The organism is Bacillus sp. MD-5 (genome assembly GCF_002201875.1).
GTDB lineage: Bacteria > Bacillota > Bacilli > Bacillales > Bacillaceae > Bacillus > Bacillus stercoris.
On the sequence record NZ_CP021911.1, the window covers coordinates 2,972,672 to 3,088,014 of the forward strand.

At 44.9% G+C, this 115,343-nt stretch carries 115 protein-coding genes and 2 pseudogenes (2 of these 117 running past the window's edge); 43 read left to right on the forward strand and 74 right to left on the reverse strand.

Annotation, left to right across the window (positions count from 1 at the left end):
• Both CDO84_RS15100 and CDO84_RS15105 read left to right on the forward strand, forming a co-directional pair.
• On the forward strand, window positions 1–1,580 hold the 3' portion of the coding sequence (locus CDO84_RS15100) for a transglycosylase domain-containing protein (protein WP_080478269.1). It extends 295 nt beyond the left edge of the window; the window shows 1,580 of its 1,875 coding nt (coding positions 296–1,875); its start codon lies off the left edge, out of view; the stop codon is at window positions 1,578–1,580.
• 19 nt (window positions 1,581–1,599) lie between these two features.
• Window positions 1,600–2,013, forward strand: coding sequence for a thiol-disulfide oxidoreductase DCC family protein (locus CDO84_RS15105; protein WP_014665175.1), 414 nt, complete (start codon window positions 1,600–1,602; stop codon window positions 2,011–2,013).
• 216 nt (window positions 2,014–2,229) lie between these two features.
• On the opposite strand, the gene CDO84_RS15110 is transcribed toward CDO84_RS15105, so the two are convergent.
• Window positions 2,230–2,787: a YufK family protein gene (locus CDO84_RS15110; protein ID WP_014665176.1), complete on the reverse strand. Its 558-nt coding sequence runs from the start codon at window positions 2,785–2,787 to the stop codon at window positions 2,230–2,232.
• Between the two features lie 177 nt (window positions 2,788–2,964).
• Between CDO84_RS15110 and maeL the strand changes: the two genes are divergently transcribed.
• The 7 genes from maeL (at window position 2,965) to maeN (ending at window position 11,922) form a co-directional block, all read left to right on the forward strand.
• Window positions 2,965–4,566, forward strand: a complete 1,602-nt coding sequence (maeL, locus tag CDO84_RS15115) for a two-component system sensor histidine kinase MaeL (protein ID WP_040081976.1) — start codon at window positions 2,965–2,967, stop codon at window positions 4,564–4,566.
• Window positions 4,559–5,266 (forward strand): two-component system response regulator MaeM, encoded by a 708-nt coding sequence (gene maeM / locus CDO84_RS15120; RefSeq protein ID WP_014477821.1) that lies wholly within the window; start codon window positions 4,559–4,561, stop codon window positions 5,264–5,266. The genes maeL and maeM overlap by 8 nt, the downstream gene beginning before the upstream one ends.
• A gap of 471 nt (window positions 5,267–5,737) precedes the next feature.
• Window positions 5,738–6,817 (forward strand): guanosine ABC transporter substrate-binding protein NupN, encoded by a 1,080-nt coding sequence (gene nupN, locus CDO84_RS15125; protein ID WP_040081975.1) that lies wholly within the window; start codon window positions 5,738–5,740, stop codon window positions 6,815–6,817.
• Window positions 6,818–6,891: 74 nt separating this feature from the next.
• A complete protein-coding gene (gene nupO / locus CDO84_RS15130) occupies window positions 6,892–8,424 on the forward strand; it encodes a guanosine ABC transporter ATP-binding protein NupO (RefSeq protein WP_014665179.1) in 1,533 nt (510 codons plus the stop codon).
• Window positions 8,417–9,463 carry a guanosine ABC transporter permease NupP gene (gene nupP, locus CDO84_RS15135; protein WP_014665180.1) on the forward strand — a complete coding sequence of 349 codons (1,047 nt, stop codon included), beginning with the start codon at window positions 8,417–8,419 and terminating at the stop codon, window positions 9,461–9,463. Before nupO ends, nupP begins: the two co-directional genes overlap by 8 nt.
• Window positions 9,464–10,423, forward strand: coding sequence for a guanosine ABC transporter permease NupQ (nupQ, locus tag CDO84_RS15140; RefSeq protein WP_014665181.1), 960 nt, complete (start codon window positions 9,464–9,466; stop codon window positions 10,421–10,423). It begins immediately after the preceding gene.
• A 152-nt stretch (window positions 10,424–10,575) separates the two neighbouring features.
• Window positions 10,576–11,922: a sodium/malate symporter MaeN gene (gene maeN / locus CDO84_RS15145; RefSeq protein ID WP_040081974.1), complete on the forward strand. Its 1,347-nt coding sequence runs from the start codon at window positions 10,576–10,578 to the stop codon at window positions 11,920–11,922.
• Between the two features lie 34 nt (window positions 11,923–11,956).
• On the opposite strand, the gene CDO84_RS15150 is transcribed toward maeN, so the two are convergent.
• The gene (locus tag CDO84_RS15150) at window positions 11,957–12,172 is read right to left on the reverse strand and encodes a hypothetical protein (protein WP_040081973.1); all 216 of its coding nucleotides are present in this window, start codon (window positions 12,170–12,172) and stop codon (window positions 11,957–11,959) included.
• Window positions 12,173–12,402: 230 nt separating this feature from the next.
• Between CDO84_RS15150 and CDO84_RS15155 the strand changes: the two genes are divergently transcribed.
• The 7 genes from CDO84_RS15155 to mnhG are packed head-to-tail and all read left to right on the forward strand — an operon-like array spanning window position 12,403 to window position 18,171.
• Window positions 12,403–14,808, forward strand: a complete 2,406-nt coding sequence (locus tag CDO84_RS15155; RefSeq protein WP_040081972.1) for a Na+/H+ antiporter subunit A — start codon at window positions 12,403–12,405, stop codon at window positions 14,806–14,808.
• Window positions 14,801–15,232, forward strand: coding sequence for a Na(+)/H(+) antiporter subunit B (locus CDO84_RS15160; protein ID WP_014665185.1), 432 nt, complete (start codon window positions 14,801–14,803; stop codon window positions 15,230–15,232). The genes CDO84_RS15155 and CDO84_RS15160 overlap by 8 nt, the downstream gene beginning before the upstream one ends.
• Window positions 15,232–15,573 carry a Na(+)/H(+) antiporter subunit C gene (locus tag CDO84_RS15165; RefSeq protein WP_003220730.1) on the forward strand — a complete coding sequence of 114 codons (342 nt, stop codon included), beginning with the start codon at window positions 15,232–15,234 and terminating at the stop codon, window positions 15,571–15,573. The genes CDO84_RS15160 and CDO84_RS15165 overlap by 1 nt, the downstream gene beginning before the upstream one ends.
• The gene (locus CDO84_RS15170) at window positions 15,566–17,047 is read left to right on the forward strand and encodes a Na+/H+ antiporter subunit D (protein ID WP_040081971.1); all 1,482 of its coding nucleotides are present in this window, start codon (window positions 15,566–15,568) and stop codon (window positions 17,045–17,047) included. The genes CDO84_RS15165 and CDO84_RS15170 overlap by 8 nt, the downstream gene beginning before the upstream one ends.
• Window positions 17,048–17,052: 5 nt before the next feature.
• On the forward strand, window positions 17,053–17,529 hold the full coding sequence (locus CDO84_RS15175; RefSeq protein WP_014665187.1) for a Na+/H+ antiporter subunit E: 477 nt from the start codon (window positions 17,053–17,055) through the stop codon (window positions 17,527–17,529).
• Window positions 17,529–17,813 carry a Na(+)/H(+) antiporter subunit F1 gene (locus CDO84_RS15180; RefSeq protein WP_003228814.1) on the forward strand — a complete coding sequence of 95 codons (285 nt, stop codon included), beginning with the start codon at window positions 17,529–17,531 and terminating at the stop codon, window positions 17,811–17,813. The genes CDO84_RS15175 and CDO84_RS15180 overlap by 1 nt, the downstream gene beginning before the upstream one ends.
• Window positions 17,797–18,171, forward strand: coding sequence for a monovalent cation/H(+) antiporter subunit G (mnhG, locus tag CDO84_RS15185; RefSeq protein WP_014665188.1), 375 nt, complete (start codon window positions 17,797–17,799; stop codon window positions 18,169–18,171). The genes CDO84_RS15180 and mnhG overlap by 17 nt, the downstream gene beginning before the upstream one ends.
• A gap of 38 nt (window positions 18,172–18,209) precedes the next feature.
• Here mnhG and CDO84_RS15190 read toward each other — a convergent pair whose 3' ends face one another.
• The 6 genes from CDO84_RS15190 to degQ form a co-directional block, all read right to left on the reverse strand.
• Window positions 18,210–18,590, reverse strand: a complete 381-nt coding sequence (locus CDO84_RS15190) for a hotdog fold thioesterase (protein ID WP_040081970.1) — start codon at window positions 18,588–18,590, stop codon at window positions 18,210–18,212.
• Window positions 18,591–18,608: 18 nt separating this feature from the next.
• On the reverse strand, window positions 18,609–19,253 hold the full coding sequence (gene comA, locus CDO84_RS15195) for a two-component system response regulator ComA (RefSeq protein WP_088299198.1): 645 nt from the start codon (window positions 19,251–19,253) through the stop codon (window positions 18,609–18,611).
• 80 nt (window positions 19,254–19,333) lie between these two features.
• Complete coding sequence (locus tag CDO84_RS15200) at window positions 19,334–21,631, reverse strand: histidine kinase (protein WP_040081968.1); 2,298 nt, start codon at window positions 21,629–21,631, stop codon at window positions 19,334–19,336.
• 7 nt (window positions 21,632–21,638) lie between these two features.
• Window positions 21,639–21,800, reverse strand: coding sequence for a competence pheromone ComX (gene comX / locus CDO84_RS15205; RefSeq protein ID WP_003241045.1), 162 nt, complete (start codon window positions 21,798–21,800; stop codon window positions 21,639–21,641).
• 14 nt (window positions 21,801–21,814) lie between these two features.
• Window positions 21,815–22,675, reverse strand: a complete 861-nt coding sequence (locus CDO84_RS15210; RefSeq protein WP_040081966.1) for a polyprenyl synthetase family protein — start codon at window positions 22,673–22,675, stop codon at window positions 21,815–21,817.
• Between the two features lie 184 nt (window positions 22,676–22,859).
• A complete protein-coding gene (degQ, locus tag CDO84_RS15215; RefSeq protein ID WP_003220708.1) occupies window positions 22,860–23,000 on the reverse strand; it encodes a degradation enzyme regulation protein DegQ in 141 nt (46 codons plus the stop codon).
• 221 nt (window positions 23,001–23,221) lie between these two features.
• Here degQ and CDO84_RS21470 point away from each other — a divergent pair, with 221 nt between their 5' ends.
• Entirely contained in the window at window positions 23,222–23,347 is a 126-nt protein-coding gene (locus tag CDO84_RS21470; protein WP_128422565.1) for a hypothetical protein, read from the forward strand.
• A gap of 114 nt (window positions 23,348–23,461) precedes the next feature.
• Window positions 23,462–23,830 carry a YuzC family spore coat inner layer protein gene (locus CDO84_RS15220; RefSeq protein ID WP_014665193.1) on the forward strand — a complete coding sequence of 123 codons (369 nt, stop codon included), beginning with the start codon at window positions 23,462–23,464 and terminating at the stop codon, window positions 23,828–23,830.
• Here the strand turns inward: CDO84_RS15220 and pdeH are convergent.
• The 7 genes from pdeH to CDO84_RS15255 all read right to left on the reverse strand — a co-directional run bounded on the left by pdeH (window position 23,806) and on the right by CDO84_RS15255 (window position 29,488).
• Window positions 23,806–25,035 (reverse strand): cyclic di-GMP phosphodiesterase, encoded by a 1,230-nt coding sequence (pdeH, locus tag CDO84_RS15225; protein ID WP_014665194.1) that lies wholly within the window; start codon window positions 25,033–25,035, stop codon window positions 23,806–23,808. The two genes, CDO84_RS15220 and pdeH, sit on opposite strands and share 25 nt — an antisense overlap.
• A 135-nt stretch (window positions 25,036–25,170) precedes the next feature.
• Complete coding sequence (locus CDO84_RS15230) at window positions 25,171–26,643, reverse strand: nicotinate phosphoribosyltransferase (protein ID WP_014665195.1); 1,473 nt, start codon at window positions 26,641–26,643, stop codon at window positions 25,171–25,173.
• A 15-nt stretch (window positions 26,644–26,658) separates the two neighbouring features.
• Window positions 26,659–27,210, reverse strand: a complete 552-nt coding sequence (locus tag CDO84_RS15235) for a cysteine hydrolase family protein (protein ID WP_014665196.1) — start codon at window positions 27,208–27,210, stop codon at window positions 26,659–26,661.
• Window positions 27,211–27,306: 96 nt separating this feature from the next.
• A complete protein-coding gene (locus CDO84_RS15240) occupies window positions 27,307–27,705 on the reverse strand; it encodes a YueI family protein (RefSeq protein ID WP_040081965.1) in 399 nt (132 codons plus the stop codon).
• Window positions 27,706–27,776: 71 nt separating this feature from the next.
• Window positions 27,777–28,025, reverse strand: coding sequence for a YueH family protein (locus tag CDO84_RS15245; protein ID WP_014665198.1), 249 nt, complete (start codon window positions 28,023–28,025; stop codon window positions 27,777–27,779).
• Between the two features lie 72 nt (window positions 28,026–28,097).
• A complete protein-coding gene (locus CDO84_RS15250) occupies window positions 28,098–28,319 on the reverse strand; it encodes a spore germination protein (RefSeq protein ID WP_040082522.1) in 222 nt (73 codons plus the stop codon).
• Window positions 28,320–28,378: 59 nt separating this feature from the next.
• Window positions 28,379–29,488 (reverse strand): AI-2E family transporter, encoded by a 1,110-nt coding sequence (locus CDO84_RS15255; RefSeq protein WP_014665200.1) that lies wholly within the window; start codon window positions 29,486–29,488, stop codon window positions 28,379–28,381.
• 114 nt (window positions 29,489–29,602) lie between these two features.
• On the opposite strand from CDO84_RS15255, the pseudogene CDO84_RS15260 reads away from it, so the two are divergent.
• A pseudogene (locus CDO84_RS15260) lies at window positions 29,603–29,991 on the forward strand (DUF2283 domain-containing protein).
• A gap of 40 nt (window positions 29,992–30,031) precedes the next feature.
• Here CDO84_RS15260 and CDO84_RS15265 read toward each other — a convergent pair.
• From CDO84_RS15265 to CDO84_RS15305, 9 genes are all read right to left on the reverse strand, one after another.
• On the reverse strand, window positions 30,032–30,268 hold the full coding sequence (locus CDO84_RS15265; protein ID WP_003220677.1) for a YuzF family protein: 237 nt from the start codon (window positions 30,266–30,268) through the stop codon (window positions 30,032–30,034).
• A 177-nt stretch (window positions 30,269–30,445) separates the two neighbouring features.
• Window positions 30,446–30,976: an HD domain-containing protein gene (locus tag CDO84_RS15270; RefSeq protein WP_003244444.1), complete on the reverse strand. Its 531-nt coding sequence runs from the start codon at window positions 30,974–30,976 to the stop codon at window positions 30,446–30,448.
• A 197-nt stretch (window positions 30,977–31,173) separates the two neighbouring features.
• Window positions 31,174–31,905 (reverse strand): (S)-benzoin forming benzil reductase, encoded by a 732-nt coding sequence (locus tag CDO84_RS15275; protein ID WP_040081964.1) that lies wholly within the window; start codon window positions 31,903–31,905, stop codon window positions 31,174–31,176.
• A 62-nt stretch (window positions 31,906–31,967) separates the two neighbouring features.
• Window positions 31,968–32,423 carry a type VII secretion protein EssA gene (gene essA / locus CDO84_RS15280; RefSeq protein WP_082032975.1) on the reverse strand — a complete coding sequence of 152 codons (456 nt, stop codon included), beginning with the start codon at window positions 32,421–32,423 and terminating at the stop codon, window positions 31,968–31,970.
• A 31-nt stretch (window positions 32,424–32,454) separates the two neighbouring features.
• A complete protein-coding gene (esaA, locus tag CDO84_RS15285) occupies window positions 32,455–35,679 on the reverse strand; it encodes a type VII secretion protein EsaA (protein ID WP_040081963.1) in 3,225 nt (1,074 codons plus the stop codon).
• Entirely contained in the window at window positions 35,676–40,163 is a 4,488-nt protein-coding gene (gene essC, locus CDO84_RS15290; protein WP_040081962.1) for a type VII secretion protein EssC, read from the reverse strand. The genes esaA and essC overlap by 4 nt, the downstream gene beginning before the upstream one ends.
• Window positions 40,164–40,223: 60 nt before the next feature.
• On the reverse strand, window positions 40,224–41,570 hold the full coding sequence (essB, locus tag CDO84_RS15295; RefSeq protein WP_040081961.1) for a type VII secretion protein EssB: 1,347 nt from the start codon (window positions 41,568–41,570) through the stop codon (window positions 40,224–40,226).
• A 14-nt stretch (window positions 41,571–41,584) separates the two neighbouring features.
• The gene (gene yukD, locus CDO84_RS15300) at window positions 41,585–41,824 is read right to left on the reverse strand and encodes an ESX secretion system protein YukD (RefSeq protein ID WP_003228763.1); all 240 of its coding nucleotides are present in this window, start codon (window positions 41,822–41,824) and stop codon (window positions 41,585–41,587) included.
• Between the two features lie 69 nt (window positions 41,825–41,893).
• The gene (locus tag CDO84_RS15305; RefSeq protein ID WP_003220661.1) at window positions 41,894–42,187 is read right to left on the reverse strand and encodes a WXG100 family type VII secretion target; all 294 of its coding nucleotides are present in this window, start codon (window positions 42,185–42,187) and stop codon (window positions 41,894–41,896) included.
• A gap of 509 nt (window positions 42,188–42,696) precedes the next feature.
• Between CDO84_RS15305 and adeR the strand changes: the two are divergent.
• The 3 genes and pseudogenes from adeR to CDO84_RS15320 all read left to right on the forward strand — a co-directional run bounded on the left by adeR (window position 42,697) and on the right by CDO84_RS15320 (window position 45,999).
• A pseudogene (gene adeR / locus CDO84_RS15310) lies at window positions 42,697–43,966 on the forward strand (sporulation transcriptional activator AdeR).
• A 101-nt stretch (window positions 43,967–44,067) separates the two neighbouring features.
• The gene (ald, locus tag CDO84_RS15315; RefSeq protein WP_014477847.1) at window positions 44,068–45,204 is read left to right on the forward strand and encodes an alanine dehydrogenase; all 1,137 of its coding nucleotides are present in this window, start codon (window positions 44,068–44,070) and stop codon (window positions 45,202–45,204) included.
• Window positions 45,205–45,315: 111 nt separating this feature from the next.
• Window positions 45,316–45,999 carry a YukJ family protein gene (locus CDO84_RS15320; protein WP_014665213.1) on the forward strand — a complete coding sequence of 228 codons (684 nt, stop codon included), beginning with the start codon at window positions 45,316–45,318 and terminating at the stop codon, window positions 45,997–45,999.
• A 37-nt stretch (window positions 46,000–46,036) separates the two neighbouring features.
• Here CDO84_RS15320 and CDO84_RS15325 read toward each other — a convergent pair whose 3' ends face one another.
• The 8 genes from CDO84_RS15325 to CDO84_RS15360 form a co-directional block, all read right to left on the reverse strand.
• Window positions 46,037–46,246 carry an MbtH family protein gene (locus tag CDO84_RS15325; RefSeq protein WP_014665214.1) on the reverse strand — a complete coding sequence of 70 codons (210 nt, stop codon included), beginning with the start codon at window positions 46,244–46,246 and terminating at the stop codon, window positions 46,037–46,039.
• A gap of 14 nt (window positions 46,247–46,260) precedes the next feature.
• Window positions 46,261–53,397 (reverse strand): non-ribosomal peptide synthetase DhbF, encoded by a 7,137-nt coding sequence (gene dhbF / locus CDO84_RS15330; protein WP_040081960.1) that lies wholly within the window; start codon window positions 53,395–53,397, stop codon window positions 46,261–46,263.
• Between the two features lie 19 nt (window positions 53,398–53,416).
• Complete coding sequence (locus CDO84_RS15335; protein ID WP_040081959.1) at window positions 53,417–54,355, reverse strand: isochorismatase; 939 nt, start codon at window positions 54,353–54,355, stop codon at window positions 53,417–53,419.
• 27 nt (window positions 54,356–54,382) lie between these two features.
• The gene (locus CDO84_RS15340; RefSeq protein ID WP_040081958.1) at window positions 54,383–56,002 is read right to left on the reverse strand and encodes a (2,3-dihydroxybenzoyl)adenylate synthase; all 1,620 of its coding nucleotides are present in this window, start codon (window positions 56,000–56,002) and stop codon (window positions 54,383–54,385) included.
• Between the two features lie 28 nt (window positions 56,003–56,030).
• Entirely contained in the window at window positions 56,031–57,227 is a 1,197-nt protein-coding gene (gene dhbC / locus CDO84_RS15345) for an isochorismate synthase DhbC (protein ID WP_040081957.1), read from the reverse strand.
• 24 nt (window positions 57,228–57,251) lie between these two features.
• Entirely contained in the window at window positions 57,252–58,037 is a 786-nt protein-coding gene (locus tag CDO84_RS15350) for a 2,3-dihydro-2,3-dihydroxybenzoate dehydrogenase (protein ID WP_040081956.1), read from the reverse strand.
• 192 nt (window positions 58,038–58,229) lie between these two features.
• Window positions 58,230–59,099 (reverse strand): ferri-bacillibactin esterase BesA, encoded by an 870-nt coding sequence (besA, locus tag CDO84_RS15355; RefSeq protein WP_040081955.1) that lies wholly within the window; start codon window positions 59,097–59,099, stop codon window positions 58,230–58,232.
• Between the two features lie 212 nt (window positions 59,100–59,311).
• Window positions 59,312–59,908 carry a sulfite oxidase-like oxidoreductase gene (locus CDO84_RS15360; RefSeq protein WP_040081954.1) on the reverse strand — a complete coding sequence of 199 codons (597 nt, stop codon included), beginning with the start codon at window positions 59,906–59,908 and terminating at the stop codon, window positions 59,312–59,314.
• Window positions 59,909–60,009: 101 nt separating this feature from the next.
• Here CDO84_RS15360 and CDO84_RS15365 point away from each other — a divergent pair, with 101 nt between their 5' ends.
• Window positions 60,010–60,612 (forward strand): biotin transporter BioY, encoded by a 603-nt coding sequence (locus CDO84_RS15365; RefSeq protein WP_040081953.1) that lies wholly within the window; start codon window positions 60,010–60,012, stop codon window positions 60,610–60,612.
• 71 nt (window positions 60,613–60,683) lie between these two features.
• Here the strand turns inward: CDO84_RS15365 and CDO84_RS15370 are convergent, their stop codons facing one another.
• Both CDO84_RS15370 and CDO84_RS15375 read right to left on the reverse strand, forming a co-directional pair.
• Window positions 60,684–62,012: a Na+/H+ antiporter family protein gene (locus CDO84_RS15370; protein WP_014665222.1), complete on the reverse strand. Its 1,329-nt coding sequence runs from the start codon at window positions 62,010–62,012 to the stop codon at window positions 60,684–60,686.
• Window positions 62,013–62,155: 143 nt separating this feature from the next.
• Window positions 62,156–63,658, reverse strand: coding sequence for a leucyl aminopeptidase (locus tag CDO84_RS15375; RefSeq protein ID WP_040081952.1), 1,503 nt, complete (start codon window positions 63,656–63,658; stop codon window positions 62,156–62,158).
• A gap of 157 nt (window positions 63,659–63,815) precedes the next feature.
• On the opposite strand from CDO84_RS15375, the gene CDO84_RS15380 reads away from it, so the two are divergent.
• A complete protein-coding gene (locus CDO84_RS15380; protein ID WP_014665224.1) occupies window positions 63,816–64,292 on the forward strand; it encodes a divergent PAP2 family protein in 477 nt (158 codons plus the stop codon).
• A gap of 29 nt (window positions 64,293–64,321) precedes the next feature.
• Here CDO84_RS15380 and spsC read toward each other — a convergent pair whose 3' ends face one another.
• The 4 genes from spsC to CDO84_RS15400 all read right to left on the reverse strand — a co-directional run bounded on the left by spsC (window position 64,322) and on the right by CDO84_RS15400 (window position 66,991).
• Window positions 64,322–64,978, reverse strand: a complete 657-nt coding sequence (gene spsC / locus CDO84_RS15385; RefSeq protein ID WP_014665225.1) for a stationary phase survival protein SpsC — start codon at window positions 64,976–64,978, stop codon at window positions 64,322–64,324.
• A gap of 102 nt (window positions 64,979–65,080) precedes the next feature.
• Window positions 65,081–65,401 carry a YuiB family protein gene (locus CDO84_RS15390; protein ID WP_014665226.1) on the reverse strand — a complete coding sequence of 107 codons (321 nt, stop codon included), beginning with the start codon at window positions 65,399–65,401 and terminating at the stop codon, window positions 65,081–65,083.
• Between the two features lie 53 nt (window positions 65,402–65,454).
• Complete coding sequence (locus tag CDO84_RS15395) at window positions 65,455–65,598, reverse strand: YuiA family protein (protein ID WP_015714640.1); 144 nt, start codon at window positions 65,596–65,598, stop codon at window positions 65,455–65,457.
• A gap of 172 nt (window positions 65,599–65,770) precedes the next feature.
• Window positions 65,771–66,991, reverse strand: coding sequence for an NAD(P)/FAD-dependent oxidoreductase (locus CDO84_RS15400; RefSeq protein ID WP_040082517.1), 1,221 nt, complete (start codon window positions 66,989–66,991; stop codon window positions 65,771–65,773).
• Between the two features lie 331 nt (window positions 66,992–67,322).
• Between CDO84_RS15400 and yumC the strand changes: the two genes are divergently transcribed.
• A complete protein-coding gene (yumC, locus tag CDO84_RS15405; protein ID WP_040081949.1) occupies window positions 67,323–68,321 on the forward strand; it encodes a ferredoxin--NADP reductase 2 in 999 nt (332 codons plus the stop codon).
• 39 nt (window positions 68,322–68,360) lie between these two features.
• Here the strand turns inward: yumC and CDO84_RS15410 are convergent, their stop codons facing one another.
• On the reverse strand, window positions 68,361–68,501 hold the full coding sequence (locus tag CDO84_RS15410; RefSeq protein ID WP_003228723.1) for a hypothetical protein: 141 nt from the start codon (window positions 68,499–68,501) through the stop codon (window positions 68,361–68,363).
• 277 nt (window positions 68,502–68,778) lie between these two features.
• Between CDO84_RS15410 and guaC the strand changes: the two genes are divergently transcribed.
• Entirely contained in the window at window positions 68,779–69,759 is a 981-nt protein-coding gene (guaC, locus tag CDO84_RS15415) for a GMP reductase (RefSeq protein WP_040081946.1), read from the forward strand.
• Window positions 69,760–69,830: 71 nt separating this feature from the next.
• Here the strand turns inward: guaC and CDO84_RS15420 are convergent, their stop codons facing one another.
• The 6 genes from CDO84_RS15420 to CDO84_RS15445 form a co-directional block, all read right to left on the reverse strand.
• Window positions 69,831–70,454: an FMN-binding negative transcriptional regulator gene (locus tag CDO84_RS15420; RefSeq protein WP_014665233.1), complete on the reverse strand. Its 624-nt coding sequence runs from the start codon at window positions 70,452–70,454 to the stop codon at window positions 69,831–69,833.
• Window positions 70,454–70,996 (reverse strand): spermidine/spermine N(1)-acetyltransferase, encoded by a 543-nt coding sequence (locus tag CDO84_RS15425; RefSeq protein WP_040081945.1) that lies wholly within the window; start codon window positions 70,994–70,996, stop codon window positions 70,454–70,456. Before CDO84_RS15425 ends, CDO84_RS15420 begins: the two co-directional genes overlap by 1 nt.
• Before the next feature lie 320 nt (window positions 70,997–71,316).
• A complete protein-coding gene (locus CDO84_RS15430) occupies window positions 71,317–71,679 on the reverse strand; it encodes a HesB/IscA family protein (RefSeq protein ID WP_003244166.1) in 363 nt (120 codons plus the stop codon).
• 78 nt (window positions 71,680–71,757) lie between these two features.
• Window positions 71,758–72,612 carry a diaminopimelate epimerase gene (gene dapF, locus CDO84_RS15435; protein ID WP_040081943.1) on the reverse strand — a complete coding sequence of 285 codons (855 nt, stop codon included), beginning with the start codon at window positions 72,610–72,612 and terminating at the stop codon, window positions 71,758–71,760.
• Window positions 72,613–72,733: 121 nt separating this feature from the next.
• Window positions 72,734–73,948, reverse strand: a complete 1,215-nt coding sequence (locus tag CDO84_RS15440; protein ID WP_014665236.1) for a NupC/NupG family nucleoside CNT transporter — start codon at window positions 73,946–73,948, stop codon at window positions 72,734–72,736.
• A gap of 136 nt (window positions 73,949–74,084) precedes the next feature.
• A complete protein-coding gene (locus CDO84_RS15445) occupies window positions 74,085–74,321 on the reverse strand; it encodes a YuzB family protein (RefSeq protein ID WP_003222913.1) in 237 nt (78 codons plus the stop codon).
• Window positions 74,322–74,583: 262 nt separating this feature from the next.
• Between CDO84_RS15445 and CDO84_RS15450 the strand changes: the two genes are divergently transcribed.
• A complete protein-coding gene (locus CDO84_RS15450; RefSeq protein WP_014665237.1) occupies window positions 74,584–75,651 on the forward strand; it encodes an NAD(P)/FAD-dependent oxidoreductase in 1,068 nt (355 codons plus the stop codon).
• A 223-nt stretch (window positions 75,652–75,874) separates the two neighbouring features.
• On the opposite strand, the gene CDO84_RS15455 is transcribed toward CDO84_RS15450, so the two are convergent.
• Window positions 75,875–76,201 (reverse strand): YuzD family protein, encoded by a 327-nt coding sequence (locus tag CDO84_RS15455; RefSeq protein WP_040081940.1) that lies wholly within the window; start codon window positions 76,199–76,201, stop codon window positions 75,875–75,877.
• A gap of 97 nt (window positions 76,202–76,298) precedes the next feature.
• Here CDO84_RS15455 and CDO84_RS15460 point away from each other — a divergent pair, with 97 nt between their 5' ends.
• Window positions 76,299–76,634 carry a NifU family protein gene (locus CDO84_RS15460; RefSeq protein WP_172640843.1) on the forward strand — a complete coding sequence of 112 codons (336 nt, stop codon included), beginning with the start codon at window positions 76,299–76,301 and terminating at the stop codon, window positions 76,632–76,634.
• 42 nt (window positions 76,635–76,676) lie between these two features.
• On the opposite strand, the gene CDO84_RS15465 is transcribed toward CDO84_RS15460, so the two are convergent.
• From CDO84_RS15465 to cotNH, 5 genes are all read right to left on the reverse strand, one after another.
• Complete coding sequence (locus tag CDO84_RS15465) at window positions 76,677–78,650, reverse strand: S9 family peptidase (RefSeq protein ID WP_040081937.1); 1,974 nt, start codon at window positions 78,648–78,650, stop codon at window positions 76,677–76,679.
• Between the two features lie 108 nt (window positions 78,651–78,758).
• Window positions 78,759–79,688, reverse strand: coding sequence for a homoserine kinase (gene thrB, locus CDO84_RS15470; protein WP_040081935.1), 930 nt, complete (start codon window positions 79,686–79,688; stop codon window positions 78,759–78,761).
• Entirely contained in the window at window positions 79,685–80,743 is a 1,059-nt protein-coding gene (gene thrC / locus CDO84_RS15475) for a threonine synthase (RefSeq protein WP_040082516.1), read from the reverse strand. Before thrC ends, thrB begins: the two co-directional genes overlap by 4 nt.
• Window positions 80,743–82,044 carry a homoserine dehydrogenase gene (locus CDO84_RS15480; RefSeq protein WP_014665242.1) on the reverse strand — a complete coding sequence of 434 codons (1,302 nt, stop codon included), beginning with the start codon at window positions 82,042–82,044 and terminating at the stop codon, window positions 80,743–80,745. The genes thrC and CDO84_RS15480 overlap by 1 nt, the downstream gene beginning before the upstream one ends.
• 200 nt (window positions 82,045–82,244) lie before the next feature.
• Window positions 82,245–83,264: a spore coat-associated protein CotNH gene (gene cotNH / locus CDO84_RS15485; RefSeq protein ID WP_014665243.1), complete on the reverse strand. Its 1,020-nt coding sequence runs from the start codon at window positions 83,262–83,264 to the stop codon at window positions 82,245–82,247.
• A gap of 152 nt (window positions 83,265–83,416) precedes the next feature.
• Between cotNH and CDO84_RS15490 the strand changes: the two genes are divergently transcribed.
• Complete coding sequence (locus CDO84_RS15490; RefSeq protein ID WP_003243814.1) at window positions 83,417–83,917, forward strand: phosphatidylglycerophosphatase A family protein; 501 nt, start codon at window positions 83,417–83,419, stop codon at window positions 83,915–83,917.
• 26 nt (window positions 83,918–83,943) lie between these two features.
• Here CDO84_RS15490 and nucF read toward each other — a convergent pair whose 3' ends face one another.
• From nucF to CDO84_RS15505, 3 genes are read right to left on the reverse strand one after another with little or no spacing between them, the layout of a single operon-like run.
• Window positions 83,944–84,714, reverse strand: coding sequence for a 5' nucleotidase NucF (gene nucF, locus CDO84_RS15495; protein ID WP_014477880.1), 771 nt, complete (start codon window positions 84,712–84,714; stop codon window positions 83,944–83,946).
• Window positions 84,715–84,742: 28 nt separating this feature from the next.
• Complete coding sequence (locus tag CDO84_RS15500) at window positions 84,743–85,177, reverse strand: DUF86 domain-containing protein (protein ID WP_040081932.1); 435 nt, start codon at window positions 85,175–85,177, stop codon at window positions 84,743–84,745.
• Window positions 85,178–85,200: 23 nt separating this feature from the next.
• Complete coding sequence (locus CDO84_RS15505) at window positions 85,201–85,476, reverse strand: YutD family protein (RefSeq protein ID WP_003228682.1); 276 nt, start codon at window positions 85,474–85,476, stop codon at window positions 85,201–85,203.
• 113 nt (window positions 85,477–85,589) lie between these two features.
• Between CDO84_RS15505 and CDO84_RS15510 the strand changes: the two genes are divergently transcribed.
• Window positions 85,590–86,222 (forward strand): YhcN/YlaJ family sporulation lipoprotein, encoded by a 633-nt coding sequence (locus CDO84_RS15510; protein WP_040081931.1) that lies wholly within the window; start codon window positions 85,590–85,592, stop codon window positions 86,220–86,222.
• Window positions 86,223–86,237: 15 nt separating this feature from the next.
• On the opposite strand, the gene lipA is transcribed toward CDO84_RS15510, so the two are convergent.
• Window positions 86,238–87,134: a lipoyl synthase gene (lipA, locus tag CDO84_RS15515; protein ID WP_003222888.1), complete on the reverse strand. Its 897-nt coding sequence runs from the start codon at window positions 87,132–87,134 to the stop codon at window positions 86,238–86,240.
• Window positions 87,135–87,368: 234 nt separating this feature from the next.
• On the opposite strand from lipA, the gene lytH reads away from it, so the two are divergent.
• Window positions 87,369–88,349, forward strand: coding sequence for an L-Ala--D-Glu endopeptidase (lytH, locus tag CDO84_RS15520; RefSeq protein WP_014665248.1), 981 nt, complete (start codon window positions 87,369–87,371; stop codon window positions 88,347–88,349).
• A 27-nt stretch (window positions 88,350–88,376) separates the two neighbouring features.
• On the opposite strand, the gene yunB is transcribed toward lytH, so the two are convergent.
• From yunB to CDO84_RS15555, 7 genes are all read right to left on the reverse strand, one after another.
• Window positions 88,377–89,144, reverse strand: a complete 768-nt coding sequence (yunB, locus tag CDO84_RS15525) for a sporulation protein YunB (RefSeq protein ID WP_040081930.1) — start codon at window positions 89,142–89,144, stop codon at window positions 88,377–88,379.
• A 72-nt stretch (window positions 89,145–89,216) separates the two neighbouring features.
• Window positions 89,217–89,522: a YunC family protein gene (locus tag CDO84_RS15530; RefSeq protein ID WP_014665249.1), complete on the reverse strand. Its 306-nt coding sequence runs from the start codon at window positions 89,520–89,522 to the stop codon at window positions 89,217–89,219.
• A 64-nt stretch (window positions 89,523–89,586) separates the two neighbouring features.
• Window positions 89,587–90,975, reverse strand: a complete 1,389-nt coding sequence (locus tag CDO84_RS15535) for a bifunctional metallophosphatase/5'-nucleotidase (RefSeq protein WP_040081929.1) — start codon at window positions 90,973–90,975, stop codon at window positions 89,587–89,589.
• Window positions 90,976–90,994: 19 nt separating this feature from the next.
• Entirely contained in the window at window positions 90,995–91,816 is an 822-nt protein-coding gene (locus CDO84_RS15540; RefSeq protein WP_014665251.1) for a sulfite exporter TauE/SafE family protein, read from the reverse strand.
• 17 nt (window positions 91,817–91,833) lie between these two features.
• Window positions 91,834–92,682 carry a DUF72 domain-containing protein gene (locus CDO84_RS15545; protein WP_040082515.1) on the reverse strand — a complete coding sequence of 283 codons (849 nt, stop codon included), beginning with the start codon at window positions 92,680–92,682 and terminating at the stop codon, window positions 91,834–91,836.
• A gap of 37 nt (window positions 92,683–92,719) precedes the next feature.
• Window positions 92,720–93,067 carry a YunG family protein gene (locus CDO84_RS15550; protein WP_040081928.1) on the reverse strand — a complete coding sequence of 116 codons (348 nt, stop codon included), beginning with the start codon at window positions 93,065–93,067 and terminating at the stop codon, window positions 92,720–92,722.
• Window positions 93,068–93,163: 96 nt separating this feature from the next.
• Window positions 93,164–94,504, reverse strand: coding sequence for an allantoinase (locus tag CDO84_RS15555; protein WP_040081927.1), 1,341 nt, complete (start codon window positions 94,502–94,504; stop codon window positions 93,164–93,166).
• Between the two features lie 174 nt (window positions 94,505–94,678).
• Between CDO84_RS15555 and pucR the strand changes: the two genes are divergently transcribed.
• The 8 genes from pucR to CDO84_RS15595 all read left to right on the forward strand — a co-directional run bounded on the left by pucR (window position 94,679) and on the right by CDO84_RS15595 (window position 102,558).
• Window positions 94,679–96,274 (forward strand): purine catabolism transcriptional regulator PucR, encoded by a 1,596-nt coding sequence (gene pucR / locus CDO84_RS15560; protein WP_040081925.1) that lies wholly within the window; start codon window positions 94,679–94,681, stop codon window positions 96,272–96,274.
• Window positions 96,275–96,418: 144 nt separating this feature from the next.
• Window positions 96,419–97,768 (forward strand): uric acid permease PucJ, encoded by a 1,350-nt coding sequence (gene pucJ, locus CDO84_RS15565; RefSeq protein WP_040081924.1) that lies wholly within the window; start codon window positions 96,419–96,421, stop codon window positions 97,766–97,768.
• A 5-nt stretch (window positions 97,769–97,773) separates the two neighbouring features.
• Window positions 97,774–99,066 carry a uric acid permease PucK gene (gene pucK, locus CDO84_RS15570; protein WP_014665257.1) on the forward strand — a complete coding sequence of 431 codons (1,293 nt, stop codon included), beginning with the start codon at window positions 97,774–97,776 and terminating at the stop codon, window positions 99,064–99,066.
• 12 nt (window positions 99,067–99,078) lie between these two features.
• Window positions 99,079–100,563: a factor-independent urate hydroxylase gene (pucL, locus tag CDO84_RS15575; RefSeq protein ID WP_040081922.1), complete on the forward strand. Its 1,485-nt coding sequence runs from the start codon at window positions 99,079–99,081 to the stop codon at window positions 100,561–100,563.
• Entirely contained in the window at window positions 100,563–100,907 is a 345-nt protein-coding gene (gene uraH / locus CDO84_RS15580) for a hydroxyisourate hydrolase (RefSeq protein WP_014665259.1), read from the forward strand. The genes pucL and uraH overlap by 1 nt, the downstream gene beginning before the upstream one ends.
• 175 nt (window positions 100,908–101,082) lie before the next feature.
• On the forward strand, window positions 101,083–101,631 hold the full coding sequence (locus CDO84_RS15585) for an RNA polymerase sigma factor (protein ID WP_040081921.1): 549 nt from the start codon (window positions 101,083–101,085) through the stop codon (window positions 101,629–101,631).
• Complete coding sequence (locus CDO84_RS15590) at window positions 101,628–101,918, forward strand: hypothetical protein (protein ID WP_040081920.1); 291 nt, start codon at window positions 101,628–101,630, stop codon at window positions 101,916–101,918. The genes CDO84_RS15585 and CDO84_RS15590 overlap by 4 nt, the downstream gene beginning before the upstream one ends.
• A gap of 4 nt (window positions 101,919–101,922) precedes the next feature.
• The gene (locus tag CDO84_RS15595; RefSeq protein WP_014665263.1) at window positions 101,923–102,558 is read left to right on the forward strand and encodes a hypothetical protein; all 636 of its coding nucleotides are present in this window, start codon (window positions 101,923–101,925) and stop codon (window positions 102,556–102,558) included.
• Between the two features lie 34 nt (window positions 102,559–102,592).
• Here CDO84_RS15595 and CDO84_RS15600 read toward each other — a convergent pair whose 3' ends face one another.
• The 12 genes from CDO84_RS15600 to CDO84_RS15630 form a co-directional block, all read right to left on the reverse strand.
• The gene (locus CDO84_RS15600; RefSeq protein WP_040081919.1) at window positions 102,593–103,477 is read right to left on the reverse strand and encodes a thiopeptide-type bacteriocin biosynthesis protein; all 885 of its coding nucleotides are present in this window, start codon (window positions 103,475–103,477) and stop codon (window positions 102,593–102,595) included.
• Window positions 103,474–106,014 (reverse strand): lantibiotic dehydratase, encoded by a 2,541-nt coding sequence (locus CDO84_RS15605; protein WP_040081918.1) that lies wholly within the window; start codon window positions 106,012–106,014, stop codon window positions 103,474–103,476. Before CDO84_RS15605 ends, CDO84_RS15600 begins: the two co-directional genes overlap by 4 nt.
• A gap of 6 nt (window positions 106,015–106,020) precedes the next feature.
• Window positions 106,021–107,145 (reverse strand): PqqD family peptide modification chaperone, encoded by a 1,125-nt coding sequence (locus tag CDO84_RS15610; RefSeq protein WP_040081917.1) that lies wholly within the window; start codon window positions 107,143–107,145, stop codon window positions 106,021–106,023.
• 114 nt (window positions 107,146–107,259) lie between these two features.
• A complete protein-coding gene (locus tag CDO84_RS21475; protein WP_014665267.1) occupies window positions 107,260–107,433 on the reverse strand; it encodes a thiocillin family RiPP in 174 nt (57 codons plus the stop codon).
• 37 nt (window positions 107,434–107,470) lie between these two features.
• A complete protein-coding gene (locus tag CDO84_RS21480) occupies window positions 107,471–107,638 on the reverse strand; it encodes a thiocillin family RiPP (protein WP_014665268.1) in 168 nt (55 codons plus the stop codon).
• An 18-nt stretch (window positions 107,639–107,656) separates the two neighbouring features.
• Complete coding sequence (locus tag CDO84_RS21485) at window positions 107,657–107,824, reverse strand: thiocillin family RiPP (protein ID WP_014665269.1); 168 nt, start codon at window positions 107,822–107,824, stop codon at window positions 107,657–107,659.
• Window positions 107,825–107,840: 16 nt separating this feature from the next.
• A complete protein-coding gene (locus CDO84_RS21490) occupies window positions 107,841–107,999 on the reverse strand; it encodes a thiocillin family RiPP (RefSeq protein ID WP_014665270.1) in 159 nt (52 codons plus the stop codon).
• Window positions 108,000–108,041: 42 nt separating this feature from the next.
• The gene (locus tag CDO84_RS21495; protein WP_014665271.1) at window positions 108,042–108,212 is read right to left on the reverse strand and encodes a thiocillin family RiPP; all 171 of its coding nucleotides are present in this window, start codon (window positions 108,210–108,212) and stop codon (window positions 108,042–108,044) included.
• 40 nt (window positions 108,213–108,252) lie between these two features.
• Window positions 108,253–108,978, reverse strand: coding sequence for a nitroreductase family protein (locus CDO84_RS15615; RefSeq protein ID WP_231560758.1), 726 nt, complete (start codon window positions 108,976–108,978; stop codon window positions 108,253–108,255).
• A gap of 5 nt (window positions 108,979–108,983) precedes the next feature.
• On the reverse strand, window positions 108,984–110,708 hold the full coding sequence (locus CDO84_RS15620; protein ID WP_040081915.1) for a nitroreductase family protein: 1,725 nt from the start codon (window positions 110,706–110,708) through the stop codon (window positions 108,984–108,986).
• Complete coding sequence (locus CDO84_RS15625) at window positions 110,705–111,370, reverse strand: TOMM precursor leader peptide-binding protein (protein ID WP_014665274.1); 666 nt, start codon at window positions 111,368–111,370, stop codon at window positions 110,705–110,707. The genes CDO84_RS15620 and CDO84_RS15625 overlap by 4 nt, the downstream gene beginning before the upstream one ends.
• Window positions 111,371–111,390: 20 nt before the next feature.
• Window positions 111,391–112,701, reverse strand: a complete 1,311-nt coding sequence (locus CDO84_RS15630) for a YcaO-like family protein (RefSeq protein WP_014665275.1) — start codon at window positions 112,699–112,701, stop codon at window positions 111,391–111,393.
• A gap of 294 nt (window positions 112,702–112,995) precedes the next feature.
• Between CDO84_RS15630 and CDO84_RS15635 the strand changes: the two genes are divergently transcribed.
• The 4 genes from CDO84_RS15635 to CDO84_RS15650 all read left to right on the forward strand — a co-directional run.
• Entirely contained in the window at window positions 112,996–113,256 is a 261-nt protein-coding gene (locus CDO84_RS15635) for a winged helix-turn-helix domain-containing protein (protein ID WP_231560771.1), read from the forward strand.
• A 17-nt stretch (window positions 113,257–113,273) separates the two neighbouring features.
• The gene (locus tag CDO84_RS15640) at window positions 113,274–114,215 is read left to right on the forward strand and encodes an ABC transporter ATP-binding protein (RefSeq protein WP_040081913.1); all 942 of its coding nucleotides are present in this window, start codon (window positions 113,274–113,276) and stop codon (window positions 114,213–114,215) included.
• The gene (locus tag CDO84_RS15645) at window positions 114,212–114,964 is read left to right on the forward strand and encodes an ABC transporter permease (RefSeq protein ID WP_014665278.1); all 753 of its coding nucleotides are present in this window, start codon (window positions 114,212–114,214) and stop codon (window positions 114,962–114,964) included. Before CDO84_RS15640 ends, CDO84_RS15645 begins: the two co-directional genes overlap by 4 nt.
• Before the next feature lie 302 nt (window positions 114,965–115,266).
• A protein-coding gene (locus CDO84_RS15650) for a YjcZ family sporulation protein (RefSeq protein ID WP_014665279.1) crosses the window boundary here: on the forward strand, window positions 115,267–115,343 show its 5' portion. The gene runs 49 nt beyond the window's last position; the window shows 77 of its 126 coding nt (coding positions 1–77); its start codon is at window positions 115,267–115,269; its stop codon lies beyond the right edge, outside the window.

Sequence of the window (115,343 nt, forward strand, 5' to 3'; positions counted from 1 at the left end):
ATTTTTACGAGCATAAAGGCTTTGACTTTATGGGAATGGTGCGGGCAACTGCTTCTAACGTAAAAGACAAGAAAATTGACCAGGGTGCCAGCACCATTACACAGCAGCTTTCAAGAAACTTGTATTTGAGTCACGAACGCTCCTTCAGCCGCAAGCTGACAGAGCTCGCGTATTCCTATCAGCTTGAGAAAAAGTACACGAAAAATGAAATTCTTGAAGCTTACTTAAATACTATTTATTTCAACAATGGTGTTTACGGCGTCGGTTCAGCGGCTCAATTCTATTTCAGCAAACCGTTGAAATCTCTCACAGTGGGAGAAATGGCTTTTATCTGTGCTATACCTAATAACCCTACATTATATGATCCTCTCAAGCATTTTGACTACACGAAAAGCCGTCAAGAACGTTTGCTTAAAGGGCTAAAAGATGCCGGGGTCATTACAGACAAAGAGCTGAAAAAAGCCGTCAAACAAAAAATCAAACTGGATGTTGAAAAAAGAGAAGACAAATATCCTGACTACGTTTCCTACGTTAACGATGAATTCACTCAGCTGGTGTCTGAATCAGAAGGCTTTGATAAACGCCTTCAGAAAGCGTCAGGAAAACAAAAAGAAAAAATCGAGAATGAGCTGTCCGCAAGAGTCAGCACTCTGATGAAAGACGGCGTGAAAATTTATACTGCACTTAATCCGTACATGCAAAATCAAGTTGTGGCACAAATGAATTCTAAGCTCCCTTATGCGGGCGTGCAGGGCGGAGCGGCTGTGATTAATCACCAGACGCATCAAATCATTGCTCTGTCCGGCGGGAAAAACTATCAAAAATATGATTTTAACCGTGCCTACCAGGCATACAGACAGCCGGGTTCATCCATTAAGCCGCTTCTTGATTACGGCCCTTATATTGAACAGACCGGAGCGACAGCAAGCAGCACCATTGATGCCAGCAAGTTTTGCAGCAAAGATTACTGTCCGCAAAACTACAATAATCGCACGTACGGCACAGTGACGCTTGATACGGCGTTTAAAAATTCTTATAATACACCGGCCATTAGAATGCTCGACCGCGTCGGCATCCAAAAGGCATTCAGTTATATTGAGCCGTATCATTTTGCCAAACTTGTCAACAGCGATTATCTTCTTCCGGCGGCGCTTGGCGGATTTACAAACGGCATGACTCCTCTTGAGATGACAAAGGCTTATACGACATTTGGCAACAGCGGAAGCTATACGCCGAGCCATGCGATTACAAAGGTGACAGACCTTAAAGGAAAAACGCTTTATAAATGGAATGATAAAGCGACTCAAATATTCAGCGTACGCACGAACATGCAGCTGAAAAAACTGATGTCTTCCGTTGTGAAAAGCGGAACAGGGAAAAAAGCATATTTCAATGCGCCTTACATCGGCGGTAAAACCGGTACATCAAATGATTATCACGATATGTGGTTTGTCGGCCTGACAGATACGTATACAATGGGGGTTTGGGTCGGAAAGGATACACCGACCAGCGTTGAATATCTTCACAGCATCAGCCCTCAGCTTTCCATCTGGAAAGGAACGCTGCAAGCGGCATATTAAAGGATCGGAGGGGATCTGGGTGACTTCAGAACAAATTCCCAATCGCGTTTTGCTGTTTGACGGCGTCTGCAATTTATGCAATGGCGCCGTGCAATTTATCATTAAACGTGATCCGGACGGATTGATTTCTTTCACATCGCTGCAGTCGGAAACAGGACAAAACCTGCTGAAAAAAAGCGGGCTTCCGACTGATCGGTTTGACAGCTTTGTCTTTATTGAAGATGGCCAAGTGTACACAAAGTCAACTGCAGCCATTAAGGTTTTCAGGCATCTGCGGGGCCCATGGCGTCTCTTCGTCCTGTTTTTCGCCGTGCCGAAGCCTGTCAGAGATATGGTCTATTCTTTCATTGCCAAAAACCGCTATAAGTGGTTTGGCAAAAAAAATGAATGTATGCTCCCCTCCCCTTCTATTAAAAAAAGATTTTTACCGTAAATAAAAAATGGCTAGGAAGCTAGCCATCACAGATTGTCGACAAAAACCTAAAACGGCTTCGTTTTAGGTTTTTGTCATCTTATCAGCGTGAGCGGAGCAGATTTTCACAGGATGTGATGATTGAGGATTCCAGACGCCGTCTCATTGCGTATAGAGTACCGAAGCGTAAGTCTGACCGCGAATGCAAGGGTTTGCCGATACGCAAAAATGGCTAGCTTACACAGGTAAGCTAGCCATTATGCTATTATAAAGCTTGATAAATATGAACAGAATACCGATAACAAAGGTAAACCAAAACAGCAGTTCCAATAGAATAAATCCGATTAATGACATGAGAGAAAGCGTCGAATAAATCCGGTATACAGTAAACACAAAGTAAGCCAGTGTGACGACCGCAAACCAGATCACAATCCATATGACGTTTTGCAAGAGCACAAAGGATAAAATCCCGCCGCCCAAATAAATCATGGAACCCATTCTGAGCTTTTTCAGGTTGTTCCCTTCCGGATCATTAGCAAAAAACAGCAATGACAGCTCAGTCACGGTATTTGCTATCAATTTCAGAGCGGACAGAACCATAAAATATAAAAGTGCAAAGGCAGCAAATAACGCAAGCCTGATCCCTTTCTCTGAAAAATAATCGAGCATTCCATCGTACATTCCAAATGAAGACAGCATCTTCAACGCATAAAGTGAAGTTGAGATGGATAAGGACGAACTAAAAAGCAGGATCGCAATCAGCGGAAAATATCCTGTCAAATAAGTATTTTTCATATAAAAAAGTCCCTTTCTATAATCTACCTCATTTATTATGGAGGACTTAAAACACATTGACAAGATAAATTATTCCATTTTTTCTCCTTTTTACGAATTACGGTCCCAAATCTTCACAAAGCAGCATTTTGAGAGTAAAGTAGTACGCAGGAATCATAAAACGTAAGGAAGTTTTATATGAAAAAAACATTAAAACTGCAAACCAGACTCACCATATTTGTTTGTATCGTTGTATTAATCGCATTGCTCATTACATTTTTCACAGTCGGTGCCCAAACGACCAAACGGATTAGAGACCAGGAAAAGGCCACTGCGCTGCAGACTGCTGAAATGGTAGCAGAAGCGCCGATGACAGCCGCTGCTTTAGAAAGCGGAAAAAAACAAAAGGAACTGCAGAGCTACACAAAGCGGGTTCAGAAAATCACCGGCACGGAATTTGTTGTCGTCATTGATATGAACGGTATTCGCAAAACCCATCCTGACCCAAGCAAAATCGGAAAAAAATTCAGGGGCGGCGATGAATCCGAGGTATTAAAAGGGCATGTCCATATCAGCACAGCCTCTGGCACGCTCGGGAAATCGCAGAGAGCGTTCGTCCCTGTCTACGCGGAGAATGGAAAACAGGTCGGTGCAGTCGCGGTCGGCATCACCGTAAATGAAATTGATGAAGTGATCAGCCATAGCTTACGGCCGCTTTACTTTATTATCTGCGTCAGCATCTTCGTCGGTGTAATCGGAGCTGTTATCGTCGCCCGTACGGTAAAAAATATCATGTACGGACTTGAACCTTATGAAATTGCGACTCTGCTTGAAGAACGGAGCGCGATGCTGGAATCGACGAAGGAAGGAATACTCGCTGTCGATGAACATGGCAAAATTAAACTTGCCAACGCGGAAGCAAAACGCCTATTCGTCAAAATGGGCATCAACACAAATCCCATTGATCAGGATGTAGATGACATATTGCCGAAAAGCCGCTTGAAAAAGGTTATTGAGACAAAAAAACCTCTTCAAGACAGAGACGTCCGCATTAACGGGCTGGAGCTTGTGTTTAATGAAGTTCCTATCCAGCTGAAAGGACAAACTGTCGGAGCGATTGCGACATTCCGAGACAAGACCGAGGTAAAACATTTAGCTGAACAGCTATCAGGTGTTAAAATGTATGCAAACGCACTGAGAGCGCAGTCTCATGAATTTATGAACAAACTGCATGTGATATTAGGTCTCGTCCAGCTGAAAGAGTATGATGATCTTGGAGATTATATTAAAGATATAGCCATACAGCAAAAATCAGAAACAAGTGAAATTATAAATGATGTCAAAAGCTCCGTACTGGCCGGTTTTCTGCTCGGAAAGCAAAGCTTCATACGTGAGCAGGGCGCAAATCTTGATATTGAATGCAACGGTGTCATCCCAAACGCGGCAGACCCATCTGTCATCCATGAACTCATTACAATTATCGGAAATCTCATCAACAATGGCCTTGACGCCGTTGCCGATATGCCGAAAAAACAAATCACCATGTCCATGCGCTTTCATAACAGCATACTGGACATTGAAATTACCGATACTGGAGCAGGCATGTCAGAAGAAGACCAAGCCAAAGTATTTGAACAAGGCTATTCAACAAAGGGCAAAAACCGGGGATTCGGCCTTTATTTCACACAGCAAAGCATCGAAAATTTAAAGGGCCAAATGATCCTCACAAGCGAAAAGAATGAAGGAACGACATTCAGTATTCGCATCCCGTACGAACCGAAGGAGGAAAATCATGATTAATGTACTAATAGTTGAAGATGACCCCATGGTGGGTGAATTAAATAAACGATACTTAAGCCAAATAGATGGCTTTCAGCTGAAAGGCATCGCTTCTTCCTTTCAAAGCGCTCTGCATATTTTAGGCGAGCATCACATCGACCTCATTTTGCTTGATATTTATATGCCGGGGAAAAACGGGCTGGAACTGCTGACGGAATTGAGAGCCCAAAATGAAGCGGTTGATGTGATTGTCATCTCAGCGGCCAGCGAGCTTGACGTGATCAAAAAAACACTTCGTTACGGAGCTGTCGATTATTTAATCAAACCGTTTGAATTTGAACGTTTCCAAACGGCTCTGTCTGATTACAGACGAAAACAAAAGGTGTATTCAACCCATCGCAACATGAGTCAAAAAGAACTGGACGCCGAGCTTTTTCAAAAGAAAGAAGCAACAGAAAAAGTACAGCTTCCTAAAGGCCTGACAAAAAGCACGCTGAAGCTGATCTGGTCCAGTATCCAGTCATTCGAAAATGAATCTTTTACGACAGAAGACTTAGCAAAGCACACAGAAATCTCTCAAGTATCCATACGAAAATACTTAAAATTTCTTGAAGATATACAGGTTCTGAATGTAGAAATGGCGTACGGAACGATTGGAAGACCGGTGTTTCAGTATAACGTAAACAACAGTAACCTTAACGGAATAAAACAATATCTATAAAAAAACGCACTGCTTGCTCCGAGCAGTGCGTTTTTTTGTCATATCTCTTGCCAAGACGCTTGATTGTATTGTTGGTAAGTTATACAAGAATAATAAAGGTTTTTTCTATTTTTGAGCAAATAATTCTAAAAATAGATACTTTTAAAAAAATTGTGCAAATTTCTATTTATTTCTTATAAGTTAAATGATAAATTATGATTGGTTAGTTGATCCCGAAAAACTAAGTCATAAGTCTTACTTCAGAAAAAGATGTCACGGTTTTCCGCCCGGAACGCCTTCCGCATCCTTCTCTTCCCCGCCTTTCGAAGGAAATACTCACACCACGCCTATTCAGGGAAGAATAGAACTGTCTCAGCGCATTCCATTTGTTATTATCAGAAAATTTTATCGATTCTAAGAAATTGTTCAGGACAGCCCATCACATGACTGGCCGGATCAGCTTTGAACCAAATTTTTCTGGGGGGTTATATCTTGAATAAACGAAAAATCGGATTGGCGATGTCCCTTGTGGTCGCAGCAGGCACCATATTAGGAGCATGCGGAAACAGCGAAAAAAGCAGCGGCTCCGGCGAAGGCAAAAACAAATTCAGTGTAGCGATGGTTACTGACGTAGGCGGAGTGGATGACAAATCCTTCAACCAATCGGCCTGGGAAGGCATCCAAGCCTTCGGGAAAGAAAACGGTCTGAAAAAAGGGAAAAACGGTTATGACTATCTTCAATCCAAATCAGATGCAGACTATACAACGAACTTAAATAAATTGGCACGTGAGAATTTTGACTTGATTTACGGCGTCGGCTACTTAATGGAGGATTCAATCAGTGAAATTGCTGATCAGCGCAAAAATACAAACTTTGCGATTATAGATGCTGTTGTCGATAAAGACAACGTCGCAAGTATTATGTTTAAAGAACAGGAAGGCTCCTTTCTCGTCGGAGTGGCCGCAGCCCTATCAAGCAAATCAGGAAAAATCGGCTTTGTAGGAGGCATGGAATCAGAGTTAATCAAAAAATTCGAGGTCGGCTTCCGTGCCGGTGTGAAGGCAATTAACCCAAAAGCCGTTGTGGAAGTGAAATATGCAGGGGGTTTCGATAAAGCCGATGTCGGCAAAGCAACCGCCGAAAGCATGTATAAATCAGGTGTAGATGTTATTTATCACTCAGCAGGAGCCACCGGCACAGGTGTCTTTACTGAAGCGAAAAACCTGAAAAAAGAAGATCCAAAACGCAATGTCTGGGTCATCGGTGTCGATAAAGACCAATACGCAGAAGGCCAGGTAGAAGGAACTGATAATAATGTCACCCTCACTTCCATGGTTAAAAAAGTAGATACAGCGGTTGAAGATTTAACGAAAAAAGCGAGCGACGGAAAGTTCCCTGGCGGCGAAACACTTACCTACGGGCTTGATCAAGACGGAGTCGGCATTTCTCCATCTAAGCAAAATCTATCGGATGATGTGATCAAACAGGTCGATAAATGGAAGAAAAAAATCATCGACGGGTTGGAAGTCCCGGCAACTGAGAAAGAACTGAAAACCTTCAAAGCTAAATAAGAATCGCAGGGATAAGGAGGTCGAGCCCTTATCCCTTGTTTTTCTTTTATTTTGAATAAAGGAGCGGTCAATCAATGGAATATGTCATTGAAATGCTCAATATCCGCAAAGAGTTTCCTGGTATCGTCGCCAATGACAATATCAATCTTCAAGTCAAAAAAGGTGAAATACATGCGCTGCTCGGTGAAAACGGAGCGGGGAAATCAACGTTGATGAATGTCCTTTTCGGGCTATATCAGCCGGAGCGGGGTGACATTCGGGTGCGCGGCGAGAAGGTGCACATCAACAGTCCGAACAAAGCGAATGACCTCGGTATTGGAATGGTGCACCAGCACTTTATGCTTGTTGACACCTTTACAGTTGCTGAAAATATTATTCTCGGGAAAGAGCCAAAGAAGTTTGGCAGAATTGACCGGAAGCGTGCAGTCCAAGAGGTACAGGATATTTCCGATCGATACGGCCTGCAGATCCATCCAGAAGCAAAAGTAGCTGACATATCAGTAGGTATGCAGCAGCGCGCAGAAATATTAAAAACCCTCTACCGCGGTGCTGACATTCTCATTTTTGATGAACCGACGGCTGTTTTGACGCCTCATGAAATCAAGGAACTGATGCAAATTATGAAGAACCTGGTCAATGAAGGGAAGTCTATCATCTTAATCACCCATAAGCTGAAAGAGATTATGGAGATTTGTGACCGAGTTACGATTATCCGCAAAGGAAAAGGCATCAAAACGCTTGATGTCCGTGATACAAACCAAGACGAACTCGCCAGTCTAATGGTTGGCCGCGAGATATCGTTCAAAACCGAAAAGAAAGCTGCTCAGCCGGGAGTGGAAGTGCTTGCGATTGACGGCATCACTGTAAAGGATACCCGCGGATTTGAGACGGTCAGGAATTTGTCGCTTTCAGTCAAAGCTGGAGAAATACTCGGCATAGCCGGCGTCGACGGAAACGGGCAATCGGAGCTGATTGAAGCGATAACAGGACTCCGCAAAACAGATTCAGGAACCATCACCTTAAACGAGAAACAGATCCAAAACCTGACGCCAAGAAAAATCACTGAATCCGGAATCGGACATATTCCTCAGGATCGCCATAAGCACGGTCTCGTCCTTGATTTTCCAATCGGAGAGAATATCGTGCTGCAAAGCTATTACAAAAAGCCGTATTCAGCATTGGGCGTTTTACATAAAGGCGAAATGTACAAAAAAGCGCGCAGCCTGATCAGCGAGTACGATGTCAGAACGCCGGATGAATACACACACGCGCGGGCATTGTCAGGCGGAAACCAGCAGAAAGCGATTATCGGGCGGGAAGTAGACCGAAATCCTGATTTATTAATCGCCGCCCAGCCGACTCGAGGCCTTGATGTCGGAGCTATTGAATTTGTCCATAAAAAGCTCATTGAACAGCGTGATGCCGGGAAAGCCGTTCTTCTCCTCTCGTTTGAGCTTGAAGAAATTATGAATCTCAGTGACAGAATCGCCGTTATTTTTGAAGGACGCATTATCGCCAGTGTCAATCCGCAGGACACCACCGAACAGGAGCTTGGTCTCTTGATGGCAGGAAGCACGCAAAAGGAAGCGGGGAAAGCAAATGGTTAAACGACTCTCTCATTTACTCGTGCCGCTCATCGCAATCATTCTCGGTCTTGCAGCCGGAGCGCTGATTATGCTTGCGAGCGGCTACAGTGTGATCAGCGGATATTCAGCTTTGTGGAATGGGATATTCGGAGAAATCTATTATGTCGGAGAAACCATCCGGCAAATTACGCCTTATATCTTATCCGGATTGGCTGTGGCTTTTGCATTCAGAACCGGACTCTTTAATATCGGTGTGGAGGGCCAGCTGCTCGTCGGCTGGACAGCAGCTGTTTGGGTCGGTACGGCGTTTGACGGACCAGCATATATCCACTTGCCGCTCGCACTGCTTACAGCGGCAGCTGCAGGAGGATTATGGGGTTTTATTCCCGGCGTTTTGAAAGCGCGCTTCTATGTTCATGAAGTCATTGTCACCATTATGATGAATTATATCGCACTGCATATGACCAATTACATCATTTCAAACGTCTTGACAGATCATCAAGATAAGACGGGAAAAATTCAAGAATCCGCCTCCCTCCGCTCTCCGATTCTTGAACAGATCACCGATTACTCACGGCTGCATTTTGGAATCATCGTTGCCCTTCTCGCAGCAGTTATCATGTGGTTTATCATCAACAAAACAACAAAGGGATTTGAGCTCCGGGCCGTCGGGTTTAACCAGCACGCTTCCCAGTATGCCGGCATGAGCGTGCGAAAGAATATCATGACCTCCATGCTTATCTCCGGTGCTTTTGCAGGACTTGCCGGAGCTATGGAAGGCCTGGGAACATTCGAATACGCAGCAGTGAAAGGCGCATTTACCGGCGTAGGCTTTGATGGTATCGCGGTCGCTCTTCTCGGGGGAAACACAGCCATCGGCGTTGTACTGGCGGCATGCCTGCTTGGCGGGCTGAAAATCGGCGCGTTAAATATGCCGATTGAATCAGGCGTCCCATCAGAGGTTGTCGACATTGTGATTGCCATTATTATTCTGTTTGTGGCTTCAAGCTATGCGATTCGTTTTGTCATGGGCAAATTGAAGAAAAAGGGGGCGAATTAAGTGGACTTTGTGCAGATTTTATCTATCATTGTCCCAGCCACACTCGTTTATGCGGCCCCGCTTATTTTAACTGCTCTCGGCGGCGTGTTTTCCGAGAGATCAGGTGTTGTGAATATCGGTCTAGAAGGCCTCATGATTATCGGGGCGTTCACCAGCGTGTTATTTAATTTATTTTTAGGTCAGGAATTAGGTGCCTCCGCACCATGGCTTTCACTCCTCGCCGCCATGGCAGCAGGCGTACTGTTCTCACTGATTCACGCGGCAGCGGCGATTTCATTTCGCGCCGACCAGACAGTCAGCGGTGTCGCCATTAACATGCTGGCGCTTGGGGCAACTTTATTTATCGTCAAGCTGATCTACGGCAAAGCGCAGACAGACAAAATCCCAGAGCCTTTATATAAGACAAAAATTCCTGGCTTGGGCGATATCCCTGTTGTGGGAAAGATCTTCTTTTCGGATGTTTATTATACGTCTATTCTTGCAATAGCACTTGCCTTTCTTTCTTGGTTTATCTTGTTTAAAACACCGTTCGGCCTCCGTATCCGTTCTGTCGGAGAGCATCCGATGGCAGCCGATACGATGGGAATCAACGTATATAAAATGCGCTATATCGGTGTGATGATCAGCGGATTGTTTGGCGGTCTCGGCGGCGGCGTATATGCTTCCACGATTGCGCTTGATTTTACGCACTCTACCATCTCCGGACAAGGCTTTATCGCACTGGCAGCGCTTGTATTTGGAAAATGGCATCCGATTGGGGCGCTGGGAGCCGCCCTGTTTTTCGGATTCGCCCAAAGCTTAAGCATCATTGGATCGCTGCTCCCTCTTTTTAAAGACATACCAAATGTGTATATGCTGATGGCCCCTTATGTCTTAACAATCCTCGCTTTAACCGGCTTTATCGGGCGGGCAGATGCGCCAAAAGCCAATGGTGTGCCTTATATTAAAGGAAAAAGATAAAACATTCTCCCCTGGGAAGATGCTTCTCAGGGTTTTTTCTAATTCAAAAGACCCCCTTAATTTAATTGTTTATTGGTTTTTTAACTTAAAAAAATATGAAGTGTTAACGCTTTCTTGTAGACTGTAACAAACAATACATGGGGGTGTATGACATGGGAGCAATTCCAAAAACGGGGACAATTTCACCTGAGCAAAAAGACCCACAGGGGAAAAACCTGTTTCAAAAAATCTGGGCTTGGGAAATCGGTGTGATTCCTCTGCCATTATACACAGTTTTAGCTGTTATTATTATTCTTGCAGCCTATTACAATGAGCTGCCGGTAAATATGCTTGGCGGGTTTGCCATCATCATGATTCTTGGTGTATTTCTTGGAGACATAGGCCAACGTATACCGATATTGAAGGATATTGGCGGCCCTGCTATTTTATCTTTATTTGTTCCTTCATTTTTAGTCTTTTACAATGTACTGAATTCAACATCTTTAGACGCTGTAACCAACTTGATGAAAACGTCTAATTTCCTTTATTTCTATATCGCTTGCCTTGTAGTGGGAAGTATCCTCGGTATGAATCGAATTGTTTTAATACAGGGGTTTATCAGAATGTTCGTTCCACTGGTTGCAGGAACGATCGCGGCCGTTGCAGCAGGCATTCTTGTCGGATTTATTTTTGGCTACAGTGCTTATGATTCCTTTTTCTTTGTGGTTGTCCCGATTATTGCCGGGGGAATAGGTGAAGGAATTTTGCCGCTTTCAATCGCCTATTCACAAATACTAGGCTCATCCGCTGATGTGTTTGTGTCTCAGCTGGTCCCAGCCGCTATTATAGGAAACGTTTTTGCTATCATATGTGCAGCCTTAATGAAAAAGCTTGGCGATAAGCGTCCAGATCTTAATGGGAACGGACGTCTCGTAAAATCTAAAAAAGCAAATGAGATTTTTAATCAAAAAGAAACCGAAGCAAAAATTGATTTCAAACTCATGGGAGCTGGAGTTCTGCTCGCGTGTACATTCTTTATTTTCGGCGGGTTATTGGAGAAGTTCATCTTCATTCCAGGCGCGATCTTAATGATTATTTCAGCTGCGGCTGTCAAGTATGCGAATATTCTTCCGAAAAAAATGGAAGAAGGCGCTTACCAGCTTTATAAGTTTATTTCTTCAAGCTTTACATGGCCGCTCATGGTCGGTCTCGGCATCCTCTTTATTCCGTTGGATGACGTGGCGTCTGTGATTTCTATTCCGTTTGTCATCATTTGTATATCAGTTGTAATCGCGATGATTAGTTCTGGATATTTTGTGGGCAAGCTGATGAACATGTACCCGGTTGAATCCGCAATCGTTACCTGCTGCCACAGCGGTCTTGGCGGAACGGGTGATGTTGCCATTTTATCAGCATCAGGAAGAATGGGCCTTATGCCGTTTGCCCAAATTTCAACACGTCTCGGCGGTGCAGGCACAGTGATTTGCGCGACAGTTCTGCTTCGTTTTTTCACTTCATAAACAGAAAGAGTTCCGTTTTACACGGAACTCTTTTTTATCTATTTACAATCCGAATATACTCTCGCGGACCAAACGGCAGATCCTTTGATTCCGTCTCACTCATTCTGGCTGACAGGTGATGCTCCAGTAAATACAGCTCCCACTCATCACGAGCAGCCACACCGCTGCGCCCGTCATATTGATTCAACATGAATGCCCCTGTAAATACTGAGCAGAATAAACCTGAGCACATCACTATTTTTCTTTTCACATGACCAGCTCCTTACATTCAGCTTGATCAGGAATGATTTTAAATATACAAATAACCTCTTTTTTGTTAGACTTATTTTGAGGTCAAAAGAACTCATAAAAAACAATTTCAGCAGTTCGAAGCGTGGCAGCTTGCAGAAAAGTGCGATATAATTTGGACTAGGTCGTTTGACCGTATATTTCATACATAGCGCATTTTTCAATTGAGAACGAGAAAAAGGAGGTCTTACTTTGCAGCTCTTACATTTTGCTATTTTATCGCCTTTTTTATTTGCTTTTATCATTCCATTCTTGGCAAAATACGCAAAAAGAGTGCATACGGGCTGGTTTGTGTTAGTCCTGCCCGTCTTGCTGTTTATATACTTTCTCCCCATGATCAGGATGACACAATCTGGAGAAACACTTCGGTCGGTATTAGAGTGGATTCCTTCACTCGGCATTAATTTTACCGTTTATATAGACGGCCTCGGGTTATTATTCGCCTTGCTGATCACAGGAATCGGCTCTTTGGTCACTCTTTACAGTATTTTTTATTTATCGAAAGAAAAAGAACAGCTTGGGCCCTTTTATGTCTACTTATTGATGTTTATGGGCGCCATGCTCGGCGTTGTTCTTGTAGACAATGTCATGGTTCTCTACATGTTCTGGGAGCTTACAAGCCTTTCATCCTTTTTGCTGATCGGCTATTGGTATAAGCGAGAAAAGTCGCGCTACGGCGCCGCCAAATCACTTTTGATTACGGTCAGCGGCGGGCTGTGCATGCTTGGCGGATTTATTCTCCTTTATTTGATAACGGATTCCTTCAGTATTAGAGAGATGATTCATCAGGTTCAATTAATTGCCGGCCACGATTTGTTTATCCCGGCTATGATTCTCATTTTATTAGGTGCATTTACGAAATCCGCGCAATTTCCTTTTTACATCTGGCTCCCTGATGCGATGGAAGCTCCGACGCCTGTCAGCGCTTATCTCCATTCAGCCACTATGGTAAAAGCCGGCATTTATGTAATTGCGAGATTCAGTCCAATTTTCGCCTTTTCAGCCCAATGGTTTTGGATCGTATCCCTCGTCGGGCTCTTTACGATGGTTTGGGGCTCATTCCATGCCGTGAAACAAACTGATTTAAAATCGATTTTGGCATTTTCAACCGTCAGCCAGCTCGGTATGATCATCTCTATGCTCGGAGCCAGCGCTGCAGCCCTTCATTACGGCCATACAGAATATTATACAGTTGCCGCCATGGCTGCCATTTTCCATTTAATCAACCATGCTACCTTTAAAGGAAGCTTGTTTATGGCAGTCGGGATTATCGATCACGAAACAGGCACACGGGATATCCGAAAGCTAGGCGGCCTGATGGCGATTATGCCGATTACGTTTACCATTTCTTTAATCGGAACATTTTCAATGGCCGGACTTCCGCCGTTTAACGGATTCTTGAGTAAAGAAATGTTTTTCACAAGCATGCTTCGCGTAGCACATTTTGATCTGTTCAACGTGCAGACATGGGGCATTCTGTTCCCTGTTCTCGCCTGGATTGGAAGTGTATTTACGTTTATCTACAGCATGAAATTGCTGTTTAAAACATTCAGAGGAAATTACCAGCCTGAGCAGCTTGAAAAACCGGCTCACGAAGCGCCTGTCGGCATGCTCGTATCGCCGGTCATTCTTGTCGCTTTAGCTGTCAGTCTCTTCTTTTTCCCAAATATCTTGTCGTACAGCCTGATAGAGCCTGCGATGAACTCAATCTATCCGACACTGCTGGACGACCATGAGAAATTCCACGTTCACATTTCACAGTGGCATGGGGTTACAACGGAATTGCTCATGACTGCGGGTATTGTTGTGATCGGAACAATCGGTTATTTATCCCTGAATAAGTGGAAGGGAATCTATAAACTGTTTCCTTCAAAACTCACACTCAACCGGTTATACGATAAGCTTTTGACTCTGATGGAGAAAGGCTCTTACCGGGTCACAAAACAATATATGACCGGGTTTTTAAGAGATTATTTGCTGTATATCTTCGCTGGTTTCATCATTCTGATGGGCGGAGCTTTTGTCATCAAAGGCGGATTTTCCTTTACAACAGAAGGCATGGCTAAAATCGGCGTATACGAAATCATTTTGACGCTTGTCATGATCAGCGCCACAGTGGCGACTGTTTTTGCCAGGTCAAGACTGACGGCGATCATTTCACTTGGTGTTGTCGGTTATGCGCTTGCATTGTTTTTTGTCATTTTCAGAGCGCCGGACTTGGCATTGACTCAGCTTGTCATTGAAACGATTTCTGTGGCACTGTTTCTGCTTTGCTTCTATCATTTGCCGAAACTGAGATTGAAAACAAAAACGAGAACGTTCCGGATGACGAATTTTATCATTTCTTTAGGAGTCGGGACGATCGTTACTCTGCTCGGCATCGCATCCTCAAGCCAGCGGACAAAAGACAGTATTGCATCCTTCTTTGTAAAATACAGCCACGATCTCGGCGGAGGGGACAATGTCGTCAATGTCATCCTCGTTGATTTCAGGGGATTTGATACAATGTTTGAAATTACGGTATTAACAATAGCCGCCCTCGGCATTTACAGCATGATTAAAACAAAAGTAAAAGAGGAGGGGAAAAGCGGTGAATGAACAAAAAACAAATGACTTAATTCTTCAAACTGCGACAAAACTTGTATCCTTTATCATTTTGCTTTTCTCTTTCTATTTATTTTTATCAGGGCATAACGCGCCCGGAGGAGGCTTTGTCGGCGGACTGATCACGTCCTCTTCCATCGTTCTGTTGCTCCTGGCATATGATTTAAAAACCGTGCGTTCCCTTTTGCCGGTTAATTTCATTTATGTCGCGGGAGCCGGCCTTCTGCTCGCTGTATTAACAGGCGTTGGCTCCTTTGTCTTCGGGGCTCCTTTTTTAACCCACACATTCGGATACTTTCAGCTGCCGATCTTTGGGAAAACGGAGCTCGCCACGGCGACGATATTTGATTTAGGCGTTTATCTTGTTGTCGTAGGCATTACGATGACCATTATTCAAACGATTGGAGAGGAAGAATAATGGAAATCTTAATGGCTGTATTAGCCGGTATTATTTTCATGGCTGCTACGTATTTGCTGCTGTCTAAAAGCCTGCTTCGCGTCATTATCGGAACAGCACTGTTAAGCCATGGCGTTCATTTAATGCTTTTGACTATGGGAGGATTAAAGAAAGGCGCCGCTCCGATATTAAGCGAGCATGCCAAATCATTTGTCGATCCGCTTCCGCAAGCCCTGATTTTGACGGCAATTGTCATTTCATTTGGCGTTACATCATTCATCCTGGTCATGGCCTTTCGCGCTTATCAGGAATTGAAATCGGACGATATGGATCAAATGAGGGGAAATGATCAACATGAATAATTTTGTTATTTTGCCAATCCTGATCCCGCTTCTGTCGGCCATTCTGCTGATTTTCATGACGAAAAATCTTATGCTCATGCGGATCTTCAGCACTGCGGCATCGGCTATCGGGATTGTGATCAGCGGCATACTTGTACAGACTGTCTTCACAAAAGGTATCCAAACACTTAGCTTAGGCGGCTGGAAAGCACCGTACGGCATTGTGCTCGTCGCAGACCAATTCGCCAGCCTGCTCGTTCTCACAACAGCGGTCATCGGTTTATTGGTTGGGCTTTATTCCTTCCGTTCCGTCGGTGAAAAACGTGAGCGTTCCTTTTATTACTCCGGCGTGCAGTTCTTGCTTGCCGGCGTCAGCGGGGCGTTTTTAACAGGCGATTTATTTAATATGTACGTATTTTTTGAGCTTCTGCTTATTGCTTCCTATATGCTGATTGTATTAGGCGGCACAAAAATTCAGCTGCGGGAATCCCTTAAATATATTGTGTTTAATATCGTATCGTCTGCCCTGTTCGTCATAGGTGTCGGGTTTTTATACGCGGTAACAGGCACGTTAAACATGGCGGATCTTAGCGTAAAAATCACTGAATCAGGACAAACCGGGCTGATCACTGTGATTGGTGTCCTGCTGCTTTTGGTATTTGGCATGAAGGGCGGAATTTTCCCCCTCTACTTTTGGCTTCCAGGCTCTTATTACGCGCCTCCGGCGGCAATCTCCGCATTGTTCGGCGCTTTGCTGACAAAAGTCGGATTATATGCGATTACGAGGGTTTTCACATTAATTTTTATTCACGATACAGCCTTTACCCATCAGCTGATGATTTGGCTGGCGGCGCTGACTGTGATTTTCGGTGTAATCGGTTCACTCGCTTATTCAGATGTCATGAAAATTGTGATCTATAACATTATTACCGCTGTCGGCGTGATTTTGTTTGGTGTGGCAGTACACACCCCCGCATCCATTCAAGGCGCCATTTACTATCTGATTCACGATATGCTGATTAAGGGCGCTTTGTTTATGCTGGCGGGCACGCTGATCGCATTGACTGGAACTGCGAGCCTGCATAAAATGGGCGGACTGATCAAACGCTATCCTGTTCTTGGATGGATGTTTTTCATTTCCGCTATTTCTCTTGCTGGCATTCCGCCACTGAGCGGATTTGTCGGCAAATTTAAAATTGCGGAGGGCGGCTTCGCAGAAGGTGAATTTACGATATCCATGCTGATTCTGCTTTCGAGTCTGCTTGTCCTGTACTCTGTGCTGCGGATCTTTATACATGCGTTTTGGGGCGAAGAAAAAGAAACGCCAAAACCAAATCATCGAACAGCTAAAGGGCTTCTTTATCCGGCAGCTATTTTTCTCTTGCTGTCTCTTCTCTTCGGATTGGGTACAGAATGGGTGTCGCCTTACGTTGATCAAGCGGCCGAGACGCTGCTGAATCCGGAAAAATATATTGAAGCTGTTCTGAAGGAGTAGATCGCATGGCATTTCAAATTTTATTAAATGTGTTTCTCGCTTTTTGCTGGATGTTCTTAAGCAACAGTCCAAGCGCCGCAGGATTCATTACAGGCTATATTCTGGGAATGCTCTCTCTCTTTTTCTTCCGGCGCTTTTTCACTCGCCAGTTTTATCTATGGAAAATGTTTTCTATCATCAAGCTCTGTTTCATTTTTATAAAGGAACTGTACCTTGCCAATGTCAGCGTGATGAAGTCCGTTTTATCACCAAAAATGAATATCAGACCGGGCATTTTTGCTTTTAAAACTGAACTGACGAAAGATTGGGAAATCACCCTGCTTTCCCTGCTCATTACATTAACGCCGGGAACCTTGGTGATGGATATTTCTGATGACAGAACAATACTTTATATTCATGCAATGGATATCGAGGATGCGGAAAAAGCGATTTTTGATATTCGGGAGTCTTTTGAAAAAGCCATACAGGAGGTGAGCCGCTGATGTTTACGCTGATCCTGCAAATCGCGCTCGGCATTATGGCAGTGTCTACCTTTTTGTATGTCATTCGTGTCATTAAAGGGCCGACTGTGCCCGACCGGGTCGTGGCTCTGGATGCTATCGGCATCAATCTGATCGCGATCACGGCGCTTGTCTCCATTTTGCTGAAAACAAGTGCGTTTTTGGATATTATTTTGCTGCTGGGGATTTTATCATTTATCGGAACAATTGCATTTTCCAAGTTCCTGGAGAAAGGAGAGATTATCGAAAATGATCGAAACCGCTAAGGTCGTTGTAGCTGTATTCATATTGCTTGGCGCTCTTGTATGCCTCATTGCATCATTCGGAGTGCTTCGCCTTCCAGATGTGTTTACACGCTCTCATGCTGCTTCTAAAGGCTCAACATTGGGGGTCAATATGATTCTGCTCGGTGTCTTCTTTTATTTGTGGTTTGTGTCAGGGGAACTCTCCGCAAAAATCCTGCTTGGAATTCTCTTTATCTTTATTACGTCGCCTATCGGCGGACACTTGATCTGCCGTGCTGCGTATAACTCCGGCGTCAAGCTTGATGAGAGAAGTGTGCAGGATGACTATAACGGAATCAGAAACTTTGTGATAAAACGAAAAAAGGATTCTTATTTATAAAAATAAGCAGCCGGACAGGCAGAGTTCCGGCTGTTTTTTTATTTCTTGATGACAGCCAGCGTGCATCTGGATATACAGATTAGCCTCTCTTGCTCGTCATATATGTGAATATGATAGACAATCGTCGTTCTGCCTACATGAACGGGCTCGGCTACCGCCTTTACCGTTCCTTCCTTAACAGATTTTAAATGGTTGGCGTTAATCTCCAAACCGACACAAGCTTGCGTTGTATGATCAATCAGGTTCTGTGCACCTGCGCTCGCCGCGGTTTCCGCCAGGGCCACTGAAGCGCCTCCATGCAAATATCCGAACGGCTGTACCGTCCGATGATCCACCGGCATGACCGCAACGCATCGTTCCGCAGTGTTTTCAACAATCTCAATACCAAGCGCTTCAAGCAATGTATGCTTCATATCCATCATCTACACCCCCAACATTTAAAGTACACCGTCTGATTTCGCAATCAAAACCGCTTCCGTCCGGGAACCGACATTCAGCTTATTAAAAATCGATGTCAGGCTGTATTCAATGGACCACTTGCTCAAGTGAAGGGCATCTGCGATTTCTTGGTTTGTAAATCCTTTTTCAACTTCTTGCAGAATCAGGCATTCTCTAGGTGTGAGCACATCTTGTTCTTTTTGAGAGGAAGGAGCCGGCTTTGTTTTTTGCTGAGTCATCAGCTGTTTAAAGTAAGCAAAATCGACTAAAATTTCTCCGTTGAGTACGTGGTATATGTATTGGGTGATCTTTTCTTTAGATTCCGTTTTGCTGATGGCACCGTGCAGACCCGCACGAATCGCTTCCTCAAAATAATCCTCGACCTCATAACCGGTATACACGATAATTTTACAATGAGGATTCTCTTGTAAAATCTGTTTAGAAAGCTCCATCCCATTGACCTCGCCGCCTAAATTCAGATCCATTAAAATGAGATCATATGACGAGAAATCATGCTGCTTGATAAACTGTTCGCTCGGTTCAGGACTGAGACAATCAACAGACAAATTCGAATCCGTTTCCAAAATTGTCTTGGTGCCTTCCATGACAGCCGGATGGTCATCAATCACTAGTATCTTTTTCATGTTTTCCTCCCTTTTACTCACTCTTTTCCATTTTATAAAAAAGACTTGGCCTGTGCCAAGTCGTTTCCGTTATAAATCCATTACAATTCGATTTCAATATCAGCCTTAAAGCCCTTTCCTTCACTCGTTTCAATCCGAAGGCGCCCATCTAAAGCCCTGACTCTCTCCTTAATGCCAGAAAGCCCCATGCTCATGGAATGTTCAGTATTTTTTTCTAGGTCAAACCCTACGCCATCGTCCTCATAATGAAGAACAATTTTGTTTTGTATACTGATGAGCATAATCAGCACATCCGTCGCCTGAGAGTGCTTGACCGCATTAGACAGAAACTCTTGAATGATCCGGTATAAATTCAGCTGCGAATCCAGATCAAGGGAAGCCGTAAATCTGCCGGTATTTAAACGGATATGAAATGGAACCCGCTCCTGCTGCTGCGCCACCAGCTTCGACAGCGCCTTCACCAATCCAAGATCATACAGAAGCTGCGGTCTCAGCTCATGACACGTCTCCCTCGTCATCGAAATCACATCTGACATCTGCTCATTCATCTGTACAAGCTTGTCCTGCACTTCTTCACGGCACGGATTGTCATCCTTTTTAAAATCACCCAAAAACAGCTCACACTGGCGTTTTAAGGAAATCAAGTCCTGAAGAACCGAATCGTGGAGATCGCGGGCGAGATCGGAGCGTTGTTTTTCCTCGATCGTGTACATGAGTTTTTTGAGCCATACGGGGTTGGATTCTTGTTGTTTTATTTCTTCTAAATGACTCATCAGTTCTTCAATTTTCATGACGTTTTCGATCGATACGTTTGTATAAAAAGCCAATGTTTTCAGCCAAGAAAGTTCTTCAAGTGTAAGACGGGGCGTATTCATTTTAGATAAACAAAGCATTACAAATGATTTCCCACCGCGTTCACCTATCTTCATGACAAAACCTTTATTAAATTCAACGATTTTCCCTATTTCGGATGTTACTTTTCTAAATTCTTTTTGATAGACTTTTTCAATTGAATTTACGTTCGCATCATCATATAGTTTAATATTTCCGTCAGCTGAAACTTCATATACATGTGCTCGGCTAACAAGAGAAACCTCAAGTATAGTATTTTTCAGTTCTTCAAATACTTGAGATAGGGAAGTAGAGTCTCTTATCATCTGCGTGAATTTATATATACTGTCTTGATAATTGAATTTTTCTGAGACCCTTTTTAATCTAAATCTGAAATCAAGTACTTCTTTATAATAAAAGACCGCCAACATGATAATATAAATTAAAAAGGTTAGTTTAACACTATAAAAATCACTATCAGGACTACTAATTAATTCAATTGTAGAGATTAGAATAATTGTTGGCGTTAGAGCTAAAAAGCCATAGTACCTTAATCTGCTTAAAATAAAATCCACATTATAGATTTTATTTGTCATGAATTGAAATACTAAGGAGAAAGGTATTAGCATCATAAATGAAGCTGCTAAAAAGGATGAAACATAGTGCGCATTTAAAAAGACATAAGGTATCAAATATAAACACAAAAAAGGTGAGAAAGAAAAGATATTAATAATAGTGAGAACTTTAATAATATGCGCTTGTTCAGTATCTTTATTTTTAATTAAAATGATACAGAAATATATCCCTACTATGATAAATAAAAAGAAAAAGGATAGTAAACTTAATTTAGGCACATAATCACGAAAGAAAAGATGTGAACGAAACATTTCACACACTACATTTATGATCGGTACCAAATATAAAATGAAAACTTTTTTATCAAATAAGGTAGTGCCTAACTCTCTAAAATAATGATAAAGAAAGAGAAGGTAGTTTAGCGGTACAGATATTAATGTTACCACCATAATACATCTGCATAGTATATCGCCTTTAACAGAAACTCCTGCGCTTATATAAGCAATAGAAGCCGATAACAGAAATATAATTAAAACTAAAGCAGATGGTAAATCCTTTGATTCATTTATTTTTATTATAAATAGGCAACAAAATAAACAAACAATATAAAACATTAACGGTATTAAGTAAGTAGAAAAATTTTTATCATTAAATAAAGTCAGCTTTAGCTCAACATCCTTGCCATTTCTCTCAACAACCATTGAGCTCACATTTTTAAGCTTATTCATTTTTATTTCTTTAGTGTTTATCTTTTGATTATTAATACGCTTTACGATATCCCCTTTTTCTATTCCGCTGTATGATGCCATTGAATATTCATCTACATTGGTAATTACAACGTCTCCGTTCTTCCCTTTCGAAACAGTTGCTCCAACTAACAAATTATTATTGCTTATATAGGTCAAATAAATAACATATAACAGACTTATTACAACTAACAATACAGAAATTTTATTGGTTCTAGACTTCATTTAACCCTCAATAGTGCCAATCCATCATTGAATAAATTTCTAACCCTTTAAAACCATTTATGATACATTCAGATTGATCTTTATCAACACCCAATAAACAAGCATTTCCTTCCATTACTTCCCTTAAAACATTTGGGTATTTAATTAAGTATCCTACCATTTCTTGCATAATAAATCCCCTCCTTATTTAATCATAACAGACAATAATTTTTCAGTTTTATCTTCTCCTAGTTTTAATTGTGACATTTCATTTTTTATTTTTTGGAGAGATAAATGTTTCATCACCAGTAAATATTGTATAACGCCTGCTTCTGTCAATTTTCGCTTCAAAGCCTTAGTATTAATTGAAACAAATTCCTCTGGTTTTTGATATAAACTTAGTAGCTCCGCTGAAGCATCGTTAAATTGTTTCTTTAAGTATAAGTATGCCAATGTATTTTTTTTCTGAACAAAATCGTTATTTAAGTAAAACAAACCTTTATAATCATTATCGATCTGTGAAATAATCCCAAGTTCATAAGAATAAGAAGCCACGATGGGATGATATTTGCCTGTTGCCAACATTACTCCCATTACACAAGGCAATGCCGTTAGCGCTCCTGATTTATTTTTGATCATTTCAAGACAGGCTTCTTCAGTTTGCGGCGCATTCACAATATCATCATGCTGGCCTTGAATTGATTGTAACGCAAAATTCAATATCTCTTGTGAAAATTCTGGTTCATGACTAGCTTGACACATCACTTGTATACTTAGGGTGTAAAGAGCTGTAACTGCATTTAAAGCGATTGACGAGTCAATCTTCATCCAGACAGCACTTCCATTATCTTGATCCTCTAAGTCATCATAAATATCGAATGAGAGTATAAGCAATTCAATTCCGGCAGCTAGCCATTCGATTGCTTTTTGGTCCTGACCGTTAAAAGCTAAATAATGATGAAGAGCCAAATCGGCAAACTCAAACGTATCCTTAGACTCAATAAAATTCTGAAGATATCGTTCCAAGTCCTGATTCATTATTTTTTGGCTTACAATCTCCTTCATTTTCTCCTTGATCCGGACAGAATCTAAACATATCTGCTCAATAACGACTTCCCCCCTCCCATTCCATTTTACTAAATGGGACATTTAAAGGACAGCAGGTTTTTCGTTTTTTAACAATCATATAATACTTTATCCATTTATTGTATCGGTAGAACGAAAAAAAAGACTTGTTTCCAAGTCTTTTTCACGAAATTTTCATTGCATAATTGTATTTATCGAGTTGATCAATGCTTTTGTTAATGTTTCGTAATGAATCTGTCGTTTCTTTAATATCAAGTTCGAGTCGGAATAACAATTGTTTTACTTCTTCAAGTTTCTTTTCCATCGTTTCCACACTCCTTTTTTTGAAAGATCAATGAATTGTGTATGGTGAACGAGTCCTAGGTATTTGATCTGTTACTAATAGTGTATCTGCTTTCGGCTTATTTTTCACCGAAAAGTATACAAAAAAGTCCTGCGTGACACCGCAAATATCAATAGGTCCTTATACTCAAAGAGATCACAACAAGAACAGGACTATTTTTCTATGGGCAAGAGCGGATATTTCTGCTCAAATTGAGAAAGATTCTTAATTCCCTTGATTTTAACGTGTTTCACATTTTTATTAAGCAAGACTATAGTCCTTCATACCGTATTTTCAAAATTGAATATGCGATTCTTGGCGTTTCCTGACCGACAAACACCGAAAAAGACCGCAACGCTAAAGTTGTGGTCTTTTCGCTTTGTCATATTCAGCAAATGGGGATCTATACATATAGAAACACCACTTTTGTGTGAGGTGCTCCCATGAGATATCGTTATCCCTGGTTTTACGTGTATCCGTATGAGATACGCCGTCCGCCCGCTCCTGCCTCCAATATAGATACTTTTATCCGTTCAGCGAAGCAGGCCGCAGGGATTTTTGCGGATGCTCAGCTGGTGCTCAGCCGCATTGCGGGCTCGCGGGAGCTCTCGCGCCGCATTCTGACCGCAGCCGAGCAGTCCGATAAACAAACCATAAAGCGCCTGATCAAACAAATGGGCGTCCGGCATGAAGTGGATACGGTCTTTAATCCCGACGGCATCTATATCAGCCTTATCGGCACGCAAAGCCGAATGATTCTTGCTTTGCGGTGGTCAGAGGACCGCAATCATTTTGCGTCCATAAGATTATGACACCATTCCAGAGCCTCAAGATAACATTCATACGCTTCTTCTTTGTCCAGTTGATTACCTAATTCCGAGCAAGTGTCCCAGTTGTTGCTTTCAATTAATTTCACAAGCTCAAGCATTTGGTAGTAGTCGTTTTGATGGCCTAATAACGCTTGCCCGACTTCATCTTTCAAAGGCAATTCTTGTACAATTTCCTCTATTTCTCTATGCAGGAGCGTGTCTATGAGAGAAAACATTCCGATCAGCATATAAGAAGCAGGCTGCGGCCGGGATGCCTTCCTCGCCAGCAGCTCGCAAAGCTTTGCTCTTATCAAAGAAATCTTAATGATTTCGTGCTTGCTGGAATGCCCTTTTCTGCTTAAATCCTTAAAGGAAAGAATATAGATCCACCGTTTGATTTCATTAAATCCAAGCAGCATAATGGCCTGCTGAATGCTTTCAATTTTCTGGCTCAAACGGCTGTGGGATGAGTTTAAAAATTTTAAAATTTGATAGGACAGTGATAAATCCCGCTCTATGTACTCTGTTACACGCTTTATGTTAGGCTGCTCTTTGCTCAGTTCGTTAAGCAGTTCATAGTAAGAATAAAAATGAGTCGACAGGTCATGCCCGCTGATGATGCGCGGCTCGCTGAAAAAGTAGCCTTGGAATAATTGAAAGCCATCTTGAACTGCCTGTTTATATTCTTTTCGGGTCTCTACCTTTTCTGCTAAAAAAATTAAGCCGCTGCAGCTGTAGGTTTGCAAAATTTTTCTGCGTTCCATTCGTGTTGTTTTGAGAAAATCAATTTTCAATATATCAATATAGCTCATGAGCTTTTCCAATAAGTCCTCATTTTGCGGGTTTATTGCATAAAAATCATCGAGCGCCAGCATATACCCCATTTTTTTCAATTCTTTGCATCTAGAAATGAGGGCCGGCGTGATCGGTATATCTTCAAGGATTTCAATGACAAGCTGTTTCGGATTGAAGGAGGTGGGAAGATTCGAAAACATCAGGCTTTCCGTAAAATTAACAAAACAGCGTTTTCCTTCCGTCAGCTTCTCAATTCCGATGTTTAAAAAGCTGTTGATCACCAAATCTGTTGTTGCCTGATCGCCGTCTTTAGCGCTATATACGTTCTCTTCGCTTTCTCTATACAGCAGTTCATAAGCAACAACCTGTTCTTTTCTATTAAAAATAGGCTGTCTTGCAACAAACACCCTCATTGATTAATCCCCCTTACAATACGCGCGGCTTTCACCCCTAAGTATATCAAATATTTTGACGAAAATTGTCTAAACATGAAAAATAATATATTCATAAAAAAACTGGCCCTTCGCGAACGAAAGGCCAGTTTTTATTTATTCTTCCTCAAGCTCTTCTTCAATTCTGCTTTTTACTTCGTGGATCCGCTGCATTTTATTGCTCCAGCAGTCCTCGCTTAAATCAACCGGGTATTCCTCCGGCTTGCTGATTCTTTTATATTCCTCCCAAAGCAGGCTGAGGTTATCCTGCACATACTGCTGTATGTCTGAAATCTCAGGGTTTTGGTAGCAAAGAATTCCCTTTTCAAAAATCAGCTCATGAAGATCCTTCGCATAAAAATTTGTGACAAATTTGCTGATGAATGTATGGACCGGATGGAACATTCTGAGCCGCTTCTGATCATTCACCTGCTCATCATAAAGCGCGATATAATCGCCTTCAGAATGATGGTTGGACTGATTGATAATTCGGTAGACTTTCTTTCTGCCCGGTGTCGTCACTTTTTCAGGATTGGATGAAATTTTGATCGTGTCGACCATTTTCCCGTCTTCCTCAATGGCAACGAGTTTATAAACTGCGCCGAGAGCCGGCTGGTCATAGGCAGTGATCAGCTTCGTACCGACACCCCAGACATCAATGCGCGCTCCCTGAGCCTTTAAATTCATAATGGTGTGCTCATCCAAATCGCTTGAAGCAATCACCTTCGCATCTGTAAATCCTGCTTCATCAAGCATTTTACGGGCTTTTTTTGACAGGTACGCCAAATCGCCGCTGTCCAGGCGGATGCCAATGAAATTAATGCGGTCGCCAAATTCCTTGGCAACCCTAATCGCATTCGGCATGCCTGAACGAAGCGTATCATACGTGTCGACTAAAAAGACGCAATCCTTATGCGTTTCCGCGTATTTTTTGAAGGCTGTATATTCATCGCGGTAAGCCTGCACAAGCGCATGCGCATGTGTGCCGGAAACCGGGATATTAAAGCGCTTTCCGGCTCTTACATTGCTTGTCGCGCTAAAGCCGCCGATTAAGGCTGCTCTCGCTCCCCACATGGCCGCATCCATTTCATGTGCCCGCCTTGTTCCAAATTCAAGCGCAACTTCATCACCGATGACGCCTTTAATCCGGGCAGCCTTTGTTGCGATTAATGTTTGATAGTTCACAATGTTGAGCAGAGCCGTTTCAATCAGCTGCGCTTCAACCAAGGGCGCCTCCACCCTCATAATCGGCTCATTATTAAAAACAAGCTCTCCTTCTTTCATGGAGTAAAGTGAACCTGTAAAAGTCAAGCCGCGCAAATATTCGATAAAATCTTCTTGGTACCCCAGTTCATCTTGTAAATAACTCAAATCGCTATCCGTAAACTTGAAATTTTCCAGATACTCTATGGCTTTTTCCAAGCCCGCAAATACGGCATAGCCATTTTCAAACGGAAGCCTTCTGAAAAACAGCTCAAAAATCGCTTTCTTTTCATGAATGCCGTCTCTCCAGTACGTTTCCGCCATATTGATCTGATAAAGGTCTGTATGCAATGACAGGCTGTCATCTTTAAATCCGTACTCTAACACTGTTTTTCCCCTTCCTTACTCTGCCACTTGCGCTCCGATGCTATTTGCAAAATGGGAAAGAGCCCATGCGTGCCCCTCCTGATTAAAGCTGGCAACAGCCTGTTGATGCACAACAATCTGAAAACCTTTGTTGTATGCGTCAACGGCCGTATGTAACACACAAATATCTGTGCAGACACCGGCAAGATGCAGTTCGCCAATCTGCCGCTCTCTGAGTTTGAGCTCTAAATCAGTTCCCGCAAAAGCAGAATATCTCGTTTTTTCCATGTAGTAAACATTCGGTTTATGTTCATGTTTCTGATATAGAGGCAAAAGCTTTCCGTACAGATCTTTTCCTTCCGTGCCTTTTATATTATGCGGAGGAAAAAGACGGGTTTCGGGGTGATATTGATCCCCTTCATCATGAGAATCTACTGCTAATACGACGTAATCACCGTTTGTGATGAATTCTTCGGTTAAATTGACGATCGCCTCTTCAATCATTCTGCCGGGCTCCCCGCAGGTCAATTTTCCGTCACTCGCCACAAAATCATTCGTATAATCAATACAAATAAGTGCTTTTTTCATAGCCGGCCTCCCCGCCATCAGTATGAGAACATTATATCTTATCTCCAGTTGTAAGTGAATTGCCATGAATAAAAAGACAAACGGCCCGTTTGTCTCTTAAGATTTCAGCACTGACCGATTATAAATGTCGTCCTGAATATATATCAATTCACGATTCACAGCGATGTCAGCCGCAATGACGAGGCCTAAAGGCGTATGAAACTGAAGATCAGATACAATCTTGAAGGGCACTCCGTATCGATTCGCCATTTGGATATAAGGAGAATAAGACTGGTACTGAAGCTCTCCATTAATCAAAAGGGTGACGTTATTGCTGTTTTTCAGCTCTTGTTCCGCCTCTTTATACGGTTTGCTTCTAAGCACTTGTCCTTTCGTCAATGCCAAAACGACTCTTTCTCTTAAAGAGCCTAAAAACAAATGGCGCTCGTCAGGCTTTGTCTCCAAAGGCCCATACATTCCTTGCTGCAAATAGAGATCCATTTTATCTTCACTCAAAAGCCTGTCCTCCCGTCTTGTTTGTTTTCATTATCACCTGATCAGGCAGGAGCTAAACTTTCAAACGCGGTTTACATTTCTGTTACCCAATGAATGATTTTTTTTGCCAGCTCACCAGCAGGGGCTTCCTCTGTATGCCGGCGCAACGAAGCTTCCAGCCGTTCAGGCAGAGTTGCTTTATCTTCTTCATAGGAAATGATCGTGCTCCACTCCAGCTGCGGGACCGCTACAAGCGTGCGCAGTTCTTTTCTGTTTTCATGCAGATACACGTCCGTGATCATTTCGGTTTGCGTATTGATATTTGCTTTTCTGATTTTCATAACATGACCTCTCTATTCAAAGACTACCCATATTATACAATAAAAAAGCAACAGCCTCTTGTGAAAAGGCTGTTACCCGTTAAACGAAACTGTTTCATCAATGATATCGGCATCTTTGAAAAGAGTTTTACTCGTTTGGTTGTTAATCTTCACAAAGTCACCAAGCTGAAATGTGCCTGACCCCGCCCCTGAATGAGCGACGCTTTTGGGCGAAATCGCAAATACGTCTCCAAAGCTTGCCGCGGCATTACCCGTAACTGACATGATATAAATCGGCCCCACAATTGCAGGCATTTCCCCACCTCCGCATTGATTTACAGCATCATATGCAAAGAGCCGCAAATGGTGCCCGCCTATTCAGCGGGCTTTGCGTTTTCTTCGAGGCGTGACCGCTGGCGCAGTTTGATCAAGCGGACAATATTCAGGAAGAACGCCTTCACTACCGCATAAACCGGCACCGCTAAAATCATGCCGAGAATTCCGCCGAAGCTTCCCGCACCGATTAACAGCAAAATAATCGTAAGCGGATGCGTATTCAGCCGTTTTCCGATCACAAGAGGAGACAGCAGGTTTCCGTCCAGCTGCTGAACGATGACAACCACAATAATCGCAAACAGCGCTTTAGCCGGCGAGTCCATAAAACCGACAATGACAGCCGGCGCGGCACCGAGAAAAGGCCCGACATAAGGAATGATATTGGTAATCGCCATGACAATCCCAAGAATCAGGGCATACGGCAGTCCGGCAATTAAATAGCCGATAAAGCACGCTGTCCCGACAAATAGACAGATTAACAGCTGTCCCTGGAAATAAGCCGCAAGCGTATCTGATAAATCTTTAAAAATCTTTAAGCCTTCTGTCCGATAAGAAGCCGGAAGAATTTTTACCGCCAAATGCGGAAAGCGGTGTCCGTCTTTCAGCATGTAAAAAAGGATAAATGGAACAGTAATAATAACAAGCGTGATGTTTGTCACGACGCCAAACACCGCAGATAAACTGGACGTGATATTTTGCGGCAGGTTTTGGAGAAAGCTTGTCAATGACTGTTCAATTTTTGATATTGATACATAATCCTGATTCATCATCCAGGTAAACCATTGGGAATGAGACAAATCCTTTGTCAGCGCCTGAATCTGTTTTATGTAATCAGGAAGGTTGTTGAACAGCCCGGTTACCTGCGATGTGATGACAGGCCCGACTGACGCTGAAACGAAGGCAAGCAAACCGATAAACAGTAAATAGATCAATAGAATGGATAATGTCCGCGGAATTTTTTTCTCAAGCAGGCGGACGACCGGATTAAATATGAAATACAAAATTCCCGCAATCAGCATCGGGAAAAACAATGTCGAGATAAAAACAATGAACGGCTGAAATACAAATGAAACTTTTGTCGCTACATAAATAATCAGCAAAACAAATAAAATCTGCAATGTCCAAAAATGGACTTTTGATTTCAACAAGCTTTGTTCCTCCTAGTTTTTCTTTGTCTGTCAGATAAAAGAACTTATACCCCATCATTGTAACAAAAATGAACTCATATCAGAACTCTTAATATAATGAAAGGAGTGTTGCTAATGAAGGCCGTGACATACGATACAGATTCAGAACTGGCTTATATCTATGTTCTTCCTTTGAAAAAAGAACAGGAATGTACGGACTGCGGAGCTCAGAGTCAATGATTGTCTCCTGCTGGATATCAGCCAAACGGCAAAATCGCCGGATTCGAATGTTTTGGTGAGGCAGACGCCTCTGTTCCCCATTTGCCGGGAAATCCTGGCTGTATGTAAAAGATTCAGACGGTTATCAATTTCGGGTCTGCCAGCATGCTTCAGTCTGTTCCTGCTATACGGTGTACGGCGCCACTTTCTGTTTTTTAGATGGTGACTATCAGGAATTTGCCGGTTTTGACCTTGACGGAACAATGTATTCCAGTGCGTTTTTACAGCGCTTAACTGAAAAATAGGACGTCCCGGTGTACGCCTATTTTTCATGCGCAAGCACTGTTAGACCCGCTCACTGTAATCTGGCGTGACGGAAATCATGTGCTGGATTCTGATCAAACAAACAGAATTTCGGGCTCCTTCAATTGTGATATGGTCAGGTTTTACATCGATCAGTCTGCCTCTGACCGTATCTCGTACTGTCTGTATAACGAACCTTGAGCCGATGAGCTTTTTAATGGTCTGATAGACATAAGGATCGACTAAAGAGACCAGTTGCGGACTACCTTGGTTGACCATACTTTTATCCCCTTTGTGTGTTTTATCTCAGCTTATGCCGCGCTTATGGATAATGACACAGGCTTCCCTGATAAAACAAAGGGGTGCGGAGATTTTAGGAGAATACGTTTGGAAGCGGGTGTAAAGGAAGTGTCGATGAAGCGGAGACAGCGAAGAAAGCTGGCCGCTGTTCCGTACTTATACAGGCTTTATCACGGATGCCTGGGCTTGGTCGATTAATTGGTCCAGCTTTTCTATTTTTTTTCGTGCGGTTGAAGGATCAATTTGGCGGTAATGATGGTGGCCACCCGGTTCTTCATCCAGTTCGTCCGCTTTTTTGACAATCTGCTGCAGCGTGTTTTTATCTAATTCGCCTTCAGGCAAATAGGAATCTGTATGAAGCAAAATGGCTAGGGCAATTTCTTTTGCCGCTTTCGGTTCCTCGCCAAGCCGAATCAGAAGCTTATGCGCCCGTTCTGCCCCTTTAATGGCATGGATGTCATTTCTTTTGTATTTCTCATAATCCCACTTTCCGTCTGTATACCATTCATAATGGCCGATATCATGAAGCAGTGCTGCTTTTGCTGCTAAATCAGGATTGATGTCAGCCTTCACAGACAGCCTGTATGCATGATAAGCGCAGGCAATCGCATGTGCCACGCCGGAACGCTGAAGATATTTTTGTGCAATTGGATGGGTGAAAACATCCATTAATGTAACCTTTCTCATGGAAACCCCTCCTTTAGATATTTTTAGAATCCTAACATAATTTGCAGAGAAACTCAATTCTTATGTCACATCATTTTGATCTTCTTATCATCATTGTTATACCCTAAAAGCAGCGTTTCAGTCAGTATATGCCGCTGTTCAATAAATGCTCTGGCTGCAGCCTTTTTTTATAAAAAAAAGAGCAGAAAATATCTGCTCTACAAAAACTCTTTCATATCATAAATTCTTCCGTTTTCCGTCCCTTTTTCTAATAAAGAAAGCAGCGTGCCGACAATAAAGTCCGGACTGCGAAGGCTTCCTGTTTCATTTAATTTCCGGAACCGTTCAATGTGGTGGAAATCCTTTTTCGATGAAGAACGGATGACGGCCTGCATCTCAGTGTCCATCACACCTGGTGAAAACGAAATCATGTGCACTGGCAGCTCTTCATCCTCCTGTTCAAATCCGAATGTTCTCGTAAACATATCGAGCCCGGCTTTTGAACTGCAATACGCGCTCCATCCCTTATATGGATTTTTGGCGGCTCCTGATGTAATGTTGACAACCGTCTTTTTGCCGCTGTATGAAACAAATCGTTTTGTAAACATCTGACTCAAAAGCACGGGTGCAGTCAGGTTCAGCTGATAATGGCGCTGAAGCTCGTCAAGAGACGCTTCGCCGGCGCGTTTGATCGGCGTTACCATTCCGGCGTTATTGATCAGGGTAATACCAGAATAACGATCTGGATCGATGGATGAGAGCAATGTTTCAAATTGCTGTTCAGCTTCTTCAAGATTGATGAGGTCTATTTGATGCTGCGTCAGTTTTTCGTGAGACACATCCGCTTTCGTTCTGGATAAGGCATGGACTTCATGGCCCTTCTCTAAAGCCTGTGATGCAATGGCTTGACCCAGCCCTTTTGACGCTCCGGTGATGATATAAAGTTCCATTGGAAACCTCCTTTTCCGTTATTATTGTACGGCACCGCTTTTACACAACACAAGCACGCGGCCTATGCTTTCTTGTTTTCCTGCGCTGTGACTTTTGGGATGAGGAACACGATACTTGCAATTCCGAGCAGGATCAGTACGACATAGATCATCGGCAGCAGCAATGATGATGTTTCTTGTTCATTCTCTGTTTCCGTTGATGACGCCTTTGTCATTGGCTTTTCAGCAAATGTAATTCCAAGCTGTTTGGACTGGGCCGCAATCGTGTTGGAATCCTGGGCATTTGTTGATGTAAACAAACCTTTTATCAGCTCGGCGTCCTTGTCCTTCGGTTTATCAAAAGTGATATCCTTCTGTTCCTCAGGCAGTTCTGTTTTCTCTTCATAGTAGGTATCTTCATGTAAATAATTCGTATCAATTTCGATGTCTTTTTTCTGATACTGGTTTGGCGCGACATCTGTATTTTCTTCGGTTTGGGCAGCGGCGGCAGAGGGTATGAAAAGGGAAAAGGAGAGCATACAAATCATGATCCCCTTTTCCATGCTGCGATTACGCTTCATACGTTTCATCGCTTTCTGCTGTGTGTTCAGCCATCAGCCGGATAATCAGCGGCAGAGCCGCGGCAATCACCGTAATGATTAGCAGAACTGTTATTCCCATTGTAAACAAGTGCCCAGTACCGTACTGGATGTCGATATATACTTTCGAAACCGGATCTTCAAATGTAAAGTTCGGCATGATCAAATCAATAAGCGGTGCAACATAGAATAGAATCATTGCCGCTGAAGCAACCCATCCAGGGATCGATCCGAATCTGAACGCCGTCCGGATGAAGGCAGAACTTGCGACCAGCAATAGAATCGTAAACACTGACCACTTAATCGTCTGATCGTCCGGCAGTGAATAAATATTCAAACCGAACAAGCTGATCATGAGTCCGACAAGGATATTCAGAATTCCGAATAGCGCTCCTTTGACGAGAAGCGGCGCGTTTTGGTAATACGAGCTAAAATAGCCGATTAACAGACTGCTGATCAACACAATGACAAGGATGACAACCGGCGGTACCGTCTGAGTTTTCTCTTCCGGAACCTCTCCGCTGATTTTAAGCGGATTCGCCAAGTAATCATACACATAGCCATTGTTTTGCCCGTCTACTAATGTATTTCCGAGTATGCCGTATACGTCATTGCGCACGAGTTTCGTGGAGGCGACATTTTTCCCCCAGTTGTTGTTTAAGGTGTCGGCTTTTGCTTGAACATCATTGACGCTTTGCTGCATATTGGTTGTGTAATCAATGATGCCTGACTGGCGATCAGACAATGAACCCATCATGTCTGACATTTGCAGCACTTCCTGACCGACCGTATCTTGGACATTCAGTGCCATTGTGCCAGACAGTCCATCGTTGCTGAACGTCGCAGATTCCTGCGTTGCGCCCGTTACCAGCTGTTCTGTCGCTTTTGCGGCACTTTCAGAGATGTTCGTCAGTTCGTCGAGAACACCTGCTTGAGAGTCGCGGATATAGCCGCTGTAGTCGTCCGCAAATTTGGTCATTCCGTCGATGAAGCTGTTAATGTCTTCATCAGTTTGCATCGTGTTGTTTTTGAGAGCTTCCCAGCTGGCTGATTCTTCAGGTGTGAGAGCCAGTACGGAATTGACGTTGCCCTGCTGGCCGTTAATGGCGCCGGCTTTTGCAGCACTGTCTATCGTACCTGATAATACAGAGTCATAAACAGACAAATATTTATAGTATCTCATTAAAGCGGAGATGCTTTCTGTATTGATTTCTCCTGAGAATTGAAGCTGATCTTTATTTTCAAGCTCACGAATCGCACTGTAAATCCCTTCAAACTCCCGTTTCCGTTTCGCTTCGAGATTTTCAAGCTTACCTTCGAGCTTTTTCACTTTGTCCTTCAGATCATCAATTTCATCATTGAGACCGTCCATTTGCTCTTTTAGTTCCTCTAACTTCTTTTTCAGCTCTTCATTATGGGCAGTTTCTTTTTCTTTGAGCTCTTCTTCAATCTGCTTGATTCGCTCAGACGCTTTGCTGAGCTGTTCTTTTGCTTTAGCGATATCAGAAATGTCGCCGTTTCCTGGTTGATCTTGGTCCCCAGGCCCCGTCGTATCTCCGCCGCTACCGGTATCTCCTGAATCTCCGGTTCCGTCTTCATTTGCCAGCTTGATCAATTGAAGGGCTGAATCAGATGATGCAGTCTGTTCGGCAGAAGCGCCTGTTTCAGTTTTTCCGCTGTCTGATGCACCGCCGGTCTGCTCCTGACCGTCTGTTCCCTGCTGCTGCTCTTGATCCTGAGTACCGCCGTCCGTTTGTCCGTCATTACCGGCATCACTGCTGTTATTATCGTTCCCTGTGTCGCCCTGTGTATCATCAGGCTTTGTACTGCCCCCGTCATCAGGTTTTTCTGGATTATCAGTGGGCGGATCGTCTGGTTCAGTACCCGGGTCCTCCGGTGTTGGATCCTCTTTTTCAGGCTCCTTCAGATTGTCTGAAATGTCTTGAATGTCAGCAGCGATATTTTTCAATTCTTCACGCTGTTTTTCCAGATCGATTTTCAGTTCTTCAGGATCTTCTTCTTTCGGGTCTTTATCTTTATCATTGTTGTCAGAGCCATCGTCTATGACTGGGTCGTCCCCTTTCGCAACTGTCAATGCCTGACGTGCCGGGACAAGCAATTCATAAACCTGATTTAGTGCTGCCTGTCTTGATGCGGCCTGATATTGATCGATTAAATCACTTTGGATTTTCGCCATGCCAAGTTCCTGCTGAGGCACTTGGCCCTCCCTGATTTGCTGGGCGTTTGCCAGCACATTGCTGGTTTGCCCAAGCTGTGTCTTCGCTTGGCTGATCCCAGTTGCCAATCCGCTCATGCGTTCGCTGAACTGATTCGCCTTTTGCTGTGCCTGGATGGCGTCCAGGCCTGTCCGGATTTGCTGCTGTGTTGAATCCTGGGCTGCCAAAAGCAGCTTTTTCTGATTCTCTTGATATTCTTTGTATCTTTCAACTGTATCAATGAATTCTTTTAGCGTGTTTTTGGCTTCCTCCGCTGTAGAAGCTTTTTCTTTTGTCGTGCCTTGCGCTTCATTCATTGATTTCTTCAGCTCATCGATTAAGTCTTTTTGCTGTTTGATTTCACCTGCTAAATCATTAGAGCTTGGTTTGTAAAAGTTGTACATGACATTCTGGAATTCAGATTCTTTATTGACGATTTTGTCAAATTCTCCTCTGATGTTGTCCACTTTTTGCGACACAAAATTCCAGTATAAGGCCGACATTTTTTTGTTCATTGTCTTTTGGGCATCCTCAAGCTCACGCTGAACTTTTTCTTTGTTGACCGCATTCAGGTTATCTTGAATGCTGAATTCCAGCGTTGCTTTTTGTGGATGGTCTTTGTCATAGCTCAAAATGTTTTTTGAGAAGTCTGAGGGAATATAGACGATCGCATCGTATTTCTTTGAAGCGAGACCGGTCTCAGCCGCGCTTCGGTTTACGACCGTCCACGAATAATCAGGCCGTTCACCCAGAACAGCCGCTACTTCCTTGCCGAACTGGGCGGATTTGTCCTCTTCATCAGACTTTACCTCATCACTCAATACGCCAGTGTCTTCATTCACCACCGCGATTTGCCGGGTGGAATTGACTGCTTTTTTCGTCGGATCGTCTCCGATAAATCGGAAAAACAAAACCGGCAACAGCAAAATGATGATGACGGCGGATATTAACTTGATCAAGCTTTTTCGTTGTTCTGTCATCTAGCACTCTCCCTTTCAGCAGAACATAAAGGAATTTGAACTTTTTGCTCCTTCCCGTTTTCCACAACATATCCGAAGCCCGGCTGAATCTCAGGCTCCTGTCTTTGGTACGGGAGAGGAATGACATTTTGCTCAGATTTTTTCATCAGCAGAATCGCGTGGCGGATTTGCTTCATCTCAGTCGTCAAGGAGTCATAGCCTTTTGAGAATTCGCTGTGGTTACCACCCGGGATAAAACTGAAGCCAAGATGCGCGTATGATTTCATGAAGTTAGCGAGACGGTCTTGTATTCTCGTATCAATCGTCTGCTGGAATCTCGTTATCCCGTCAATCATCAACACCACTTGTGAGAATCGCAGATTGTGCGCGTCTCCTTGGCGGACGGCTTCTACATACATGGCTTCTCTTGTTTTGAAAATATCTTCTGCTGTTTCAATCCACTGCTCAATATCTTCTTTCGTTTCCAAATATGAAACATCTGATTCCTTCACATAATGAGATAAGCCGCGATCAATCGAGTCAAATAGGCCGATCATTTCGGTCTCATCATCAATCAGATGTTCAAGCATGACTTTTAGGACGTTTGTTTTCCCGCGCTGAGTCTGGCCTAAAATCAGGCAGTGCTTATGCTTGCCCAAATCAAAATAGACTGGGCTGACTGTTTCTTCATGAAGCCCGATCGGTACAGATAAAGGCTTGCGTTCCAGCTTGAAGCGGAGAGAAAATTCTCTCGTCGACAAGCTCTCAGGCAGCATCGGAATCGGTGCCGGCTGCTCCATTGAAGCAAAGCGCTCTTGAAGTTTCTGAACGTCTGATTTCAGCCCATTGAACATGCCGATATCATCATCAGCGTCAACAGGCAGGAACATTTGCGCGAAATAAAGCTCTTCTTTTTGAATGATGACACGTCCCGGGATCGGCTCAAGATTGAACTTCGGACGGCCATAAATGGAATATCCCTCAGATTGATCCATGAGATAATGGACAACCTTTGTTTTCAAGTTATTTAACAATGATTGGCGGACAGCATTAACACGCGTTGCCGTCAGCATGAAGTAGATCCCTAAGCTCTGTCCGTCTCTGGAAAGCTGGACAAATTCCGATTCAAGCTCATGCATCTCATCCTTGACGATGTCAAAGTTGTCAATGGTGATGAAAATGAATGGAAGCTCTTCTTCGCTAAGCGCATTGTACATTTTGATGTGGCTGATTTCTTTTTCCCTGAACAGACGTTTACGTCGGTCAATTTCTTCTTTGATTCGAATCATGAACTTTTCAATTTTTCTTGACTGGTCCATCAGGAAGTAATCCGCGGTATGCGGGAGCTTCGCTAATGGCAGAAGCGTTCCGTTACCGAAATCAAAGATATAGACATGAAGCTCCTCAGGTGTGTACACGTCCGCAAAGCTCATCAGGAACGTCGCGGCTGCAATTGATTTTCCGTAGCCCGAAGAGCCGAATATGCCGATATTTCCGTCTTCCATCATCTTATAAGCAATCGGCGCCTGTCTTTGCAAATCAGGTTCATCGACATATGCAAAGTGGAAATGGTCTTTTTCGTCTGAAGGGAAAAGAGTGCGCGGAATACGTTCCGCAAGCGGCGGCAGCCAAGGGCTTGGCAGCTTCTCGATTCCCATTTCATCTTGGATGCGTTCAATTTCGTCAACGACAGCTTCAATTTCAGTATGAACGTCTTTTTTCGCAATATCTTCGGTATCAACCTCAGAAAGCGGAATCAGACCCGTATCTGTGACGATCGCGATTTCATCCTCAGTACCGTAGACTTCCTCTAAGTAAGGCGCCCCGCTCCATGCAGATTGGAACAGCTCATACACTTCATTGTTTCCGACCTGCAGATAGCCGCGGCCTGTTACGGTAATGTTTGCGGCATCGCTGTTTTTCAAAATTTCTTTACTGTCAGTGGCATCCTGGACCTTGAGCGCTACTTTAAAGCGCGAGTTACTCCAGATCTGGTCGTCGATGATGCCGCCTGGCTTCTGTGTCGCCAAAATCAAGTGAACGCCGAGGCTTCGCCCGATACGTGCGGCGCTGACAAGCTCCCTGATAAAATCTGGCTCCTCGCTTTTCAGCTCGGCAAACTCATCAGAGATTAAGAACAAGTGAGGCATCGCCACTTCTGCTTTCCCCTGCTTGTACAGCTTTGTATAGTCATTGATGTGATTGACTTGATATTGGTCAAACAGACGCTGCCTTTTTTTCAGCTCGCTTTTAATGGAAGCAAGCGCACGCATACTGAAGTTTTTGCTTCCTTCAATATTAGTGATCGTGCCGAGGAGGTGGGGAATGTTGCGGAACGGCTGCGCCATTCCTCCGCCCTTATAGTCAATTAATAAGAAAGCCGCTTCGTGCGGATGAAAATGCACTGCAAGTGACAGAATGTAGGTCTGGAGAAATTCACTTTTCCCAGATCCCGTTGTCCCGGCAAGCAAGCCGTGCGGACCGTGTGCTTTTTCGTGAAGGTTCAGATACACAATGTCATCTTTCCCTTTATAGCCGATCGGCACTGACAGTGACTTCGAAGATTCGCTCGTCAGCCATCTTTGCTGAATGCCGATTTCTTTTACTTCCTTCGCATGAAAAAGCTCCAGGAACGATACCGTTTCCGGAATGGAATTCGTGATGCCGACCTGGTGATTCAGCGTCCGCAGCGTGCGTGAGAACCGTTCGTTGTCCTCACGCTGATGATGATCGAGACGGAACGGGATTCTTACCGCTTTTTTCTTTTGAATTAAAATGTCGCCTTCATGCTCATTGATGTAGCGGACAAGGGTTGTAATGTTTTCCGACAGGCTCTCCTTTGTTTCCGCAGCGACAATTGTCGAGATGCCCAGATGCTCATGCTGTCCTTCTAAATATTCGAGAATGACATGCTCAGAGATCAGCTGCTGATTCGTGATAACAAATACAAAATGCGGTTTGAACTGCAGTTTTTCTTTGTCATCTTCGAGATCGCGCTCTCTGATCAATTCGTAAAGCGAAGACAGAAGCTGATCTCGCGTTTGCTCATTATAAATAAATCCTTTTGCATAAATATGGGGCATTTGAAATTGCGGAAGCCACTTCATCCACTCCCAGTCTTTATACTCTTCTTCATGAAAAATAAAAACGAAACGCAAATCGTGATAGCTGTTAAAGAACGACAGCTGTCCGATCAGCTGGTGGATCTCATTTTTCACAATTTGGGATTTACCGACAAGCCCCATCGGACCTTCCGCCAAATCGACCGTCACCGGCGCATTGCGGATGTCCTTATAGACACGCTGCATGTGCTGTGATTTCTCCATGAGGTCATCGATATCACGATTCGCCAAGTCTCCGCCGCTCATATTGATTTCATAACTCGAGGGGACTGTTCCCGTCCCAAGCCGCAGCTGAAGATAATCCTTGCTTTCAAGTGATTTTTCCCAGATTCGGTCACTGATTTCACTTGTTAAGTATTTCATTTTTTCAAATGAAGGAAAGTGAAATTCAAGAACCTGCTTTTGCTTCTCAGCAAGTGCCTGAAGCTCTTTCCGTTTATTGTCTAAGTAAAGCTTATATACACGCTCCCGTTTTTCCTCGCGTTTTTTCCGCTGATTCTTATCCCGGAAATATTGCACTGTCGAGGTAATGAGAGTCATCATAAACATCGCCAAAGAAACAAGTATAAATATGCCGCGCGGCTGGATGATGGCGACTACGCCCATCACGATCAGCATCACAAGCGGAGGCAGGATGACGAGCCACAGCCCTCTGTTGGTTTGATCGCTCTCCTGAGAGGGAAAACTAAAGGAAACGCGGTCATCCGGCAGATCGTACACCATCCGCGGCGTTCTTCTGTACTGCGGATATTTTTTCTGCATCTCTGTACTCGGTTTGACTGTTTCTGTTAACGCTGTTTCAAACTGGGCAAAATGAACGATTTCTAAAAGGTCTTGTTCTGTCACACTCATTTGCGTGAAGTTCCAGAAGATTTCATCTCCCGGCTTGAGCGGCGTATTGGCGTTGATCTTCTCTCCGTTCAAGAAGATCGTTCCGCTTTCAGGGCGAACCGACCAGTTGCCGCCGGCACGAAGCAAAGAAAACGTGCTTTGTTCTGCAAATGCAAAACCTTGCGGATTCAGATAAATATCTGCATTCGTCTTTTCTGAGGAACATACAATTTCATCCCGGTTTCCCGTAAAATAAACAGATTTCTCAGGTTCACTGCCCGTCAATATCAAGCGTATATCCTGCTGATCCGTTTGAAGAGTAAATGATATATCCGTCTCAATCATGCCGAGACAATCATTTCCCAGGAAAACTTCGTATTGGCCGCCGGATTCCTTTCTTTGAAGAGAAATGACTCCGCTATTAAATGGAATGGCGCTGATCGTAACGGAATCTTTCACATCAGGCCCAATGGTCACCGGATGAGACGACGGGAGGTTAGACAGATTTAATTTTTGAACGTTATTTTGGTAAAAAACCCATAATAGACTCAAATGGCGAACCCCCTAACGGCCGAATAGCAACATGCGATGACCTGCGCTTCATGTCTCACGTTATTTGTCATCTTTTTTCTCATCTTTCTTTTCTGTTTCTTTTTTCTCTTGTTCTTCTTTTTTCTTCTGTTCTTCTTTTTTCGCTTTTTCCTCTGCTGCGGCTTTTTCTTCCGCTTGTTGTTTTTCTTCGTCTGCTTGTGTCTGTTCTTCGCTAGTATCGACTAATGATGTATCAGAATTAGACTGTTTATTGTCTTGACGTTCTTTTTGCGCTTTTTCAAGTTCACTATTTACTGAATCAAGTTCTTTCTGTATGTCTTCATCATTTGTATCCTCAGATAAAAGCTGCTGCTTATATTTAGCAAGGGCAAAGTAAATATAATCATTGTATTCAAGCTTACGGCCAATACTGATCGCTTCTTTGTATTCTCCTCGACCATAATCAATCCAGTACAAGAAATGCTGAGGGTCTGATTGAAGGGTGACTAAATTATTTTCTATATTTTTAGTTTTTGCACTCCCCAGATTTTCGACCTCAACATAAGACGTCGCCAGCTGATACTGCACTGATTCAGGCAGGCTTTCCGCATCGTACTTGGACAATGTGCTGATGACTTCACTGTACTGCTTGTTTAAGAAAGCACGGTTGCTGTCCACTATTGCCTGGTGCTTTGGCTGCGCGAAAAATAAGGCGTACATCGAGTAAATAAGGGCCGGTACAAGCAAAACAATGAGCCCCAGGCCGATATATCGCTGGATGTTCCACTTCTTTCTCGGGATATGTATGTATGTTTTGGCTTTGGCTTCGAGCTCATCAATATGGGTTTGAATCAGCTCAAGCAGGCCATCATAGGATTCCGCATCCAATATCGCTTTAGCCTCTGGGGAGAACGTCAGCGTTTCATTGAATTTCAGATAGTCTTCAAATGCAAAAGCGCCGTCAACCGCCAAAGCCGCTGCCGCTTTCAGCTCCCGCCACACTCTTTCCTCATCATGCTCGTAAGGAGGGATGCTTTCTTTTACTCCATAATGGAGAAAATAAGGCGTCAGCCCTTTATCGAATACAATGTTTTCCGGAGCGACAATCACATTCAGCCTCGACAAATTGTGCTGCTGCACGGCTTGAACAAGCTGATAGGCAAACTGCCATTTGCTTTTTTTATCCTTAGCTTTCATGAAGCGGAATGCTTTATAGGAGGAGGGAGGTTGGATTGTGATGATGACCTCATCATCTGTCACGTCGATCTCTTTATGAAAAAATGGATTTACATCTTTGATCACATTAGCTTCAAGACCGTCCAGAAGCTTTATTTTTTCCCGCTGAAAGGTAAATGTATAGCCGGCATCTGTTTTCTCGGCAACGGCTTCTAATTGGTTTTCTAAATACGATTTTTGTTTACCTGACATTCAACCAGATCCTTTCATAATATTTCAAGCCGGTCTCCGTTTGTAATGCCGCAATCAGACAGCTTGCATTCTCCGGAAAACACCTTATCCTTGTTAACCACTCTGATCCAGTGCCCTTCGCGCGGAGGCATAGATACGCTTTGGGCCTGCCAAGCAATATCAATTACTTTTTTCACTGGGTGGTAATCTGACAATCTGAGATCAAAGACACTGCCGTTATAATGTTTCAAATCTATAGTAATATCAATATACATTTAGGATCACCCTTACATAGAAAGAGCGCCGTCTTCTTCTGAATCAGGCGCTCCTTCCCTTTCATACTGTTATCCGCGGATTTGATTTGCGATGTCTTGGTCAGTAGACTCAAGTGTATTTGCTGTTTGATCAAGCTGCTGATTCACATCTTGAAGCAAATCTGACATTTTGATAAATGAAGGTTTGAGCTGCTCGTATTGATCTGCGAACGCTTCGCTTGAAGCACCTTCCCACATGCTTTTCAAATCAGAGATCATTCGGTTTAAACGATCAACCTGATTTAATACTTCTTGGCTTTCAACGCCGTATTGCTTCGCCATCGCTCTTAGCTCTTCGGGTGTGACACGAATTAATCCTGCCATATTCCTCATTACCTCCTGTGCCATCAGCCTAAATATGGGCTAATTCACTTATTTTTAGAACGTCATTATTATAAAAACAGTTTTTCGGCATAGTCAAACAAATATGTTTTAATTTTACAAAATGAGTCCAATGGTTTACCTCGAACCACTTAAAAATAACATATATTGTAAAGTAAATAGGTTTATTTTCTTAATCTTCTTTTCATCCTTCGAATAATCCAAAAGACCCAAATGATTCTCCAACTCCCAAAAAAAACCTTTCAGAATATTTGATGCTACAGCACCATTTCTGAAAGGTTCAGTTTTTTCTTTCCTTAATCAGTCCCGCCTCCGATGACTCTCTTAGAAGATTAATAGGATAAGCTTTCGTATCATATAAGGCATACAACTGTACTTTAAAAAGGCGATTCACCGCCACATGTATATAGAACGTTTCTCTCATGTAAGTGTTTTTCTTTGTTGTTGATTTTCACAAACAACAACAATCATAATAAAAGGAAGGGGATGAGATGTCAAAGAGAAATCAAGCACGAAAAAGTAGGGAGATTTATGACCATGCCGAATGATCCGTTTAAATATAGTTTTGACAGACTTGAAGATGTGGCTGATCATATCAGCGACGTTCTGCGGTGCCCGATCACCATAGAGGATGTTAACCACAAGCTGCTTGCCTACAGTACACACAGCGACTGCACAGACCCTGCCCGGACGTCTACCATTATTGGCAGAAGGGTACCGGAGAAGGTGATTAACAAGCTGTGGAAAGACGGGACAATTCCTGCTCTCTTAAAAACGGACCAGCCGATCAGAGTCAAGCAAATCGATGAAGTAGGGCTGAGCAATCGCGTCGCTATTTCGATTTGGAAAAACAACCAAGTGCTTGGCTTCATATGGGCGCTTGAGATCCAAAAAACATTGTCTGATGATGACCTGATGACATTGCAAATGGCGGCAAAAGCAGTGAGAAACAAACTTCTTAAACTTCAAATCAGAAAAACAAAAAATGAAGAACGCAGCCAAGAATTTTTCTGGAAAATGTTGACTGGACACATCCATCAGGAGGCCGACATGGCGGATGGGTTCCATAAGCTTGGAATGGCCGCTCCTTCAGAATTTTCCGTTATGATCATCCGCATAAACGGTGAGCTGACTGAAAAAATCGAACAGCAGCTGCAATATTTACAGGAAACGACCCAGCAGGTTTACGTGTTGCTGGCGACCGTAGATTCTAATGAACTGATTATATTAACCGCACCCAAAACAGATCATCCTTTTCAAGATTTAAAACAGTTTGCTTTCAGTACGCAAAAACAGCTGAAGGAGCGGTATAAAATAGAAGACGTTTCTATCGCTTTTGGCGGAATATACAGCTCTATTTCTTTTGTCTCCCGCTCCTATCAGGAGGCATTGTCCGTCTTAAAAGCGAAGGAACGGTTCGCAGAAGAGACCAAACATCTTTTCAGCTTTTCTGAGTTAGGCATTTATCAATACTTAGATGTCTTATATGAAAAACGGAAACTGGCGGGCTATGATAATTACTCGCTTTCCAAACTGGAACAATATGACCGAGATCACCAGTCAAACCTGGTAGAGACGCTAGAGCGCTTTATTGAAGCAGACAGCAGCGTGAATACGGCTTCCAAGCTATTAAATATACACGTTAATACGCTGAATTACCGTCTCAAGCGAATCAGCCAGATCGCTGAAATTGATTTAAAAAATGTGAATCAAAAATTCACCATCTATTTAGATATTAAACTTCGGCACATGGATTTGTGAAATTTCACAAATCCATGTTTTTTTATTTTCTTAATCAAACAAAGAATTTTCCAAAATATCGAGCTACACTAAAAATATCACAGATACAGGAGGAGACAGATATGATCATAGGGGTTCCTAAAGAGATAAAAAACAATGAAAACCGTGTCGCTTTAACACCTGGAGGCGTTTCACAGCTCATTTCAAACGGCCACCGAGTGCTGGTTGAAACAGGCGCGGGCCTTGGAAGCGGATTTGAAAATGAAGCCTATGAGTCAGCAGGAGCGGAAATCATTGCTGATCCGAAACAGGTCTGGGACGCCGAAATGGTCATGAAGGTAAAAGAACCGCTGCCGGAAGAATATGTTTATTTCCGCAAAGGTCTTGTGCTGTTTACGTATCTTCATTTAGCAGCTGAGCCTGAGCTTGCACAGGCCTTGAAGGATAAAGGAGTAACTGCCATCGCATATGAAACGGTTAGTGAAGGCCGGACATTGCCTCTTCTCACGCCAATGTCCGAGGTTGCGGGCAGAATGGCAGCGCAAATCGGAGCTCAATTCTTAGAAAAACCTAAAGGCGGAAAAGGCATTTTGCTTGCCGGGGTGCCAGGCGTTTCTCGCGGAAAAGTAACGATTATCGGAGGAGGCGTGGTCGGGACAAACGCGGCGAAAATGGCTGTCGGACTCGGTGCAGATGTGACGATCATTGACTTAAACGCAGACCGCCTGCGCCAGCTTGATGACATCTTCGGCCATCAAATTAAAACGTTAATTTCTAATCCGGTCAATATTGCTGATGCTGTGGCGGAAGCGGATCTTCTCATTTGCGCAGTATTAATTCCGGGTGCTAAAGCTCCGACTCTTGTGACTGAGGAAATGGTAAAACAAATGAAACCTGGTTCAGTCATTGTTGATGTAGCAATCGACCAAGGCGGCATCGTCGAAACGGTCGACCATATCACTACACATGACCAGCCGACATATGAAAAACACGGTGTTGTGCACTATGCTGTAGCGAACATGCCGGGCGCTGTTCCTCGCACATCAACAATCGCTCTGACTAATGTTACAGTTCCATACGCGCTGCAAATCGCGAACAAAGGGGCAGCAAAAGCGCTCGCAGACAATGCGGCACTGAGAGCGGGTTTAAACACCGCAAACGGACACGTAACTTATGAAGCTGTAGCGAGGGATCTAGGCTATGAATATGTTCCTGCCGAGAAAGCTTTACAGGATGAATCATCTGTGGCGGGCGCTTAATTCACATTGAGCTTGCAGAAAGATTTCTGCAGGCTTTTTTTATCTTTTAAAAGGAAAAAGAGATCATTTCACGAATTATGATTATGAAGTTGATCATAAAGGAGGATTCATATGGCTGTTCAGCAATATGGCGTGTTAAAAGGCATTGTCTTAGACATGAAGCGGGAAACAGATGATGACAGTCCTCATTTCCAAGTCAAAGTGCTCGGTGAAGAGAATACGTATTACAGGTGCGCCATCAATGTGATGTCCAGTTCTGAGGAATCTGAAGTATTGTATTTGGCTGACGATCAGTTTGATTCGAGCTCGATTACCATCCTTCCGAACATGCCGTATGGATATACAAGGATCAATGAGGCAAACCGTGAAGTGGCGCTTGATTACGTGCGGGGCAATTTGTTTGACCCAGGAGAAATGAAGCCTTTGCCGCATGAAATCACGGGGCCTGATAATGATTTAAATGATTTTATTGAAACGTATATGAAGAAAGCGCAAGATGAGAAAGCGCCGGTTTATATATTCGGTTCCAAATTCGGACCTGAACAGGCTGCAGATAAAATATTCGGCTTTACCCCGACCAACGGCATGCACAATATCCATATGAATCAAGGGAATGCAATGGATACCCGCTGGAAAAAAGACAACGGTTCTTGGCATGACGGGGGCATTCTGATTCAGTTTGCCGATCAGTGGGCCGCTGTGTTTTTAGCGTTTTTATCCCAATCTTGGTGTACAGATGAAAACGGAAACCCGGTCAGAGATTGTGATCATACCCAAACGTCTGCGCAAAAATAGAAAAAGAGACTGCTTGCCGCAGTCTCTTTTTATGCGATTACACATTTTCAACAGTCTTTAGGCTGTTTGGCCTCATGTCTCTCCAATGTGATTGGATATAGTCCAAACAGGCTTCACGCCCTTTTTGTTCATGAACGACTGTCCAGCCGCTCGGCACATCTATAAAACCGGGCCATAGGGAATATTGGCCTTCTTCATTGATCAGCACCAAATAGGTGCCATCCGCATTTTCAAAAGGATTTGCCATCTATTTCTCCTCCCTTATTGATGTAACTCTTTCAGTTTGACAGCGAGAACCTTGCCGATTTGAGCCAGCGGTTCCGGCTGACATAAATCTTTATGACGGCAGTTGATGTCGATTTGTTCAATCTGTCCGTTAATATAAGGCTTCCACGAATCAGGTTCAATCGGATCAAACCATTCAGGAATGATTGTTGATCTGAAAAATAAAACATTTCCACGGAAGGTTTTCGGCTTATAGGAGCCTAAAATGCCGACAGAATTGACATACGTATTTTTCAGATTTAAAATGACCGTTTCATCCAAGCTCGCAAGCGCACTGCCGTCACTGCGAAGAATCTCAATTGCTGCTTCAAAATCTAGCGGTTTGTCCCCTAAGCTGTCTGGATCGTACCCGCCTAACGCCAGAAGGGCAATAAGCGCTTCCGCATCATCCGGCGCCTCTTTTATAGGAAGGAAGTGGTTTGGATAGGCATCCAGCATCACCAATAGGGCAACTTCTTCTCCTTGATTTTGCAGCTGGGTGGCCATCGCTTGAACGACGTTCCCGCCCAGGGACCAGCCCAGCAGATGGTACGGTCCTTTCGGCTGGACCCTTCGTATTTGTTCAATGTAATCGGCCGCCATGTCATCAAGTGTTTTCGGAAGCTCCTCGCGCTGCCCGATTCCCCGTGCCTGCAAGCCATAGATCGGATAATCCATTCCTATATTCGTCATCAAACCGGCATAGCACCAGCTGAGCCCCCCTGCCGGATGCACACAGAATAAAGGAAGCTTGTCTCCGCTTGTTCGGAGCGGCAGCAGAACATCAAGAGCGCTTTGGCTTGATCCCATTTCAAGTCTTTCAGCAAGCCCGGCAACAGTCGGCGCTTCGAATAGGTTGCCGATGCTGAGTTCAACGCCGAGGGATTCGCGGATGCGGCTCATGAGCTGTACAGCAAGCAAGGAATGTCCGCCTAAATCAAAGAAACGATCATCAATGCCGACACGCGGCAAGTGAAGCACCTCCATAAACAAGTCACAGAGAATTTCTTCCTGCGGCGTTCTCGGTCCGCGTCCTGTCACTGACCCTGCGAAATCCGGAGCTGGCAGCGCTTTACGATCAAGCTTTCCATTCGGTGTCAGCGGCAATTCTTTCATCGTCACAAAGGCAGCAGGCACCATGTAATCCGGCAATCTCTCAGCAGCATATCTGCGCAGTTCCGCCGTATCAAATGTTTCTTCCGAAGGGATGACATAAGCTGCCAACCGTTTATCTCCCGGCTGATCCTCACGAACGATCACTGCCGCATCTTCAAGCTGCGGATGCTGAATGAGCGCTGCTTCAATTTCTCCCAGTTCAATCCGGAATCCCCGAATTTTCACCTGATGATCGGCGCGGCCGACATAGTCAAGAGAACCATCAGCGCGGAGGCGGGCCACATCCCCAGTGCGGTACATCCTAGTGCCTGGAGGACCGAATGGATCAGCTATGAAGCGTTCAGATGTTAAACCAGGCCGGCCTAGATAGCCTCGTGCTAACCCCGCTCCTGATACATACAACTCTCCGGCAACCCCCGGCGGCACCGGCTGCAGGCGCTCATCCAGCACATATACACCAAGATCGGGAATGCCGCAGCCGATCAAGCTGTTTGCCCGTAAAGCTGCCATGCTTCGGTCTAATTCGATATAGCTCACATGCACGGTTGTTTCTGTAATACCATACATATTGATAAGCTGCGGTCTATTTTCAGGGTGGCGGTTATACCAATCCTCTAAACGGCTGAGTTCAAGCGCTTCTCCGCCAAAAATGACATAGCGCAGGCTGAGCGCCTGTCCGAGATCCGGCTGTTCCCGTTCCGCCTGCATAAACTGATAGAAAGCGGACGGTGTCTGATTCAGAACGGTCACACCCTCTTTGACAAGCAGGCGCAGAAATGCTTCTGGCGATCTGCTGACGTGATGAGGAACGATCACGAGACGCCCGCCATGCAGCAGAGGACCCAAAATCTCCCACACTGAAAAGTCAAAAGCGTAGGAATGGAACATGGTCCAGATATCGTCTGAGCTGAAATGGAACCAGTGCTCGGTCGCTGCAAATAAACGCGTTACGTTTTGGTGAGGAATCATCACACCTTTTGGAACACCTGTAGAGCCGGATGTATAAATGACATACGCCGTATTCAAAGGCGTAAGCGGCTGGATCCGATCCGTATTATCCGGATTATCAGCTGGGTATGTGTTTAGTTTCTTTTCCAGTTCGAGATCATCCAGTACGATTTTCGGCACGTTGTCCGCTGGCGGAATGTGCTCTGCAGCTTTAGTATTCGTCATGATAAACGCGGGCTGTGCATCTTTTAGCATAAAAGCAATTCGATCAGCCGGATAATCCGGATCAAGAGGCAGATAAGCTGCTCCGGCTTTCAGTACTGCCAGTAGCCCGACAGCCATTTCTAATGATCGGGGCAGTGCCAATGCCACAAATTGCTCCGGCCCGACACCTTCACTAATCAGCATGCGGGCAAGCCGATTTGCTCTTTCATTCAGCTCTGCATAGCTCAGTGCCTGATCTTCATAAACAACGGCAATGGCATCAGGACGTAAAGCAGCCTGTTTCTCAAACTGCTCAGGTAAACATGCGTGCGGAATCTTTTCAGATACACCTTGCCAATCTGTCACCATGCTGCTGCGTTCCTCTGGCGCAAGAATATCCAGATTTCCGATTTGCTCGTCAGGATCAGACTCTGCAGCCTCCAGCAGGCGCATCAATCGGTCAGCAAGAGCCTGAGCCGTTTCCCGCTTGAAAAGATCAGTGCTGTATTCAAGCAGTCCTTCCATCCCGTTTGGTGTCCCGTCAGCAAGGCGATCTTCACTGATTTCCAGCGTCAAATCAAACTTGGCAGAACCGACACTGTTGATTCGCAGGCTGCTCTCCATATCAGGAAGATGCAGTTCAGCGTCCGGTGTGTTTTGGAACGCAAGCATGATTTGGAATAAAGGATGCGTCGCACGCGAACGAGCCGGATTGAGCACCTCTACAAGTCTCTCAAACGGCAGATCCTGATTGTCATAGGCGGCCAGATTCACTTCCCGTACTCTGTCTAGAAGCTCACGGAAGCTTGGGTCACCGGACGTATCGGTTCTGAGCACCAATGTATTGATAAACAGCCCTACAAGATCGCCCAGCGCATCATCATTCCGTCCCGCGATCGGACTGCCGATCGGAATGTCGGTACCCGCCCCGAGCCTTGTCAATAAAGCGGCGAGACCGGATTGAAGCACCATAAATAGGCTCACCCTATTTGCGCGAGCCAGCTCCTGCAAGCGCTTGTGAAGGCCGGGCTCAATACGAAAATGAATCGTATCCCCATCATGGCTCGGCTCAGCCGGACGTGAATAATCGGTTGGCAGTTCAAGCTGGTCAGGCAGATTCTTCAAGGTACCTTTCCAGAAAGCAAGCTGTCCGGCAATCAAGCTATTTGGATCATTCTCGTTTCCAAGCAGTTCTTGCTGCCAAAGCGCATAGTCCGCATACTGCACAGCAAGAGGCGCCCATTCGGGAGCTTTTCCGTGGCAGCGAGCCGCATAAGCCGTCCCAAGATCTCGGGTCAGCGGCGTTAAGGACCAGCCGTCCCCAACAATATGATGCACGAGAAGAAGGAGCACGTACTCGTCAGGACCGATCACAAAAAGCTCGGCACGAAAGGCCGGTTCAGCTGCAAGATCAAAGCTGTAGCGTACAGCTTCGGCAAGCCGATCAGAAAGCTCCTTCTCAGCAATTTCAGTAACATGTAACTCAGGACGGGCTTGGTCGGCATCTAAAATATGCTGATAGGATGTCCCCTGTGTTTCAGGGAAGATCGTCCGCAAGCTTTCATGACGGCAGACGAGGTCATAAAGTGCCGCTTTCAGCACTCCTTGATCAAGCTCACCCGACAAACGGACAGCAACCGGAATATTATAAGTAGGACTCGGTCCTTCCAGACAATGTAGGAACCATAGCCGGCGTTGGGCAAAAGATAGCGGGATTTTTTCAGATCGCTCAGCTCTTTGCAAAGCGGGACGTGCACTCTGCGCCTGATGAAGATGGGCAGCGAGACCGGCTACTGTCGGTTCGTCAAAGAGCTTGGCGATACCAAGTTCGGCTCCCATTACCTCGCGAATGCGGCTCATCAGTCGGGCTGCGAGAAGAGAATGACCGCCAAGCTCGAAGAAACTGTCATCGATACCGACACGTGCCAAACCGAGAACCTCTGCAAACAAGTCACACAATATCTCTTCCTGAGGAGTCCGCGGGGCCCGACCACTGACAGATGTGCTGAAATCTGGTGCCGGCAGTGCTTTCCGGTCAAGCTTGCCATTAGGTGTTAACGGCAGCTCATCCATCTCCATAAACGCCGCCGGCACCATATAATCAGGAAGACTGGCCCCCATATAACGGCGAAGCTCGGCAATATCGATAGCAGAATCAGCGACTACATAAGCCGCCAATCGTTTGTCTGCCGGCTGATCTTCCCGTACGACAACCGCGGCCTGTTCAATGTGCGGGTGCTTGGCAAGCACGGCATCAATTTCTCCGAGTTCAATTCGGAATCCGCGAATTTTGATTTGATTATCCGCCCGCCCGATATAATCCAAAGACCCATCAGCGCGCCAGCGAGCCTGGTCTCCGGTCCGATACATCCGAGTCCCCGGCGGTCCGTATGGATCTGCAACAAAACGCTCAGCCGTTAAATCAGGGCGGTGGAAATAACCTCTGGCCAAGCCGGTTCCTGCGATATAAAGCTCGCCGACAACCCCCGGCGGCACCGGCTGCAGACCGTTATCAAGCACATACACCTGCGTATTCCAAATCGGTTTGCCAATCGGCGGAACGCCCTTCAGCCCTTCATCAAGAAAAGCTGCTGCAGACCAAATCGTTGTTTCAGTCGGACCGTATAAATTCGTGACTGAACAATGAAGGTCTTGAAGCGCCTGCAAAAGACCGCTCGGCAGCGCCTCACCTCCGACAAGCACTCTAAGCCCCCGAAGTTTCTCAGGTTCACTCGTCACCAAAGCATGCCATAGTGTCGGTGTTGCCTGCATGATATTGATATCGAAATTTTCAATCATTTGAGCTAATGCCTGTGGCTCTCGGATCGTTTCTTTCTTTGCGATCACGATTTGCGCACCGCTAATCAGCGGAAGATATAACTCCAATGCTGAAATATCAAAAGCGACAGTCGTCACAGCCAACAGCCTGTCTTCTTCTCCTAGAGAAAATGCCTCCTGCATGGACAGCAGAAAATTGCTTAAGCTTTTCTGTGTCACAACGACACCCTTCGGTCTTCCGGTTGATCCTGATGTATAGATAATATACGCAGGATGGTCAAGAGAAACCGATACATTCGGATTGTCAGGCGAATAGCGTTTTAAAACCTCCTGGGTAACAGCCTGATCAAGCACTAGCTCCGGTACAGCCAGGTCATCAGGCAGACTGGCTGCTATTTCCTCAGTCGTTATGATGCATGAAGGCTTCGCATCCTCCAGCATGTAAGAAATACGGTCGGCAGGAAACTCCGGATCAAGCGGGAGATACGCCGCACCAGTCTTGAGCACAGCAAGCATTGAAGCCACCATCTCCGGAGAACGCGGCAGCGCTAAAGCGACAAATTGCTCCGGACCAAGGCCTTTTTCAATCAACAGATGCGCAAGGCGATTTGCCTCTTCATTGAGCTTTCGATAATTGAATTGAATGTCATCACACATAAGAGCGATACGATCAGGCGTAAGAACTACCTGTTTTTCGAACATGTCCTGGAGTCTGACCAGCTTCTCGGATTTTGCCGTATGGTTCCATTTATGAATGATTTGTTCTTTCTCCTCTGGCAACAGAAGCTCCATTTGCCCAATCAGCATGTCCTCCCCGGCTGAAGCCGCTTGCAGCAGCTGCAGGATACGCTGCTGATGAAGCTTAATATCAGACTCGCTGTATACCTCGGGATTCGCATCAACATCAATTCGCAGCCCGCTGCCATCTGTTCTGTCATATACATTGATTGATAGATCATCAACAGGACCGGCTGAAAGATTATGCGTTATGCCCCGGGCCCCGGCAAAGTCGAGACCATAATCAAACGGCATGAGATTGATTTGAGGGCCAAATAATCTATGATTTTCTCCTATCAATTTCAGATCACGCCGAAGCTCTTCATGGCGATACTTATGATGTCGCCGAATACTGCGGATTTCCCGGGAAATTTGCTGAATCAGTTCAGAAAAGCTCATCGAAGAGCTGACAGTCAGCCGAAGCGGGAGAAGGTTCATCACCATAGCCGGTACATTCAGTGATGCGGAACCTATCCTTCCCATCATGGGCAGGCCGAGCACAACATCCTCAGAGCCGGTCATACGGTGCACATAAACAGCTGACACCGCAATCATAACTTCATGCCAGCTTCCTGAGAAATAGCGCGCCGCTTCTTTTAACGCGTTTACATCAGACGGAGGCAGATATGCCGTATGACGAAGAAAATTGTTAGATGTTCTTGGCGCCCGATCAGCCAAGCTCACAACTTCAGGTGCATCTGCAAAACGGTCCAGCCAGAATTGACGATCCTTCTCATACTGCTCTGATCCGCGATAATCTGTATCCTCCTCCAAAATGGCTTGGAGAGACCCAAAGGAACGATCCTTAGCTGTTTGTCCTTTTATAAGCTTGGTATATGTACTTGCCACACGCTGGGCTATCAGGGAAAAACCGAAGCCATCGATCGCTATATGGTGAATGCGCTGATACCAAAAGAAACGATCAGGCCCGGCAATAAACAGAGCTTCATTGAACAAAGGGTCATCTCCTAAATCAACCGGCTTTGCCAAATCCGCTTTCATCCAGTTTAATGCTGTTTTTTCCGGATCAGGCTCAGAGCTGACGTCAATGACGTGCAGCTGTACATCCGGAGACGGGTTTATCATCTGCCATGGCCCGTCCATATTTTCACCGAAGTGGACATGCAGCGATTCCGCTTCCTTGATCACGTGCCGCAAAGCTTCTTCAAAAAGAGCAATATTGATGGGTCCATTGATTTCTATATATTCTGCCGTATTGTAGATTGGATTGTCCGGAGCAAGCTGCTGAGCAAACCATATGCCAGTTTGCGCCCCGGTCAAAGAATATTGAAGATCTTTTGTATCAGGCATCCGTTTGTTTACCCTCCTTTTATAAATAATCCGCGTTTGGCAGCACTTGCTGGCTGCGGGTTGTGAGCAATTTCTGCCATTCTTCGATCGTTGGGCGTTCAGCCAATTCCACGAAAGTCACCTCTGCCCCTTCACGGCGCCATTGTTCCACCAATGTCATGATCCTTACCGAATCTAGACCACGATCGAGCAAATCCTCTTGATCTGTGATGTCTTCCGGTGTTTCTTGTAAAAGCTCAGCAATTTGTTTACGGATATTCTCACATGTAAACACTTCTTTTTTGCCGGTGTTTGCTGACGTTTTTTGAACGTCTGACGGCGCATTCTGCAGCTGATCAAGAAGACTATCAGTCATCACGGTAAATGCACAGCGTCCAGCCGCATAGTCCAGCGCCATTTGATGTTTTTCTAATGAAAAATCAGCAACTGCATCTCCCACGAAAAAGGCTTTCACATCCTCCATAAATGCTTCACATGCTGTAACGAGACACCCAATATGGGCGTAAATTCCGGTAATGATCAGCTGATCGCGTCCCTCTTTGCGCATAATGTCGAGCAGGTCCGTTCTCTTAAACGCGCTGTATCTCCATTTTGTCAGCACAAGATCATCATTCTCCGGTGCCAGCTCGGGTATAATTTTCTCCTCATAAGGACCGCTGTTTAATCCCGGGCCCCAAAAATCTGTCAGCAGCGCCCGGTCAGCTGGATTTTGGCTTCCCGGCTGCGCGGTATAGACAACAGGAATCCCAAGCTGAACACATTGATCCTTCAGCTTTCGTATATTCGCTGAAAGCTCTGTTACCGGGGACGCTCCTGCTGTGAAAGCATCGACAAAATAGTTTTGCATATCGTGTATCAGCAAGACAGCCCGATTTGGATCGGGCACCCATGATACTTTGTTTTGCGGCATATCAGACGCTGTCGGCATTTGATACGGCTGAATGGCAGGTATAGCCATTGGAACACTTCCTCTCAAATTGTTGTTTTATTTTTTTGCCCCTGCAAGAAGCTTCTCAGCAATGGCTTCACGAAGGGCCTTTTTGCTTACCTTTCCTACCCCTGTCTGCGGGAAGGATTCGACAAATTCTATACGGTCGGGAATTTTATATGCCGCCAGTCCGCGCTCTCTCAAAAAGGCTTTGAGCTCTGCGGATTTCGGGGCTTCATCCCGGGGAATAATAAACACACAGGATCTCTCGCCAAGAAATTGATCAGGCATGGAGACCATTGCCGCATCATGGACAGCCGGATGCGCCAGCAAATGATTTTCTACCTCTTCAGCCGCAACCTTTTCTCCTCCACGGTTAATTTGGTCCTTCGCACGGCCTTCAACGACAATATAGCCGTCTGGTGTCAGCCTGACGATATCACCCGTACGGTAAAAACCGTCCTCAGTAAATGAAGCAGCATTATGCTCTTCCGCCTTATAGTAACCTCGAATTGTATACGGTCCCCGCGTTAGCAAGTGGCCTGCTTCACCAGGTTTTACATCGCGATCCTGATCATCCCAAACACGCACTTCATCATATGGGGACATCGGTTTTCCTTGGGTATTGACAATGATCTCCTCAGGGTCATCCAATCTCGTATAATTGACAAGCCCCTCTGCCATTCCGAACACCTGCTGCAGCGTGCAGCCGAAAACAGCTTTTACCCTTCGCGCGGCTTCAGCATTGAACTTGGCACCGCCGACCTGCAGCACTTGAAGGCTGGATAAATCGTCACGGCGCGAGGATGCCGCATCCATCCATACCATCGCAAGAGGCGGAACAAGAGCGGTTATCGTGACCTTCTCTCTTTCAATCAAAGGAAATGCGTCATCTGGACTTGGAGAAGGAGATAAAACCACTCTTCCTCCAGCGTATAATACGCCGAGAACCCCCGGTGAGCTCAGCGGATAATTGTGCGCCATCGGCAGCGCAGCCAAGTACACCGTGCTGTCGTCGAGCCAGCAGACCTCGACACTCCGCTTCAGACTGTAAATGTAGTCGTCGTGAGTCCTCGGAATCAGTTTCGATAGCCCGGTGCTCCCGCCAGAAAGCTGGAGGAACGCCACATCTGAAGATTTGACTTCAGGCAGTTTTACAGGTTCTGTATGCAAATCGTTCAGCGGCAAAAATTCCTCTGCCTCACCCGCGACAATGACGTGTTTCAACGTCGGCAGCTTGCTTTGAACCTGTCTGGCAAGTGAACGGTAGTCAAAACCAGAATAAGAATCGGGAATGATATATGCAGCCGCTTCAGCAAACTCGCAAAAGTATGTAATTTCACTGCTTCGATGTGAAGGCAATGCGAAGACTGGGAGCGCCCCCAGGCGGAAGAGCGCGAAAATGACTTCAAAAAACTCTTTGATATTTGGCAGCTGCACCACGACACGATCCATCTGTTGAATGCCAAGCTTCTGAAATCCGGCAGCCAGACGATCAACCCTTGTGTCAAGCTCTTGATAGCTCCAATGGGTGTTCCCGCATGTAATCGCAATACGATCGCCATATTTGGCTGCCCGGTCTCTTAACAAATCTCCAAACGTCTCGCCGGCCCAGCAGCCATTCTTTCGATAGGTCTCAGCTAACTCATCAGGCCAAGGAGTAAATCCTTTCAGCATATTGTATCCCTCCAGCAATCCATTCTGTTCATATGTGATCCACGCCCATTGCCCGCAGCATTGTCCGAAACTTTGCGGATGTTTCTTGAAGCTCGTCCTCGGGCTTTGATCCGGCAACAACACCAGCTCCCGCATACAGGCGGAGTGAGCGATCTTCTGCCTCTGCACAACGGATCGTCACGATCCATTCTCCGTCACCCGCATCGTCACACCAGCCGACCATGCCGGTAAAGAAACCGCGGTCGAACGGCTCAATGCTGAGAATCGCTTCTCTTGCAAGATCAGTCGGTGTTCCGCAGACCGCCGGCGTCGGGTGAAGTGCCGCCGCCAATTCAAGTGCGGTTACAGATGGATCGGAAAGCTCTCCCTTAATCACGCTGGACAGGTGCCACATCGTTTCTGTTTTGATCAGTGAAGGCTTCTCCGGAACCTCTAGCGTCCGGCAGAAAGGCCTTAGCGCTGCCGCAACTGCGTCAGCCACAACTGCGTGCTCATGAAGATCCTTTGCGGAAGCAAGCAATTCAACTGCCCGGCGCTGGTCTTCAACAGGATCATCACTGCGCGGCCTTGAACCGGCTAATGGATTGGAAACGACCTGAGTTCCCATCCTTGAAACGAGAAGCTCCGGACTTGCACCGAGCAATGTTCGGCGGGGAGATGTTTCCGCCTGACTGGACACGTCCGCGGCAAATGTGTAGCCATGCGTGTTATGCTGAGCCAAATGGCGAAGCAGCTCATCCGTCTGAATCGGTTCAGGCGATGTCAGCTGCAGCGACCTGGACAGAACGATTTTGCTGAGTGTTCCATCGGCAATGCGCGCCAGTCCTTGTTCCACACCATTTTTATAATCCTCCGGTGCCGGAACAGGCTCTATGTGGTATGTATGCTCACATTGCTGTTCCTTCTCCGCATAGTCAAATTGAAGCGGTCCTGACCAGCGAACTTCTTCAGGAACAACGAGCCGCGCTGCTTTTACTTGATCAAATGGAACGGCCCCGACAACAAGCGGACGGCTTTGCCCCGATCGCTTTGCCTGACGCAGCGTCTCAGCAATACGGATAGAAAGGGTTTCCATTTGATTTTGCCCGTCTGCCTCCGGTACGATTTCACATATGCCTTTCGCTAACAGTACGCGATGAGGTGAAGCTAAGAAAAAAGCACCCGGCTGATACTCATGAAGCAAATGCTCTGCTTTTGTTTCTGGTATAACGTTTTGTTCCAACATTCTCATGAACCTCCTTTAATTCAGTTACACGCCTAACGTCGCGCCGCCATCTACGCATAAATTATGCATCGTAATATGCCCTGCCTGGCCAGAAACCAAAAAGAGCACCGCATCCGCAATATCCGAAGGCTGGGCTAATTTTTTGAGCGGGATCCCTGTTTTAAATGTCTCAAGTGATCCTTTTATGACTTGCTCCGCTCCATTCTCGTCGGCCCATAATGACCACTGCATGTCTGTTTCCGTTGACCCGGGAGAGACGATGTTGCAGCGAATATTGTATTCTGCAAGCTCAAGGCCAAGGCATTTCGTAAACATCACAGCCGCAGCCTTTGAAGAGGCATATGCTGCCATAGATGTTCTTGGCACACCCGCAGCATTTGATCCGACCGTTACGATCGAACCCGATCTCCGGTCCATCATATATTTGCTGACTGAACGCGAGGCGTTAAATACGCCAGTCGAATTCACTGAGAACGTCGCTTCCCATTCCTCATCACTAAGCGAATGGATGAGACCCGGGCGAAGGACACCCGCTACATTCACCAAAATATTAATCGGCCCCATCTCGCGTTCGATGCGCGCCGTGATCTCGTCAATCGCCGCGCTGTCTCTCACATCCGCAGGAAAAGCTTCCGCATGGTGCCCTTCCGCTTTGAGGCTGTTCACAACCTTTTCCAGCTTTTCTGGATTATAATCAACTGCCGCAATATGTGCGCCTTGACCGGCAAGCGTCCGCGCAACCGCTTCACCTATCCCTTGGGCTGCCCCTGTTATAAAAGCAATTTTGCCCTTTATATCCGTTGCATTCATATCATCAATTCCTTTCTTCACTCTAGATGCCGAACAGACATCCAGAGAAAAAGACTGTCGCACTTTGAAAAGCGCAATTTATTGATAATGATTATCATTATCAATTATAAAAATAATCATATCCAAATGTCATGTGACAGTCAAATATAATTTCAGTGACAACTATTTTTTAGAAGCTAGGCTGAGTATGTCTCAGCCCATTGAAAGATGTGGTCCGTCAGGATGAAGCGCAAAACGCAGCGCCCGGCTGACCAAAACAGGAAGAACCGAAATATGCCCTTCTCCTGAAAACTCGCAAAATTCTGCCCGTATGCCTTGTTCAGATAAAACGGCCAGCCGCTCGTAAAGCTCCCTCGCATTGTCGTTCATCCGGCTTTTATGATGCTGCTCCAATTCCCCTGCGGCAAGCAGGATATTGATAGGCTGATTGTTTTTCTTAGTGAGGGAGGCGAAATGATCCGCTCTCTCGAGAATAAACGGTTTATTCCAATGAATGGACGGACTTCCCGCAATATAGGTTTGAAACGCATACGGCTTTGTTAACAGCACCTGCAGCACGAAAAGCCCGCCAAGCGAGTGGCCAAAGATTGTTTGTCTATTTTTATCAATCTGGTAATCTCGTTCTATCTCCGGTTTCAGATCCTCCTCAATAAACCTGATAAAGCTCTCAGCTCCGCCATGCTCCGGCCATTCTTTGCCGTCGGGCCGTTCCGGCAGCTTCGATTGGGCTGTCGGCATTGTAAAATCCCGGTGACGCGCTGAGGAAAACGGTTCCGCTGTCTCATAGCCAATGCCGACGATCACTGCAGGAATTACCCCTGTTTTTTCAGGTCGGCGCCCCTGTATTCGAACGGCTTCCGTCATCGTTCCAAAGACAGAATTGGCATCCAGCAGATAAATCACAGGATAGCCAGCGGGTGGCGGCGGCGTATTCGGTTTCGAGATAAAAATATGATAGGTACGGTTTTCAATGCGAGAAGACATCATACGCACTTCCGTACCAGGAATCGTATATGCGTTTGGTGTTCCGCCTTTCGTCCGGTCTGTTGTTTGCTCTTTCATGCAGTACGACATTCCTCTCCTTAAACTAAACGCAATGTATGATAATGATTTTCACTATCAACTAGACAACTCAAATAATAGGTTTTCTTCCAAAGAAAGTCAACTTTTTCCCGAATAAAAAAGGCACCTATATCAAATAAGGTACCTGCAGACTATCAATATGGAAATAAAAACCTGATAAAGATGCGGATGGTCCTGTTTAAAATAGAACCTTAATCCCATGTAAATCTTTGATTTTGCCAAGGATCCCCTCTCATGTGATAGCCATTCCGCTCCCAAAAGCCCGGATGGTTTTCTTTCGTAAATTGGATGCCGCGCAGCCACTTGGCGCTTTTCCAAAAATACAGATGCGGAAATACACCCCGCAGCGGGAAGCCGTGTTCAGGCGTTAATGGCTCGCCATTATGCGCATAAGCCAGAAGGGAAGTTTCCGCTAAGAAATCATCAAGCGGCAGATTGGTCGTCCAGCCTTCTTCCGCATGTAAAATAACGTAGCCAGCTTCTTCTTTCACACCCGCTTTTTCCGCTATATCACGAGCACGCACGCCTTGCCACACATTATCAAGCCTCGACCAGCCCGTGACACAATGAATGTCATTTTTCGATTCGTACTTCGGAAAGGCTTTGACATCTTCAAAGCTCAGCAGCATCGGTTGGTCAACCAAACCGTATACTTGAAGATTCCATCTCGTCATATCTTCGTAATATGAGACACTTCCCGTATGAAGCACAGGAAATGAAGTGGTGACATTTTGATTTGGGGGCACTCTTCCAGATTGATCGGACTGTTTTGTTTTTCCAAAATACATATGGAACCCTCTCTTTTGTTAACCTCGTTTTAATTTATGTTGACAATATTTCCATTCTTTATTACTCTATGATTGTGTATGTAAACCTAAGGGGGACAACTATGAAACAACGTAAACTTCGCGCGGCCGATATGGCGCTGATCGGCATGTTCGCCGCACTTATGGCTGTCGGAGCCAACCTTACATCAGTAGCACCCTTTTTACAAGTTGCCGGCATTCCGCTTTCGATGCAGCCGTTTTTCTGTCTCTTGGCAGCCTTGCTTCTCGGCAGCAAACGAGCAGCGATTGCCATGATTGTATATGCACTTGTCGGATTGGCCGGAGCGCCTGTGTTTGCTCAATTTTCTGCAGGCTTCGCACCGTTTGCAGGGAAAAGCGGCGGGTTTATTATCTCATACATCCCGGCAGCATTTGCAGCGGGATGGTTTTTAGAACGAAAAATTCAGCCAAGCAAAATTCGATTTCTCATTGCTTCACTTATCGGAACGGCAATCATGTATATCATCGGCACTACCTATATGTATCTTGCACTGAAGCTGTGGATTCATACGCCGGTAAGCTACGGCACAGCTTGGGGCTTTATGACTTGGTTTATGGTAAAAGACACGGCGCTGGCTGTCATACTGGCGTTTATCGCACCAGGGATCTACCGGTCTATTCATAAAGCAACCGGCTTTAACAGAAATCACATATCGTCCACGTAAAAACCGTTCTATGGGAACGGTTTTTTTATGATAACGAGAAAAGGCTCCCCAGTAAAGGGGAGCCTTTTTCCTTATAAAACAAGCGCTGCAATCCATCCAAAGATAATAAGCGGGATATTATAAAATACAAAAGTCGGCACACAAGTGTCCCAAATGTGGTGATGCTGGCCGTCCGCACTTAAACCTGAAGTCGGTCCAAGCGTGCTGTCGCTGGCAGGTGAACCGGCATCGCCAAGCGCAGCAGCTGCCCCGATTATCGCAACCGTTGCCATCGGGCTGAATCCAAGCTGCAGGCAAAGAGGCACAAAGATCGTTGTGATAACAGGAATCGTCGCAAAAGAAGATCCGATTCCCATTGTAATGAACAAGCCGACAATGAGCATCAGCAATGCACCCACTAACTGACTGTGCCCCATGATGCCAGCTGCTGTTTTAACCAGTGACTCGACATCTCCGGTTTTCGTTAATACGTTTGAAAACCCGGCTGCAACAAGCATGACAAAGCCGATAAAGGCCATTAAGACCATTCCGTCAGTAATCAGTGAGTCCGCTTCATCACGCTTCATCACACCGCTGACAAACAGAATAACCAGGCCTGCCAGCGCCCCCATAATCATCCCTTCTACTCCCAAAGTCTGAGATAAGTAAAGCTGGACGCCGAGTGACACAACGATGGCAAGCACCGCGATAGCCAGACTTTTTTTCGTATATGGAGAAGAGCTCGCACCAGAAATTTCTTTTGTTTCATATGTTTTCGGTTTACGGAATACGATGATTGATAAAATCAGACCTACAACCATACCTGCTACAGGAATCATTAACGCATAAGGAATATCACCGAGAGATACGTTTAATCCGGCATCTGCCATATTATCCTTGAGCATTCCCTGGAAGATTTGCCCGAAACCAACCGGCAGCACAATATAAGGCGCCGTTAAACCAAAAGTGATCACACACGCAATCAGACGGCGGTCCATTTCAAGTTCATTAAAGATTTTCAAAAGCGGCGGAATCAGCACCGGGATAAACGCGATGTGAACTGGAACGACGTTTTGAGAAAAACAAGATACAATTAAAATAATCAGCACAATCAGCACCTTAGACAGCGCTTTTTTGCGAGAATCTTCTTTATTTCCGATTAATTTAACGGAGGCTTCCACCATTGCGTCCGGAAGACCCGTTTTCGTCAAAGCGGCGGCAAACGCGCCAAGCATGGCGTAGCTGACAGCAACAGTGGCATTTCCGCCGAGACCGTCTGTGAAAGCTTTAACCGTTTCGCCAAGACCGAGTCCGCCTGTTAACCCGCCGGCTAAGGCGCCTATAATTAATGCGATAACAATATTGACACGCAGCAGGCTTAATACAAGCATAAGCAGGACTGCGATGACGACTGCATTCATGATACCCCTCCAAAAATCCTTTAGTTTGCTAATGTAGTAGATAAATAAAGTACGAACGTATCGTATCATAACCGATCTACTTTAGTCAACTAAAGATTTTGGAAGAAAAAATCCCCGCCGCAAGATGCAGCAGGGATTCTACATTATTCGCTTTTTTCATCTTCCAATGCAAATCGCTCCGCAAGTGTAGCCAGTGTTCTTGCCATAACACCGGTTGCACCGGATGGTCCAAAGCAGGTCGCTTTATTGGCAGTCGCTGTGCCCGCAATATCAAGATGAACCCAAGGTGTTGACTCAGCAAATTCTCCAAGAAACGTTCCTGCCATAATCGCATGTCCTTCACGCCCTGGCGAATTGCTGAGATCCGCCATTTGGCTGCTTTTTACGCGCTTTTTATCCTTCTCTGTTATCGGCAGCTGCCAGATCGCCTCGCCGCACTCTTGTGCGGCATCAGCTACCTGCTGGTAAAAGCTTTGATCATTTGTCATTGCGCCGGTTGTTTCTGTTCCTAATGCCACAACGACGCCGCCGGTAAGCGTAGCCACATCAACAAGAACTGATGCGCCATGCTGTTTCGCATATGTAATGCCATCTGCAAGCACGAGCCTTCCTTCAGCATCTGTATTGAGGATTTCAATTGTTTTTCCGCTTAAAGATACGATCACGTCATCAGGCTTCATCGCCCCGCCAGAGATCATATTATCGGTTGACGGAATAACGGCCAGCACGTTTTGCTCGGGACGAAGCTCTCCGATCGTTTCCATAGCGCCGAGAACCGCAGCAGCTCCCCCCATATCTGATTTCATGCCGACAATTCCAGATTTCGTTTTAATGGAGTAGCCGCCTGTGTCAAATGTAATCCCTTTCCCGACAAGTCCGACGACATCTTCCCATTCCTTTTTGCCCTGATATTTCAGCACAATCATTTTCGGCGGTTCGGCAGAGCCTTGGTTTACCGCAAGTATTCCGCCCATACCGAGCTCTTCCATCTCTGATTTCTCCAATATCTCACACTCAAAATCATATTTTGCCGCAAGCTCTTCTGCATATGAAGCGAGGTCAGTCGCGGTCAGCATGTTTCCTGGCATATTCACAAGCGTTCTAGCCGAATTTGTCCCTTGTCCGTATGCCTGGCCGACGCGAAGCCCCGCCTGCACTTCCTGTGTATCTTCATCTGTGACAGCATATACGGTTTCAATTTGTTTGTCAGGCTCATTTGATTTGTGCTTATAATCCTGCACCTCATAGGAAGCAAGCAGGCAGCTCTCAGCTAATGCATGAGCGGCATCGGCTGGAGGCACATCTTCCGAAATAAACGTATCAAGCAGGACAGCTGCTTCTTGTTTTCGATCTTTATGAATAGCCTGAAAAACATGAGCAAAACGCTCCTTCGCCTGGTCAAACGTAAAATTTGCTTTTCTTCCCAGACCAACGAAATAAATTCGTTTCATACCCGCAGAAGCTGGGGGGAATACTTTTGATACTTGATTCGGTTTCGCAGAGACATCACCATCTTTTAAAAGCTGTGTCAGATGGCCTTCGAGCATTTCATCAATTTCCAACGCTTTTCCTGTCAGCTGGCTTTTTTGAAAAAGCCCGACCACAAGGGTTTCTGTATGCTCTAATTGCTGAACCGCATAAAACATGAGGCTTACACTCCTAACGTAATGGGTATTTGTAATGAACAATGGTATAATAGGAAAAACATTCTTTCCACTACACTTATTTTATCAAACAACAGTCTAAGACTTGCTTTTTTCTTTTGAAACACGAAGGATTTTTCAAATAGAAAGGATGTCGCCGATGGAACTTTTAACGAATTTTCCTTTATTATCAAGCCTGGCCGCAATTATTTTTGCTCAGGTCATCAAAGTGCCCATACAGTATATCGTGTCCAGAAAACTGGACTGGTCGCTGGTCACAAGCACAGGCGGCATGCCGAGCTCTCACTCCGCAGCGGTCACTGCGCTTTCTACAGGCGTAGCCTTGGAGCATGGATTAGGCTCCTCACTCTTTGCGGTTTCTGCCATTTTCGCCGTCATCACCATGTTTGACGCAACTGGCGTCAGACGTCACGCCGGTGAGCAGGCAACAGTCATTAATAAGCTTGTCATTGATTTTAACCGTTTTGTTAATGAAGCAAAGGACTTCCCTAAAGCTGAAGAAAAAGAAAAACAAAAAAAGCTGAAAGAGCTTCTCGGACATCAGCCGATCGAAGTCTTTTTCGGAGGCCTAACAGGTATTTTACTGACATTAGCACTCGCTTACTTTTTCATGTAAAAAACGCTCCTGCTTTCGCTGGAGCGTTTTTATTCTTTCACCGTTTTATATTGATTTCTGAACACTTGCAAAGATTTTGTTTCATTGAGCTTCTCAAGCTCATCCTCGGTAATCTTTCCCGTTCCCTTTTTAATCACATATACATCAAGGGTTTTTTTGCCCCATTCATTGTATACATCTTTGACGGTTTCAAAGTACAAATCAAGGCGGTTTCCCTTAATAGCCGATCCGGTGTCAGCTACAACTCCGAGACCGTAATTCGGAATGAATAAAATCGTGCCGATCGGGAAAACCGACGGGTCGGCAGCAACCGTGGAATACAGATCCCGTTTCACTTTCACGCCTGAATATGTAAGCCCGTATAATGGATCACCGGGATTTTTTCCCGTCGATTCAGCTCCTGCAGTATAACCAGTTGCTGTTACTCTTTGGGCCGGATACTCATCCCAGTCAAATGCTTCTTCTAAGGGTTTTGTTTTATCCTTAGCCGCGGACGTCGTTTGTGTTTGTTTCTGCTGCAATGCTTTTAATGTCAGTCCTGCATGCTTCAAGTGCTTTTCTTGATGTTCCTGCACCCATTTTGACAAGTCCTTCGCTTCGATTCCTGACACTGATAAAAATGTCGTGCCAAATGCAAGCAGAAATAAACAGGTCATCAGCAAACGTCTGATCATATTCAACATCATTCACCTCTCCTCCGAATCATTGTTCCCAAGCGGAGAGAGCATTATTCAAAATGATGAATGAGCGAACATACAAAAAAAGCTTTCTATAGAAGAAAGCGGCAGTTAAAACATTTGATATCCTCTTTTTCTGAGCATATTGATCGCTATCCCTGACACAATGGCGCCGGCCAAACCGCTGGCTAAAATCAGCACATCGGCAGCCGCTAATGATAAGACACGATGAAACAGGCTGGCAAAGGATTCTCCCGGCGACTGGACATAGCTGACCAGCTTTTCTTTGCTGATAATGAAAAGGCATACAACCGGATAAATCACAGCCATAATCCAAGACATTCTCAGCAGCATGTTTAATAAGAAACCGATTCCAAAAAACAAAACAAAAAACAAAACAATTGAGATGATTACGACTGGCAGACTAATCAACCTATTCCACCCCCCTGCGTTGCTTTTAGTGTAACGCGGGGGTGGAAATAAAGTCAACGTCTGGAAAATGAATGACTGTCTTTTCCTGTCCCCTGGCAAGAAGGACAAGTCTCTGAACCGCCGAGAATCAATTGAAAATATCCTTTTCCTGAGCAAAATGGGCATGCATGTGAAGCGGTTGTCGTTGCAGTTTTCATCTGATCATCACCCTTTTTCTTAATTTTCTGATAATATAACATATCAGGCTGTCAACAATAAAGTCAGATCATGTAACAAATCTTTTCATGTAAGCGGAAACATGCTTATTTTCCTCTCGTTCTCTTTTTATTTTGGCGTTTTTTAATAAAGAAAACCCGCTTCCGCGGGTTTTTAGAAAAACTTGAACTTGCCTTTTTTTAGTGTCAGTCCGAGTCCGCCAATCATAAACAACGATCGGTTATCAATGACTTTTTTCATAAACGAAGCCGGCGTGCCTTTCAGCTTTCTGCCATAAACAACCCCAACCGCGTTATGCTCGCCAAGAGAAGCCACTGTTCCCTTAATGTCCGGCTTGAATTCCTCAAGCTCTCCGCCTTTAATAAGCCTGCCAAGGTTTTTAGCGACTGTTACGCCCTGCTGCATTGCAATTTGCGCAGTTGGCGGATACGGACGCTCTGTATCTTCATTCATAAACAGCGAACTGTCACCGAGAATAAAGACATTGTCATGTCCTGGGGCGCGAAGATCAGGGTTGACTTTCACCCGGCCGCGCATATTTTCAAAACCGGCTTCCTCCACAATCGGATGGCCGCGGACACCTGCCGCCCATACAACGGTTTGCGATTTGATCTGCTCTGGTTCCTCATCTTTTTTGCCGACTCTGACTCCTTCTGGTGTACATTCTTGTACAGCCGTGCCGATCTTGAACTCAATTCCGTTTTCCTCAAGATAATGTACGGCATAGTCAACAAGTTCCGGATCAAAGCCCGGCAAAACGGTCGGCGCTGCTTCCACACAAACGATGCGGACAAGGCTTCTGTCAACGTCATACTCCTTACAGAGCTCCGGCACGCGAGCCGCCAGCTCACCAAGGAATTCAATGCCCGTAAATCCGGCGCCGCCAACAACGATCGTTAACCTGTCCGGCCTTTTTTCCGCTTCCGTATTGTAAGTCGCAAACTGCAGCTCAATATGTTCCCGCAGCAGGCGCGACGTGTTGATGTTGGCGATCGGAAACGCATATTCTTTCAAACCTTTAATGCCGAATGTTTCAGGCACGGCGCCGAGCCCGATGACTAAATAATCGTACTGCAGTTCTCCATTCGCAAGCACAACTTTTTTCTCATCAATTTTGATTGCCTTTACGGTATCCTGTACAAAATTAACCCGTGACTGGTTGATTACATCTTTTATCTGATAACGGCAGCGGTCATGATGGAGCGTACCCGCGCTCGCTTCATGCATCCATGTCGTTTCATAATGATAATTGTGTTTATTTACAAGCGTAATGTCAGCATCATTCGGCCCGACATACTTCGTCAGCCTTGTCACCGTCATCAATCCGCCATATCCTGCACCTAAAATCACGATTTTGGGCTTATTCAATGCCATCACATCCACCTTCTCTTTTTTTGCTTTTGTTAGACCCATAATAAAATCATCATTTGTGTTAGCTTCAGCTTATTGGCGGGATTTTATGAAATATATTGAAAAGTTTTTTGTGAAGTCCTCACCCATAGCACTACTACCATGTTTATCCGGCTGGCTCAAGAAACATTCAGAAAAAGATCATTTCATTTGGTTATTATCGTAGCGGCCGGCGGAAATATTTTCAAAAATGGATGGGCGCGTTGTATCCTTACGATTTTTTCTGCTGACTCGTCAATTCGAATGGCAATATGGTATAATTAATAACAATTTTCATTTAGGAGGCAATTTTCGTATGCGAGAGGATACAAAGGTTTATGATATTACAATTATAGGCGGGGGACCGGTCGGCTTATTCACCGCTTTTTACGGCGGGATGAGACAGGCAAGCGTCAAAATTATCGAAAGCCTGCCTCAGCTCGGCGGACAGCTTAGCGCCCTATACCCTGAAAAGTATATATATGATGTAGCGGGATTCCCGAAAATCCGCGCGCAAGAGCTTATCAATAACCTAAAAGAGCAAATGGCGAAATTCGACCAAACCATTTGTCTGGAGCAAGCGGTTGAATCAGTTGAGAAACAAGCAGATGGCGTGTTTAAGCTTGTAACAAATGAAGAAACCCACTACTCTAAAACAGTCATCATTACTGCAGGAAATGGCGCATTCAAACCGAGAAAGCTGGAACTTGAAAATGCCGAGCAGTATGAAGGCAAGAACCTCCATTACTTCGTTGACGATCTGCAAAAATTCGCCGGCAGACGCGTTGCGATCCTTGGCGGTGGAGATTCCGCGGTTGACTGGGCGCTTATGCTTGAGCCGATCGCAAAAGAAGTATCGATCATTCACCGCCGCGACAAGTTCCGTGCGCACGAGCACAGTGTGGAAAACCTTCATGCGTCGAAGGTTAATGTCCTGACACCATTCGTCCCTGCGGAGCTGATCGGTGAAGACAAAATTGAACAGCTTGTGCTTGATGAAGTGAAAGGCGACCGCAAAGAGATTTTAGAAATTGATGACTTAATCGTCAACTACGGTTTCGTTTCTTCTCTTGGACCGATCAAAAACTGGGGCCTGGACATCGAGAAAAATTCCATTGTCGTAAAATCAACAATGGAAACAAATATCGAAGGTTTCTTTGCAGCAGGTGACATTTGTACATACGAAGGAAAAGTCAACCTGATTGCCAGCGGCTTCGGTGAGGCACCGACAGCAGTGAACAACGCCAAGGCTTACATGGACCCGAAAGCCCGAGTACAGCCTCTTCACTCAACAAGTCTTTTTGAAAATAAATAATAAAAAAAGGAGTTTGTGTCAGGTGACACAGCTCCTTTTTTATTTGAAGATATTTATATAATTCAGTGCGGTTCCAACAACCAGTGCAATCACAAGTGCTGCGACTACCCAGATCATTGCCATAATAATGCGGTCTTGAATCTTTTGGGACTTCGGTGTTTTTTCTTCGTTTTGGGCCATCTTTTTTGCTCCTTTCACATGTTCATGCATAAAGAAAGCCTGGTGCTGAACAACCAAGCTTTGCTGAACGTATATCATTCGCGTTTTGATCCGCTCTCTAAGACCATTCGTTAAAACTATGATACCTAAACTCACTCTGCATGACAAGCTTCGGCACTTGCACCACACCTGCCAGAAAATAATAATGTTTGACATCATAAATAAAACAGAGTACATTATAGAAGGCGAACATTTCATATAATATAATTTTAAATATTCGTTTTTAGGAGTGAAAACCATGGAAAACGTATTTGATTACGAAGATATTCAGCTAATTCCTGCAAAATGTATTGTAAATAGCCGTTCAGAATGTGATACATCCGTACGTTTAGGCGGACGCACCTTTAAATTACCCGTCGTCCCTGCCAATATGCAGACGATTATAGATGAAAAGCTTGCGATTCAACTAGCCGAAAATGGCTACTTTTATGTCATGCACCGATTTGAGCCTGAAACACGAATTGATTTTATTAAAGATATGAACGCACGCGGATTATTCTCTTCTATCAGCGTGGGCGTCAAAGAAGAGGAGTATGAATTTGTCTGCCAGCTGGCAGAAGAAAATTTGGCTCCTGAATATGTGACAATAGACATTGCCCACGGGCACTCAAATGCTGTCATTGAAATGATTCAGCACCTCAAAAAACATTTGCCGGACAGCTTTGTGATTGCTGGCAATGTCGGAACGCCGGAAGCGGTCAGAGAGCTTGAAAATGCGGGAGCGGATGCCACTAAAGTCGGCATCGGACCGGGAAAAGTATGTATTACGAAAATCAAAACCGGCTTTGGCACAGGCGGCTGGCAATTAGCGGCGCTGCGCTGGTGCGCCAAAGCTGCGAGCAAACCGATTATCGCCGATGGCGGCATCCGCACCCATGGCGACATCGCAAAATCAATCCGATTCGGCGCGACGATGGTCATGATCGGTTCACTATTTGCCGGACACGAAGAATCACCAGGCCAAACGATCGAAAAAGACGGAAAGCTTTACAAGGAGTACTTCGGCTCAGCCTCTGAATTCCAAAAAGGCGAAAAGAAAAATGTCGAAGGCAAAAAAATGCACGTGGCCCATAAAGGCTCAATTAAGAATACATTGATTGAAATGGAGCAGGATCTTCAATCTTCCATTTCTTACGCAGGCGGAACAAAGCTTGACGCCATCCGCAATGTGGATTATGTAATTGTGAAGAATTCAATTTTTAATGGGGATAAATATTAATCATAAAAAAAAGCCAAGTCAGCGGCGACGCTTGACTTGGCTTTTTCTGCTACTTCTTCAGCAAAGTATGTTTATATTCGCTTTTTGAATGTATCTTTCATCAGTTCTGCCATTTGTTTTGCATTTGGATTTTCTTCATGTTGCAACTGATCAATGATGTTCATATAATCTGTTTCATTTCGGTTCTGGCTTAATTTATATGCCGCCTGAATGTCTTCCACCTTAATCTTAAATCCAACAATACCTTTTAATTCACGTTCTAAGAGTTTTGGAGAAAGCTTATCCCATAAAACAGGATGATCACGATGTTTTTCGTATTTCTCCAGCATGATTGTTAATTCTTCTGCTAGTTCATCTTTCTCTAACATACTTGCTTTTCCATACATGTGGACAGCCTGATAATTCCACGTCGGAACATTTTCGCGTGAATACCAGGAAGAAGAAATATAAGCGTGCGGTCCCTGAAACATCACAAGCACATCTTCACAGGCTTCAAACGTTCTCCACTGAGGATTTCCATAAGCGAAATGCCCCGTAATATAGTAATGATCGCCTTTTTTATGAAATCCTAACGGCAAATGAGTGGCAATTGGTTTTCCTTGTTCTGTTGTGACAATCGTACCAAAGGCGTTTTCTTGTACAAAATTCCAAATGTCTTCAGCATTTGTGACCTTAAAATATTTTGGAATATACATCAATATCCACCCTTTGAAAAATATGATGTGAGCGTTTTGGCCATGATTAAGTCTGTTTGTTCTTCATCCCCCATATAAAAAGAGTGGGCGCCGGTCTGAACAAACCCCATTTTCTTATAAAAGGCAATGGCATTTTCGTTTTTTTCCCATACACCTAGCCAAATGTTCTTTTTATTACGTTCCAGCGCAATTTCTATCGCTTTATTCAGCAGATGTTTGCCAAGCCCATGCTTTTGAAAGTTGTTCTTTATATAAATTCTCTCGATTTCAAGTGATTCAGCGCCCATTTCTTCAGACTGCGCATCATCGATGTTGACTTTTACATATCCAGCGACTTCATGATCAAAGTAAACAAAAAAGAATTCCGAAGACATATTGGATAATTCCTTTTCCAACTGCTTCTTGTTAAATGCCCTTTCTAAATAGGCTTTCATATTTTCAGGTGAATTCTGATCTTTAAAAGTGTCGTTGAATGTTTCGATACTCAATTGTTGGAGTATTTGTAAATCTTCCCGGCTGCATTTTTTAATGTTTACGCTCATGTTCGGACTTAGCTCCTTTATATAAAATCACGGAACAGATACTGACCTTGTTGCCATTCCACCAAAAATCTTCTCCATCATCAACTCCTTAATGTTATTTTTGTTGCAATTGCAATAAAATACTGTGTATTAAATATATCGTAACTTCGCTGTATTTACAACAAAATACAAAATAACGACAATACAGGATTTCTCTGTCCGAAACACTCGGACCTCTGCTTCATTTTTAAAATGCAGAGCATAATAAAAACGCCTCCCTTAACGATAATTTATCGCTAAGAAAAGCGTCAGTAATAGTTGCTATCCGTTTTTAGTAGTGCTTAGCACTCTTCAGGCTTGCCTGCATTCGTTGCTGTTCTGAACGAAGAACCGCAGCCGCATGAAGCGATGGCGTTTGGATTGTCGATGGTGAAGCCGCCGCCGAGCATGGATTGTTTATAATCAATCACGGTGCCGTTCATGATGTCGAGGCTTTCTTTGTCAACTAGAACAGTAATGCCGTGCTGGTCAAACACACTGTCTGATTCACTCTTTTCATGCTCAAAGCCCATGCCGTAAGAAAGCCCGCTGCAGCCGCCGCCTTTGACGCCTACGCGCAGAAACGCGTTTTCTTCCTCATGCTCTTTCATCATATCTTTTATATGCAAAGCTGCTGCTTCTGTAATTGTTACCGGGTTGCTCATCATTGTGAACCTCCTTTTAAAAACCGGTTGCTGTCTTTTATTATAAACATGATCGTCCCAATTCTCAAACAAGGTGTTTTACAAGAAATAGACACCCTCACAAACGGTTTCGGCAGGCCCTGTCATCATCACATGGCCGTTATCTTTCCAGTTTATCACCAAATCACCGCCTGCTAAATGCACCGTGATGTCTTGATTTCGTTTTGATACGCCGTTCAACACAGATGCGACAGCCGCTGCACATGCCCCTGTCCCGCATGCCTGTGTAATGCCTGATCCCCGTTCCCAGACGCGGAAATGCAGTTCTTGTTCATTCACGGTTTCGACGAATTCCACATTGACGCCTTCCGGAAATCTCGGGTCTTTCTCAATCACCGGTCCCAGTGTCGTTAAAGGTGCCTGTTCGATGTCAGCGATCGGAAAAACGATATGCGGATTTCCCATTGAAACGGCAGTGCCTGTTAGCTCAACTTCACCAAATGCCATGGTTTCATTGATTGTGTGCTCTTCCCCGCCGTCAAGCATCGGGAGCTCGGATTTTGATAAGCGCGGTTCGCCCATATCGACAGTGACCACATTCACTTTTCCATTTTCAACTTGAACCTCCGCTTTCACAAGCCCGGAGAGGGTTTCAATCAGAAAAGATGTTTCCTCAACCAGCTTATGCTCATATGCGTATTTTGCGACGCAGCGCAGGCCGTTGCCGCAGTTTTTCCCTTCAGACCCGTCATTATTAAAAATCCGCATTTTAATAGGCGCTTGATCTGATGGGCATATCAGGATCATTCCGTCAGAACCGATCCCTGTATAAACAGAAGAAACCTGTATTGCAATCTCTGACAGTTTTTCCTCAGGAAGCTGTTCTTCAAATTGATTCACATAAATATAATTGTTTCCCAGGCCGTGCATTTTGGTAAATCGAAATGAGTTCATAGGTGCCTCCAACTTTTTTCTTTTTCTTAGTATAAAAGCTATTATAAACGGACACAATACAATTATCCCCCGTTTTTCATACATAAAAGCTCCTTGCACTGACGCAAGGAGCTTTTATTGTTTATATAAACATGCCGGCAATAGCTGCGCTGAGCAGATTGGCTAATGTTCCCGCAAGAACAGCCTTCAGGCCGAGACGTGCGATATCCGAACGGCGGCTGGGCGCTAATCCGCCAAGCGTACCAAGCATAATCGCAATTGAGGAAAAATTGGCGAATCCGCATAACGCAAAACTGATAATGGTAGCCGTTTTCTTAGAAAACTCGCCGATGTGCGGACCGAAATTAGAATAAGCGACAAACTCATTCAGCACCAATTTCTGGCCGATATAGCTTCCAGCCTGCAATGCTTCATGCCAAGGCACGCCAATCAAAAAGGCGATAGGAGAAAACACATAGCCGAGAATGGATTCTAATGTGACGCCTTTTAAGCCGAACAAGCCGAAAGCCCCGCCGAGAATACCGTTTACTACGGCGATTAACGCAACGAACGCTAGCAGCATCGCCCCAACATTTAACGCAATTTGCAGTCCTGTTGACGCTCCCTTTGCAGCTGCGTCAATGACATTGGCTGCGCCTTCGCCTTCATCCATTTTAAAGTCGCTATTTACGGTTTGCGTTTTTTCCGTTTCGGGTATAATCAATTTACCAAAGACAAGTCCAGCTGGAGCAGCCATAAAGCTGGCCGCCAGCAAGTATTCAATCGGAATACCAAGAAGCGCGTACCCAAACAAGGTAGATCCCGCAACAGCCGATAGTCCGCTCGTCATAATCGTAAACAACTCAGAGCGCGTCAGCCCGGCAATCAGGGGCTTGATCACTAACGGAGATTCTGATTGTCCTACAAAAATATTGGCAGCCGCTGCCAGAGATTCTGTTTTGCTTGTTCCAAGGAGCTTCGACAATCCGCCGCCAATGACACGGAAAACGAGCTGCATGATTTTCAAATGATATAAAACTGCAATCAGTGCTGAGAAGAAAATGATAACGGGCAGTACACTTAATGCAAATGCCGGACTGTCGCCGACCTTTAAAAGCGGTCCAAAAATAAAACTGATGCCTTCATTCGCATAGTCAATCAGAAGCTGTACACGGCTTGAAAACCATAAAAAAACAGCGCGTCCCGCTTCCCATTTCAACACGATGTATCCAAACGCCACCTGTGTGCATAAACCAACGATGACGGTTCTTATCTTAATATTGCTTTTCTTTTCTGAAAATAAAAACGCGATAGCAATGATCGCAACTGCGCCCAGCAGTCCCCACAGAACATTCATGAATACTCGTACACCTCTTAAATTTTATTTAAAAAAATATCTTTTATACGATAACAATAATATTTTTTGATGTCTACACATTTTTTTAGTTCTTTTGTACGACAAAATAAAAAAGGGCCTGTCCAGGCCCTTTTCTTTAAAACATTGGATTTTCTTCAATAAAGGTATATATATTCTCAACAAGCTCAGCAGGCGTTTCACCCATGACGACTTCTCCGTTTACCAGAGCGAAAAGCGATTCCATACATGTCCCGCAGTAGCTTAAGCAGCCGTATTCAAGGACATCCAGGTTGGGATCCTTCTCTAAAATCGCCCTAGCTTCCTGAGAGCCGTGAGCCAGATTGCTGACACAAAATTCAATCATTGGATTCATGCGGTTTCACCTCACATACATCCATTATCGCGAATTTTTTACGATTCGTCAAAGACAACGGACTGTTCAAAATTTATTATCGTAACATATCATTTCTTGTATAACGTTTTACTAATTTGCGCTTTCAGGCTAAATTGTAGGTTATTTTGAAACTATTATTGTGATTTTAGATCAAATTCGATATAATTCTAGATGTTATTTTACATAGTTCGTATTTTCTTCAATGTGTCTATCATACTCTTCGGATTAAAGGGGAATTCAAATGAAAAAATTGGTCTTGATCGGCGGAGGTTACGGGAACATGCGTGTTCTTCATCGCTTATTGCCAAACCAGCTGCCTGATGATGTTTCAATCACGTTAATTGACAGAAATCCTTATCACTGCTTGAAAACAGAATATTATGCCCTTGCCGCAGGCACAATTTCTGACCACCATATCAGAGTGTCATTCCCAGAGCACCCTCGCCTGGATGTCCAATACGGTGATATCACATCAATTGATATTGCACAAAAACAAGTGCTGTTCCAAGATCGTGAACCGATTTCTTACGATGACGCCGTCATCGGGCTCGGCTGTGAGGATAAATATCACAACGTGCCGGGAGCGCCTGAATTCACCTACAGCATTCAAACCATCGATCAGTCCCGTGAAACCTACCAAAAGCTGAATAACCTGAGCGCTAATGCCACCGTCGCCATTGTCGGAGCGGGCTTAAGCGGTGTTGAGCTTGCAAGTGAATTGAGAGAAAGCCGTGATGACCTGAACATTATTTTGTTCGACCGCGGTAATCTCATTTTATCAAGCTTTCCCGAGCGTTTGAGCAAATATGTGCAAAAATGGTTCGAAGAGCACGGTGTCCGCATTATTAACAGGGCAAATATCACAAAAGTAGAAGAAGGCGTTGTGTATAACCACGATGATCCGATTTCTGCAGACGCCATCGTGTGGACTGCCGGCATACAGCCAAACAAAGTTGTCAGAGACTTAGATGTGGAGAAGGACGCACAAGGGCGTATTGTATTAACGCCTCATCACAATCTTCCAGGTGATGAACATCTGTATGTTGTCGGCGATTGCGCCAGCCTTCCTCATGCACCGAGCGCCCAGCTGGCAGAGGCTCAAGCAGAACAGATTGTCCAAATCTTGCAAAAACGCTGGAATGGAGAAGCCCTGCCTGAATCAATGCCGCAGTTTAAGCTGAAAGGCGTCCTCGGTTCACTTGGAAAAAAAGCCGGCTTCGGGCTTGTTGCTGACCGTCCGCTGATCGGCCGTGTTCCGCGTATGCTAAAATCCGGCTTGCTGTGGATGTACAAACACCATAACGGTTAATGATAGAGAAGAACCGCTGATTAGGTCAGCGGTTTAAATGATTACAAACGGCTAAAACGGTTTTAGTTTTAGCCGTTTTCATCTTTTCAGCGTGTTTGAAAACCCTTGAAGTCTATGAAAGGCGAGCATTGGAGCGGAGCGAATGTTTTCATTCGTGAGCACCAACGCACAGGCTTGACAACGAATGCGAGGGTTTGTCCACACGCTGGAACCGCTGATCAAGTCAGCGGTTTTCTATATACCCATGCTTCTCCATTTCCTCATAAACGTCTTTTAATTTTGGATTGCCTTCACCGACAATTTTGTCTTCTACGAGTACAAGCGGATAAAAATACTCGTCATTTCTGATTTTTTCCGCAAGCTCTTTCGCCTGTTCATTGTCAGGCGGCTCATGAATATCAATGTATTGCATCTCAAAAGGCTGATTCGGATATTTTCTTTTCAGCGCAGCCTCAAGCCACTCGTATGTATCCTTGGCTGTCGGCATATTGACACAGCTCGCACAAACGGTTTCTGCCCCGTACACGCTGAGCATGATTGGTTTCATCACTGCAAATGCCCCCTTCTCCTAGGTAAGTCCTTTCTTTAAGTATACAGAGCCAAAGGGCGTTTTTATAGAAAAAAACCGTTTTTGTGTTGAAGTCTGAATGTGCTATAATAGGGAAAGCAACTTTGCAAACCAAACAATAGATTTTTATTGTTACACTGAATATAATGGTTTTATGACGATGAAAGGAGCGAATGTCATGACTGAAGTTGAAATGAAAGAACAGGTGCAGGAAGTACTGGACAAACTTCGTCCGTTTTTACTTCGTGACGGCGGTGACTGTGAGCTTGTAGACGTAGATGAAGGTATTGTTAAGCTTCGTCTTCTAGGCGCATGCGGCAGCTGCCCAAGTTCAACAATTACGCTGAAAGCCGGAATTGAGCGCGCTCTTCTAGAAGAAGTGCCGGGTGTCGTTGAAGTAGAACAAGTCTTTTAATCAAGCAGCCAGGCTGATATTTGATCAGCCTGGCTTTTTTTATTAGAGATATTGGTCAAACCATGAGCTTATATAATTCAGGCGCTTGATCCGCTGTCTTGGGTGTCCGGTGCGTGACAAATTGTGCGACGCTTTCGGAAAACGGACAAGCATCGTTTCCTTGCCCATTTTTTTCAGAGCGATAAACAGCTGCTCCGCCTGCTCGATCGGGCATCGGTCATCCCGCTCGCTATGCAGAATCAAAAGCGGTGTCTTAACGTTTGCTGCGTATTTTAAAGGAGACCGGTCCCAGAGCTTTTCTGTGTCCTCAAACATGTCATGCTCAAGCTGCCAGTCTGTGAAGAAATAACCGATATCACTGACGCCGTGAAAGCTGATCCAATTTGAAATCGAGCGCTGGGTGACGGCAGCTTTAAAGCGGTTCGTCTGCCCGACGATCCAGTTGGTCATAAAACCTCCGTAGCTTCCGCCCGTGACGCCGAGCCGCTTAGGATCAATCTGCGGATCTCGTTTGATAGCCTCATCCACAGCCTGCATCACATCGTCATAATCCTTTCCCCCATAATCTCCTCTGACTGCATTCACAAATTCCTGCCCGTAGCCGTGGCTTCCCCTCGGATTGATATAGACGACCGCGTATCCCTTCGCCGCCAGCACTTGAAACTCATGAAAATATGTATGCCCGTACATCATATGAGGACCCCCGTGTATGTTGAGAATAAGTGGATATGCTGTTTCAGCTTCCATTTGTGCAGGCTTCATCAGCCAGCCGTTCACCGTCACGCCGTCTTCTGTGACATATTGAATCTCTTCAGGCATTGAAATCGCATGTTCACTGACAAACTTGTCATTCACGCCAGTCAGCTGTTTTTCTTCCTGTCCAAGCGGGATACTGTAAAGCTCACTCGGTCTGTCCGGCTTTGTCACACTGGCCATAAAGTGCTGTTCATCAGGTGAAAGAGAAAAGCTATTGATGTACTCCTTTTCCAGACGAATCGGATACACAAGGCCTTCAATCGAAATATAATAGATTCCCGTGCTTCCTTGATCTGTGCCGATAACATAAAACCCTTGGCAGTCTTTCGTCCAAATCGGGCGCTGTTCGGCACCTCCAATCAATGAATCTCCAATCAGCGCATCCGCTAAATGAACGTCCAGCATCTCAGTCAGACATGTGAGGCGGCCTTGTTCGATATCATAGAGCCACGCCTTTGAGAGCGTTGCATTCTTATATTCCTTTTCATTTCCAAGCAAAGCAAGATACCTTCCGTCTGGTGAAAATGAACTCGATCCGAATGAGCCGAGATGAGGTGTAACCTGCTTAAGATCACCAGACGCCAGTGACATCATGTAAACATCATGCGGCTTGCTGGCATCATCCGTTTCAGTTAAATTAGCTGAGAAAACAAGCCATTTGCCGTCAGGAGAAAAAGCAGGATCGCCATGGTCGGCTTTGTGATTTGTCAACTCCTTCATCTCGCCAGAGTTGACGCTGACAAGCACAAGCTGGGCATACGCACCTCTCGTCAGCCCTTTGCCGTCCCGTTTATAGGAGAGACCATGAACTTCAACAGGTTCATAGCTGTCCTGCTCCAATTTTTCTTGATCATTAGCACTTTCTCCCTCTCCCAAATTGACAGTGACAAGAATCGATTCACCGTCTGGGGACCATAGCGGCTTTGACACGCCATATGGGATATCAGTCAATTTTCTTGCTTCTCCGCCTTCAGTGCTCATGATATACAGCTGTGCTGCATCCCCTTCACGATCAGAAATAAAAGCAAGCGTGCGCCCGTCCGGAGACCATCTTGGGTCGGTGCTTCGCTTTTCTCCATGTGTCCAAGGAACAGACCCGCCTGTTTTTGTTTCATAGACCCATATATTTGATGTATACGAATCTTTCTCTTGGTTTACTTGTGACTTCACAAATGCGGCACGGGTGCCGTCTGAGGCGTATTGAGGATCGGTCACAGAGACAATCTCTGTGATGTCTTCTGCGGTTATCAGCTTTTTCATATTCATATCTCCTCCTTTTTACATGTATTTCGTTTTCCTAAATAAAAACTCCTTTATCTCCAGCAAAAAAAGCGCCCTCAGCTGAGGCTGAGGGACGCTTGGCATGATTTATACACTTTTTACTTGGTATAAAGGGTTTCGCTCTATTATACTTCCCTCTTTTGGAACGGTCAAAGCGTCCACTTCACAATGAGGGAAATGAAGCGCGAGCTGTTCCTTCAGCTCTTCTCCCTTTCCTTTTTCGGTCATGACGAGAATCGTCGGGCCTGCCCCGCTGAGCGCCGTTCCATATGCGCCCTTCATCTCGGCGACGTATTCTACTTTAGACAGCTCAGGCACTAGCATCGCCCGGTACGGCTGATGAAATATATCCTTTTTCATCATTTTCCCGACGAGCGGCCAATCCTTGGACATAATCGCAGCAATGAGCATATTGCTGACAGCACTTGCTTTTACGGCATCGGCATATGGAAACTCCTTCGGAAGCACGTCTCTTGCGTCTCTTGTCAGCACTTCGTAAAAAGGAATGACAACGACAACGTCAATGTCGGCATCCGGGACGCGGATCATTTGGGTCTCGTCATCCTCATGCAGGCCGATCACAAGTCCGCCAACGAGAGACGCGCCAGCATTGTCCGGGTGTCCTTCTTCTAGACTGGCTACATGCAGCTTGTCCGCTTCAGACAGCTTTAGGCCGCATAATTCATCAGCCAGTTCAATGGCCGCTACAATCGCCGCGGCGCTGCTGCCAAGGCCGCGTGCAAGAGGGATGTCGCTCCACACCTTCACATGGACAGGGGGCATTTCTTTTCCGTATAAATCTGCGGTCCGTTTAGCCACTTGATAGATCAGGTTATCTGTACCCGCCGGAATTCCGGCGACTGTTTCTGTTTCAGCTTCAAATGACCATTTGTCGCTTTCAAAGACGGTCAGCTTCAAATATCTGCTAAGCGCCATTCCGACTGAATCAAAGCCGGGGCCCAGGTTAGCCGTGCTTCCGGGAACAGTGACAGAGAACAGCATGTCGGTTTCGTTCATACACGGGCTGCTCCTTTTATATATTCGAGGATGCTTTCTTCATCAGTCGGCAATGTGACGGGCTTGATTTCGGAAATGTCGACCGCTGTGTTCGGATCTTTCAGTCCGTTTCCTGTTAACACAGCCACGACCTTGCTGCCTTTCGGAATTTCTCCGGATTTCACCTGTTTCAGCACTCCTGCGATAGACGCGCAAGAACCTGGTTCTGCAAACACGCCTTCTTCACGGGCAATCAGCTGATAGGCGTGAAGGATTTCATCATCAGTGACTTCGTCAATTTTCCCATCGGATTCCTCGGCTGCCTTTACCGCTTTGTCCCAGCTTGCCGGGTTTCCAATCCGAATGGCCGTCGCTATTGTTTCCGGATTTTCAATCACTTCATTGCGCACAATTGCCGCAGCGCCCTCCGCTTCAAAGCCGCGCATTTTTGGAAGGCCTGTGCCGTTTTTCTCATGATATTCCTTGAAGCCTTTCCAGTACGCAGTGATATTTCCCGCGTTTCCAACTGGGATCGCTAACACATCCGGCGCTTCCCCCAGCTGTTCGCACACTTCGAAGGCAGCAGTTTTTTGGCCTTCAATGCGGTAAGGGTTGACTGAGTTGACAAGGGCAATCGGTGATTTCTCACAGATGGAACGGACAATTTTAAGCGCGTCGTCAAAGTTTCCGTCAATTGCGATAATCTCGGCTCCGTACATGACTGCTTGAGCGAGCTTTCCAAACGCAATTTTTCCGTTCGGGATAATGACGATGCATTTCATGTTAGCGCGGGCTGCATAGGCTGCCGCAGCAGCGGAAGTGTTACCTGTTGACGCGCACATAATCGTGTCATTGCCTTCTTCTTTTGCCTTCGCCACAGCCATAACCATTCCGCGATCTTTAAATGATCCAGTAGGATTGACGCCCTCCGTTTTGACATGAAGCTCAATTCCGAGCTGCTCAGACAGCTTCGGCAGGTGAATAAGAGGCGTGTTTCCTTCATGTAAAGTAAGCGCCGGTGTTTGATCTGTTACAGGTAAAAATTCTTTATATTGATGGATAAGTCCTTTCCACATTAGCTCCAACCGTTCCCTTCTACACGATATGTGCTTTTGACTTCTTGAACGACTTCCAAATCATTTAGGTTTTGCAGGATATCACTGAAATCAGCTTCTGATGTATGGTGTGTGACAATTACGATTTCTGCTAACTCATCATGGCCTTTAATTGGCAGTTGAAGAATTTTCTCAAAGCTCACGCCCCGTTCTGAGAACACAGACGTAATTTTCGAGAATGAACCAACCTCATCTTTTACATGAATTCTTAAAAACTGCTGTGCGTAAATGTCAGACGGCGATTTCATGTTTTTCTCATATTGCGGCCCGACAAAGCTGTTGCCGGTTACGCCGAGGCGCATATTTTTCATGACAGCGACAAGGTCAGAAACAACGGAGGTCGCTGTCGGCATGCTTCCGGCTCCCGGTCCGTAGAACATCGTCTCACCGACAGCCTCGCCGTATACATAAACGGCGTTAAACTCATTATGAACAGCAGAAAGCGGATGGTGGTCAGGAAGCAGTGTCGGCTGTACGCTGACTTCGATTTTGCTGCCGTCACGCTGGGCAATCCCGATCAGCTTCATTGTATAGCCGAGACGTTTGCTGAAGCTGATGTCCTCGTCTGTAATCTGGGAGATCCCCTTTACCTTAACGTCTTCCAAATCCACGTTCATCGAGAAGCCGAGGCGCGCCAATATCGCCATTTTCCGTGCGGCGTCAAGCCCTTCCACGTCTGAAGTCGGATCAGCTTCGGCAAAACCGAGATCCTGGGCTTCCTTGAGCACTTCCTCGTAAGGGCTTTTCTCTTTGATCATTTTTGTTAAGATAAAGTTCGTTGTGCCGTTCACAATTCCCATCATTTTTGTAATCCGGTCTGATGAGAGGCCTTCCTCTAACGTGCGCAGAATCGGAATCCCGCCGGCAACACTGGCTTCAAAGTAGATATCGCATCCATTTTCCTTCGCTTCAGCAAGCAGCTCGGAGCCGTACACAGCCATTAAGTCCTTGTTTGCTGTGACAACATGCTTTTTCGATCTCAGCGCGTCGACCAAATATTGTTTTGTCTGCTCAACTCCGCCGATCACCTCGATAACAACATCAACATCCGGGTCATCAATGACATCATATACTTCTGTCGTAAGCACTTCTTTCGGCAAATCTACTTCTCTCTTTTTCTCTACATCTTTTACAAGCACTTTTTTTATCGTAACCGGACAGCCGACCTGATGCATAAGCTTATCCTGATGATCTTGAATAATTTTAACGACACCGCTTCCCACGGTACCTAAACCTAAAAGCCCTACACGAATCGCTTTCAAAAAAACTCCACCTTTCTTTTGATTGTCCTCTTGAAAAAGACAATTGTTAACTCAACACAGACATATAAGTTACAAACATTATATAAGCCCGCTTCTGTTTTGACAAGACAGCGATAGGCTGAATTTTCCGAATGTAAACGCTTAACACATTGATATGACAAGATTCTTTATTTTCTAATTATTTTTGTCAGATTTTCTCCTCACCCTGAGCTGCCTTTGCCGAGCCAGCTGACGCGGGGAACAAACAGCTTCTGCGCCCGCATATTCATGAATTCCTGCGCTGTATTGAGAAATTGTTCATAACGCTCACAGTCATTAAGAATAAAGTCAAGCTGTTCTTCAAAATAATGCTTTTCTGATTCTGAAGACATGTAATAGCTTTCCACAATTTCAAAATAATGAAGCGGAAAAAGCAGACGGCTGTATAAAAGGCGTTTCGAAAACGAAGACAGCGGTGTGACTTGCTCGTATTCCTGCAAAAAGAGAAAGCCCTGCTGTTGAAAATCTTGTCTGTGATGCAAAAACGTATGTCTCATATATTCAGCCATATCACGGGAAGCGTGGTCAAACACCCAATCCGCCGGAATCCTGATCAGTGATTCAGGTGACCATGTATGCCTTTCCATCCGCTGATGGCATATCGTTCCTGAATCAGCGGCTTGGGGCTTGTCATCCAGCTCCGTGTCCACTAAATATTGGATCGCGTTTTCTGACAGTCCTAAATAATATGGAAAAGACTCGATCATTTTTTTATCGAATGGCTCGTGAGGAGGGCTATGAACCTTTCGCTGCCAAAACACCTCCAGCTGATCAATGCGTTTTCCCCACAGATCCTTCCACTGGCCGATTCTTCCGGCTGCCTTCACCTCATACGGATACCCTCGGCCTTTTCGGTGAAATTCCGCCAGCTCCGCTCCAATGGAGAACGCCCTGTTTGAATAAGGGGGGGCCGCCTTCAGCAGAGCGTACGTTTTTTCTTCATGTTCAAATGTCAGCTCGCCTTCTTTTGTAAAGATAAAAACCGAAACGTATGGGTCACTTTGTTCTTGTAAATACTGACTCATGTAATAAAGCTCCGCCAGCTCTGTATCTGAGAATTGGGAAACGGGGACTATCAGAAAGAATGAATTAGGCGTCTGAAAGCATTGATATGTGTGCTGGTACACGGAGAGCTGCCTGATGTGAATGCCGTATTTTTCTTTTATTGTACCTTTCACCATGATCACCTGCCTGTTGAATTAGGGCTCATCACATCGTAGTCATACACAGCCGGAATTATGAATACATATTTTAATCCAAACAAGGCGCAAGAAAAAGTCGTAAACTTCTCAAACATTTTGTATAAACTAGTAAAAAAGATTGGGTGAAGCTGATGTCAGAAAACGAACAATTCAGTCAGATGGAAGCTAAAGCAAGAGCACGGATGAAGGAGCGCGGCGTTGAGGTATCAGATATTGCCGAGCTTGTCTTTTTTCTGCAAAAAAAATATCATCCGGATTTGACCATTGATGAATGCACGTTGAACGTCAATCGCGTTCTCGCAAAACGCGAGGTGCAAAACGCGATTTTAACGGGCATTGAATTGGATGTTCTTGCTGAGCAGAAAAAACTGTCTGAACCGCTGCAAACGATGCTGGAAATAGATGAAAGCCTATATGGAGTAGATGAAGTTCTGGCATTTTCCATTGTAAACATTTACGGATCGATCGGGTTTACGAACTACGGTTACATCGACAAAGAAAAACCCGGAATCCTTAAACGATTAAATGATAAATCAACCGGCGAATGCCATACCTTTCTGGATGACATCGTCGGCGCGATTTCCGCCGCGGCCTCAAGCAGGCTCGCACACCGCGCGCGGCACACAGAATAAGGGCACCCTTTTGGGGCGCCCTTTTTTCAAATGTATGGAATCCATTCGGTCAGAGAGTCAATGGCGTGAGTCGGTTTTTCCATATCGTCTGTCATATGTTCTCTTTTCGTTACGCCTGTGTGAACGAGCAGCGTATCCATACCCGCGTTAATGCCGGCCATAATATCAGTCGCGTAGTTGTCGCCGACCATGAGTGTTTCAGACACATCTGTGCCGAGAACGCGCATCGCCTGCTCCATAATGATTGATTCCGGCTTGCCGATAAATACAGGCTGTACACCTGTAGATACGGTTAACACAGATGTCAGTGAACCGTTTCCAGGCAGAAGCCCTCTTTCAGTCGGAATCGCAATATCTCCGTTAGTGGAAATAAAGCGGGCGCCATTTCTGATTGCCAGGCAGCCGACAGCAAATTTTTCGTATGTAATGGAACGGTCGATACCAACAACGACAAAGTCCGCGTTTTCTCCGCCAAATGTCAGGCCGTTTTCTTCAATCGCCTGGCGGATTCCTTCCTCCCCAATCACATATACAGACGCGTCTTTTTTCTGCTGGGCAATATGCTGGGCAGTAGCCATGCTTGTCGTGAAGACCTGCTCTTCTGTTGCCGGAATATCAAAAGACATCAGCTTGTCCGCCACCTGCTTTGGTGTGCGCGAAGAGTTGTTTGTCACGAAAAGATAAGGAACGCCGCGATCTTTTAGCGTTCTGACAAATTCACACGCTTCCTCGATTTTTTCCGTGCCATTGTACATCGTTCCGTCTAAATCAATTAAATACCCTTTATATGTTTTCATTTCCAACACTCCTGTGGCTTTCCAGTTGTTATTTAAACGCGGAAACAGGTCCTAGCTCTGTTTCCAAATAGCTTCTGATCCGTTTCGGGAAGTCTTGAAGGGCTGTTTGATGCGCCTTGATCAGCCTGTAAAGCTCGCCGCTGTCAGCGAGCAGGTACTGTTGAACCAATGTTTTGCGGTAGGCGATCAATTTCTTGAGCTCAGTTCCCTCTTTTTCCGTGACAACTTTTTCATCAACAAGTATGTCCATAATGTCATCATAGCTGCCCGGGTCCCGCATAATAAAACCGTCAATCATGTCATTGCCTGTATCAAGAATGCATTCGATTAACAGATGGCCTATACGCTGAAGCGCCAGTCCCCCAAATTCAGTCTGCCAGTCTGTTTGTGAGTTAAATAGCGCCAGCTGGTGCTCGAAGAACCCCAGTGTTTTCTCTATTTTGTTTCTGTCAACAAAATACATGACAGCATCCCCTTTGTGTATATTTATTTTCTGATCCGTTTCAAGACAAAATACGCACAGCCGAAATTGCAGTATTCGTAAATATATTCATCTAATGTGCTGATTTTCGTTTCGAAGGTTGCCTTTTGATTCTGGTCGTCAAAGAAGCCCTTGAGCCTAAGCTGACCGTATCCCCAGTCTCCCACAATATAATCGTATTTATTTAATATATCGGAGTAGCGGGCTTTAAAAGCCTCTTCGTTGAAGCCGTCTTTGAAATTGTGCACCAATTCAAATTCGGCATTTTGAATAAGAATCATGATTTCACCTCTTTTTCACTCATTCCTATCATAATTCATTGCCCCGTCCCCATCAATTGCTAAAGAATAAATCATGCGATTTGGCTACCCTACACATGAGGAGGGATTGATAAATGAAACGAACTGCCATCAGCCTCTGCCTCCTGACCGGACTTTTATCCGGATGCGGAGGCGCAGGATTGGATAATGCCGAGAATGTCCGCAATCAGACACAGAATCAAACCAAACCCATTCATGTGTCGGATCGCAACGAGGCTTTTAACAGGCATGATGAGAACGAACAATTTGGCTATGTCCGCTATCAAAAAGAACAATTTGACGGCGAACAGCAGAAAACGCCGGTGATGAACCGGGAAGAAACCGCTCACATGATATCAAGTTTAACGGTTCAGCTCCCCCATATTCAAGATGCTGCGACATTGGTGACTGACCGAGAAGCGCTTGTCGTATACAAAACCGATTCTAAAAACCGGGAGCTGACCGCCGATCAGGTCAAAAAAACAGCGGCTTCTGTCATACCGCGATACTATCATGTGTATATTTCCGATAATCCAAACCATATGCAGTCCATCGAAAATTACAGCAATCTCGGCTCTGGTTCCAGAGATATCAGAGAGATCATGTCGGGGACGATTCAAGAAATGAAAACCTCCCCGCAAGGAAGCCCCGTCTCAGAGAATGAAAATGCCAACGGAGAAACACACCAGGACATGAAAATCGATAGGAATGACAAAAACGCCAGATGATCTGGCGTTTTGGCATTACGCTTGTGCTTGACGCTTTTTAGATGCTTCGTTTACCTGTTCATCCGCATGGTAAGAAGAGCGGACAAGCGGACCGGCTTCGCAATGGCTGAAGCCTTTTTGCATCGCGATTTCCTTTAATTCTGCAAATTCATCAGGGTGATAGTATTTTTGGACTTTCAAGTGTTTTTTCGTCGGCTGCAGATATTGGCCGATTGCCATAATATCCACGTTGTTCGCCAAGAGGTCGTCCATTACTTCAATAATCTCTTCTTTGGTTTCGCCGAGTCCGATCATAATACTTGATTTCGTCGGAATGTCAGGCTGCATTTCCTTCGCACGGCGCAAAAATTCCAATGAACGATCGTACGTCGCACGCGCGCGGACTCTTGGCGTCAGGCGGCGAACCGTTTCGATATTGTGATTCAGGATGTCTGGGCGTGTATCCATCAAGGTTTTTAGGTTATCGTAGTTTCCGCCCATATCAGACGGCAGCACCTCAATTGTTGTGAACGGGCTTTTTCTGCGGATTGCACGGACGGTTTCCGCGAAAATGCCTGCCCCGCCGTCTTTCTGATCGTCACGCGCCACAGCCGTAATGACCGCGTGCTTCAGATTCATAAGCGCGACTGAATCCGCTACGCGTTCCGGCTCTTGCAGGTCAAGCTCAGTTGGAAGTCCTGTTTTGACAGCGCAGAAACGGCATGCTCTTGTGCAAACAGAACCTAAAATCATAAATGTCGCTGTACGTCTGACCGCCCAGCATTCATGAATATTCGGGCATTTTGCTTCTTCGCATACGGTATGCAGGTTGTTTTCCCGCATGAGTTTTTTGAGCCCTGTATAGTTTTCATTTGTATTTAATTTGATTTTGAGCCATTCGGGCTTTCTGAGGTGTTCGTCTTTCTTTGCCAATTCCCATCATCTCCAATATCCAATATACTCAATTTCTGACACGAAACATTCTGAAAACGAGAAAGGTGCAGGTTTTATTTCTGCAACAAAAATAATGTTTTTCTAACTAAAGAAAGTCTTTTCTTTAGACACTTTAACATAGGAAAAATTTCTCGACAAGGGAAGATGATTACTGACATTTTTAAGCCGGGTTGCTGCAAACTATGTGTATTCAATATGAAAGGAGATTATTTTGTGAAAGTTTTGTTATCCGCTCTTCTTCTCCTTTTGTTTGCCTTTGAGCCTTCTGCGTCTGGAAAAAAGCTTTCAGATCCAGTGCTGTCGAAACGGATGGAATTATATCATAAAATCGAGGCTGTGACGCAGATCCCTTGGTATGCGCTCGCCGCTGTTGATCAATACGAGGAAAATGTGCGGAGCAACCGGAAAGATCTGCCCGACAAGGCGGGAATCATCAGCATCCATATACCCGATGACATCTGGAGCGGGCCTGAAAACCCAAATCCGAAAGACGATGCGCCGTTAAGCATTAAAGTGTTTGACGGAATCGGAATGGATGGCGATGGAGACGGGAAAGCAGAGGTCAGCAACGATGAAGATATTTTGTATACGTTCAGCCAATACTTGCTGTCGTACGGCACAGATGAGGACAACATCCGCATTGGGCTTTGGCATTATTACCGGCGCGATCAGACAGTGGGGATCATATCTGAATTCATGAAGCTGTTTAAAGCCTACGGCCATATTGACCTGGGCGAGCATGCATTCCCGCTTCCGATCAGAACCGATTACAGCTATCGAAGCACGTGGGGAGATGCCCGCGGCTTCGGAGGAAGACGGATTCATGAAGGTACGGATATCTTTGCCCATTACGGCCTTCCTGTCAAATCCACATGTTACGGCGTTGTCGAAATGAAGGGCTGGAACCGCTTCGGAGGATGGAGAATCGGCATCAGGGACATTAACAATACGTATCATTATTTTGCCCACCTCAATGGGTTTGCCAAAGGGATTAAAACTGGACAAATCGTTGAGCCCGGCCAAGTGATCGGATCAGTCGGAAGCTCCGGATACGGCCCTCCGGGAACCGCCGGGAAGTTCCCGCCTCATCTGCACTACGGCATGTACAAAGACAATGGAAGAACCGAATGGTCATTTGATCCATACCCGCATTTGAGGGCGTGGGAACGATATGAATACAAAAAAAAGAAGTAACAAAAAGCCGCCTCTTCGACAGGCGGCTTATTTGCTGCTTTTTTCTTTTTTTGAATCGGCACCGTCTTCTTCTTTGCTGCTCGGAAGTTGGACAGAAGGCGTGACACCCGAGCCGCCGCTTCCATTATAAAATTGCGGCACCTCGCCCTGCACTGCTTTAATCGATACAGGAACATTATTTGTGACGACAGCGGTTTTGCTGGCAAATGGAATGATGACCTTCACTTTAATTTCGACAAAGATGCTGATATCAATAAGTGCGTTATTTATGCCATACGGCTTGATTTTGGTTTTAACATCTGTAAAAGCGTCACCGATTAAATTGAACCGGACCGGGATTTTCGGCCCGAGGTTTCCAAGAAGACTGTTGCCGGTTACCTGTCCCAGCGGAATGTTGATCATAATGTTTTCACTGGCGCCGCTGTGTCCGGTATGGGTTTCCATCTCTTTCAGATGAGCCTGAAGCTGCTTTGTCACTTTTGTTTTTACACTGTTTACAACCTGTGTATTAAAATCGATTGTCGTTAAATTTCCGTTTTCATCAGAATTCATTTGAAACATATCTTTCACATTTTCACTGTCAGACATATAGTCCTCAATCGAATCCTGGATCACCTCTGTCGCGATACGCTTCGTTTCCATCTCGCCGATGTCCATTAAAACAGGTTTGATCGAGCCATTGATCATCCAAAGGCTGACCGTTGTTGACAGGATAAAAAAGACAACTGACAGGAGCATCACGTAACGGAAAGGCAAAGGTCCTCTCTTGCGAAAAGGGCCGCGATATCTTGGCAAGAAAATCCCCCCTTACATATCACAATGTATGCTTGTAAGAGGGGACATAGTAATAGCCGGGGCCAATTTATTTTATTTCACCATTTTTAAAAGCGCTTCTCTGCCGCTCATGCCGACTTGAATGCCAAGATCTTCCGCGGCGTACGTGACGGATTCTAAAGGTGCATCTAACAGCTGGTCAATGGTGCGGACACCAACTGCGCGCCCCGCCACGATGCCGCGCTCCTTTAATTTCTCATTCAGCAGCGCCACATCAAGCGCGCCGCACATAATGTATCCGTGATCATTGGTGACGGCCATAAAATTCGTTTTGGGAAGCTTTACTGTCACAGCTGTAAAAGGCTGTCCTTCTATCATGATCGGTGTCAGATTTACCACGTCAACCACTCCCTTCATTCATCACTTTATGATGAAGGGCACAGCTTGTTGTGGGCTGACAGCCTTATTGCGCGAGCTTCCAAGCGAGCAGATCCCGCAAAAATTCCGGCATAAAGTATTCTTTTTCTGCCGCGTCGCGAATCAATGGAAACAGTTTGCCGAGCGTAAACATATCAAGCACCGCAACGGAGTATTGTTTATGTTTTTCAATATCTTCCCCGTTCAGCGTGATGCGGGTGACATGCGTGATCCCGTCATCGAGCCGTTTCGTTTCTACCTCAACGCCGGCATACACCATTTTCCCCATCACTTCTCCGCGGAAGCCAAGTCCTTTGATCCGGAGCTGTTCCATTTGTTCGGAAGCGGCATGGACAATGGTTTCCTTCAGTTCTTCACCCGTCAGGCGGACAGCCACCGGGTTGATCGGATGCGGACAGATGCGGTGCAGATCCAGTTTCGTCACAGGGCCTGCTTTCAGCGGACCGAGAATGACACCTGAATTCACCATACTGATGTCCGTCTCGCACCATTCTTTTAACGCGTACGCCAAAAGCAACGGCAGCTCTGATTCTTCAAACCACTTCACCTCAGCATCTTGGGCAAGCTCCGCAACGGCATCGGAGAGCTTCTCCTCAGCTTCACGTTCTTTTTCATTAAGAAACGCTTTTGTTTCTGCGGATTCTCCTAACCATTCCGCCATGTTCTGCACAGACGCTGTTTTGCTGATGATGCTTCGCTGTACACTGTCCACCGTGATTTCTACACAGCCGACATAATGCCCGTATTTCTCAGCACTGGCAAGCAATACCCCGTTCACCACTTGTCCGTCTTCAAGCAAATGGTGGGTGTGCGATTCGAGAATGACATCAATCTCAGGTACCGCTTCAGCCACTGCCTGATCATCAAGAATGCCTAAATGCGACAGCAGGACGATGATATCCGCCTGCCCTTTCACTTCCTGAATGGTTTCCTTTACGCTATCAAGGGCATCCGTTACTGTCCACCCCAGCTTGTCATAAACGGGATAATACGGCACAGTTACGCCTAAGAAAGCAATGGTCATACCGTTTTTCAATGATTTGATATGGTAAGGCACTGCCCATGACGGACGGTTTCCGTTTTTATCAAACAGGTTGGAGACGATAACAGGAAATTCAGCATGATCATATAAAGCAGCAAGCTCTTCATGCGGAAGCGTAATCCCTTCGTTATTGCCGATCGCCGCTCCATCAATGTGAAGGCGGTTTAAGAGATCGACATTGGCTTTTCCGAATGTCGCCTCTGTCACGAATTGAAAACGATCAAGATGATCGCCAATATCAAATACGAGCGTCTCTTCGCTGTCTGATTGATGCCCTTTTCTTTTCTGCTCGATATAATCTACAATTTTCGGCCAGTTTTCAAAATGGCTGTGCAAATCATTTGTATGATATAAGCGGAGCTTCTCCTTCATAATATCTCTCCCTAATCGTTCAGCTGAAAATGCCTTCATAAATGAGCTGGCAGCCGATCAAAATCAATACGATCCGCATGATCATAACGATCGTTTTCGTCTGCATTTTTCTGTTGATGGCGGCGCCAAGCTTTCCGCCGAACCAAGCGCCGGGCACAAGCGCGAGGGCGTACAGCCAATTGACGTGCCCGGAAATAATATGTGAAACAGACCCTGTCATAGAAGACAGGAAAATAATAAACATGGATGTTGCGACCGCAACCTTCGGCGGAAACAAAAATAACAGCATCATCGCCGGAACCATCAGTGATCCGCCGCCTATTCCGAAAAGCCCGCCTAAAAAACCGACAACAAAGGCAATGGCAATACCGACAGGGGCCTGATATGAGTACGTATAAGGCTCACCGGCATCATCCTGAAATGTCCGGATAATCCCTTTGTGCGCTTTGTTAATGGGCCGGGCTTTCGCTTTCAGCATTAAGGATAATGAAATCAGAATCATAAAAATGCCAAACCAAACGGAAAATGAGTTTGAATTGAAAAGCTTTGACACATAAGCCCCGATTATGCTGCCGGGACCTGAACCGATAAAGAAAATGAGCCCGCTCTTATAATCAACGATTTTATATTTAATATAAGCCAAAGTTGAAGAAAGACCCGTAAAAATAATGACCAAAAGCGAAGTTCCAATCGCAACCTGCGGCGTCACATCCTGAAACAGCGGCGTCACTGTGCTTAAAAACATCAAAGACGGCACAATGACAATTCCGCCGCCAAGCCCGATCAGACTTCCTACCGTACCTGCGATTAATCCCAGGACGACCAAAATCACAAACGACATCAGTAAAAACCTCTTTTCTAAAATAAATCGAGCTGTCTCGGAGCAAGTCCGCTGTACTCGATATCAAGCAGTTCAAGCATCTGCTTGCCGTTATCCGCCGCGTCACCGCCGGAATTATTGTTGAACAGGACAAAAACATCCTTACATTGCTGCTGCAATTCATTCAGGTGCTTTTTCCAATCCTCCAGCTCCTGTTGGTTGTAGCGGTATAGGTACCTGACCTCGCGCCAGTTTTTCCCGCTGTCAGGCTTCATCCAGCCCTGCTTGTTGCGTCCGTGAAACCTGACGAGCGTTTTGTTTTCATCGGTCGCGCGCAGCACAGTCGGAACGCTGCCTTCTCCGATTTGCGGTTCATCACAAACACTGTGAATCCAGCCTTCCGCTTTCATAAATGAAAGCGTCTGCTCATAAAACGGCGGCGAGAACCAGGAACGGTTTCTGAATTCAAGCGCACAAGGAATATCCCCCATTTGGTGCTTGCACCATCTCAAATAGGCGACATTCTCCTTCTTGCAGTCAAACCACGGCGGAAATTGAAACAGCACCATGGCGAGCTTGTTGCTATGTAAATATGGCGTTAAAGACACCTTAAACGCATCAAACATCTCCTCTTTTGAGTCAAAGGGAATTTCACCGCGCTGATGCCCTGTCATGCCCTGATATGCTTTCACGATAAATTGGAAGGTTTCGGGCGTTTCCTTGACCCACTTTTCATTATTGCGAGCCGGCTGAATCGCGTAAAAGCTCGCGTCTAATTCCACGATCGGAAAATGGGAGGAATAGGCCTGCAATTTTTTCTGGCTGGCCGTCTTCGGCGGATAGATGCTGTCATGATCCCCCCATCCCGTCAGTCCAATATAAATCACACTCATTCACCTCTCTTTCAGTTTATCACACGTGTTTTCAGGTTTCCTCGGAAATGCTGTTCATATGGCGGGAAAAAGCAGAACTCAAATGCTGATATTGTTCCTCATTCGTATCTAAAAACGCCTCTTCTCTTGTGGAAGGAATATGCTGATATTCAATAGGCGCCTGAAACTGCTCACTCGTAAAATCGTACACCACACCATTGAAGCTGTTATAAAAATGCCAGCTCTCACCGACTCTTGTTTTCAGAATGGCGCCGCCGAATTGATCCTGAATCACCAGTGCCGTCACACCGCATTGGCCGCATGACGGGCATTCTTCCGTCCATTTAGAGCTTGTATGGCGAGACCAAGATTGCTTAAGTATGTATTTGACATGCTCCACTGCCTCCGCCTCCTTTTAAAAAAGATACCACGTTGATGAAATTTTAAAAACAAGAACGGCAGAAATCAAAAAACCCGGCGGTAAAATCCGCCGGGCTTACGAAGGAACGACCAGCGCTCCGTCAATTCCGCTGACTTTTTCCCCATCATTGTACACGCACCGGCCTTTGCTGTAAGTGGCCGAAATACGGCAGGGAAATGTATGTCCTTCGTAAATGCTTATTTTATGCTTTGCAAACATCGATTCTCTAGTGACAGTGTACGGCTCCATGCTGACGAGCACAAAATCCGCATCACACCCCGCTTCAAGCCGCCCTTTTTTCTGAAGGCCGAATCGTTTCGCAGGTGCCGCCGCTGTCCATTCTGCGATGGTTTCAAACGGAATCTGATGTTCAAGCGCCAGTTCCACCATGCCTAATAAAGTGAACTGCCCGCCGCTGATTCCGCCCCATGATAAAAACAGATTGTCCTCCCGCTTTAAGGATGGACGGCAAGGGGAATGGTCTGAGGAAACCATGTCAATGTGCCCCGCAATGAGCGCCTCGACCAGCGCTTCCTTCGATTGCGGTGACCGGAGCGGCGGCGCGCATTTCGCGACAGAGCCCTTTTCCCGTAAATCGTCATGGCTGAATAAGACATAATGCGGGCATGTCTCGACCGAAACATCGAGCCCTTCCTGTTTCGCCTCTCTGATCAGCCGGACCGCTTTCGCCGTGCTGATATGGACAAAATGAACCGGACAGCCTGTCACCTTCGCATACTGAATCGTGCGATACACCGCTTCAACTTCTGCTTCCTCCGGGCGGGAAGCGGCGTACGCATCCGCGTCCACCTTTCCTTTATTGGCCAAAACCATCTGCAAGTAGCTTGTGATCGCATCACTTTCCGCGTGGAGAGCGAGGATTTTTCCTGCAGCCGCGATTTCTGCCATGCCCTTGAGCAATGTCCGTTCGTCAACAGAGCGGAACTCATCAGTGCCTGACTTTGATAAAAACGCTTTAAACCCGATCGCTCCCGCTTCAGCCATCGGACGGATGTCCTCGATATGGCCTGGCACAAGCCCGCCCCATAGCGCAAAATCCACGGCAGATTTTTGCCTGCCCAGCTCAGCTTTTGCGAGAAGATGCTCTGCCGTCACGGTTGATGGAATGCAGTTGAGCGGCATATCAAAAAAGGTGGTGCAGCCGCCTGCGGCCATCATTTGAGAACCTGTTTCAAATCCCTCCCAATCTTCCCTGCCCGGTTCATTAAAATGAACATGGCAGTCTATCGCACCAGGAAACACGTATGTCCCGTCTGCCTGGATGATTTCCGCCCCGCTTGCTTCGATGTCAGAACCTATCTCGACAATGACACCGTTTTGAACTGCAATATCAGCTTCTGTAACGCCATCTGGCGTAACTGCCTTCGCACCTTTTATGACCATATCGTAAGCCATATTGATCCCCCCATGTAAGGATGACGATTTTTCATGTCAGTTTATGTCACACAACCAGTTCTATTTTCAACAGTTTACTGCTACTATGATCGTATTACATCAGCAAAACCGCTAGAATTCCTATTGAAAATTATTCATCTTAACCAATGTTTTTATAGAAAAGGAGAATGCGCTATGAATATTTTTGATGTGATGAAAATACCGGCTTTTGAAAACGCCAATTTAATCGCTGGAAAAGCAGGAGGGGAAAGGGAGGTTCAGCATGTCAACATGATGGACGCTCCGGATATCGCAGACTTTTTGCATAAGAATGAATTGCTCGTCACCACCGCCTATCACCTGAAGGATCACCCGCATCAATTATCTGAACTGATTCGGCAAATGGCAAAACGCGGCTGCGCGGGCCTCGGCATTAAAACAAAGCGCTATCTGGAAGATATCCCGAAGGAAATCGTCGAACTGGCCGATTCATATGCGTTCCCGATCATTGAGCTTCCGGAACACATCCGCCTCGGCGATATTGTGAATGCCACTCTCAGCCATATTCTCGATATGCGTTCTAACGAGCTGCAGCAAGCCATTTACGCGCACAAAAAATTCACAAACCACATTATGAGCGGCAAGGGGCTGCAATCTCTGCTCAAAAAGGTGTCAGACCTCCTTCAGCTTCCCGTGCTGCTTCTAGACCAGCATGCTAAAATGCTGTCAGCGTCTCATCAAATTTCAGTTGAAACCGAAAAACTGAAAGGCACCCTGAATACCGTATCCGGGCCATTTTTCACTTGTTTCTCTACAATCTCAGATCAGAAAACATATTCTGTCCTGCCTATTTATAATCACGAAAAAAACTGCGGATATCTGCTGATACCGGACATGGTGCAGGCCGGCGAAAAAGGACTGATCCTCACGATTGAACAAGCGGCCAACGTCATTTCCTTTGAACTGCTGAAGGAAAATGCGCTGAAGCAGTTCAGCCGGCGGGCGCGCAATGAGTTTTTTAACAATTTTATTGAGCGGTCCTTTTCTTCAGATGACGAAATCAAAAACCGGGCGAAAGAATTCAAGCTGCGCTGGGATCAAAAATACATGTGCATTGCCGGCAAACTCGATCGCAATGACGAATCAATCAGCTTTACAGAAAATCAGCTCGCTTCCGACAGCGTATTCGAATTTCTTGAGGGTGAGTTATCGGCCTTCCCGTTTCCGCCTCACTTCTTTATGAAAGGAAACGTCGGCATTATTCTCATCGAGGCGACAGACAGCTGGAGTGAAATGCACGCCTCGGTGATCAGCTTTTTAGAACAGTTCCAAACACAGGTCAGCGCTCAATTTAAACGAACCGTGTCCTTTGGCATCAGCAATATCTGCCAAAAGCTCATTGATGTTCCCGACGCGTTCACAGAAGCTTCTGATGCTCTGCAATCGGGGCATTTGTCTAGAAGCACCGCATTTATCCAGGTGTATCACGCAAAAGATGTGCCTGAGCTTCTGCGCTTGCTCCCGGTTGAGGATTTGAAGAAATTTTACAACTCCACGCTTCAGAGCCTTGCTGAAAAACAGCAGGAGGACCAAAGCCTTCTTCATACGCTTTCCGTCTATTTAGAGACACACTGCCAAATTTCAGAGACGGCCAAGCGTCTGTACGTTCATCGCAATACGGTCATTTACCGCCTTGAAAAATGCGAAGAGCTGCTGGGGAAAAGCTTAAAAGATCCAGAAACAACGATGCGTTTGCGGCTTGCCTTACGTATGCAGCGGCTGATCAGCTAACGTTTGTCACATTCTCTTACAAAATCAATCATTTTTCGTCACTTTCAGCAATTACACCTGTCTTTTTCGGCTACTGTATCCAATGACACTCCTCAATCGGCACGATATCATGTTACTAAAGTTCACATACGAGGAGGGACTATGATGAAAAAAAGATCGTTTGCGGTGTTTACGCTTGGCCTGCAGCATGTGCTGGCCATGTATGCAGGTGCGATTTTGGTGCCCCTGCTTGTCGGCAGGGCGCTGAATGTAACAACTGAACAGCTGTCCTACCTATTGGCGATTGACCTGTTAACGTGCGGCGTCGCGACGCTTTTGCAAACCTTGCGCGGAGCATACATCGGCATCGGGCTTCCCGTCATGCTTGGCAGCTCATTTGTGGCCGTCACCCCGATGATTGCAATCGGCGCCAATTACGGCATTCACACGATTTACGGTTCTATCATCGCGGCCGGTGTGTTCATCTTTTTGTTTGCGCGTTTTTTCGGCAAACTGACTGTGTTATTTCCTCCTGTCGTAACAGGTACGGTTGTGACATTGATTGGCCTTTCACTAGTTCCGACAGGTGTGAAAAATATGGCTGGCGGCGAAAAAATAAACGGCAGCGCCAACCCCGAATACGGTTCGCTCGAAAACCTTCTTCTCTCTGTCGGTGTCCTTGTTCTGATCTTAGTCCTCAACCGCTTTCTCAAAGGATTTGCCCGAACACTGTCCGTTCTGATCGGCATCGTCGCCGGTACAGCGGCAGCAGCGATCATGGGCAAAGTCAGCTTTTCTTCTGTTACAGAAGCACCGTTCTTCCAAATCCCGAAGCCTTTTTATTTCGGAGCTCCTGCGTTTGAAATTGGCCCGATCTTAACGATGCTGATCGTCGGAATCGTCATTATTGTGGAATCAACCGGCGTTTACTACGCAATCGGAAAGATATGCGGCAGACCTTTAACTGAAAATGACCTCGTCAAAGGGTATCGCGCGGAGGGAATCGCCATTCTCATCGGCGGGCTGTTCAATGCCTTTCCTTATAATACCTTTGCGCAAAACGCCGGCTTATTGCAGCTGACGAAGGTAAAAACGAGAAACGTCGTGATTACCGCAGGCTTTATCCTTGTCTGTCTCGGACTGATTCCGAAGATTGCTGCCCTTGCTTCTGCCGTTCCTGCTGCTGTGCTTGGCGGCGCAACCGTCGTCATGTTCGGCATGGTGATTGCCTCCGGCGTCAAAATGCTCAGCACAGCGGATCTCACAAATCAATACCACCTCCTGACCATCGCATGCTCAATCGCACTCGGCATCGGCGCCAGCACCGTCCCTGGGATTTTTGTTGAATTCCTCGCTCCGATCAGAATTCTGGTCAGTGACGGCACCATCACTGGCAGCCTGACCGCTATCTTTTTGAATCTATTTTTCAGCTTGCGCGGCAAAAAAGACAAAACAACTCAGAAAACTGAACTTCCGGTATTAGAACATACACTTGCATTAGAAAAAGAGGTGTAAAAAAGATGAAGAAACAGCATAATGCCTTTCAGCTGATGATGCTGGGGCTTCAGCACATGCTCGCCATGTATGCGGGAGCCATTCTCGTTCCGCTGATCGTCGGAGCGGCGATCGGACTGGATGCAGGGCAGCTGACGTATTTAATTGCGATCGATTTGTTCATGTGCGGGGCGGCGACTCTTTTGCAGCTCTGGAGAAACCGGTATTTCGGCATCGGCCTCCCCGTTGTGCTCGGATGCACGTTTACCGCAGTCGGCCCGATGATTTCTATCGGCAGCACTTACGGTGTCTCAGCGATATATGGTGCCATTATCGCCGCAGGGCTGATTGTCGTCTTAGCCGCGGGCTTCTTTGGAAAGCTTGTCCGTTTTTTTCCGCCTGCCGTAACCGGATCAGTCGTCATGATCATCGGCATCAGCCTGATTCCGACGGCAATGAATAACCTGGCCGGAGGTGAAGGAAGCAAAGAATTCGGCTCACTGGACAACGTCCTCCTCGGGTTTAGCGTCACAGCTTTTATCTTATTGCTGTTTTATTTCTTTAAAGGTTTTATCCGTTCCATAGCGATTTTGCTCGGTATGATCGCAGGAACAGCGGCTGCATACTTCATGGGAAAGGTCAATTCCTCTGAGGTCTTGGAGGCATCTTGGCTTCATGTTCCGTCTCTGTTTTATTTCGGACCGCCTGTCTTCGAACTGCCGGCTGTTGTCACGATGCTTCTCGTTGCGCTTGTCAGTCTCGTCGAATCGACGGGTGTTTACTTTGCGCTTGCCGATATCACAAACCGCCAGCTGTCGGAGAAGGATCTGGAAAAGGGCTACCGGGCGGAAGGCCTTGCGATTATGCTAGGCGGCTTATTTAACGCGTTTCCCTATACAGCCTTCTCGCAAAATGTCGGCATCGTTCAGCTTTCAAAGATAAAAAGTGTCAACGTCGTCGCCACCACAGGAATCATGCTGATGGCAATCGGGCTTGTTCCAAAAGCCGCGGCACTGACAACAGTGATCCCCACCCCAGTTCTCGGCGGCTCAATGATCGTCATGTTCGGCATGGTCATTTCGTACGGGATCAAAATGCTGTCCAGCGTCGACTTCGATTCACAAGGCAACCTGCTGATTATCGCCTCTTCCGTCAGCTTGGGGCTTGGCGCTACAACTGTTCCCGCGCTGTTTTCATCACTTCCGGGCGCCGCATCAGTCTTGGCGGGAAGCGGAATCGTGATCGGCAGTTTGACAGCCATAGCACTGCACGCTTTTTTTCAAGCCAAACAGCCGAATGGCTCAGACATAAAAACGTAAAGGAAGATGCCAATGCTCACAATGGATGACCTGAACCAAATGGACACACAAACACTGACTGACACACTTGGCTCTATTTTTGAACACTCCTCATGGATTGCGGAGAGATCCGCGGCATTACGGCCGTTTTCGTCCCTTTCTGATCTTCACCGCAAAATGACCGGTATTGTAAAAGCCGCGGATCGCGAGACACAGCTTGAGGTAATCAATAAGCACCCCCGGCTCGGAACAAAGAAAACAATGAGCAGTGAGTCGATAAAAGAGCAGCAGAACGCAGGGCTCAGCAAACTGGAACAGCAGGAATACGAGGAGTTTCTCAAGCTGAACGAACACTATTATGATCGCTTCGGCTTTCCTTTTATTTTAGCGGTAAAGGGAAAGACGAAACAGGACATTCACCAAGCCCTGCTGGAAAGGCTTGAGAACGAACGGGAATCGGAGTTCCAGCAGGCTCTTATAGAAATTTACCGAATCGCCCGCTTTCGCCTGGCTGACATCATCACTGAAAAAGGAGAGACGCAAATGAAAAGAACCATGTCTTATGGCAAAGGAAATGTATTTGCATACCGAACGTTTTTAAAACCGCTCACTGGAGTGAAGCAAATCCCAGAATCATCTTTTACCGGGAGAGACAATACCATTGTTGGCGTTGATGTGACATGCGAAATTGGCGGAGACGCCTTCCTGCCATCATTTACAGACGGAGACAACACTCTCGTCGTGGCAACGGATTCAATGAAAAACTTTATCCAGCGCCATCTCGCATCCTATGAAGGAACGACAATCGAGGGGTTCCTACACTATGTAGCTCACCGATTTTTAGATACCTATTCTCATATGGACACGATTGCTCTGACTGGCGAAGACATTCCGTTTGAAGCAATGCCTGCATACGAGGAGAAAGAGCTCACCGCAAGCCGCCTTGTCTTCAGAAGATCACGCAATGAACGAAGCCGCTCTGTGCTGAAAGCCGAACGCAGCGGGAATACCATCACGATTACAGAACAATACAGCGAAATCATGGATCTTCAGCTCGTTAAGGTGAGCGGCAACTCCTTCGCCGGCTTCATCCGGGACGAATATACGACTCTTCCCGAAGACGGCAACCGCCCCCTGTTTGTCTATTTAAACATCAGCTGGCAGTATGAAAACACCAATGACGCATATGCTTCTGAACCAGCCCGCTACGTCGCGGCTGAACAAGTCCGCGACTTGGCGAGCACCGTTTTTCACGAGCTCGAAACCCCTTCAATCCAACACTTAATCTATCACATCGGCTGCAGAATATTAGCGAGGTTCCCGCAGCTCACTGATGTCAGCTTCCAATCTCAAAATCACACATGGGATACAGTTGTCGAAGAAATCCCGGGTTCAAAAGGAAAAGTCTACACCGAACCGCGCCCGCCATTCGGCTTCCAGCGCTTTACCGTGACAAGAGAAGACGCCGAGAAAGAAAAACAGAAAGCTGCTGAAACCGCAGGGAGCCTGAAAGCCTGATGGGAAAGCTGACCACCCATATTTTAGATTTAACCTGCGGCAAACCGGCGGCGAACGTCAAAATTGAATTGAAGCGGCTGGGCGAAAGTATAATGAAAGAGATATACACTAACAAGGACGGAAAAGTCGATATCCCTCTGCTGGCTGATGAAGAGTTGATGTTCGGAGAATATGTGATGGAATTTCATGCAGGAGACTATTTTGCGAGTAAAAACACGAACGCAGCCGATCAGCCGTTTTTAACCATCGTCACCGTCCGTTTTCACATTGCAGATCCAGATGCGCATTACCATATCCCGCTTTTGCTGTCGCCGTTTGGTTATCAGGTGTATAGGGGGAGTTAACATGTCAAGCCCGGTCTTCACGACCGGGCACTTTCATTTTTTTCCTGTTATAATCATGAAGACAGTATTCTTCTCACATCTATTGCCATCACTTATCTTCTTTATTTTTTCATTTTTTGAACTCTTTTCAGCCAGCAGCCGTATATAGTAACGAAACCAAGTTTCGAGGTGGGGTATGGACATTCTTTCTGACGAAGAATTGATGGAAAAAGTAAAACAAAAGGATATGGAGGCCTACAACAGTTTATATGCCCGTCACGCTCCAAAAACATATCAATTTATATTTCTGTACATCCGTCAAAAACAGGCAGCTGAAGATCTTCTGCAGGAAACTTTTATCCGGGTATATGTAAAATGCCGCAGCTATAAAAGCGAAAAAGCGAGCTTTCGTACCTGGCTCCATCAAATCGCTCACAGACTATGTATTGATTATTACCGAAAGCATTCTAAATTCAAATGGCAGCAGATGGAATTGGACGATTATTCGGAAAAGCACCAGAGCACCATTGAGCAAAATATACAAAATAAAATATTGATTCAACAGTATTTGGGACAGCTGCCTGACAAAGAGCGATCAATTCTGATTCTCGCCTACTATCAAGGGTTTACAGGCAAAGAAATTTCTCACATTCTCAACATACCGGAAGGAACAGTCAAATCCAAGCTTCATTATTCTCTAAAGAAGCTGAACAAATCCATTGAAAAGGAGCTGAAGGACTCATGAATGAGCACGATGAAGTGAAAAGCATGATTGAAGGATTACAAGAACACATGCCCAAGCTGAACGAATTCCTGGATATGAACCGCCTGTCTCTTCCAGAACATATGTTAAAACCACCTTCTCCACCGATTACTTGGTTTGACCGTTTGAGCCATTGGCTAGCTTATCCTAGCTGGCAGCTTCCAGACCTTTTCTCATTCCGTTCTGTTGCTCAAGTGGTGACGATTTTGCCGATTTTATCCGGGAGCATAGCAGCACAAATACTTTTTTTCTTATTCTTAGGAAGGTGATCATATGACAAGCGGTACGGTGATAGGACTAATAAGCGGCGCGGCAGCTCTTACTGTCGGTACACTAGGTGGAGTCATGGGGTCTGCATTTAATCGGCAGATTTTAAACTCAATTGGCGTACATTCACTTCCACAGAACCCTAAACGGAAATATTCGCTGATTGCAAAACATTGCAGATTTTTAGGCGAATGGAATCGTTTTGACAGCTATAATGTGTTTGTCTTTTTTTTAGGGATTCTATTTCTAATTGGTGCAGGCGTATTATTGATTGTGAGATTCGAAACGGGCGGCACCCCTTTCCAAGACACACTTCAGCTCGCTTTTTTGGTTAACTCTCTCACCTGGATCTCCGTGTCCTCGATTTTATTGTTAGGACGGCTTGTACAATTGATCCACATCTATAAATACGGTATTCAACATATCAGTAAGGAGGAAACAGCCATTACCAAGACCCAAGAACAGCAAAATAAAAACAAATTCTCTTTATATTGGATCATTATTTTAGCAGCAACGATCCTGTTTATTGGTGGAGGTCTTCTGCTGCTTCAATACCCTGTTGGTTTTTTAAGTCTGGCAGGCGCCTACTTTTTGTTCATGTTTACTTTTAACTCGGTTTATCATAAAAACAAGCGGAAATAAAGAACTTCAGCCCAACAGCTGAAGTTCTTTTTTATTATTTTATATCAGTTGTGTTTTTAGATATTTGCGCGAGCAAAGCTCCGAGATAAGCCTCTTCTATCGGCCACACCCCTAAACGGTTATTCATCATATGAATATAGTGAAAGGCTAGATGGGAAGCAGACGTTCTAATCTTATCGGACTCTTGTATCTGTGAAAAAGCACTCTCCAGCAGTTTTTGGTACCCATTCGTTGACTTGGTGACAAAAGGGTTAGAGTGCATTTTTTCTATGACAACATTTATTACATCAATCCGTTTTTCCGCAGCCTCCTTCAGCTTCGTTTTATAGGTTATTCCATCAGTATAATCAGCTCCGCTCCAATAATGCAGCATACTTTCCCAAAGATCCTGTGTTTGGTCTGCTGATAAAGAAGCTTGTTCCGCTGTTTTTTTCATAAGAAAGAGAGCGAAATCAAAACGGTCATGATCTTTAAATCCAGGATCATTCAATAATGAAAGAACCAATTCACTCGAAGACTGAAAGATGTCTTCAGCTATATTAACGCCTTGGATGCCGCCGTATTTTTCATACTCCGGCTCATATTCCTCTTGTTGGAATCCGGATTCAAAATTTCTAGTATCGGTTTTGACAGGCAGCAGCCGGCTCATTTCTGAAAGAGGTTCAGCCAGGACTTTAGATAGACTGCTGTTCAGTTGCTCTTCCGTAATCTCTTCAACGATATCAATGTCGTCTTCATTTACTAAAAAACGCAAACGGATATGAGGCCCTTGCATATCAATGTATCTGATAAAAAACCACTTATGTACTTGAACACTGTCTTTTACCTGCTTAACAATCGGCGTTACAATGTTAATGATAATATTTTCTAAATACTCAGCCCTCGGCACATAAATGCTGTAAAACACCCATTCCTTCATATAAAAACCCCTTTCTCATTAGCTATAGCCGATTCTTGCTTTTTCTCAACTGGCCATTGGAATAAAGACATATACTCAGAAGCAATTACGCGCCCTTCAGCATTTTCCAGCCAATGCTGATGGCGATTAGGAAGTCCTTCAGTGAATGTTATAGACAAAAGGTCATCTTCAACAATCGTGTTTACAGCAGCTGCGATAGAATGGTAGCTATTGAAATTCAGATACATTGGTTTTCTTTGTTTTGGATTCAGCATCACACTTGTTCTCTCTCCAGAAAGAAAACCCTCATCCGGAAGGCTGTACTTCTTTTGAAATGCTTTCATTCGTATAAAGTATGCATAGTCACTCTCTCGATTCTCTTTTAAAGGGAATAAGAATACCGGGATCCGCCAGCGGGCACGCCTTTGTACAATCCTCCCCTCCTGCATACGAGGATGAAATTCTACTTTTTCCGGCGGAGGTGATTTAGGAAATAGTGGTGATGTCACCCAATTGGTTTGGTAAGCATTAATCCATGGGTTCATAATGGTAAATAAATATGAGACAAGCCCATGCATCATGTGCTGTGGCACAGCACCAAAATACATAGGAGCAACAGGGCGCCCCTCTTTGTTTACAAATGCCAGCGTACCGCGCGGATCATGCACCAATAACAGATCCTTTAACAAAAGATCATTTTGATCTGCTGTTGGATTTTCACCAAGCCACCTTAAGGACTGTGCTGTAATACCTGGATCAGTTTGCAAATTGCTGAAATCTGAGATCATCGGAAAATGAACGATATCTGAGTGAGGGTTCATCACATGAATCCATCGCTTTGTAAGACTGTTTAAATTTCTCTGATCCTCATTAAACATTGATTGAAAGCGGAGTACCAGCCCCAGACCGGAACTGATCTGGTTGATAACAAGCTGGTAGTCACCATTGGAAATGTCTTTACTGCCATTATTTGCTGCTAATTGATAAAACACAACCGCACTTGGGGGAACTGAGCTGCCGCTGCACGGGGCAAACACTCTGGACTCCTCCAGATTTACAGCTGTCTTTTTATCTTTCCGCAAGGCATTTTTAATCAGCCGGGGCCTATCTTTCCTCATTTCAAACTGATACAAAAACTCCTGAATGTCATGGCATACGCCTCCTTCCCCATACATCTCTATGAAGTGCTCACACAACAAATCATAGAGATGGGTCCGGAATTGATGCTTTCTCAACTGTCCAGAAAGCTGTTCTAAATCACGTTTGACCTGCTGGCCTAACGGCGGGTGATCTTCTATACATTTCACATTTTCGTAAACAAGCTTTTCAGTTACTACACTTTTCGGTATTTTATCCGTAAGCTCACTGAATGCACGTTTTGACAGTCTGTAAATGAACTGATGATAGCGCAGTCTTTGCTTGGGCCCGCTTTTCGCAAGCTCCTCTACACAATGGTTCATCCATTTCACAATTCTTGCTATCCTTCTTGCTTTTTGGGTTTGTATCGGCTGTAAGAAATGATATAAACTGAGCAAAGGCTTTTCTGTTTTTCTTGAAAAAGGAAGTACCGGCTTGATCCATTGTTCAGCTGACAAGTCAGGTATTGTAAAAGAAGTATTTTTCAGCAATTCCTGTATCTCCGCATAACTCCCTGAACGGAGAGATTTGATCACCTTCAATTGTTCTTCTGACGAAATTTCTTCTGACACCATCTTATCTTCACGCCATGCAAACCCGTTTAAAATGGTGTAAGAGCTTTTCAGCAGCCGCATATTGTTCTTTTTATCAGTGTGGAGGGTTTGATTTTTTTCGTAGTACAAGTACTGGGATAATTCGTTATGCTGCGCCATCTCAAAAATAAGTTCACTGCATATTGACTTAGAAATGCTGCAAAAGTTCGTTTTTTGATTATTTGTATCAGGAGGCGTGTTATCAGCTGAAAAAGAGGTCAAGCCAATCTTGGTAAACGTACTGAATGGGCTTGTTTTCATCGTTATTCTTCCTAAATAAGACATACTGGTGCGTGCGTATTGTTTGTGGGGCCTCCATAGTTTAGCCTTTTTCTTGTTATAAGCGGATAGATATTTCGGATTTGCCAGCGCCAATCCTTTTTGCCATTCTTCATTTTCCATTTCATTCGCTAAATGTTGGCCAGCCTCTTCAATCTCTTTCTCAAAAATTAGTTTGGTATCTTCCATATACCTTTGTCTGTCGTGAACGGCCATATACCAGCGGTTAAATAATTTATAATCAGAAACAGTCAATCGTTTCTGCAGTTCACTTCTATTTTTATCATCAATTTGAAAAGGACGGCTGTTAAAGATATCTCGTTTTACTTTTAAAAGAAAACGAAGAAAGTTCGTTTCATCATCGTTGAGACAGGAAATCAGATGAAAGAAAATGTCGCTTAGAGGCTCCTTCATTACTTCAATTTCTGTTTCCAAATTCAAAATCTTTTCTATATTTTCAGATGTCTGTTTTACATCAACACATGCCAAGCTATCGATACTGCCCCCGGCAGCCCTCAGCATAACAAAAGGCGCTACATGCCCTTTCATGATACATCACCCCATATATCCAAATGCATTTCGTAAAAGAAAGAAAAATGCCGATAGCAAACAGAAAAGATAAGTAAGTGAGACTAAACTGTAGGTAACGTAAATGATTTTTCTATTTTTCGCCACATGCTGTAAGTAAGCAGGAGGCTTTCTAAACGTGCTTACATGCAGCAAATATGTTAAGGCTCTTTTTCTCAGTGATAACTCCCCTGCAGCAGCCTCTACCGCGTGATATCCATCAGTAGGAAGCAGTAAATTCAAATTACTAAGAACAAAAAGGATTTGCAAAAATGAAATAAGGTGCGCTGTCTCGCTTATAGTGCCTTGAGGAGCCAACATTGAGACGGCTGCCCACAAACCGCAAGCTAACAAATCTGAATACGGCCCGGCTAGCGCGATATGAATTCTGCTTTTCTTGCTTTTGAGCCGGTAGGTGTCTGTCCGGTCAACGTACGCAACTGGAATAAAATAATAGAGCAGAGCGACACCCGCTTCCCGTATGGTGATACCGTAAGCTTTCGTTACTAAGGCGTGAGCCATTTCATGAATAATCAAATGAAAAGCAATGACACAAACCAAAAAAATCCAATTGATGGAAGACCATTCGATCTGCCATCCTCCTGTCACATTGAGCATAATAAAGGAAGAAATGGCACAAAAAAATAGAATATAAAAGGTTATTTTTTGAAGCATATTGGGAATAGAATGGTAAAGATGAAGCAGTGTTTCTGTTGATTTATTGAGAGACTTCGCCAATGGTAATCGAAGCATCGGTTTATCAGCTGCGCGGCGAATTGCCTGCTTCACCTGATGTTCAGGCAGCGGTTTTATATTTAAGACATTGGCTTTTCTTAAAGATGAAAAAAACATATAGACAATTTCAGGAAAGTTACCGTAATTTGCATAATTTTTTTCAAGTTGATTCACTATATCCTGGCCCGTGTTTGAACCATCCATTAAGTGAAAAATCTCCAAGCCAACTTTTGAAAGCCTGATATATTTCCCATTCTGTTTGTCAAACAACATGGGTTCTTCATTGGCGCCTATTAACAACTCGACTCCTTCACCTAAATAGAGGGGATTGACCAATAGTTCTTCATCGTACTGGTATTGAACTTGACCGTTGTTCATGGCATCATTAAACTCCTTTTATTAACATACAAATACGGTATAATAGATAAAGGAAAGTAAGACATGCGCCTGCTCGCAACAGGCACTTGCCTTACTTGTCTAAATAAGGGCTGATCACCCGTAGCTGCTTGCTGTGCCAGCAGTTGACGCTGTAGTTGCCGGACATGAAGCTGTTGTAAAAGAGGAAGCAGTGCTAGCTGTTCCTGCAACAGTCGCCAAATCCACTTGGGCCGGCAGCTCTTCAGCGTATAATTCCAATGTTTTAATAGTAGTATCCTTTTCAGACATAATGTCACCGCCTCATGTTTTTTCGGTTGATAACATCCTAATTTACCGTTGAAATGGTAGCTATTGTGGAGACAAACGTCGTCCACGATGCATAGGAAGCTCCTGTCGACATCGTCGAGACAATAGACGACATGTCCACTTGGGCCGGCAGCTCCTCTGCAAAGAGTTCCAGTTTTTCTGTTTGCTCGCAGTTAACCTTCAACATACACATCTCCTATTTGAATCAACCGTAGCAGCTGATCGTGCCGGCTGAAGCTGCTGTTGTTCCCGGACATGAAGCCGTACTGACTGATGACGTAGAACTGAAAGATGCCGCAATCGTTGCTAAATCAACTTGCTCCGGCAGTTCTTCTGCAAAAAGCTCCAATTCAAGAGTTTTATCCTTTTCCATTTTTCATTCCCCCTTATTATCCGCCGTATGATGAGATCGTGCCGGCCGTAGAAGCCGATGAACCCGCACATCCAACTGTACCGAATGTTGCAGATGTAGTGAAACCAGATAATGATTGAATTTCTGTCATTTCTTCAGCATAAAGTTCCAGTTCACACTCTTTTTTCTCTTTCATTAGTAAACCTCCTTTTATTGGATTTAAATAATGAATGTATTATTATCCAGAAAGTGATGATGCCGTTGATGCCGTCCCCGCTGTGCTTCCAGGGCACGAAGCTGAGCCAACAGTTGTGGCTGAAGCCCAAGTCGACAATGGCCCCATTGTAAAATCCATTTGCGTTTCAAGCTCTTCTGCAAATAATTCCAATTCAACTTTTTTCTCTTCCATCTTTATCACCTCCTTTCAAGTTATGTGCTTTGAAGAAGGTTTATTTTTCAGAAAAAGATAGCGGTTTTCCAAATGAGAACGCGCACAGTTGAGTCCGATATCGGCCGTCAATAGGCGTGTATTCCCTTAGCGGTCTAGGAAGGGCGCCAGCAAAAATCGTTCCCTGAAGTCCAAGTGTTAACGCAGAAAGCCAAGCATTTTGAGCCGCTGCGCCGCCGCGCACCATCAAATGCCTGTAGCCGTGTCCGCCGTACTGCTTTACCGCCTGATTCATTGTCCCATTAATGATGATAATGGCAGGAGCATACACAAATTCTTTTTGGAGAAACCAGTCATCCGCTTTTTCTTGTTCCGGTATCTCGCCCATAGGCTTTAAAGAATGCGTTTCGGCACAATAATCATAGAAGAATGGACACCGCAGATTTTGGACACGCCACGCGATAACAGAAACCGTAATATCAATTCCCTGGCCGATCTGGCGCGCCCAATTTCTATTATCTTCTTCTTTGACCGTCGCTAAAATCGTCCCCAAATCACTCAAATCAATTGCATGCTGATCATAAAATCGAGTGGCGGTACGCTCTTTCAATATGTGAAAAAGTTCTTTGCCTTCAAATTGTTTTTCCGGCAGCAGACATGATTCCCTTGTATTCAAGTTCTCTTGTTGCTGTCCCTCTACGGCACGATCGATTTCGCAGTCAAAATGAAAGGTTTTCGTTTCTTCGATTAATTTGTCTATCAGCTGAAATGGTTCAAAAGAAGCCATTGTCATCACCATCCGTCATCTAATCCGGCTAAAGCTATTACCGGTTCTTTTTTAGGATCGATTCCAAAACAGGATAAAAGCGCTTGCTCATTCCACTGATCAATTGTATTTACTTTTATCCCGAGACCTGCAGATACAGCTTGCATTTGTGATAGAGCGACCCCTCCATCTAAATGAATGACTTTATAAGCAAAACCATTGTATTTGCTGGCAACTCTTTCATAAGCCCCTGTCAAGAGAACAAGCGCCTTTGGAAGATTGTCTTCTTTTAGGCCTGTTATATCAGTTATTTTCTTCTTGATTTCTTCTATTGTTAATGATGGACCGACTTTTGCCAACGAGTGATCCAAGTACTGGTAAAAGTAGCAGTTAGGATCTAGCCCGTTTACCGACAGGGCAAGAATATAAATTTGGCAAGATCCCAAGTTGCCCCCGGTTGGCGCCCACCTCTGCACTTTTCCAGTTGCCTGGCCGCTGTCTGCGTCTCTTAACCCACCGCTAGTCAAACATAAGCGAGTTAACGCTTCCAGATTCAATTCCTCTCTTCCAGACATAGGCTGTATTCTGTTTTTCAGGAAACCGCCTTTTGGCTGCGGCAAAAGCTCTTCGGTCGGCAGCTCATATAAGGCAGCACTCGGATAGCTTTTTGCTTCATTTGTTAGTAACAAGTTTTTTGGGTTGTAATGGACTTGATGACTTTTAGGGTTAATCAAATGTTTTGATGGAAAGGCAATTGCATTTTCAAACTGCAATACAGGATGAAGCTCATTCTCGGAGTCGCCGGTGCAGCAACTGCCGTCCGGTCTTGGATGGACCTTTTTGCTGGTGCACGTCCAATCATCGAATCGGAATGTGAGATACTCTGTTCCGGTTGCAGAAGGAGCAAGCCTCGTAATGAAATAAACAATTTCAACCGCAGAATAATATTCCCACATTTCAATATGTTCAAGGCTTGGTTTGCCTTGGCCATCTTCTGATTCAACTGTTATTTGATAGTCTCGATAAGTGGCTGTTTCATTTTTTTCAAAATATGGCCCCAGAACACCGACATTTTCTGCTGCTCGTGTGAGTATCCATGGAATATTCTTTTCATCGCAGATATGATCCAATGACCTTAATTGTTTGTGGTTCAAAGGATTGGTGCAGAAGACAATCACAAGGTCGGCATGATCGATGTTCACTTCATCTGAGAGCCGTGCTGTTACAACATTTTCTCCTCCCATATATACAAGTTCCTCATGAAGGATCTTGCCATGCTCTGAATCAGTCAATAGCAGAATCTCAGCAGTTTTCAATTTATGTAATCCTTCTGCCGCACTTCTGTTTACTCTTGTCGAATCAGTACTTCGCTGAAAAAATTGGTAAACATCAGGCTCAAAACAGCTTGTATCTATCCCTTCATCACCTTCCGCATCATCAAGCAAACCGCGCATGAACAATAAAGAAAGAATGTTGCTGATGTCTCTTGGAGAATATTGGTCAAACTCCGCCATAATATCTTTAATGGTATACGAACCATTAAGAAATGGTATTAGATTTGGCAAAAAGCGCGTAACAGCATTTCCTTTCAGCACCTGCAAATGTTCTGTTCCATGAAATAACATAGAATCTTGATCCGGAATCATTTGAAGACTTGCGATTAAGCGCGGCTTTTTAGGCAATCGAAAATTCGGGTCAAAGTAAGCCGCATGGCCAACTTGCTCAGCTGACATGACTGATGCAGGTTTCATTTCGTAAGCACTTCCCCTCTTCTATGACTTAACAATGATTGAAGGTCTTCAGATAACTGTGCCACGCTGCGGTTTTCTTCAGAGCGTTTTAATCCACATCTCGGGCAGCCATGCACTGATATGGTTTGTGAACTGAAGGATTCTCTTGTCAGCATGTTTAATTGCCAAACTCGCCCAGATTGTGATTGCTCATTCTCGTCAATTGATTTTATAATTGTCGAAGCGAAAACGGCTGACCAGCCGGCAAAGCTGCGTAAAAATCCCTTTGGTCCCGCGTCTGGATGGCTATGATAATATGCATCTATTTTTTTGACATACTGAGGAACCGGTGAATGCTGTAAATAACGAGATTCAAAACAATGGTAGCATGTCCCTTCACCAGGTATAACAAGCGGGCCTATTCTGATATACGGATGATCCATAGTAATGGGAAGCCACGGTTCATTCCATTTAAAACAAAGCTGGTCGAGCTGTTTTGAAATAAAAGAAGATGATTTCCAAGAGGCAAAGATATGCAATCGAGCAGATGGAAAACGGTCTGACGGCAATAAGTAGAGCGGCTCGTTTAATGGCGTAATCACAATATGATCGATTTTTTTAGAAAGCTGCTGTGCGACTTCCCTGCCAAAGTCTCCTGTTGTCATGATATGAATGGGTTTCATTTATAAAATCTCCTTCCTTATTAAGCAAACGGCTGAGGCCAAGCATTAATTTCGCTCTCCGTTTTCACCGGATAACCCATCGCTTTTGTTGCTTCATAAAGACGCTGGTGCCCTAAAAAACGGCAGCGGTAACTGAAGGACAAAGGCTGAAGGCCGGGTATAATGACACGAACCACGCGCATATCAGCATGAATGGCTTCATCGGTTGTCAGATCAACTGCAAATGCCTCAAGTCCCTTTTCCTCAAGACGATTTAAAAGAAATTTTAAATTTTCTCCCGCATTTTCTTGCTCAAGGTTTGGTAATTCTGAAAGATTGGATTGATTCGGCGAATGTACTAGAAAATCATAGGCATGCAGCCTTTCAGCTTTCCCCATATAGGTCGCGCCGTGGAACACATTGTAGAAATCATCTATATCTTGCGGCGCAGGGCGCTCTGCCATCATGGCGATGCGTGAAGAAGCGGCTTCCCTCATAACTTTGTTTATTGCTTTATGAGGATTTAAATCAGTCGCACACATAATCAAGGCAGCCAGTTTTTTATTATCGGGTGTCAGCTGCAAGGAATAAATGGTTGGAATGCCTAAGTCCGTTGTACCATCGAACAGATATTGCTTGATATTTCCATTCTCGAATGTTTTATTTAAAAATTCAGTCATTTCTTGATCTGGCTTTTTATCAAAGATGATGTGAGGAAGAGGAAGTTCTTGATACCAAGTTAAAGAGATCGCGTCCCTTTCAATGACTTCACATATCGCATTTACAAGAGCTTGTTCATAAGAGGTATGTGCAGCACAGCCGGTCGAAATCGGAAGCCAAAAGCGCTCACCTTGGCTCATAGCCGGCAAATGCAAATAGGTCATGATGGCTGGAATCCATGTCTCTTCTTGTGTGTGAAGAGACATGCCCTTTACCCACCTCAACGGAGAATCTAATAATGGTTTATTTACCGGGCAGCGGGGATGAGATCGTTCAGTTTCTGAGCAGATGGGAATTTTTTTTAAATCTAAAGCTTTCGACCCTAATTCCTCAGCTGTTGCCCAAATAAACTGTTCCTCACTATACACACAGCTGGAATATCGTTCTAATGCTTCAGCAATCGCTTTAATTCGACTATCTTTTTCGTGAAGTGATCCTCCTGCACCATCCATATCTCCCGTCAACGACTTCCCCGGATTTAAGCTTGATATATGGGACAGAGACTGAGAAATATCTCCCGTAGATGCAACTTGAATTGGGAAATCAGGTTCACCCGGATAGGTCGGGAGGGAAGATACTCTGTTTATAAATCCTCCTAAAGGCTGTACTAGTTTTTCCAACGAATGAGCCATTCACGCACCTCCATTTTTTCAAAAAAACGTAAATTCTATGCTATGAATTTATTATATTAGATATATCAATCTGGATCTATGTCGAAAACCTTAATATACGTTAAGATTAATAATACTTTTTTCCTAATTTTATAAGTTTTGTCATTTTCATCTGAACTGAATTGTCTTTGCTCCCGTATATGCTAATGAAATCATACGTCTCAGTTGTCTTATCTAAAGGAGGAGATTCAGATTAATTACACAAAAAGAGAAATGCTTCTAATTGGCGATTGGTTATTAGACTCTGAACGTGAAATGCTGGTGAATGAAAATTCCACTATTCCCCTTTCCAGAATTCAATTTCGTTTGCTTCATTGTTTAGCTGTCAATAACGGCAGACCAGTATCCAAAGCCAAACTCATAAAATATGCGTGGGGAGAGGAAGGGTTCGCTACAAAGAATGCATTGTATGTATATATTAATCGGCTGAGACGACTAATCGAGAAAGATGTAAAACGTCCCAGGCATATCTTATGCCTGAGAAAAGAAGGCTACATTCTCTATCCAAAACATTAAAGGAGTGTGACAGTTACATGAAGTCCAGCTTACCTATCACCGTGCAAAATCTAAATAAGTCTTACGAGGATCATCAAGTCATAAAGGGAATTTCTTTTGATTTGAGAAAAGGGGAAGTTTTTGGGCTTTTAGGTCCGAACGGAGCGGGGAAAACAACAATCTTAGAATCTATCATCGGATTGCGCAAACCAAGCGGCGGCAAAGTTTCAGTGATGGGTTACAACCCATTGAAACAGCCTGAAAAAATCCGTCCATTTATTGGGGTTCAGCCTCAAGAAACCACTCTATTTCCTTATTTGAAAGTAGGAGAAACTTTGAAATTATTTTCTTCCTTATATAATAAATCAAGATCTCCTGAAGAAATATTAAAGCTAGTAGGTTTAGAAGACATGATGAACAAACCCACTCGCAAACTATCAGGGGGGCAAAGGAAAAGGCTGCTGATCAGCATTGCACTTATATCTGATCCTGATATTTTGTTTTTAGATGAACCGACCGCCTCTTTAGATCCTCATTCACGCCGGCAAATCTGGGATATTATCCAATCCCTTAAGGAAAATGGGAAAAGTGTTTTCTTAACAACACACTCAATGGAAGAAGCCTATACACAATGCGACCGTACTGCTATTTTAAATAACGGGAAGTTTGCCGCCCTCGGAACGCCGGTAGATTTAATACAAACCCATTGTCCTCAGCAGCGCTTGTTCCTAAAGTACACCGATCAGAAAAAAGTGGCTCAATTGAAAAATATTCCTGAAATAAAAAAATCTTCAATAAAAACACTGCCTATTGGCTACGAGCTTGAAATCGTGGCCGAACCCATTACCAAAAATGTAATTTCTTCGATTATCAAACAGATTGACGCAGAGTGGTCCAGCATCCGCATTGAACAGGGAACCTTGGAAGATGTTTTTCTTAAGCTTACGGGAAAGAAAATACGAGAGGGTGTTTTGGTATGATGAATAAACGTGCTTTTTCTGCGCTTCTATTCATGAATATAAAAGAACTGATTCGAAATCCTTTAACCTTTTTTATGGTTCTCGCCTTTCCGTTTCTATTCCTGATTATGTTTGGTGTTCTCTCCAGCTCTACGGGAGTCGGTACAGATTTATTTGAGTTTATCATTCCTGGCATTATTGTGATGGCATTCTTTACGCTTGCTATAAACGGAACTTCCACTCCTATCATACAAATGAGGGACCAGGGAACTTTGCGATTAATTGGTTTAACTGAAGCATCAAAGCTGACCTTTGTGCTTTCTCAAATATGCGCTCGTTTTGTTTTAGCAGCTTTTCAACTTGTTGCGCTGCTTAGTATCGCTTATTTCAATGGAATGTTACAAGCACAGAATATCCCTCAAATCATGCTTGTTTCACTTATCGGGCTTCTCATGCTGTTTGCACTTGGTTATACTGTGGGAAGCATGCGTCTCTCTATTGAAGCTGTAAATGGGCTTTCAGGTGGCATGCTGGCCCCTCTGCTAATCGTGTGCGGATTAATTATGCCGATGAACCTGCTTCCCTCTTGGCTTGAAACAGTATCGAAATTTATCCCTCTCACCTACTTTGGAGAACTTCTGCGTTATTATTTAAATGGAGACAATCCATCTCTTGGCGTGTTATTCAGCTATCTTATTTTAATCGCTTCAACTGCACTTCTGGCTTTTGCAGCTGTCCGTTTGTTTCGTTGGGATAATATCCGCGGATAACATCATAAAAAAATCAAGCCATCTCTTGCCGCATTCCCGCAAGCCTGCAGCCTAATCCAGCCATACCCAGGCCAACAGGGACAAATCCCCTGTTGGTCCTTCTTTATGATTTACTTTTTTTCCAAACAGAACGCAAACATCATCCCCCTGATATGCAGCATCATTTGAGTCTGTTTTAATAGTGTTTAATCTCTCTTACACCTTTAGACAAAATATTCATTTTTTCTTTTTTAGACTCAAATCTATGTCGAAAATGATCGTTTGGCATATCTTATTCTATCTCCACTAAAGGAGGTGACATTATGGGATTCTACAATTCTGGCGGAAACTCTGGTTATTCAAGCGGTCTCGGCAGCTCCTTCGCTTTAATCGTAGTGCT

Coding starts and splice junctions, on each gene's coding strand:
- CDO84_RS15320 (WP_014665213.1), top strand. CDS start 45,316: ATGGCTGTTCAGCAATATGGCGTGTTAAAAGGCATTGTCTTAGACATG.
- CDO84_RS15450 (WP_014665237.1), top strand. CDS start 74,584: ATGAAAAAATTGGTCTTGATCGGCGGAGGTTACGGGAACATGCGTGTT.
- degQ (WP_003220708.1), bottom strand. CDS start 23,000: ATGGAAAAGAAACTTGAAGAAGTAAAACAATTGTTATTCCGACTCGAA.
- CDO84_RS15410 (WP_003228723.1), bottom strand. CDS start 68,501: ATGGCCCAAAACGAAGAAAAAACACCGAAGTCCCAAAAGATTCAAGAC.
- CDO84_RS15335 (WP_040081959.1), bottom strand. CDS start 54,355: ATGGCTATACCTGCCATTCAGCCGTATCAAATGCCGACAGCGTCTGAT.
- mnhG (WP_014665188.1), top strand. CDS start 17,797: ATGATCGAAACCGCTAAGGTCGTTGTAGCTGTATTCATATTGCTTGGC.
- spsC (WP_014665225.1), bottom strand. CDS start 64,978: ATGATGTTGAATATGATCAGACGTTTGCTGATGACCTGTTTATTTCTG.
- CDO84_RS15630 (WP_014665275.1), bottom strand. CDS start 112,701: ATGGCTCATTCGTTGGAAAAACTAGTACAGCCTTTAGGAGGATTTATA.
- CDO84_RS15370 (WP_014665222.1), bottom strand. CDS start 62,012: ATGAATGCAGTCGTCATCGCAGTCCTGCTTATGCTTGTATTAAGCCTG.
- essA (WP_082032975.1), bottom strand. CDS start 32,423: ATGCTCTCCTTTTCCCTTTTCATACCCTCTGCCGCCGCTGCCCAAACC.
- uraH (WP_014665259.1), top strand. CDS start 100,563: ATGGGAAAGCTGACCACCCATATTTTAGATTTAACCTGCGGCAAACCG.
- pucJ (WP_040081924.1), top strand. CDS start 96,419: ATGAAAAAAAGATCGTTTGCGGTGTTTACGCTTGGCCTGCAGCATGTG.
- CDO84_RS15165 (WP_003220730.1), top strand. CDS start 15,232: ATGGAAATCTTAATGGCTGTATTAGCCGGTATTATTTTCATGGCTGCT.
- CDO84_RS15605 (WP_040081918.1), bottom strand. CDS start 106,014: ATGAAAGGGCATGTAGCGCCTTTTGTTATGCTGAGGGCTGCCGGGGGC.
- CDO84_RS15465 (WP_040081937.1), bottom strand. CDS start 78,650: ATGAAAAAGCTGATAACCGCAGAAGACATCACAGAGATTGTCTCTGTG.
- CDO84_RS15350 (WP_040081956.1), bottom strand. CDS start 58,037: ATGAATGCAACGGATATAAAGGGCAAAATTGCTTTTATAACAGGGGCA.
- maeN (WP_040081974.1), top strand. CDS start 10,576: ATGGGAGCAATTCCAAAAACGGGGACAATTTCACCTGAGCAAAAAGAC.
- thrC (WP_040082516.1), bottom strand. CDS start 80,743: ATGTGGAAAGGACTTATCCATCAATATAAAGAATTTTTACCTGTAACA.
- CDO84_RS15375 (WP_040081952.1), bottom strand. CDS start 63,658: ATGTTTTATGCGGTTCAGCAATTAGAGCATACAGAAACCCTTGTGGTC.
- CDO84_RS15590 (WP_040081920.1), top strand. CDS start 101,628: ATGAATGAGCACGATGAAGTGAAAAGCATGATTGAAGGATTACAAGAA.
- CDO84_RS21495 (WP_014665271.1), bottom strand. CDS start 108,212: ATGGAAGAGAAAAAAGTTGAATTGGAATTATTTGCAGAAGAGCTTGAA.
- nucF (WP_014477880.1), bottom strand. CDS start 84,714: ATGAAAACATATAAAGGGTATTTAATTGATTTAGACGGAACGATGTAC.
- CDO84_RS15445 (WP_003222913.1), bottom strand. CDS start 74,321: ATGAATCCAATGATTGAATTTTGTGTCAGCAATCTGGCTCACGGCTCT.
- yukD (WP_003228763.1), bottom strand. CDS start 41,824: ATGTATATTGATATTACTATAGATTTGAAACATTATAACGGCAGTGTC.
- CDO84_RS15585 (WP_040081921.1), top strand. CDS start 101,083: ATGGACATTCTTTCTGACGAAGAATTGATGGAAAAAGTAAAACAAAAG.
- cotNH (WP_014665243.1), bottom strand. CDS start 83,264: ATGGTGAAAGGTACAATAAAAGAAAAATACGGCATTCACATCAGGCAG.
- besA (WP_040081955.1), bottom strand. CDS start 59,099: ATGAAAGAGCAAACAACAGACCGGACGAAAGGCGGAACACCAAACGCA.
- CDO84_RS15210 (WP_040081966.1), bottom strand. CDS start 22,675: ATGAAGGAGATTGTAAGCCAAAAAATAATGAATCAGGACTTGGAACGA.
- CDO84_RS15555 (WP_040081927.1), bottom strand. CDS start 94,504: ATGGCTTACGATATGGTCATAAAAGGTGCGAAGGCAGTTACGCCAGAT.
- CDO84_RS15625 (WP_014665274.1), bottom strand. CDS start 111,370: ATGAAACCCATTCATATCATGACAACAGGAGACTTTGGCAGGGAAGTC.
- maeM (WP_014477821.1), top strand. CDS start 4,559: ATGATTAATGTACTAATAGTTGAAGATGACCCCATGGTGGGTGAATTA.
- CDO84_RS15365 (WP_040081953.1), top strand. CDS start 60,010: ATGAAACAACGTAAACTTCGCGCGGCCGATATGGCGCTGATCGGCATG.
- CDO84_RS21480 (WP_014665268.1), bottom strand. CDS start 107,638: ATGTTGAAGGTTAACTGCGAGCAAACAGAAAAACTGGAACTCTTTGCA.
- nupP (WP_014665180.1), top strand. CDS start 8,417: ATGGTTAAACGACTCTCTCATTTACTCGTGCCGCTCATCGCAATCATT.
- dapF (WP_040081943.1), bottom strand. CDS start 72,612: ATGAACTCATTTCGATTTACCAAAATGCACGGCCTGGGAAACAATTAT.
- nupO (WP_014665179.1), top strand. CDS start 6,892: ATGGAATATGTCATTGAAATGCTCAATATCCGCAAAGAGTTTCCTGGT.
- esaA (WP_040081963.1), bottom strand. CDS start 35,679: ATGACAGAACAACGAAAAAGCTTGATCAAGTTAATATCCGCCGTCATC.
- CDO84_RS15190 (WP_040081970.1), bottom strand. CDS start 18,590: ATGGATATGAAGCATACATTGCTTGAAGCGCTTGGTATTGAGATTGTT.
- CDO84_RS15430 (WP_003244166.1), bottom strand. CDS start 71,679: ATGAGCAACCCGGTAACAATTACAGAAGCAGCAGCTTTGCATATAAAA.
- CDO84_RS15170 (WP_040081971.1), top strand. CDS start 15,566: ATGAATAATTTTGTTATTTTGCCAATCCTGATCCCGCTTCTGTCGGCC.
- ald (WP_014477847.1), top strand. CDS start 44,068: ATGATCATAGGGGTTCCTAAAGAGATAAAAAACAATGAAAACCGTGTC.
- guaC (WP_040081946.1), top strand. CDS start 68,779: ATGGAAAACGTATTTGATTACGAAGATATTCAGCTAATTCCTGCAAAA.
- CDO84_RS15175 (WP_014665187.1), top strand. CDS start 17,053: ATGGCATTTCAAATTTTATTAAATGTGTTTCTCGCTTTTTGCTGGATG.
- CDO84_RS15500 (WP_040081932.1), bottom strand. CDS start 85,177: ATGTATTTTGTTGACAGAAACAAAATAGAGAAAACACTGGGGTTCTTC.
- CDO84_RS15615 (WP_231560758.1), bottom strand. CDS start 108,978: ATGGCTTCTTTTGAACCATTTCAGCTGATAGACAAATTAATCGAAGAA.
- pucK (WP_014665257.1), top strand. CDS start 97,774: ATGAAGAAACAGCATAATGCCTTTCAGCTGATGATGCTGGGGCTTCAG.
- pdeH (WP_014665194.1), bottom strand. CDS start 25,035: ATGAGGGTGTTTGTTGCAAGACAGCCTATTTTTAATAGAAAAGAACAG.
- CDO84_RS15200 (WP_040081968.1), bottom strand. CDS start 21,631: ATGAAGTCTAGAACCAATAAAATTTCTGTATTGTTAGTTGTAATAAGT.
- CDO84_RS15645 (WP_014665278.1), top strand. CDS start 114,212: ATGATGAATAAACGTGCTTTTTCTGCGCTTCTATTCATGAATATAAAA.
- CDO84_RS15595 (WP_014665263.1), top strand. CDS start 101,923: ATGACAAGCGGTACGGTGATAGGACTAATAAGCGGCGCGGCAGCTCTT.
- thrB (WP_040081935.1), bottom strand. CDS start 79,688: ATGAACGAAACCGACATGCTGTTCTCTGTCACTGTTCCCGGAAGCACG.
- pucR (WP_040081925.1), top strand. CDS start 94,679: ATGAATATTTTTGATGTGATGAAAATACCGGCTTTTGAAAACGCCAAT.
- CDO84_RS15440 (WP_014665236.1), bottom strand. CDS start 73,948: ATGAATGTTCTGTGGGGACTGCTGGGCGCAGTTGCGATCATTGCTATC.
- CDO84_RS15420 (WP_014665233.1), bottom strand. CDS start 70,454: ATGTATATTCCAAAATATTTTAAGGTCACAAATGCTGAAGACATTTGG.
- yumC (WP_040081949.1), top strand. CDS start 67,323: ATGCGAGAGGATACAAAGGTTTATGATATTACAATTATAGGCGGGGGA.
- CDO84_RS21490 (WP_014665270.1), bottom strand. CDS start 107,999: ATGAAAGAGAAAAAAGAGTGTGAACTGGAACTTTATGCTGAAGAAATG.
- CDO84_RS15535 (WP_040081929.1), bottom strand. CDS start 90,975: ATGAAGGAGAAGCTCCGCTTATATCATACAAATGATTTGCACAGCCAT.
- CDO84_RS15275 (WP_040081964.1), bottom strand. CDS start 31,905: ATGGAACTTTATATCATCACCGGAGCGTCAAAAGGGCTGGGTCAAGCC.
- essB (WP_040081961.1), bottom strand. CDS start 41,570: ATGTCAGGTAAACAAAAATCGTATTTAGAAAACCAATTAGAAGCCGTT.
- CDO84_RS15540 (WP_014665251.1), bottom strand. CDS start 91,816: ATGTCGTTTGTGATTTTGGTCGTCCTGGGATTAATCGCAGGTACGGTA.
- CDO84_RS15640 (WP_040081913.1), top strand. CDS start 113,274: ATGAAGTCCAGCTTACCTATCACCGTGCAAAATCTAAATAAGTCTTAC.
- comA (WP_088299198.1), bottom strand. CDS start 19,253: ATGAAAAAGATACTAGTGATTGATGACCATCCGGCTGTCATGGAAGGC.
- CDO84_RS15270 (WP_003244444.1), bottom strand. CDS start 30,976: ATGAGAAAGGTTACATTAATGGATGTTTTCACCCATCCAATTGCACAA.
- CDO84_RS15510 (WP_040081931.1), top strand. CDS start 85,590: ATGAAACGAACTGCCATCAGCCTCTGCCTCCTGACCGGACTTTTATCC.
- comX (WP_003241045.1), bottom strand. CDS start 21,800: ATGCAAGAAATGGTAGGATACTTAATTAAATACCCAAATGTTTTAAGG.
- CDO84_RS15620 (WP_040081915.1), bottom strand. CDS start 110,708: ATGAAACCTGCATCAGTCATGTCAGCTGAGCAAGTTGGCCATGCGGCT.
- CDO84_RS15250 (WP_040082522.1), bottom strand. CDS start 28,319: ATGCCTGCAATTGTGGGGCCGATTTATATCATGTCAGTTACGGGTAAT.
- CDO84_RS15360 (WP_040081954.1), bottom strand. CDS start 59,908: ATGTATTTTGGAAAAACAAAACAGTCCGATCAATCTGGAAGAGTGCCC.
- CDO84_RS15220 (WP_014665193.1), top strand. CDS start 23,462: ATGAGATATCGTTATCCCTGGTTTTACGTGTATCCGTATGAGATACGC.
- CDO84_RS21475 (WP_014665267.1), bottom strand. CDS start 107,433: ATGTCTGAAAAGGATACTACTATTAAAACATTGGAATTATACGCTGAA.
- CDO84_RS15245 (WP_014665198.1), bottom strand. CDS start 28,025: ATGAAAATCAGAAAAGCAAATATCAATACGCAAACCGAAATGATCACG.
- CDO84_RS15265 (WP_003220677.1), bottom strand. CDS start 30,268: ATGGTCAACCAAGGTAGTCCGCAACTGGTCTCTTTAGTCGATCCTTAT.
- CDO84_RS15600 (WP_040081919.1), bottom strand. CDS start 103,477: ATGAAGGAATGGGTGTTTTACAGCATTTATGTGCCGAGGGCTGAGTAT.
- maeL (WP_040081976.1), top strand. CDS start 2,965: ATGAAAAAAACATTAAAACTGCAAACCAGACTCACCATATTTGTTTGT.
- CDO84_RS15490 (WP_003243814.1), top strand. CDS start 83,417: ATGTCAGAAAACGAACAATTCAGTCAGATGGAAGCTAAAGCAAGAGCA.
- pucL (WP_040081922.1), top strand. CDS start 99,079: ATGCTCACAATGGATGACCTGAACCAAATGGACACACAAACACTGACT.
- CDO84_RS15305 (WP_003220661.1), bottom strand. CDS start 42,187: ATGGCAGGATTAATTCGTGTCACACCCGAAGAGCTAAGAGCGATGGCG.
- CDO84_RS15380 (WP_014665224.1), top strand. CDS start 63,816: ATGGAACTTTTAACGAATTTTCCTTTATTATCAAGCCTGGCCGCAATT.
- CDO84_RS15325 (WP_014665214.1), bottom strand. CDS start 46,246: ATGGCAAATCCTTTTGAAAATGCGGATGGCACCTATTTGGTGCTGATC.
- CDO84_RS15235 (WP_014665196.1), bottom strand. CDS start 27,210: ATGAAAAAAGCACTTATTTGTATTGATTATACGAATGATTTTGTGGCG.
- CDO84_RS15610 (WP_040081917.1), bottom strand. CDS start 107,145: ATGAACAACGGTCAAGTTCAATACCAGTACGATGAAGAACTATTGGTC.
- CDO84_RS21485 (WP_014665269.1), bottom strand. CDS start 107,824: ATGGAAAAGGATAAAACTCTTGAATTGGAGCTTTTTGCAGAAGAACTG.
- CDO84_RS15110 (WP_014665176.1), bottom strand. CDS start 2,787: ATGAAAAATACTTATTTGACAGGATATTTTCCGCTGATTGCGATCCTG.
- CDO84_RS15340 (WP_040081958.1), bottom strand. CDS start 56,002: ATGCTGAAAGGATTTACTCCTTGGCCTGATGAGTTAGCTGAGACCTAT.
- CDO84_RS15505 (WP_003228682.1), bottom strand. CDS start 85,476: ATGATTCTTATTCAAAATGCCGAATTTGAATTGGTGCACAATTTCAAA.
- dhbF (WP_040081960.1), bottom strand. CDS start 53,397: ATGCCTGATACAAAAGATCTTCAATATTCTTTGACCGGGGCGCAAACT.
- dhbC (WP_040081957.1), bottom strand. CDS start 57,227: ATGTTGGAACAAAACGTTATACCAGAAACAAAAGCAGAGCATTTGCTT.
- CDO84_RS15180 (WP_003228814.1), top strand. CDS start 17,529: ATGTTTACGCTGATCCTGCAAATCGCGCTCGGCATTATGGCAGTGTCT.
- CDO84_RS15425 (WP_040081945.1), bottom strand. CDS start 70,996: ATGAGCGTAAACATTAAAAAATGCAGCCGGGAAGATTTACAAATACTC.
- CDO84_RS15460 (WP_172640843.1), top strand. CDS start 76,299: ATGTGCTATAATAGGGAAAGCAACTTTGCAAACCAAACAATAGATTTT.
- CDO84_RS15400 (WP_040082517.1), bottom strand. CDS start 66,991: ATGGCATTGAATAAGCCCAAAATCGTGATTTTAGGTGCAGGATATGGC.
- CDO84_RS15635 (WP_231560771.1), top strand. CDS start 112,996: ATGCTGGTGAATGAAAATTCCACTATTCCCCTTTCCAGAATTCAATTT.
- CDO84_RS15395 (WP_015714640.1), bottom strand. CDS start 65,598: ATGAAAACTGCAACGACAACCGCTTCACATGCATGCCCATTTTGCTCA.